The following is a 113494-nucleotide window of genomic DNA, read 5'->3' as shown; positions in this document are numbered from 1 at the left end:
CGGGTCGGCCGAGGAGAACTTCGGCCGGGTCATGGCCCGCGACCTGCGCGCCTACCGCGACGAGATCGTGGTCTCGACCAAGGCCGGGTTCCTGATGTGGCCCGGCCCCTACGGCGAGTGGGGCTCGCGCAAGTACCTGCTGGCGAGCCTGGACCAGAGCCTGGAGCGCATGGGCCTGGAGTACGTGGACGTCTTCTACCACCACCGGCCCGACCCCGACACCCCGCTGGAGGAGTCCATGGGCGCGCTGGACACGGCGGTGCGCCAGGGCAAGGCCCTGTACGCGGGCGTGTCCAACTACTCCCCCGAACAGACCCGCCAGGCCGCGGCCATCCTGCGCGACCTGGGTACGCCGATGCTCATCCACCAGCCCTCCTACTCGATGTTCAACCGGTGGGTGGAGGACGGGCTGCTCGACGTACTCGACGAGGTCGGCGCCGGCTCCATCGCCTACTCGCCGCTGTCGCAGGGGCTGCTGACCGACCGGTACCTCAACGGCGTTCCGGAGGGGTCCAGGGCCGCCGGAAGCAGCCCGTTCCTGACCGCCGAGGGCATCACCGAGGAGGTGCTGCGACGGGTGCGCGCGCTCAACGCCGTCGCCGAGCGGCGCGGGCAGTCGCTGGCCCAGATGGCGCTGGCCTGGGTGCTGCGCGGCGAGCGGGTGACCTCCGCGGTGATCGGTGCGAGCAGCGTCCCCCAGTTGGAGGACAGTGTGGCGGCGGTTGGCAACCTGGAGTTCGACGCGGACGAGCTGGCCGAGATCGACGGGTACGCCCGCGTGGACTGAGCCGCCGGAGCGCTTCCTCATTCGAGCCGGCGGTCCGGGCGGTCGGCACGGCCCGGACCGCCGACACGGGCTGTCGGCACGGGCTGTCGGCACGGGCTGTCGGCACGGGCGGCCGCTGCCGGGCGCACGTCCGGGGGCGGCCGTTCCCGGGGGCGGCGGACCGTCCCCGGCGGGGTCCGGCGGGACTGCTCCGACGCGGTTCGGCGAGGTCGGGCGGGCTCCCCGGCCGAGGCCACCGCTCTGACCAGTACCTCCGCGGTGTGGGACGGAACACTTCTGGTTTGGCGCGACGCACACGGGTAGTCGCACCTGTACACCCCAGAAGATCACAGTCCTATTACGGCAAGGCGGTGCAAGTAACTGTGAAGAACGTGTTCGTGGTCGGTTTGGACGAGCGCAACCTGGAGATCCTGCGCAGGACCCCGACCGGCCGCCAATGCCGGTTCCACCAACTGCTGGACCTGGACGAACTCCAGGCCGGCGAGGTGGACATCAACGCACTGATTGCCAAGGCCGAGCAGATCCTGGACGACTTCGACGGCTCCGTCGACGCGATCGTCGGTTTCTGGGACTTCCCGGTGACCCTGCTCGTCCCCATCCTGTGCTCCAGCCGCGGCCTGCCCTCGGCATCGCTGGAGTCCTTCGTCAAGTGCGAGCACAAGTACTGGAGCAGGCTGCTACAGAGCGAGGTCATCGACGAGCACCCGCCCTTCGCCCTGGTCGACCTCAACGACGAGAACGTCAAGCCCCCGGAGAGCCCGGGCTACCCGATGTGGCTCAAGCCGGTGAAGTCGGCCTCCTCCCTGCTGGCCTTCCGCGTAGACGACGACGAGGGCTTCTACGACGCCGTGGCCAAGATGCGCGAGGGCATCGACATGATCGGCCGACCCTTCGAGCAGATCCTGGAGCGGGTGGACCTGCCCCCGGAGATCGCCTCCGTGGGCGGACGCACCTGCCTGGCCGAGGGCGCGATGCACGGCGTGCAGGCCGCCGTCGAGGGCTACGTCTACAAGGGCGAGGTCGTGGTCTACGGCTCCCTCGACTCGGTCGACTACCCCGCCAGCCCGGTGTTCCTGCGCCACCAGTACCCCTCCGAACTTCCCGACGAGGTGGTCCAGCAGATGCGCGACGTCGCCGTCAAGGTCATCAGGAAGTCCGGGATGGACAACTCCACCTTCAGCATCGAGTTCTTCTACGACCCGGTCGAGGAGGGCCTCAACCTCCTGGAGGTCAACACCCGCCACTCCCAGTCCCACGCGAAGCTCTTCGAACTGGTGGACGGAGTCCCCAACCACGAGCGCATGCTCCGGCTGGCCCTCGGACAGGACCCGCGCCTGCCCGACGACATGAAGGGCGAGTTCAACGTGGCCGCGGAGTGGTACTACCGCCGGTTCGACGACGGCGTCGCCGTGCGCGTGCCCACCCCGGAGGAGGTCGCCGAGGTCGAGGAGTCCCTGCACGGCGTGAGCGTCGACGAGATCGTGCCCCAGCAGGGCGAGCGCCTCTCGGACATGGCCTTCCAGGACAGCTACAGCTTCGAGCTCGCCAAGATCACCATCGGCGCCGAGGACGACACCGAGCTGCGCGCCAAGTACGAGCGCTGCGTGGAGGACCTGAAGTTCGAGTTCATCGATGACGGCGACGACTCCTCCGACAGGACGGTCCAGCACTGAAGGGAGGCCCCCGTACATGCACGTGGTCAATAACCTGCCGCACGCCGTGCACATCGACGAGCACCTCTGGATCCCCATGTCGGACGGCGTGCGGCTGGCCGCCAAGGTGTGGCGCCCCACCTCCTCGGACGCGACCCCGGTACCGGCGGTGCTGGAGTACATCCCCTACCGCAGACGCGACCTGACGGCCGTGCGGGACTCCATGCACCACCCCTACATCGCCGGGCACGGCTACGTCTGCGTCCGCGTGGACCTGCGCGGAACCGGTGACTCCGAGGGCGTGCTCACCGACGAGTACCTGGAACGCGAACAGCAGGACGCCGAGGAGATCCTGGCCTGGCTGGCCGAACAGCCCTGGTGCGACGGCAACACCAGCATGATGGGGCTGTCCTGGGGCGGGTTCGCCGCCCTACAGGTGGCGGAGCGGCAGCCTCCCAGCCTCGGCACGATCATCATCAGCTCCTTCACCGACGACCGCTACGGCGACGACTTCCACTACATGGGCGGCTGCCTGCTCTCGGACAACCTCGCCGAGGCGGGGACGATGTTCGCCGCGGCCACCCTGCCCCCCGACCCGGTCATCGTCGGCGAAGAGTGGCGGCGGATGTGGTTCGAGCGGCTGGAGGCCAGCGAGCCGTGGGTCCTGGAGTGGCTGCGCCACCAGCGGCACGACGACTACTGGCGGCACGCCTCGGTGTCGGAGAACTACTCCCAGGTGCGCTGCCCCGTCCTGGCCTCCAGCGGATGGGCCGACGGCTACTCCAACGCCGTCCTGCGGCTCCTGTGGAACCTGAAGGCCCCCGCCAGGGGACTGGTCGGCCCCTGGTCGCACCGCTACCCGCACATGGGCGAGCCCGGCCCGGCGATCGGCTACCTCCAGGAGGTCGTGCGCTGGCTGGACCACTGGCTCAAGGGCGAGGACAACGGGATCGACGAGGGCCCGTCCCTGTGGGCGTGGATGCAGGACAGCGTCGCGCCCTCCACCGCCTACCACCAGCGCCCGGGACGGTGGGTGCGTGAGGAGGAGTGGCCCTCACCGAACGTGAAGTACACCCCCTATCCCCTGGCCAAGTACAGGATCGGATCCCCCGGGGAGGAGATCCGGAGCGAGTCCCTGACCCTGCGGTCCCCGCTGACCGTGGGCCAGTTCGCGGGCAAGTGGGCCTCCTACAACGCCCCGCCCGACCTGCCCTACGACCAGCGCGAGGAGGACGGCGGCTCCCTGGTCTTCGACAGCGAGGTCCTGGCCGAGGACGTGGAGATCCTGGGCACCGGCGCGGTGGAACTGGAGGTCTCGGTCACCGAGCCCGTGGCCATGGTCGCGGCCCGGCTGGTCGACGTCGACCCCGAGGGCAGCGCCACGCGCGTGACCTACGGGCTGCTCAACCTCACCCACCGCACCGGGCACGAGCACCCGGAGTCGCTGGAGCCGGGCGAGATCTACCAGGCGAGGCTGACTCTGAACGGTGTCGCGCAGGTCTTCCCGGCCGGCCACCGGATCCGGCTGTCGCTGTCCACCTCCTACTGGCCGCTGGCCTGGCCGCCGCCGCGTCCGGTGATGCTGACCGTGCACCCGCAGAACAGCAAACTGATCCTGCCGGTGCGCCCGCACCCCGAGACCGACGAGCCGCACCCGCAGCCCTTCGGGGAACCGGAGGCGGCGCCGGCGATCCCCACCACGCGCAGGGAGAAGCCGGAACACCGCTGGACCGTCCACCGTGACCTGGTGGACACCCACTCCTCCCTGGAGATCGTCAAGGACGGGGGCATCCTGCACTTCGACGACATCGACCTGGACGTCGGGCGCCGCGCCTACGAGCTCTACGAGTCCGTGGCCGGTGACTTCGCCTCCGCGCGCGGACAGTCGACGTGGACGGTCCGGTTCGCTCGCGGCGAGTGGCGCACCCGCACCGAGACCCACACGGTGCTGGAGTGCACAGAGACCGACTTCCGGGTGTACGCGACCCTGGACGCCTTCGAGAACGACGAGCGGGTCTTCTCCCGGCAGTGGCGGGAGACGCTGCCCCGCGACCACGTGTGACCGGAGCCCGGTTCCCGGACGCGGTGGACGGCGGTACAAAGCCGGAACCGTGTCCGGGACCGGGGACCCGGACCCGGGGTAGGGACCCGGGACAGGCACAGGGCAGGGGGCGAGACAGGAAGCCGGACAGGAGACCGGGAGCGGACCGATCAAAGAGGGGAGCGGTTCCGATGCCCACACAAGACCGGCAGGAGGCGGACCTTCGGGGGCGTCCCCGGGGACGGGTGCGACACCCGGGCACGTCGGAGACCGCGCGTCTGCTGACCTCGGTCCTGCTGCCCAACGTGGCCCGGGGCGTGATCCTGCGCCGCCCCCTGATGACCAGGCTGGTCACAGGGCTGGACGCCGACCGCAGGGCGGTCGCCGTCCTGCGCGAGATGCGCGAACGCCACGGCGACGACCCCCTGCCGCTGCGCTTCGCGGGGCGCCGGGCGGCACTGGTGCTGTCCGCCGAGGACGCACGCCGAGTACTGCGCGAGACCCCGGAGCCCTTCTCCCCCGCCGGCAGGGAGAAGAGCGGCGCCCTGTCGCACTTCGAGCCGCACGGAGTACTCGTCTCCGACCAGGCGGACCGCCCCCGGCGGCGCGCGGCCAACGAGGCCGCCCTGGTACCGGGACAGGCGGTCCACCCCGACGGGGACGTCCTCGCGGCGCAGGCCGACGAGGAGGCGCTCGCCCTCGCACTCGCCCTGCGCGAGGACGGCGGCGACCTGGACTGGTGGCGCTTCACCCGGTCCTTCAACGCGATGGCCCGGAGGATCGTCTTCGGCGCCTTCGCCGCGGACGACCACCGGACGACCGAACTGCTGTACAACCTGCGGGCACGCGCGAACTGGACGTACCTGGCCCCCGTCCACCACGGAGCCAGGACCGAGTTCCTCGACCGGGTGCGCGCCAACGTCGAACGCGCCGAGCCGGGCAGCCTCGCCCGGAGGCTGACCGCGGCGGCACCCGCCGGGGACGGCACGGACCCGCGCCCGCAGGACCAGGCGGCACACTGGCTGTTCGCGTTCGACGCGGCCGCCGTCGCCGCGTTCCGCTCCCTGGCCCTGCTGACCTCGCTCAGCCCCGGAGCCCACGAGGCCCGCGAGGAGATCGACACCCGCGAGGGACTCGACCTGCCGCTGCTGCGGGCGACGGTGCGCGAGTCGGTACGGCTGTGGCCGACCACGCTCATGGTGCTCCGGGAGAGCACACGCGAGACGGCCTGGCGGGAGGAGGTCCTCGAAGCGGGAACCGTCTTCCTGATCGTGAGCTCCTACTTCCACCGGGACTCCTCGCGGCTTCCCTACGCCGACGCGTTCGAGCCCGGGATCTGGCTCGACGGACGCGCCGAGAACGAGCCCGGCATCCTGCCCTTCAGCCAGGGACCGGCCGCGTGCGCGGGGATCGACCTGGTGCCGCTGGCGGTGTCCCTGTTCCTGCGCGCGCTGCTCCGGGGCCGGGACCCGGCCCGTGTGGACGCGGGCGGCCCGCTGCCCGCGTCGGGCCTGCCCGCGTCGCTGAACCACTTCGCACTGCGGTTCTCGCTTTCGACCTGAGCTCCGGGCCGGATCCGCGGCGGGTCCGGCCCGGGCCTGTTGAGGAGGAGACATGAGCGTCGTCGAACAGATGCTGGACACCCACCCCGGCAACCGGGGATTCGGGGTGGAGGGGAAGCTCCGGGCCTGTATCGAGGCCTGCGGGGAGTGCGCACAGGTCTGCACCCTGTGCGCGGACGCGTGCCTGGGCGAGAGGGACGTGGCGGAACTGGTCACGTGCGTGCGCGCCGACCTGGACTGCGCGGACCTGTGCGAGGCCACCCAGAGGGTGCTCTCCCGCCGGACCGAGGGCGACGACACCCTGGTCCGGGCGCTGGTGAAGGCGTGCGCGGAGGCCTGCCGCATGTGCGGCGAGGAGTGCGAGCGGCACGCCTCGCGCCACGAGCACTGCTGGGTGTGCGCCGAGGCGTGCCGCCGCTGCGAGAGCGCGTGCCGCGAGCTCCTCGCGGCCCTGTGAGGGGGCCGCACCGCCCACACCCGAAGGAGGGCAGCGATGGAATGGCCGACACTCGGCTGGCTTTTCGGGATCCTGGTGGCCATCGCCATCCCGATCGCGGTGATCTTCCTCGTGCTGTGGATCATCCGCCGGGAGACGATCCGCAAGCAGGAGGCCGTGCGCTCGCCGGACTACTGGAAGGAGAGGCCCGAGGGCAGGCGGTACCCGACCGGGTGGGAGAACAGAGGCAGCATGCCCGGCCTGGGAACCGCACGGCCCGGAGAGGGAACCGCCGAGGAGCCCCAGTCCGGCGGGGACTGGAAACCGCCGCCCGAGGGCGGTGACCCGCCCGACCGCGGGCCGACACCGCCCGACGACGGCTGGAGGCCGCCGCCCGCGGGGCGGTGACCTCCCTCGGATCGTCAGGCGTGCCCCGCTCCGCTCGGACACGGCAGTCAGGGCACGGACCCGGCTACGGACCCGACCGGCGGGACGGGGCCGGCGGGCGGGGCATGGGCGCGGTGGGCGGCATACGGGCGCGGTGGGTGGGATGGAGCCGGCGAGCGGGGTACGGCCCCGGCCGGGTTCAGACGCGGTCGGCGGGGAAACCGCCCGTGGCGACCGGCCCCCACCTCTCCGGGGTGACGCGGATCAGCGCCTTGCCCTGGCGGCGCATGGCCTCGCGGTACTCGTCCCAGTCGGGGTGCTCGCCGGAGATCACCCGGAAGTACTCGACCAGGGGCTCGACGGCCTCCTCGCCGTCGATGACCTCGGCCTCGCCGTCGACCTGGACCCAGGGGCCGTCGAAGTCCTCCGACAGGACCACGACACTGACCCGGGGGTCGCGCCGGGCGTTGCGGGTCTTGGCGCGCTCGGGATAGGTGGACACCACGATCCTGCCCTCGGTGTCCACACCGCAGGTGACCGGCGAGGCCTGGGGCTCACCGTCGGACCGGCGGGTGATGAGGAGCGCCCGGTGCCGGGGACGTACGAACTCCAGCAGACCGTCGAGGTCGACACGGGTGTTGGTGGCGATCGAAGGGCTCATCGTCTCGCTTTCACTGCTCGCGGTGCCCGCGCCCGTCGCGGGGACCGGGCCAGCGTATCCCCGCACGCGCGAGGAGCGCCGGGGCCGACGCGGCCCCGGCGCTCCTGGCAATCGCTCTTACTCTTCCCCGCGGTCGCCCTCCCCGAAGTCCTCCCGGTTGAGGTTCTCCTGCTCCATCTTGTCCTGGAGCTCGGCTTCCATCTCTCCCCGGGTGTCCGGACGCTGCTGGTCGTCGCTGTGGTCGGCGTTGACGACCTGGTCGGTGTCCCTGGTCTTCGGCCTGGACTCCTCCGGAACGCTCATGTCCGGGCCTCCTCCCTAGTCGGATTCCTGGCAAGCCCCTACCCGGCGTCATCAGCGATCACACGCTCCCTGCGTCCCAGGAGCCCCACGGGTGACCGAGGTCGCAGCGGGACGTGGCGGCGTGTCCTGAGAGGTCGTCTCCGCGTGCGCGGGGAGCACGCGCTCACCGACCTCGGGGGGACAGGGGTCGAGACCATCCCCGCGTGCGCGGGGAGCACAGTAACTGAGCTGCGAACTTACCAGCGACAAGCGAGCGTTTTTCCAACTTCTCGAAAGTTAGACATAAATCCCAAAGTGACCATTGGCGCACAAATCCCGCATTTATGGGCTAACACGACTCGCCCTGTTTAGTGCCGACGAGGAAAGCATGCCACTCGCCACCAGGGAACGAGAGAGCGCACAACGTACGGTGGCTGGTGTCCCGGACCGCTGCTGCGCCACCCAGGTCGGCCACCTCGACACACGCGGCCTCGCTCTGCGAGTAGCTCGATTTGCGGAAAACGGCGTCGTCACCGACGACGAAGACTGATGACTGCATGCTTCTAGTCCTTGTGCTGGCGGTGCTCGTCGGCGATACCTCGGAGCAGCTTGAGGGTGGGCTTTCCGTCGTCCAGGGCAGACGCGCGTAGGCGGTTGAACGTTCCCGCGTAGTGCTCCACGTTTTCCGCACTGGACATGAACATGTGGGACGAAGGGCCCTGGAGATAGACCGTCACCAGCCCATGGTGGTCCACGCGCAGGATGGAGAACGAAGCGAGGGTCAGAGCCGCGTGGGCCCCGGCGCTGTAGGGCAGCACCTGAAGCGTGACGTTCGGAAGAGCGGCCAACTCGACAAGATGATCAAGCTGCTCTGCCATGAGCCCACCGCCACCGATACGCTGCCGCAGAGCGGCTTCAGCGACGATCATCCACACCTCAGGCGGAGCGGTCTTCGTCAGCACCTCCTGTCGGGTGAGACGGACCTGAACTTCTCGGTCGAGATCGCTGTCAGGACGCATGGTCGCCTCGATGACCGCGCGAGCATAGGCCTCCGTCTGAGCCAGACCGGGGATGAGCTGGGACTGGTACATCTCGACCGAGGTCGCCTGAGCCTCGATGTTGGCGTACGACCGGTAGCTCCGTTCCAGCTCGTAGGGCTGCCAGCGGTCCGGCTCACGCGCCTGCTTCCGGAGCGCGAGCAGACGGTCAAGTTCCTCCGAGGCCCCGTACAGGCTGAGCAGGCGCTCGATGGCCGCAGGACCAGGCACCGCCCCACCGTCGCCGGGCGTCTCCCAACGCGACAAGCTACTGGGCGCGGTCCGCATGGCCTTGACCACGTCACCGAACTTGCGTTCACCTCGGAGCTGTCGCAGCTCCTGTGCTAGTTGCCACTGCGCAAGCGTCGGGTTGTCAGCCATCCCTTGATAATGCCCTTCTTCGCATGAGGGGACAAAATTCGCCACTTTCAAAAGCTACTTGCATTTGCTCGTGGCTCTTAGTTTACTGATGGTGAAGCACCTCACTTTTCCAAGGAGGCCTCATGGCTATGAGCCGCCAGACAAGCAGCAGGTCAGCGAGCGCGGAGCATTCTCAGGGAACCGCGTCGGAATGGGAGCGGTTCGGGGAGCGGGTCCGGGCAGTGCGGGAGCGCCTGGGCCTGTCGGTCGAGGAGCTGGCCGAGGGCGCTTCCGCCTCTCCCCACCGGATCCGGCAGGTCGAGTCCGGCTCCTACGAACCCCAGCGCAACGACGCCCGCCGCCTGGACAGCGCCCTCCAAGCCGAGGGCGTGCTGTGGGACGCCTGGGCGCAGACCTTCATCACAGCCGGCCTTCGGGCCGGTGCCACCGTGGCCGACCTGCTCCCCCAGGCGTTCCAGGTCCGGGCCTACGCTCCCCTCGTCCTGCCCGACGGCTTCCTCACCGAGGACTACGCCCGCGCGCTGAACCGGGTCGAGCGCCCGATGGAGGCCGACTTCCTCATCCCGGACCGGCCCACGATCCGCGAGGTCTGCGGCACGTTCCCCGGCCCGCCGTACTACTGCCTGATCGCCGACGAAGCCTCCCTGACCCGCCCGGTCGCCTCCCCCAGCGTCATGCGCGCCCAGCTCACCCGCCTTCGCGACCTGGCCACCGGCGACCGCGTCACCGTTCACCTGCTCCCCCAGGGCACCGCACCCCACCCCGGCCTGCGCGGCGCGTTCTGGACGCTGGCCTTCTCCCCGCGCCACAGCCTCGCCTACACCCCGCATCCGCGCGGACCAGGCCACCTGGTCACCGACGCCACCCACATCAAGGGCTACGCCGACCTGTTCTCCACCCTCCAGGGCGTGGCCCTGTCGGCCACCGACTCCCTGCGGCTGCTGGACCAGGTCATCGAGCGCTTCCCCGACAAGCCCAGGCGGCGCGCCCTCACCACGGGTCTGCACCACGGGACCAGCGACACGTATGGCACCGCCGCCGCGGCCAGGGGCTGACCACGAACTCGTCCCCCCGTGTCACCGGCCGGACACGTCAAAGCCCTGGCAGGCGTTAGTCCGCCTCCAGGGCACGGCCAGCACACAGAACACCCAACAAAAAGGAGATACCGGCATGGTCATTGTGCCGCAGACCTCTGTCGCCACCACCCACCCGGAACGGCGCTGGGAACCGCGCCTCTACCCCGGCACCCTGGCCACCGCCAGCCGTGTGCGCTCGGACATGCGCACCGACCTGGCCCGGCTCATCGGGCTCGGTGACGACCTGGTCGCGACCGTGGTGCTGTGCGTCAGCGAGATGTTCGCCAACGCCGTCGAGCACTCGCGGTCGGGAGAGGCCGACGGCCGGGTCATCCGCACCCTGGCCGTCCACTCCGCACCGGACGCCGGGACCGTGCTGCGTCTGTCGGTCATCGACGACGGCACCAAGGACACCGGCCCTCTGATCCCCCGCCAGCGCACGGCCGAGGAGTGGCGGGAGGCCGAGCACGGCCGGGGCCTGCTGCTCGTCGAGCACACGGCCGCCGGCTGGGGCACGCGTCCCGTGCTGGACTTTCCCTTCTGCGCGGGGTTGGGCACGGTGACCTGGGCCGAGTTCGCCCTTCCCGCGCCCGCGGGGGCTGAGCGCGGTCGCTGACGGTTCCGATCACGCCGATCACGCGGAAGGTCCCGGGAGCGCCCCGTCGAACGCGTTCCCGGGACCACTGGCCACTCCGTGGCCACTACTCCCCCCGCTCCCCCGCCCTACTTGGCGAGGAAGGCCAGCAGGGCCTCGGTGACCTCATCGGCGTGGGTCCACAGCAGACCGTGCGGGGCGCCCTCGATCTCGACGTAGTCCGCCGACGGCAGCAGGGCGGCGAACGCGCGGCCGGTGGCGTCGATCGGCAGGATGTTGTCCGCGGTGCCGTGCAGGATCAGCGCGGGAACGTCGATCTTGGGGATGTCGGCGCGGAAGTCGGTGAACCAGGTCAGCGGAGCCGCCGCCGCGGCGACCGCGCCCGAGCCCGCCGCGACGTTCCAGCTGTTGCGGACGGCCTCCTCGCTGATGCGGGTGCCCAGGTTCTCGTCGAGGTTGTAGAAGTTCTTGTAGAAGTCGGTGAAGTAGGCGTACCGGTCGGCCTTGACGTCGGCGACGACCCCGTCGAAGAACTCCCGGGGCGCGGCACCGTTCGGGTTGTCCTCGGTCTTGAGCAGGAACGGCTCCAGGGAGGCCAGGAAGGCGGCCTTGGCGACGCGGGCGGAACCGTAGGTGCCCAGGTAGCGGCCGACCTCGCCGGTGCCCATGGAGAAGCCGACCAGGACGGCGTCGGTGAGGTCGAGCGTCTCCAGGACCGTGTTGAGGTCGGCGGCGAAGGTGTCGTAGTCGTAGCCGGTGGAGGGCTGGGAGGACTGCCCGAAGCCGCGGCGGTCGTAGGTGATGACCCGGTACCCGGTGTCGAGCAGGGCGGCGGCCTGCTTCTCCCAGGAGTGGCCGTCGAGCGGGTAGCCGTGGATGAGGACGACCGGCTGGCCGGTGCCCCGGTCCTCGTAGTACAGCTCGATCGGAGTGCTGTTCTCGGTTCCGACGGTGATGCGCCCCATGATGGACCTCTCCCCTGAATGAGAACGATCGTTCTCATCTGAGCCAATGGGCGAGAACGAACGTTCTCGCTTGTTGTGAAGTCTAGAGAACGATCGTTCTCAACGCAAGTACACTGGCGGACATGGACATGAACAAAGAGGAGTACCGCCAACGGATCATCGCCGCGGCCGACCGGCTCTACTACACGCGGGGCTTCTCGTCCGTGGGCATGGACCAGCTACGGGACGCCGCCGGGGTCTCGCTGCGCCGCCTCTACCAGCTGTTCCCCTCCAAGAACGACGTCGTCATGGCCGTCCTGCGGGGCCGGCGGCGGATGTGGGCCGAGGGGCTGGACGAGCACGTGAGAGCGGCCGGCACTCCCCGGGAGAAGCTGTTGGCGGTCTACGGGTTCCTGTCCGACTGGTTCTGCGAGGAGGACTTCCGGGGGTGCGGGTTCATCAACGCCTTCGCGGAGCTGGGTGCGGTCAACTCCGACGTCGCCGACATCGCGCGCGAGCACAAGGTGTCCTTCCAGCGCTACCTGGGCGAGCTGGTGGAACGGATCGGCGTGGACCCCTCCCTCGCCGTGCAGCTCGCGCTCCTGGCGGAGGGTGCGCAGACCACCGCCGCGATCACCGGTCAGGCGGAGGCGGCCGACCGGGCGCACGAGGCCGCCGAGGTGCTCATCGACGCGGCCCTGGAAAGGGCCGGCTCCGACTCGCGGGGAAAGAACTCCCGGGCCTGCGTCCCGAGCGACGCGTAGGCCGAGCCGTCCTGCGTGCGCGAAGGCACGGGGAGCCTCCCGAGCCCTACCGGCCGTTCGTTACGGACGTCTCCAACGGCTCCCCAGCAGGCCCGCCCGAGGACGGATTGCTCCAGCCGGGCCGGCCGCCGGAGGGCCGCCCGGCCGAGAACACGGACCAGGCCGCCGACTCCCCCGACGGCCGCGTGGCCCCGGACACGGTGGTCTTCCGCACCCGGAGCCACGGCGGCGGGACGGCAACCGGTGACCCGAGGCCCCGCCACGGCGCGGCCGTGGGCGCGAAGCGTCCGGTCCTGCCCTTCTTTCACATCCTCCCATGAGTTCATTTATATATAGCTAATTAGGAACCCGAAAGCCTCCGCGACCTCGGAGGCATCGCCGGACAAGGTGATGGGGCAACGGAAAAGTCATCCATGCGCAGGGTTTCACTCTGACCGGGTCTCGTGTTAGCTATATTAAAAGGAACCAAAAAGAGCACTCGACGACAGCCCCGTGCCGTGGGAGCCCTGATGAAACCGCCCTCCTCCGAGGTAGACCCCGCCGAAGATCCCGAGTTGTTGTTCCCCGCGCCGAGGACCTGTCCCTTCAGCCCCCCGGAGGCGTACACGCGGCGTCGGCGCGAACGCCCCCTCGCCCCGGTCAGGATGCTGGGCGGGAACGAGGCGTGGATGGTCACCCGCTACGAGGACGTGCGCTCCGTCCTCGGCCACCAGCACACGAGCGCGGACCGGCGTGCGCCGGGCTTCCCCCGCTTCGCCCCCGCCGGCGAGCGGCTGCGCCGCGACTCCTACTTCCGGACGCCCCTGAACTGGCAGGATCCGCCGGAGCACACACGCACCCGGAGCGCTCTCACCGCCGAGTTCACGATGCGCCGGGTGTCGCGGCTACGACCGCGCATCCAGGAGATCACCGACGCCCGCGTGGACCGGATGCTGCGCTCCGGCGGACCGCTGGACCTGGTCCGGCACCTGGCGCTGCCCGTGCCGTCGACGGTGATCTGCGAGATCCTCGGGGTGCCCTACTCGGAACACGCGCGTTTCGAACCCGACAGCGCCCTGATGATGGACCGGAACACCCCCGCCGCCGAACGCTTCCGAGCGGCGCACACCGTCCGCTCGTACCTGGGGGAGGTGGTGGCGTGGAAGGAGCGGTGCCCCGGCGACGACCTCCTCAGCCGTCTCCTGGCCGAAGCCGAGACCGAGGGGCGCCCGGATCCCGACGGGGTGACCAGCACCGCGTTCGTGCTGCTCGTCGCGGGACACATCACCACCTCCAGCATGATCTCCCTGGGGACGCTGGCCCTGCTGGAACACCCCGGACAGCTCGCCCTGATGACCGCTGATCCGGCGCGCGTCCCCGGTGCGGTGGAAGAGCTGTTGCGCTACTGCAGCATCGTCGAGGCCGCGACGGCCCGCACCGCGTCGGCCGACCTCGACATCGCGGGGACCCGGATCGCGAACGGCGAGGGGCTGGTTCCGGTGATCCAGACCGCCAACCGCGACCCCGAGGTCTTCGACCGCCCCGACGAACTCGACATCGGCCGCCGCGGACGGGGGCACCTGTCGTTCGGGCACGGCCGGCACCACTGCCTGGGCAAGAACCTGGCCCGCGCCGAACTCCAGATCGTCCTCGGCACCCTCTTCCGGCGGATCCCCTCCCTTCGCGCGGCGGTCCCGCTGGGCGAAGTCGCCTTCCGCGGCGAGTCGAACATCCACGGCCTGCGAGAGCTCCCCGTGACGTGGTGACCCCTCTGGACCCGACGACTCCGCGGGGGACCCGCCGCGGATCCGAGAAGAAAGGCAGGACGTCCATGAAGGACACCGGCGGCAGGGATCCCCGAGTCTTCCCCCACGACTCCGAACCGGAGCTGGAGGCGCGTCGCGCCCTGGCCAAGCTCCTCTCCGAGACGCCGATCCCCCCGGAGGAACTGGTCGACGCCCTCCCCCTCTACCTCCGTCGGCAGCAGATCGCCGACCTGATGTCCATGGACGCCCTCTACCGGATGGTCCTCGACGTCCCGGGGGTCATCATGGAGTTCGGTGTCCGGCACGGCCGTCACCTCGCGGCCTTCACCGCCCTGCGGGGAGTGTACGAGCCCTACAACCCCTTCCGCAGGGTGGTCGGGTTCGACACCTTCACCGGTTTCCCCGACGTCTCCCCCGTGGACCAGGTGAGTCCGAGCGCGGTGGTCGGCAGGTTCGCCCTGCCCCCGAGCTACCCCGACCACCTGCGAGCGGTGGTCGCGGCGCACGAGCAGGCCGATCCCATGCGGCACGTCGGCGAACGCACGATCGTCGTCGAGGGCGACGTCAGGGAGACCCTGCCGCGCTACTTGGAGGACAATCCCCACACCGTGATCGCCCTCGCCTACTTCGACCTGGACGTCTACGCGCCGACCCGTGCCGCGCTGGAGTGCGTCCGTCCCTACCTGACCAAGGGCAGCGTGCTCGCCTTCGACGAGCTCGACCACCCCAAGTGGCCGGGCGAGAACCTCGCGGTACGGGAGACGCTGGGGCTCGGCAGCGGCGAGTTCCGCCTCCTCCCGGGGCGCCCCGCCCCCGCCTACCTCCGATGGCCGGGATGACCCCGTGCCGACCGCGACGGAGGGTCGCGGGGGCCCTCGGACGACACGAGAGACCGTTCCGAGCGGGCCCTGGTCCGCTCCTGACGCAAGACGGTGATCGCACCCCATGAAAGGCATCGTCCTCGCGGGAGGCAGCGGCAGCAGGCTCTCCCCGCTGACCAAGTCGACGTCCAAGCACCTGCTCCCGGTCTACGACAAGCCCATGGTCCACTACCCGTTGGCGACGCTCATGGAGATGGGCGTTCGCGAGATCCTGTTGGTGTCCACCCCGCGCGACCTGCCCCGGTACCGGCTCCTCCTCGGTGACGGGCACCAGCTCGGGATCGACATCTCCTACGCCGAGCAGCCGGAGCCGAGCGGGCTGGCGGAGGCGTTCACACTCGGTTCCGACTTCGTCGGCGCGGACAGCGTCGCGCTCGTCCTGGGCGACAACCTGTTCCACGGGCAGGACCTGCCCCGGTTGCTCCGGGAGTCCGCCGAAGGGCTGGACGGGTGCGTCCTCTTCGGCCGCCGGGTCCCGGACCCCCACCGCTACGGTGTCGCCGAGGTGGGTCCCGAGGGCTCGCTCCGCTCCATCGAGGAGAAACCCGGCCGTCCCCGTTCCGACCTGGCGGTCACCGGGCTCTACCTCTACGACAACGACGTCCTGGATATCGCCGCCGAGGTCAAGCCCTCGGACCGGGGGGAGCTGGAGATCACCGACGTCAACCTGGCCTACCTCGAGCAGGGCCGGGCGCGGCTCGTGAACCTGGGCCCCGACGTGCTCTGGATGGACGCGGGGACCGAGGAATCCCTTCTGGAAGCAGCCCTGCGGGTACGGGACACGGCGCGCCGCGACGGGGTGCGCGTCGCCTGCCTGGAGGAGATCGCCCTGCGGGAGGGGTACATAGACGCGGACGACTGCCTGGCCCTCGCCGAGGAGCTCGGGCAGTCGCCCTACGCCGAGTACGTCGTCCGCGCCGCGGTCGGCGCACGCGTCCGCCGCTGACGGGCCGTGTAGCGGCCCGGGGCCGCTACACGGCCCGTGCCACCGCGCGCAGGCAGAGTGTCGTCGAGGGGAGCGCGACGCCGTCGGCGTCCGCGTGGGAGGCTTCGACCTCCTCGGCGACCGCCTGCCAGACCTCGGGCGCGTCCTCGGTACCGTACCTGTCGCGTACACGCGCCATCAGCGCGGGCGGTGCGACGGCACGTGTGAACTCCGCGTACTGGGCGCCCGTGGCCAACCGGAACGGCGCCACGGTCTCGGTGACCGTCACGTCCTCGAACCCGGCCTCGCGCAGCTCGGCGGTCGCCTGCGCCGGGTCCGCCATGGTGAACGGTCCGGGGGCGCCCGGCGCGGGCGGCGGTAGTTCGAGCATCCTGCCGATCACCCCGTAGCCGAACGACATCATCGGCGCCGCACCGGGCGGTCCCCAGACCGCGGCGGCCAGGACCCCGCCGGGCACGAGCAGCCGGGCGAGCGCGCGCATCATGCCCACCCGGTCCACGGCGAACATCAGCCCCCACCGGCTGAGCACCACGTCGAATGAGCCCGGCGCGCGGTCGATCCCCTCCAGGTCCGCCACGGCGAACTCGACGTTGCTCCTTCCGTCGGCCCTTCGGGCCGCGAGCTCCAGCATCCGCGGGGAGATGTCGACGCCGAGGACGCTCCCGCCCGGGCCGACCGCGTCGGCGGCCGTCAGCGCGGGTTCCCCGGGCCCTGTCGCGACGTCGAGCACCCGCTGGCCCGGCCGGACGCCACCGAGCTCCAGCAAGTGGTCCGTCACCCGCGACGCACCCCGCTCGAAGGTGTCGAACACGACTGCCCAGCCCGGGCTGATGGCGTCCCAAGCAGCACGCTGGTCGCTCTTGACGGTGTGCGGATCAAGGTACGGACGGGACACGCTATACCTCCTGGGGTGGAACGGACATCGGGGGCCGGGCGAGGGGGCCAGGCCCTTGGGTCAGCAGGCGGCGGTGCCCACGGAGTGCCCCCACCACCGGCGGTTGGTCCGGTACCAGGCGACCGTGTCGGCCATGCCGTCCGCCAGGTCGACGGTCGGGCGGAAACCGAGCTCAAAGCGGATCTTGGCCCAGTCCAGCGAATAGCGCCGGTCGTGCCCCTTTCGGTCCTCCACGTGGCGGACCCTGTCCCAGCCCCGGCCGCAGGCGGTGAGCAGGGCGCCGACCGTCTCCTTGTTGGTCAGCTCCGTGCCGCCGACGTTGTAGACCTCTCCGCTTCGGCCGTGCAGGAGGACCCTCTGCACGGCGTCGCACAGGTCGTCCACGTGGATCCATTCCCGCACGTGCATGCCGTCGCCGTAGAGGGGTACCTCTCCGCCCTCCAGGAGGCGGGTGACGGAAAGGGCGACCAGCTTCTCCGGGAACTGGTAGGGCCCGTAGGCGTTGCAGCTGCGGAGGATCCGCACGTCCATGCGATGCGTGCGGTGGTAGGAGAGGGCCAGCAGGTCCGCCGCCGCCTTGGACGCGGCGTAGGGAGAGCTGGGACGCAGCGGGGAGTCCTCCGTGCAGGCTCCCGACTCCACCGACCCGTAGACCTCGTCGGTGGAGACTTGGACGAAGGGCCCCGCCCCGTACTCACGGCAGGCGTCGAGCAGCGTCTGGGTACCCACGACGTTGGACAACACGAAGTCCTGAGCCGACAGGATGGACCGGTCGACGTGCGACTCGGCCGCGAAGTGGACCACGGCGTCGTGCGTGGAGACGAGCGCCCGGACCAGGGCGGCGTCGGTGGTGTCACCCTCCACGAAGGTGAACCCGGGTGTTCCCTCCACCGCTTCGAGGTTGGCCCTGTTACCGGCGTAGGTGAGCTTGTCGAGCACGGTGACCCGCCGCGTCGCGCCGTACGGCTCCGGCGCGGGGGATCCGAGGAGGCGCCGGACGTAGTTGGAGCCGATGAACCCGGCCGCCCCCGTGACAAGGATCCTCATACGCCGCTCCGCCCGCACTCGTCGCCGCCCGTAGGCCCGGCCGCGCCGCAGGGGGGAGCCCCTCCCGCGCCCGCGCCGACCTCCGGCCTCCTGGGAGCGTCCACACACCCCACCCCTCCACGTCGTGGCGCTCCCCCGTCAAACGGTGGCGCGCAGTGCCGTCAACAGGTCCTCGACCAGGTCCGCGGCGTCCTCGATCCCCGCCGACACCCGGACCAGGTCATCGGTGAGGCCCAGTTCCAGCCGCGTGCTCCGGGGGATCCCCGCGTGCGTCGACCGCGCCGGGCACTGGATGAGCGATCCGACTCCGCCGAGGCTCACCGCGCAGGAGTGGAGCCGCAGCCGGCGGAAGAGCTTCTCCGGCTCGACCGGGCACTCGAAGCAGACGATGGAGCCGGGCCCCGACATCTGCCTTCCGGCCACGTCGTGCTGGGGGTGTTCGGGCAGCCCCGGGTAGCGGACGGCCCCGGTGAGGCCCGAGTCCCGCAGCGCCTCGGCTATCGCCTGCGCGTTGGCCACCTGCCGGGCCACACGCAGGGAAAGGGTCTTCAGCCCCCGGTGGACCAGGTAGCAGTCGAGCGGTCCGGGGACGTTGCCGACCGCGGTCCGGTAGGAGAGCAGCCTCCGGTGCAGTTCGGCGTCCCGGTAGACGAGGGCCCCGCCGACCGCGTCGCTGTGGCCCGCGATCGACTTGGTCGTGCTGTACAGGCTCACGTCGGCCCCCAGGTCCAGCGGTCGCTGGAGCACGGGGCTGGCGAGCGTGTTGTCCACCACGACGACCGCCCCGGCGGCGCGGGCCCGTGGGCACACCTCGGCCAGGTCGGCGATCTTCAGCAGCGGGTTGGTGGGCGCCTCGATCCACACGAGGTCCGGCCCCCGTTGCAGGGCCGCGCGCAGTGCGTCCCGGTCGGTGAGGTCCACGTGGTCCACCGTGATCCCCCTGCGGTCCAGGAGGGCGAACAACGCGCGGGTGCCCCCGTAGACGTCGTCGGAGGCGACCACCCGCCCGCCCGGGGGGACGACGGAGAGGATCGCGTCCCCCGCGGCCTGCCCGGAGGAGTAGGCGGTGGCGAAGGGAACCTCCTCCAGGGACGCGAGCGTGTGCTCCAGCGCCTCCCGGGTGGGGTTCTCACCGCGGGCGTAGAAGTAGCGCGGCGGGTCCTGGTGGCGCTGGTCGTAGGTCGTGGCGACGTGGATGGGGGGCACCGTGGCCCCGGTTCCGTCGGCTTCCCGTCCGCTCTGGACCAGCCTGGTGTCGAACCGCATGTCACAGGAACCGGCTGTCGGGGTGGTTCTTGGTCCACTCACCGGGTCGGACCGTCTCCAGCGCCCGGACGAGGAAGTCGATCTCGTCCACGGTGTTGTAGACCCCGAAGGAGATCCGGACCGTGCCGAGCAGTCCCAGGTCGTCGAGGAACGTACTGGCGCAGTGCACCCCGCTGCGGACCGCGACACCGTGCCGGTCGAGGTGCCCGCCCACGTCGTAGGGGTGGACGCCCTCGACCACGACGGAGACGATGCCGCTGGGGTCGGCTTCAGGAGCACCGACCACCCGCACCCGGTCGACTCCCCTCAGTACCCGGACCGCGTGGTCGACGAGCTCGGCGTCGTGTCGGCGTACGGCGTCCCAGCCGAGGCCGTCGACGAAGTCCAGGGCCGCGACGAGTCCGATCGCGCCCGCCACGTCCGGTGTGCCCGCCTCCAGCCGGGAGGGAACGGGGACGTGGCGGACGGGTTCGTCGTGCGCGACGCCCTTGACCGTTCCTCCGCCCACCTGGTATGGGGGCAGATCGGTCAGGAGTTCCCGCCTGCCGTAGAGCGCTCCGGTGCCCGTCGGACCGTAGACCTTGTGTCCGGAGAAGCAGTAGAAGTCGGCGTCGAGTTCGCGCACGTCCACCGGACGGTGCGGGACGGCCTGGGCCCCGTCGACCACGACGGGGACACCGTCCCGGTGGGCGTCCGCGATCATCTCGCGGACGGGGTTGACCGTGCCGAGCACGTTCGAGACGTGGGCGACCGCGGCCAGTCGCACACGCGGCCCCAGGGCTGCTCGAAAGTCCGCCGCCGCGACACGGCCGTCCCCGTCGACGGGGACGACGACCAGTTCCGCGCCGCTCCGCTCACAGAGCCTGCGCCAAGGAAGCAGGTTGGAGTTGTGCTCCATACCGCTGACCACGACCTGGTCTCCCCGGCCGACGACCCGCGCCCCGAAGGTGTCCGCCAGCAGGTTGGTCGCCGCGGTCGTCCCCTGGGTGAACACCACCTCGTCGGGGTGCTGGGCGCCCAGGACCTGGCGCACCCGTTCGCGGGCGCCCTCGTACAACTCGGTCGCGTTCAGGCTGAGCCGGTAGTGGCCCCGGCCGATGTTGCTGTTGTCGCGGGAGTAGTAGCCGACGATCGCGTCCAGTACGCTGTCCGGCTTCTGGGTGGTGGCCGCGTTGTCCAGGTAGGTGAGGGGGACGCCGCCCGGGCGGGTGGACAGGATCGGGAACCGGTCCCGGACCGCTCGGCCCACCGTGCTCCGTGTGTCCGCGGGGATGCCGTGGCTCATTCCTCCCCCTCCTCGTCACAAGGGGTTCCGGTGCCCCAAGAGGAGGAAAGACGGTTCATCTCCGTATAGTCCGGTCGATGCCACCCCAAGGGTCGGGCCGACGCTCCCGCCAGGGGGACCACAGCGCGCCCTGCCAGGGAACACAGGTGGTTAACCGAACTCAGAGGGAATGCTTCGATCGCATGAGCCATGCCGTAGCCACCATCCTCCATGCCGACAATCACGGGGACACTGCGTACACGATGGCATATTACAACTTATTTTTAAAGCATCCGGATGAGCGGGACAAGTCGACCAGGAGGCCCCGGAGAGCACCGGGGCCCTTCCGGGCCGGGCGGGGTCCTCAGACCGACTCCCGCACCTGGCCCCGCGCAACCTCGCCGTCGACGAGGCCGAGCAGTTCCATGACCCGCTGGACGCACTGCTGGTCGCCCTCCAGGGAGAGCCGGCCGCTGACCACGGCCATGATCGGGCTCAGGTTGCCGGAACCGATCTCGACGAAGGTCCGCGCGTCGGTGACCGCGAGCATGGCGGGTGACTCGCAGCGGCCCTCGTGGGTGGTGGCCCTGCCCCCCTCCACACGGATGTGGAAGTCGGACCCGTCCACACGGAACTCGTAGCACTCGTCGAACTCCCCGACGCGCGACTGGTCGAGCATGGACTGCACCGCCAGGAAACCCCAGTGGGGCCGCACCTCGTGTTGGGGTTCGGGGGCGCCGAGGTGGCTCAGGCCCCAGTGGGCGATCTGGAGAACGGGTTCGCGCAGCAGCTCACCGTGCGCGGTGAGCTCGTAACCGCGCTCGTTGGCGCCCTCCGCCCTCCGCACGACGCCGTTCTCCGTGAGGAACTTGAGCCGCTCGGCCAAAAGGTTGGTACCGATGCCGGGCAGCGACTCCAGCAGGTCGCGGTAACGGGCCGGGCCCAGCAGGAGCTCACGCACGATGAGCAGGGTCCAGCGCTCCCCGATGATGTCCAGCGCCGACGCCAGACCACAGTACTGGTTGTACTTACGGCGCGTCCGAGACATCGGATCCCACCTTCAACGGATAGTGATTTCACTTCTCAATCACATACTACTTCATTTTTGCGAACTTCACCCGGCCCCCTGCCCAGGCCACCTGGGAAGAGGCCCGCTCCGCAACCCGCCGGGGCCTCACACGCCCTCCGGGAAGGCGCTAAGTTCTGCGCAGACGACGGTGCCACCCCGGAGGAGACCCGTGCCAGGCGAAGTGGACCAGGACCTCATCGGGCTCCGTCCCCGGGAGACCGCCGACGCCGCCCTGGAGCGCGCGGCGCGGCTGGGGGCCGAGCACACGTCCGTGCGTGTCGAGCGGACCCGGCGCTCGGTGGTCTTCCTCCGCGACGGGGCCCCGTCGAACAGCTCCGATTCCACGGACACGGCGGTGGCGGTACAGGTGCTGCGCGGGGGAGGGACCGGCTTCGCCTCCCGCACCGCCCCCGTCCCGAGGAACGCGGCGCTCTGCGCGGAGCGCGCGGTGGACCTGGCGAAAGCGGCGGCACGGGTGGGCGGGGGCGGATCGGATCCGGTGGACGAACCGGTGCACCGCGCGACTTGGCGGGCCTCCTACGAGGTGAACCCCTTCGACGTCCCGTCCGAGGAGCGCACGGCCCTTCTGGCGGACTGGAGCCGGCGCCTGCTCTCCTCACCGCCGGTCTCACACGTGTGGGCGATGCTCGCGATCACCGAAGAGAACAAGTTCTACACGGACTCGGCCGGGACCGAGACCCTCCAGCGGCGGGTGCGGACGCACCCCATGCTGGTGGCGGTGGGAACCCATCCGCGCACGGGCCGGACCGCGAGCCTACGCACCCTCGGAGGCCCCAGCGGGCAGGGTTGGGAGTACCTCTCGGGCACCGACTGGGACTGGGAGGCCGAGCTCTCGGAGCTGCCCGGGCACCTGGACGGCAAGTTGCGCGCGCCCTCGGTCGAACCTGGCCGCTACGACCTGGTCATCGATCCGTCCAACCTCTGGCTGACCCTGCACGAGTCCGTGGGACACGCCACCGAGCTCGACCGGATCCTGGGCCACGAGGCCGGTTACGCGGGCACGTCCTTCGTCTCGGCCTCGGACCTGGGGACCCTGTGCTACGGCTCGGACCTGATGAACGTCCGGGCGGACCGCACGGCACCGGGCGGGCTGGCCACGGTCGGCTTCGACGACGAGGGCGTGAAGGCACAGGAGTGGTCCCTGGTGGAGGAGGGCCTGCTGGTCGGTCTCCAGCTCGACCGGCGGGGCGCGCGCACGATCGGATCACCCCGGTCCAACGGCTGTTCGTACGCCGAGTCGGCGGCGCACGCCCCGCTCCAACGCATGCCGAACGTCTCGCTGAGGCCCTCCCCCGGCGGCCCCTCGACCCCGGACCTCCTCGGCGGTGTGGACGACGGCATCTACGTCGTGGGGGCGGCGGGCTGGTCGATCGACATGCAGCGCCGCGACTTCCAGTTCACCGCCCAACGGTGCTACCGCGTACGGGGAGGGCAGGTCGCTGAGCCGGTGGGCGACGTCGCCTACCGGGGGAACACGCAGGACTTCTGGGCGGCGCTGTCGGCGGTCGGGGGCCCGCAGACCTACCGGCTCTTCGGGGCCGACCTGTGTGCCAAGGGGCAGCCGACGCAGTCGGCGCCGGTCAGCCACGGCTGCCCCACCGCCCTGTTCGAGGGCGTGAGCGTCCGGCGCTCCGTCTGACCGACGCGTGGATCCGACAGCGCGAGGAGGAGAAGTGGCCGACCGTACCCCGCAGGAGACCGCCGAGAGGGTGTTGGCGGACTGCCGCGCCGACGCGTGCGTGGTCATCGTCGAGCAGGGCGGCGGCACCCACCTGCGGTGGGCCGCCAACACCGTGACCGCGAGCGGGAGCGCGGACGTGGGGCGCACGACCGTCATCGCCCTGCGAAACACCCGGGAGGGGACCTCGGCGGGAGTCGTCTCCCACAGCGGCGTCCACGGTGTGGACACCTCCCGGATCGCGGAGGAGGCGTGGCGCTCCTGTTCGGGGAACCCGGTCGTCGCGGACGCCCCTGCTCTCCCCGGCCCAGGTGAGGTTCCGGTCGGCTCCGCCGCCGAATGGCGCTCCCCCGCCCCCGCCCCGCCCGAGGACCCGCTCGGGAACGTGCCCGAGGAACTGCGGTCCGCCTTCGCCCGGGCCCGCGCCGAGGGCCGCCTGCTCCACGGGTACGCCGAACGACACGTCCGTACGACCTACCTGGCCTCCTCCACCGGGGTGCGCCTGCGGCACACACGTCCCACAGCCCTCTTGGACCTCACCATGCGCGGCGTCGAGGACCCGGCGACCTCCTGGGCCGGTGACAGCGCGACCACCGCCCCGGACACCCCGTTCCCCGAGGGCTGGGTCACGGCCATGGACGACCGCCTGCGCGCGCGTCCGCGCCGCACCCGCCGCTCCGCGTGTCCCCCGGGCCGCTACGAGGTTATCCTGTCCCCCTCCTGTGTCGCGGACCTCATGCTCCACCTGTACCGAGAGTTGGACGCGGACGACGCGCTGCACGGCCGTACCGTCTTCGGGCGTCCCGGGGGCGGCACCCGGCTCGGCGAACGGCTCACCTCCCAGCCGCTGGCGCTCAGCAGCGATCCGGCCCTGCCGGGGATGGGGGCCGTGCCCTTTGTGGTGGCGCGGGGCGCCGACGGCGCCGCGTCGGTCTTCGACAGCGGGCTCTCGCTCGGTGCGACGGACTGGATCGCCGACGGCGTGCTGAACACGCTCGTGCATGACCGGAGGTCGGCCCTGAGAGCCGGTGTCCCCGTCTCCCCGAGGATCGACAACCTGCGGCTGGAGGGTCCGGCGGACGCCCCGTCGCTGGCCGACATGGTGGCCTCCACCCGGCGCGGTCTGCTCGTCACCAGTCTGTGGTACCTGCGCCAGGTGGACGCCGCCTCGCTACGGCTGACCGGCCTCACCCGGGACGGGGTGTACCTGGTGGAGGACGGCGAGGTCACCGGAACGGTCGGCAACTCCCGGTTCGATGAGAGCCCGGTGGGACTGCTGGAGCGGGTGACGGAGGTGGGCCGGTCCACCAGGACCCTGCCGAGGGAGTGGGGCGACTGCACCGTGCGGACGGCCATGCCCCCGCTGCGGGTGGCCGACTTCGCGCTGTCCGCGGCGACCACCTCCGTCTGAGCACCGGTCGGCCGTACGGCGGCGGAAGCCCGCGTCAGCGCTCCGGGCCCCGCCCGAAGAGGGCCAGGAAGTCCCGGAGGAGCCCAGGGCCGAGCGCCACGACCTTCTGCTCCGGATAGGGGCGCTCCGACGGTGGGAGGTACCCGGCCTCGCCCCTCCTCGGCAGCCGTCCCCGGGAGTCGGCCAGGTGGGGCCCGTAGTAGAACCAGCAGATCTGCGCCACCTGTTCGGCGAACAGCACGGGATGCGCCCGTTCCGGGTACATCCGCATGTGGCTGTAGGTGGCGCGGAACTCCCCCTTCGGTCCGAAGCCGTTGCCGTGCATCACGTGCCCGAAGGCGTCGTGGACGGCCCGGAAGACGTCGTTGTGGGTGAACCGCACCCCGTCGATCCGCACCGGTGAGGGCTCCCTCATCGGGTGGGGCCGAGATTCCCCTCCGGGTCCGTGGCCGGAACTGGTCAGGTAGACGTGGAGCACCCTCGTGGAGAGGACGCTGCGCCTCAGGTGAGCGGACCCCCGGTAGGGCTCACCCGCCCCACGCCACGGCCTGACCCGGAGCCCGGCGCTGGTCATCGCGCGGAACTGCTCCAGGCTCTCGCGCTGGAGGCTGCGGTAGGAGCGCAGCAGCCAGGGAGGCGGGGCCACGACCGGAGCACGGTGGAAGTGCTCCGCCACCGCACGGCAGTAGTCCTCGTCCCAGTCGAGCCGCGTCCGCGGGAGCTGCCGCAGGCCGTTCTCGGCCCCCGGGAAGCGCCGCCGCAGATAGTCCTCGGCGACCGCCTCTAAGTCGAACCGCACCAGGAAACCTCCGCCCGGCAGACATTCTGACTCACGACAGCATGACCCACTTACTATAATAATGCATAGCTTTTTGTAGACACGAAGTTCAACTCGGAGGTCACTCTTGCCCCAGCAGCCCCCCACCGAGGGCACCTCCGGCATCGACGCCCTCCTGAGCGCGCTGCCCAAGGTGGATCTGCACCTGCACCTGCTGGGCGCCGCGGAACCGGAGGCCGTGGCGCGTCTGGCCGCCCGCCGTCGCGGGCACGGAGTTCCGACGGACGCCGACGGTGTACGCCGCTACTTCGCTTTCACCGGCTTCGCGCATTTCATCGAGGTGTACACGTCGGTCAACTCCCTCGTCACCAGCGCCGCCGACGTCGAGGACCTGGTCCGCGGCCTCGGCAGGCGGCTGGCCGAACACGCGGTCCGCTACGCGGAGGTGACCGTCACCCCCCTCTCCCACCTGCGCAGGGGACTACGGCCGGAGGAGCTCGCCGAGGCCCTGACCCTGGGCCGGACCCTGGTCGCCGAGCGGCACGGCGTCACACTGAACTGGATTTTCGACGCCTCGGGCGACGAGGGACCGGAGGAGGCGTCGGCCACCGTGGACTGGATCGTTCGGCACCGGCCGGAGGGAACGGTGGGCTTCGGGCTCGGTGGACCCGAGGCCGTCGCCCCCCGTGCCCTCTTCCGCGACGCCTTCGCCCGGGCCAGGGACCACGGGCTGCACAGCGTTCCGCACGCCGGGGAGACGACCACCGCGCAGGAGGTGCGGTCGGCGGTACTGGACCTGGGTGCGGAGCGGGTCGGCCACGGGATCCGCGCGGCCGGGGACCCCGCGCTGCTGGAACTCCTCGTCGAGCGGAACGTGACCCTGGAGGTGTGCCCGACCTCGAACCTGCGCACCGGCGCCGTCTCCTCTCTGGACGTCCATCCGCTGCCCGACCTTCTCGGCGCCGGGGTTCCCGTGGTGCTGGGAAGCGATGATCCGGCCATGTTCGGCACCGACCTGGAGGGTGAGTACCGGCTCTGCGCGCGGCGGTGGGGCCTCTCCCTGTCCCGGATCCTGGACCTGGCCGAGGCGGGGGTGCGCGCCGCCTTCTGCGGGGAGGAGCTGCGGGCGCGCATGCTCGATGACGTCGCCCGGCTGCGCGACTCCCTTGAGGGGACGCCCGGGGTCAGCCGCCGGCCAGGGGCGGGACGATGGTGACGGTCGTCCCGGGACGGACCGGGGCGTCGGCCCTGTGGCCGCGGGGCACGAACTCGTCGCCCAGGTAGACGTTGAAGTAGCCGAGGGGCTCGCCGTCTCCGTCCAGAAGCCGGTGGCGGTAGGCGGGTTGGCTGACGGCGAACTCCTTCAGGACCTCGTTCAGCAGCCCCTCCCCCACCTCGAACCTCGTCTGACCGCCCTGCGCCCATGCCGATGAGAGCACGATCGTGACCATTGCCGCTCCTTATTCCCTAGGCGTCCACGGCGCACCGGAACCCCGTCGCGAAGTTGGACCATCCGTCCGGGTCCCCGTACATCCGCTCGCTGCACCGCACCTGGTAGCGGAAGTTCATCCACGAGCCGCCCCGGATCACCCGGTAACGCCCCACGACCATGCGCAGTGTGGCGTCGCACTCCACCTCCTCGTCGTAGAGGTGGGCGACGGTCGAGTTCCACTCGTAAACGTTGCCGGCCATGTCGGAGCACCCGAAGTAGCTGTCGCCCTCCGGCCCGAACGCACCCACGGCCGTGGTCTGCGGCAGGGGCCCGGACCTGGAACGAACCGACTCCCACCACCGTCTCCACTCCCCGGGTGAGTGGAGGCGGCCCGCGTGGTACTCGGCGGTGTTGGCGTTCTCCCGCCTCCAGTCGTCGCCCCAGGGCCAGAGGCGGAAGACGGGGCCCCGCGCCGCGAACTCCCACTCCGCCTCGGTCGGCAGCCGTTTGCCGGCCCACGTCGCGTAGCTCTGCGCGTCCTCGAAGGAGACGTGGACGACCGGGTGGTCGCCATAGCCCTCGGCCCTTCCCTCCCCGGCGGGGCTGTGCCAACAGGCCCCCGCCCGCTCCTCCCAGTAGCCGGAGCCGTAGACCATTCCCCGGCCCGCGCGCTCGGCTCCGGTCCGGTAGCCGGTGTCCCGGACGAACTCCGCGAACTCGTCGACGGTCACGGGGTACCGGTCGATCCGATAGGGCCGCACCGTCCGCGTCCGCTGGGGGGTCTCGTCGCCGAACCACTCTCCGGGGAAGGGCTGGCTCTCGCGCTCCAACCAGGCGAGCACCCACGGAGGCGACCCCATGGGGAACGTTCCTCCCGGCACACACACCATCTCGCCCATCCAACCGACCCCGCTTCCGTAGGACATCACGGAAAATACTATAATTATATATAGCTAATTGGGTCATGGCCATACCTCGACAGCCTCAGGACGACTTCGGCCCCGGTCGCGGCCCCGCGGGGCCGCGACCGGGGCCGAAGGACCGGGGTCAGGCACCCTTGAGGGAGCGCGCGTAGGCGACCTCCACGGCCTTGGCCCAGAGCGCCCCGCGCTCGGCTGCGCGCTTTTCCACCTCGGGGGTGAATTCGAACCACTCCGAGGTCGGAGCGTCCGGCGTCTCACCCTTGAGGTAGCTCTCCAGGAAGTCGAGCGGCATCTCCCAGCCCACACCGACGCCCCAGTCGCCGGTCTCCGGATCACTGACCAGGAAGGACTCGCTCACCGAGGCGTGCTCCAGCTCCAGGAGCGTGCCACCGCCCTCGGCCTCGGACAGCCGGAGCTCCACATAGGCGGCGGGGTCGTCCCCGTACTCCCAGGTGAGCGCCAGGAGGTGAGGGGCCTCGCACTTCAGGATGCTGCCGCTGGCGTTGCCCTCCAGCGCGAAGTTCCCCCCGGCCCGGAGGTCACCCGCGGGCTCCATGAACCACCTGTTGATCCGCTTCGGGTCGGTGCAGGCACTCCAGACCTCCTCCACCGAAGCGCTGTAGGTCCGACGGATCAGCGCGGTGTGGGCCTCCCCGGCATCGATCGTGCGTCGGCCCACCTCGCGGTGGGTCCCGGCGGACGAACTCGCGGTCTCGGTCATTGCTCTCCCCGTTCCTCTCCAACGGACGACCGTCCGTGACGACGGCCGCCATGACGACGAAAATTATCCATTCTCTGCTTATATAAGTCAAGGCTAATCAAAGCGCGTTCGGCGTGCCTCCGCCCATGGAGCCCGTGCGCGCTCGAACGCTCACCTCCTGACCCCGACGAACAGCCCGCGCCCGGTCAGCCACGTCCCGTGGAAGTCGACGTCGCACCCGGCCAGGTCGAAGGCCGCGCGGTATTCGGCCTCGGTGAACATCATCAGGTGTTCGACCTCGGTGAACCCGCTGACACCCGAGGGGCCGGCGACGGTCCAGTGCACCTCCAGGCGGGTCGCACGCCCCTCTCTGCGGGAGTGGGACACGCGCGCGATGGTCTGGTCCCCCTCCCGGACGAGGTCCCCGGCGACGTGTCCTTCGAGGAAGCGTTCGGGGAACCACCAGGGCTCGACGACGAGCACGCCCCCCGGCACCAGGTGGTCGGCCATCCGCCGGACCGCATCACGGAGTTCGGGGACGCCTCCGACGTAGTTCACCGAGGTGAAGAGGCACGTGACCGCGTCGAAGGAGCGGCCGAGCCCGAAGTTGCGCATGTCCCCGGAGTGGACCGGCACCGACGGCAGCCGACGCCTGGACCGCTCGCGCATGGTCAAGGAGATCTCCAGTCCCTCGACTCGGTCGAACAGGCCGGAGAGGACTTCCAGGTGCGCCCCCGTGCCGCAGCCGACGTCGAGCAGCGAGGAGGCGCCGGGGAGCACGGACCTGATCCGCCGGGCCACGTCCCGGGCCTCGGCCTTCCAGTCCTTGCCGCGTGCCCGGTACACGCGCTCGTAGACGTCGGCGTGCTCCGGCCCGAAGGCCTCGACCGCGGGAGAGGGGGGCATCGCTCCTCCTTCGTCCGCGCCGAAGGGCTCCCTGGCGCGGGAACGGAAGTCCGGGACGCGTGCGCGCGGACCGGAGCGTCCGGGCACCGCGTACATAGCGTCTCAACTCACTAATTCTTTATCAAGCACATGTTCGCGGCTACCGCTGTTTCCGGTTGTAGAAGAACATCGTGAGAGGCGCGAACAGCAGGATCAGGACCCCGCAGGCGACGAACCCTCCGAGCAGTTCCCCGGGTGTGAGGGAGCCGTGCATGAGCCCCCGGACCACGGTCGTGGCGTGGCTCACAGGGTTGGCCGAGACGACGAAGCCCAGCCAGGAGGGCATGGTGTCCGGGTCGACGAGGATGTTGCTGCCGAACACGAGGAGGAACTGGAGCGGGAAGGTGGCTCCCTGGACCGCGGTCGGCGTGCGCATCATGACCCCGAACAGCGTCCAGATCCACGCCAGGCTGAAGGTGAAGAACTGGATGAAGAGCAGCGCCAGGAGCACCCCCACCAGGCCGCCCTCCGGCCGGAAGCCGAGGAGGAGTCCCAGGAGCAGGGGCACGGTCGAGGCGACGGCGTACCGGACGACGTCGCCGAGCATCGAGCCGACCAGGACCGACGGCCTCCAGATGGGCAGTGAGCGGAACCGGTCGAAGGTCCCCTTGTGCATGTCCTGGTTGAGCGTGATCCCGGTGTACATGCTCGTGAGCGCCACGGCCAGGACCACGACCCCCGGAAGGAAGTACTGGAGGTACTCCGCCGGGGATCCCGACATCGCCCCGCCGAACAGGTACGTGAACAGCAGCGTGAACATGACCGGGAAGATGATCGCGTCGCTGAGCTGGTCGGGCACGTGCTTGATCTTCAGCAGAGCCCGCCAGGCGAAGGCGAGGGACGCCGCCACGGGCCCCGACCGCCTCGGGCGCTCGGAGCTCACCAGTGCCCGGTGCAGCGCGGAGCGTTCGGTGTCGCTGAGGGGTGTGACGGGGGCGCTCATCGGATCGCCTCCTCTTCCTCTCGTTCGGCGGTCGTGGCCCTGTACCCGGTCATCGCGAGGAACGCCTCGTCCAGGCTGGGCCGGTCGGCGGCGAAGTCGCTCACTTCCACCCCCTGCTGTGAGAGCCGGGTGACGGCCTCCGCTGCCAGACCGGCTTCGGAGATGGACACCGACAATCGGCCCGTCTCCGGGTCCCAGGAGGTCCGTGCGCCGAAGTCGCGTCGCAGGAGGTCCTCCGCCTCCCCCCGTCGCCGCGGGTCGTGCAGCCCCAGGCGCAGGGTGGCGTTCCCCGCGGCCTCCCTGATCTGCTTCGGCGTCCCCCGGGCCACCACGCGGCCCCGGTCGAGGAAGGCGATGTTGCGGGCCAGGCGGTCGGCCTCCTCCAGGTACTGCGTGGTGAGCAGGACCGTCGTGCCCGTATCGACCATCACGCGGATGATGTCCCACACCCGGCTGCGGCTGCGCGGGTCCAGGCCGGTGGTCGGCTCGTCCAGGAAGAGCAGGTCCGGGGTGACGACGATGCTGGCCGCGATGTCGATGCGGCGCCGCTCTCCGCCCGAGTAGGTGCGCAGCAGCCGGTTCGCCGCCTCGGCCAGGTCGAACGCGTCCAGGAGCTGTTCGGCGCGCTCGCGGGCGGCGCCGCGACGAAGGCCGCGCAGCAGGCCGGCCAGCACGAGGTTCTCCCCGCCGGTCAGTTCCTCGTCCACCGTGGTCGACTGCCCGGTCAGGCTGATCCGGGAGCGCACGGTGTCGGCCTCGGTGACGACGTCGTGCCCCAGGACGCGCGCGGCGCCGGAGTCCGGCCGGATCAGCGTGCTCAGCAGGCGGATCGTGGTGGTCTTACCGCATCCGTTGGGACCCAGCAGGCCGTAGACGGCACCGCGCGGGACGTTCAGGTCGAGTCCGTCGACGGCCCGGGTGGATGCGAAGCTCTTCTTCAGGTCCACCGTCTCGATGGCGGGACCCGAGTCCGAAGTCATGGTGGTCCTCTCTCTGGGGTGGTGGTGCGGTGCGGCCGACCGGCCCCCGCGGGCAACGCGCCGGCTGGGTCGTACCGCCCCGCCGGGACGGCGGCCCGCCTGGGCGGAGCCGGGATATCGCGCCCCGAACCTGACGGCGATCATAGAAGCACTTGCTTATATAAGTCAAGGTTGATCTCTTGCCCCAAGAGGAACGGCGGCGTGAACCACGAGAGGCCTACCCTTATTAACTACAGATATATATAGTTAGCGTGAGGGCGGTCCCACGCGGACCACGACGCCACCACCCAGGGGAACGCATGCGACCGCGTCACATCTTGTGCCTCAGCGTCCAGGGGCACGGGCACGTCCACCCGTCACTCGACCTGATCGGGGAACTGACCGCACGAGGCCACAGGGTCAGCTACGTGACCGGCGCGATGTTCGCCGAGGCCGTGGAGTCGGCCGGGGCGGCGCTGTTCCCCTACCGGTCGGTCTTCGACGACGTCCACGTCCCCGACCTGGTCGGACAGGACGACGCCGAGACACGGATGCACCTGCTCCACCTCCAAGAGAACCTCGCCATTCTGCGCGCCGCGGAGGCGGCCTTCGACGACGACCCGCCGGACCTCGTGCTCTACGACGTCTTCCCCTTCATCGCGGGCCGGCTCCTCGCGCGGAAATGGCGGCGGCCCGCGGTGCGCCTGTCGCCGATCTTCGCCGCCAACGAGCACTACTCCATCTACGAGGCGCTGTGGCGCGGCAACGGGTTCCGGCATCCGGCCGACGTGGCGGGGTTCGAACCGGTGATACGGAAGGTCTTCGCGGAGTTCGGTGACGAGCACAGGTCCGTCAGGGAGTTCTGGGACGAGATCGAGGACCTGAACATCGTGTTCATCCCGCGGTCGTTCCAGGTCGCCGAGGAGACCTTCGACGAGCGGTTCGTCTTCGTCGGCCCCTCCTCCCCGCCCACCACCGAACCGGTCGGCTGGCGACCGCCCGAGGGCGGCTCCCCGGTCCTCCTGGTCTCCCTGGGCAACCAGTTCAACGAGCACCCCGGGTTCTTCCGCGCGTGCGCCGAGGCCTTCGCCGGCTCCGAGTGGCACGTGGTCCTGGTGGTCGGGCAGTTCCTCGACCCCTCGGAGCTGGACGGGCTCCCCGGCCGCACCGAGGTGCACGCCTGGCTCCCCTTCGACGAGGTCCTCCCGCACACGACGGTCCTTCTGACCCAGGGCACCACGGGCGCGGTGATGGACTCGCTGCGCCACGGCCGCCCCCTGCTCGTGGCGCCCCACTTCGCGCCGGAGGCCCGCCCCTCCGCCGACCAGGTGGTCGAACTGGGGCTCGGCCACCGCCTGGACCCCGACGACACGGACCCCGCGGGTATCGCACGGGCCGTCCGCGCCCTGGCCGCGGACGCGCGGACCGCGAAACGGGCCGCCGCCGCCCGCGCGGACATCCTCGCGGCGGGCGGCGCAGGACGAGCGGCCGACGCCGTGGAGGAGTTCGCGCGGACGTCGGACCCGACCGCCCGTTCCGGCCGGCGTAGGGGGCGAACGGCCGACACCGGCCAGTAAAATCAGCTTTGACTTATATAAGCAAACCGCTAAACTCTGGGTGTGCGCGCTTTCGACATACTTGGTGAACCCGTCCGCCGCCGAATCCTCGAACTACTCGCCGACGGCGAACGGACCGCGGGCCAGGTCAGCGCCGTGATCCAGGAGGAGTTCGGGATCTCGCAGCCCGCCGTCTCCCAGCACCTTCGGGTCCTGCGGGAGAACGGCCTCGTGACCGTCCTGGCCGAGGGAACCCGGCGCCTGTACGCCGTGGCTCCCTCACCCCTCAAGGACGTCGACCTGTGGCTGGAGCGCTACAGGAAGTTCTGGAACCAGCGGCTCGACTCACTGGAGACCGACCTGGCGCGCGGGGCACGCGAGTCGCGTGTGGGACCGGAGCGCCCCGAGGCGGACGCACGTGTCCCGCCCGACACCGAGCGCACGGCCAGGCCGCGCCCGGACGGGGAGGCGTAGCGCGCCACCGGCTTCTCACACCTCCTCGACGTAGGAGTTCTCCGCGTACCACCCGCCGCGGCCCGCGGGCAGCAGGTCGAGTACCTGCCATACCGGCGAGAGCAGGTCGATACCCCGCTCGGACCGCGTCGGCGAGAGTTCCGGGCGCGCGCTGTAGTGGTGGCGCACCACCCCGTTCGCCCGCACGAACACCGACACCCCGGGGGCCTGCTCGCAGTCCTTGGTCTCCACTCCGAAGTCGTGGTTGAAGGTGTTCTCCAGACTGGAGAGCAGCCGCAGGCCGCCCCACCCGCGACGCGCGCCCCAGGACCTCAGCTCGTCCGCACCGGCCTTCGCCACGACCGCGAACGCGGTGTGCCTGGCCAGGTGTGCCGCCACACCCTGGAACCCGTCGACCCACATCGAGCACATGGGGCACGCCTGCCCGCTCCCCGGTTCGAACATCAGGTGGTAGACCACCAGGGTGTCGTGCGGGCCGAAGAGGTCGGCCAGGGCGGTCTCGACGGGGCCGTCTCCCCGCGCCGGCCCCGCTGGCCGCTCCCGGAAGACGTACTCGTCCACGACCGCGCCCCTGGGCAGTGCGCGGCGCTCGGCGGCCACGCTCTCGGCGAGGTCGTGGAGTTCGCGCTCCCTGCGCAGCAGGGACCGGCGCGCGGCCGCGTAGGCGGAGTCGGCCGCCGCCGGCCACAGGACGATGTCGTCCTCCTCGTTCACGGACCCTCCGGTGCTCCCCTGGTTCTGACCCATTTCGCTCCCTTTCCGACAGACGAGTACTCACCCGCCGGGCTCCCCGGCCTCCGCGGGCACCTCCCCGGAGCACGGGTGCCGCCCGGCGGCGCATCGGGCACGGCACCGGCCCCGAATCGGCCCTGGCCGCCCGAACGCGCCCATGCTACGGTCAAGAGTATATTTTTTTAAACTATTTAGGTTGGTTTCCGGGAAGGTTCGGGGTTCTGACCGCGAGGGGCGTCCCACGCCGCCGCCGTGACCGCCCGTCAGGACCGGCCACGTCCCGGTGAGGTGAAGGGAGAGGACATGAACCGTCCCCGACGCCCGGGGCCGCCTCGGCTGCTCGACGGAGGGCTGGCGACCGAGCTCGCCCGCGCCGGCGAACCCGTGGAGGCACCTTGGTGGACCAACAAGTCCCTGTTGGTCGGTACCAGGCGCGAACGCCTGCGAGGGATCCACGAGGACTTCCTGGACGCCGGCGCGGACGTGCTCACCGCCAACACCTTCCGGTGCAACCTCCGGACACTGGACCGGCTGGGGTTCGACCCGGGCTCGGGAAGGGCGTGGATGGTGCACGCGGCGCTGGGAACCGCAGAGCGGGCCGCCGAACGGTACCCGGGGGTGGACGTGGTCGGCTCCATGGGACCGGTCGAGGACTGCTACCAGCCCGGCTCGGTCCCCGCGGACGACTCCGTCCTGCGCGCGGAACACCGCTGGATGGCCACCGAGCTCCGGCGCTGCGGGGTGGAGGTCTTCCTGGTGGAGACGATGAACACCGTCAGGGAGGCCCGGATCGCGGTCGAAGAGGTCGTCGCGGTGGGCGGCGTGCCGTGGGCGGGGTTCGTCTGCGGTGACGGCGCGGCCCTGCTGTCGGGCGAGCCCCTGGCCGAGGCGGCCCGGGCCGTCGAGGCGGCCGGAGCGGCGATGGTCTGCGTGAACTGCACCGCCCCGGAGAGGACGGAGGAGGCACTGCGGGTCCTGCGCACGTCGTACTCCGGCGCGCTCGGGGCTTATCCGAACATCGAGGAACGCGGTCCGGACACCTCCGTGGAGGGACCCCTGGCCCCGGCGGTGGAACCCGCCGCCTTCGCGGCGACCATGGCGCGCTGGGCCGGAGAGTACGGACTCGACCTCGTCGGCGGCTGCTGCGGGACGACGTCCGCGCACATCGCCGCCCTGGCCCGGGCCCTGGCCGGAGAGCACGCCGCGGCTCCCGGCGGGTCGCGGCCCTGACGGCGCGCCCGCCGGGGCCGGGCACGGCGGCCCCGGCGGGCGACCACGCCTCAGGCGGAGAAGAGCCCCTTGTTCAGCATGGGCTTGGCCGTCTCCTGGAAGTCGATCCCCGGGTGGAGTTCGCGGATCGTCCCCTCGACCACCAGCAGGGAGAGCAGGGGGAAGACGAGCTCCGCGGCAGCGTGCACCCCGTGTCTGCGTTGCAGGTCGAACATCTCGGTCGCGAAGGCGACGAGGCTGAACTCCTCCGCCGAGAGCCCGTGGCTGCGGTGGACCAGGTCCGCCATGAGCACGGTGAAGCCCTCCAGGTCCGCGTCGGGGCCCAGCCCGGTCGAGCTCTCGATGACGATCTCGGCACAGCGTGTGCCGCGTCCGACGGCCATGTTCATGAAGAACTCGGCGAACAGCCGCCGCAGCCGGTCGGATAGCTGGACGCTGAACCCGGCGTCGAGGAGGACCACCTGCCCCGCCTCGGTGAAGTACAGGTTCCCCCGGTGCAGGTCGCAGTGGACGAAACCGTCGACGAAGAGCATCCGGTAGACGGCGGTCAGCCCGGCTTCCGCGAACCCGCGGCGCAGCACGGGCGAGCACCGCCGCGGCGTCTCCGTGTCGAGTCCGGGCACGAACTCCATCGCGACGCAGTGCGGTCGGCACAGTTCCTCGTAGACCCGGGGCGCGCTCACACGCCGCACGGCGGAGAGGTTGCCGCGCAGCCGTTGGAGGGCCTCGGCCTCGCGGGGGAAGTCGAGCTGGCCCAGGACCGCGTCGGCGACCTGTCCGACGACCTGGACGACCGGCATGCCGGCCAGGAGCGGAAGCCGGGCGGCCAGGGCGGCGCCCCGGCGCATCAGCCACAAGTCGCGTTCCATGACCTCGGGGACCCCGGGCCTCAGGACCTTGAGCGCCACCGCGCCCCGGGACTCGCTGTCGGCCCGGTAGACGCAGGCGATGCTGCCTCCGGCGACCGGCCGGAAGTCGATCCGCCGGAACAGTTCCGGCATCTCCTCCCCGTAGACCTCACGCAGGAGGCGTTCGCTGCGCGCCTCGTCCAGGGGGGCGACGTCGTCCTGGAGGCGGGAGAGCTCGTCGCAGAGGGCGGGCGACAGCATGTCCCTGCGGGTTCCGAGCACCTGGCCGACCTTGACGAACGCGGGGCCCAACCGCATCAGCAGTCCGGTCATCCGCCGGTGGAACCGTCGGCGGCCTCGGTCGCCGCCGGAGGCCACAGCCACCGCCAGCCCCTCCGCCGCCGCCGCGGGGAGCGCCACGGCCACGGTGGAGAACACTCGCGCGGCCCGGCGCAGGTACCTGAGTCCTTGTGGCACGGGGGGCTCCCTCAGCATCGTGAGTCATGGCCGGCGGACCGCCGGAAACCCGGCAGTTCGACCGCCCGCAGCTGTAGCGTGTCGTAGTCGCAGTACCAGTGCAGCCTCCCGTCCCATGTCAGGGCGCTCGGCCTGCCCCACACCGAGACGGCCAGGCGCCGGTGGTGCCCGTTGACGTCCAGCAGGGTGAGTCGGGACCTCTGGTGGTCGGCGTAGGCGACGAAGCCGTCGGAGACCGTCACACCGGTGGGGTGCCCGCCCACCGAGACGGTCTCCAGCAGGGCGAGGCCGTCCAGCGAGCGGAAGTCGAGGACGCCGAGGTCCCCGTAGCTCATCCAGATCCCCTCCCGGCCCGCCTCGATCCCGGTGACGGCGTGGCCGGGGCGGGGGTTGGGCGCCTCGTCGAGGGTGGCCCCGTTCCCGGGGTCCAGCAGCCGCAGCCGGTCGTCCTCCCCCACGATCTGGAGCAGTCCTCCCCGCAGCGTGGTCAGGTCGGTGCTCATGTCGTCGCAGGAGATCTGGTGCACGACCTCCCCCGAGTGGGGGTCGACCGCGCTGATGCGCCGTGTGAACCCCTCCGAGAACCAGAGGAACTGGCCGAACCAGGTCAGTCCGCACGGGGTGAGCGCGTTCACGGGGAGGTCGCGGACGATACCCGCCAGGATGGTCATCGCGCCTCCCTCCCGCGAACGATCCGGCAGTCCATCCGCCACTCCATGACGTCGCGCACCGTGTCGGGCCTGTGCATCCGAACCCTCAGGACGTCGCCCTCCGAGACCGCGGTGTGGCGCAGGGGCCAGATCCAGACGCCCCAGTTGCATCCCGGGTAGGAGGGGAAGTTCGACAGGGAGACGTCGGGGGTGAACGCCGCCGTGAACGATCCCATGATGGCGTGGAGCCTGCCGGGGCGGACGACGGTCAGTTCGTGGGTCTCCCCGAGGGACGAGGGGCCCTTGGCGCCCAGCTCGGACTCGGCCGCGGGGACGGGGGCGCTCAGCAGGACGGGGTCCCTCTGGAAGAAGTGGAGCTGGGCCGCGGGGACGGCGTGCTCCTGGACCACCGCCAGACTGTGGCCGAGGAAGCCGTCCGACCAGATGCCCCAGCCCTCACCGTCGAACTGGATCGCCGCGAGCTCGGTGGTGAGGGCGCGGGGAACGCACCTGCCTCCCTTCGCGAGGTTGGCCTCGGCGAACCGGGCGAAGGTCTCGGGCATCTCCTCCTCCGGTCCCAGGTTGCCCATGAGCTCACCCACCACCACGTCCGCCGGAACGGGCAGGCGCACGGAACGGGCGTCGCCCTGGATGACGGTGAGCCGGTCCCCGAGCCCGTTGCCCTCGGCGATACGCGCGGCGAGCGCGGCGGTCGCGGGGTCGCCCTCCACCGCGAACACGTGCCCCGCCCCGTGGCGGAGGGCCAGCAGGCTCAACGCGAGCGTGCCCGCACCGAGGTCGGCGACGACGTCTCCCGGGGTGATCTCCTCTCTCAGAGCCCGGTCGTAGGCGTCCAGCCGCCTTCCGTCGGAGAGCATCACCTGATGCATCAGCAGTGTCCGGCTGTCCACGGCGCCTCCTGTAAGCGGGCCCTCCCGCACGCCGAGGCGTACGGGAGGGGATGTGGGATCGGGTCAGACGTTGACGGCGGCGTGCTCGCCGACGATCGCCTCCCGCATGACGAGCCGGAGCCCGGACAGGCGGGCCTTGGCCTCGTCTCCAGTGGTCAGGAGGGCGGCGTCGGAGCCGACCATGGTCAGCTCCGTGCCCTCCGGGTCCAGGTCCGACAGACGTCCGGAGACGTGGACCGGGTTCGCCGCGTACAGCACACCGTGCGGCGTGACGACCTCGAACTCCGCGTCGATGTGCAGGTCGCCGGGGTAGCGGACGCTGCTGAGGCTCTCCTCGGTGCCCTCGCCCAGGGTGCCCCCGGACGGCCGGGGCCAGCTGGCCCTCAGCATGACCCTGCCGCCGAGCTCCTCGCAGTGGCCCACCAGCGAGGTCCTGGCGAGCTGGGCGAGGACCCCGCGGCCCTCGCCGTGCTTCTCGGGACCGAAGAGCAGGATCTCCGCACCAGCGGCCAGCTTGTGGTCGCCGGTCACCTCGACGGTGACGGTCCGCCCGTTGACCTCCAGCTGCAGCTGGCCCTCCATCGAGACCTGCATGATCATCGAGGGGTCGACCAGCATGGACATGCAGGCCGCGGGGCTGTCGGCGAAGAACACCGAGGGGGTGGTGCCGATCGGCTGGTTGTCGTCGGTCGACGGGTACCAGGCCTCGGGGAGCGTGGTGCCGCGGACGACGCCCGGGGACTGCACGAGCTCCATCTGCTGGTCACCGCGCGGGTAGCCCAGGTAGGGGCGTCCCAGGGGCTTCTGGAAGGGCGGGACCGAGTCGACGACCCCGTAGATGTCGATGACGTTGCGGTGCACCAGCCGCATGCTGCTGGTCTCCAGGATGCCGAAACGGCGGATGTGGAACTCGGCCGGGAAGTTGGTGCCCGGCGCGATCTGCCGCACGTGCCCCGTGTTGGGCAGCAGGGGGTTGGACAGGATCTGGATCCGGTCGTTCAACTCGTAGCTGAACCCCTTGATCCCCACCTCGGGAGCGCTGATCAGCTCCGTGTCGAACTCGGCGTGTCCCTTGGCGTCCACGCGGTGCTCGAAGCCCGGCATCGGCCACTTGTTCATCTGGACGAAGCCGGAGAGATTGATGGTCTCCCGCTTGCCGCCGTAGTAGTCATCGCCGTAGACGATGGTCGCGGCGGCCAGGATGTGCGGGCGGATCGGCTTGGGCGCCAGATCCAGCGATTCGTAGTTTTCCATGGCCATTGAGGACCTCCAACTCGATGCGCCGCCGATGAGCGGCAGGGAGCATCGATTCAGAAGCTATATTTTTTTAAAGTCACCGTCAATGCTATGAGAGCCACGGAAGACAGTTCTCACTCCGAGGTGAGGTCGTCCCCCGGACAGCCCGAAACGGGCGGCCACCGCGGTGGCCGCCCGTGGAGCGGAAGGGGGTCGCCTCAGCCGACCCGGTCCGGCGCCTCCTTCCTGACGTGCAGTTCGAAGGCCGGCCCCGCCGCCCGGAGCGCGTCGAGACAGGCGCGCCCGGAGTCCTCCACCACGACGGCCAGTCCGTAGCGCCCCCAGACGTGTCCCTCGGGCGGCGGCGCCACCCGGTCCCCGCACTCGGCCGTCGCGGTGGCCGTCACCACCGACGCGGGCAGCGCGGACCGGTTGATCTCCACCCGGTCCACCGTGAGCGCACGATCGGGGTAGAGGAAGCGCACCCCGGCGACCCTGCGGCGGGTGACGGCCGGGGCCGGCCTTCGCCCGAGAGCGATCGACGCCGCGACCTTCGCCGCGTCGATTCCGGTGGCGGCCCTGCCCAGCAGGGGGATCAGGTCACCGCCCAAGCGGCAGTTGACCTCGATCACCTGCCATCCGCCGGGCCCCAGGCGCAGTTCGGTGTGGGTCATCCCGACGGTGAAACCCAGGGCCCGGTGGGCGCGCAGCAGCGTGTCGAGCAGCCGGGGGTCCGAGAGCAGGGGGTCGGACCCGTCCACCACGTGCCCGATCTCCTCGAAGTACGGGGCGAAACCGCTCTGTTTGCGCGCGACGAACAAGGGATGGAGGTGCCCGTCCCCGCAGGCCGAGTCGACGCTGATCTCCGGCCCCTCGACGCACTGCTCCACGAGTACGCCCGCGTCGTAGTACCGGGCGATGGGGACGTGGGCGGCACGCGCGTGGGCGTACGCCGACTCCACCTCCCTCGCGGAGCCGGCCCGGACCACCCCCAGGCTCGCCCCGAGTGCCCGGGGCTTGACCACGACGGGGAAGCCGATCCGCGTCGCCTCGCGCACCGCGTGCTCCGCCGAGAGGACCAGGACGGAAGACGGTTGGGGCACGCCCGCCGCGGCGAGGGCGGTCCGGGTCCTGTGCTTGTCCCGGCACCTGTCGATCACGTCCGGTGACGCCCCGGGGAGTCCGAGTTCGGCCGCGACGCGCGCGCTGTTCTCCATCTTCAGCTCGTCCCAGCACAGCACCCCCCGGACCGGACGGCGCGCGGCCACGTCGAGGGCGGCGGCGAGCAGGGCCTCGGGGTCGGAGGTGTCGACCACGGTATGCCCGAGGAGGTGCTCGTCCTCCCAGGTGGTCTCGTTCTCGGCGAGCAGCCACACGTCGGCCACCTCCGCGACGCTGCGCAGCAGGTAGCCCCGGTAGTGCTCGAAGACGACGCCCACGAGGAGGAGGACCGGACGGCCCTCCGGCCGTTCGGCGGCGCCGCTCACGTCCCGCTCCCGTCGCGCAGGACCTCCGGGAGGATCGCGCGGAAGGCCCGGCCCGGGAAGTCGCAGTACCAGAGCAGCCGTCCGTCCCACGCCATCCCGGTGGGGTTGCCCTCGGCGGGGGCGCTGAAGACCTTCCGCTCGGTGCGTACGTCGTACCCCCGGATGACCTCCTCCTCGTAGTCGCTGTAGAAGACGATCCCCCGCGCGTAGGTGAGGCCGGAGGGGTTGCCCTCGACCGGGAACTCGCGCTGGACCGTCATGGTGGCGATGTCCCGCAACTGCACGACGGGGGGCCTGCGCAGGCACATCCACAGCCCCTCCGGTCCCGCCTCGGTACCGCACAGGCGCCCGTTGGAGGGACGGACGGCCTTGCGGCCCTCGATCTCGCCCGTGTCCGGGTCGATCAGCAGCAACCGCTTGGGGCGCTCCCCCACCTGTGAGAGCAGGCCGTCGAAGTGGGCGAGGTCCGCGCGGGCGCCGGGGCAGGCGTACCGCTCCAGGACCCCGCCGCCGTCAGGGTCGAGGGCGTAGAGCTCACCGGCCCGCTGGTCCGAGTGCCAGAACCGTTCACCGTCCCAGGTCAGACCGCAGAGATAGGTGCCCGGTGAGGGCAGTGAGGAGACCACCGACCCGTCGTCTGTGAGCTGTGGCGTCATGGCGTCCGCTCCGTTCGTGTTCGGTCTCCTGGCCGCGGCGCCGGGAGGGAGGGGAGTTCCGGGTGCCGTTCGTCGGCGAACGAACCAGAAGAAGAGAACTTCATATAAGTATAGTCATTAAGTGCATCACCGAAGTCAACCGTGCACCGGGGCAACCACCCACATGACGGGAGAAGGACCATGGACGACCACACATCCGCGCTCTTCCTCTACGAAGAGGCGATGGCCTACACCTACTCCGCAGCGCTGCGAACAGCGGCGGCGCTGGGTGTCGCCGACCACCTCGACGACACCCCGGCGGACCTCGGGCCACTCGCGGAGGCGACCGGGGCCCGCCCCGACGCCCTGCGGCGCGTCCTGCGGCTCCTCGCCTCCCGGGGAGTGTTCGACGAGCACCCCGGGGACCGCTTCTCTCTGGGGGACCGGGGGCGCGCGCTGCGCGGCGACTCCACGGCCCCGGCCTCCCCCGGCGTCCTGATGTTCACCGACACGATGTTCTGGACGATGACGCACCGCCTCCCCGAGAGCGTGCGGGACGCCCGGCCCGAGTTCGCGCGGTTCTTCGGACGCACCCTGCCCGAGTACCTCGACTCCGACCCGGCCCTGGACGGGCTGTACTACGAGGGCATGGCCACGGTGTCCGACGCGGAGAACGCCCTGGTGGTCCGCGGGTGCGAACTTCCCGCGCACGGCGTCGTCGCCGACCTGGGCGGACGCAACGGCAGCCTCCTGGCCAGCGCCCTGCGTGAGCACCCCGGACTGAGCGGCGTCCTCTTCGACCGGCCGGGCGCCGTCGACACGGGCCGCTTGGAGGCCGCCGAGGACCTGCGCGGGCGGTGGCGGACGGCGGAGGGGGACTTCTTCACCGAGGTACCGCCCGCCGACGTCCATCTGCTCAAGCGCATCCTGCACAACTGGGACGACGAACAGAGCGTGCGCATCCTGGAGAACTGCCGCAGGGCGTTGAGGCCCGGGGGGCGCGTCCTGGTCGTGGACGCGATCGTCCCCCAGGACGGCACTGAGCATCAGGGCAAAGCGATGGACCTCATGATGCTGGCCGCCCTGACCGGACGGGAGCGCAGCGCGGCCGAGCTGGAACCGCTCTTCACGGAGGCGGGGCTGCGCCTGTCCAGGGTCATGGGCACCTCGTCCGTCATGTCCGTCGCGGAGGGGGTGATCGCCTGAGACCCGTTCCGCCCGGGTCGCTCCAGTCCTCTCCCTTGCGCTCGCCATCAAGATGAAGGTATATGTATTTTAAGTGGATTGTGCCGAAGTGATCGCTGCTGACTCCGTCCGCCGGGCCTGGAGACAGCCGACCCAACGGGAGAGCGTGTGCGGACCGACACCGAGGTGAGGGAGACCGGGCTGCCCGAGCGGTTGGCGGCGTCGGCACGGTCCCGCACCCTCCCCCGGAAGGGTGTCGCCGACTGGTTGGAGGCCCGGCGCGACAGCGGCTCCTTCCGGGTCGAGCGCGTCCCCTTCGACCGGCTCCGGGGCTGGGGGTTCACTCCGGGTTCGGGCGACCTCGTGCACAGCAGCGGCAGGTACTTCGGTGTCCGGGGCCTGGACGTGCGAACCGACGGCGGATCCCCGCCGCACTGGCGTCAGCCGATCATCCACCAGGCCGACATCGCGATCCTCGGGGTTCTGGCCAAGGAGGTGGACGGGATCCTGCGCTTCCTCATGCAGGCCAAGATGGAACCCGGCAACATCACCACGGTCCAGCTCTCCCCGACCGTACAGGCCACCTCCAGCAACTACCTGCGCACGCACCGGGGCGCACGGCCGCGCCACCTGGAGTACTTCACCGAACCCGGGCGGGCCGAGGTGCTCGTGGACGTGCTCCAATCCGAACAGGGGTCCTGGTTCCTCGGTAAGCGCAACCGCAACGTCGTGGTGGAGACGGCCGCGGAGGTCCCCGAGGGCGCTGACTTCGCCTGGCTGACGCTGGGGGACATCCTCGACGCCCTGCACCACCCCCACCTGGTGAACATGGACACCCGCACGGTGCTGTCCTGCCTGCCCTTCTCCGCCGCCCCCGGCGGGTCACCCCGCGAGAACACCGGCTTCGCGGAGGAGGTGGAGCGCTCCTTCGGAGCCACCGAACAGGATTCCCTCAGCTCCCTGGCCGGGATCAGAGCGTGGGTCACCGGCCAAAAGAGCGGCCGGGCCCTGAGCGCGCGTCCGATCCCCCTCGACGAGGTGACGGGGTGGGAGCGCACCGACGAGGAGATCCGTCACGAGTCGGGCCGGTTCTTCTCGATCCTGGGAGTGGACGTGGAGGCCACCACCAGGGAGGTGGCGAGTTGGAGCCAACCGCTGCTGGCCCCACGGGGAACCGGGCTGACGGCGTTCCTCGTCCAGCCGGTCGCGGGCACGTTGCACGTGCTCACACGCGCTGACCTCAGGCCCGGCTATCTGGACTCGGTCGAGGTCGGCCCGACAGTCCAGTGCGATCCCGCCAACCTGGAGGTACTGCCTCCCGACCGGCGCCCCGCCTTCCTCGACCTGGTCCTGGACTCCGCCAGGACACGTGTGCACTACGACGTCGAGCAGTCCGAGGAGGGCGGGCGCTTCCACCACGCGACCACACGGCACCTGATCGTGGAGCCCCGCACGCCCCTGCCCGAGGACCTCCCACCGGGGTACGCCTGGATGACCGCGCGGCAGCTCACCGAACTCCTCCGCCGCAGCCACCACGTCAACATCGAGGCCCGGAGCCTGCTCCTCGCCCTCAGTTCGCTGCGTCCGCGCGGCTGAGGCCGGGGACTCCGCACGGCTCCGGGAACAGCACCACACGCCGCACGCCGGGCCGGTACCCGCCGTGCTCCCGACCGCAGAGGGAGAGACCTTGGTTTCCCGCACACAACTGTCCCGGACGGTTCCGACCCCCGGCACGCAGCCGTCCGGCGGAGGGCTCCGAACGGCGTCCTGGGACGAGATCCGCGACCTGTTCGCACTCGACCGCGACAGCATCCACCTCAACACCGGAACCGTCGGGGCGATGCCGTACGAGGTCCTGGAGGTCAACGACCGGGTGACCCGGGAGTGGACCGGGGGCCTGATGAACGTCTATCCGCCCGCCATGTACACCGAGCACCGGGCGAACATCGGCCGCGCCTTCGGCGTGGACGAGGACGAGATGGTCATCTGCCACAACGCCACGGAGGGGGTCGCCAGGGTCATCCAGGGGCTGGACCTGAAGAGCGGGGACGAGGTCGTCACCACCAGCCACGAGTGCTATTCGGTCCTGTCCAACTTCAACCTGGTGCGGAACCGGCACGGGTTGACGATCCGCATGGTCACACCGCCCTCGGGCCCTGACGTGCGCGCCGAGGAGATCGTCAGGCTGTTCGAGGAGCAGATCACCCCCCGGACCAAGGTGCTGGCCTTCGCCGCGATCACCCTCTTCACCGGCACCATGATGCCGGTCCGCGCGCTGTGCGAGTTGGCCCACCGCCACGGCCTCATCACCGTGATCGACGGGGCCCTGATCCCCGGAATGCTCGACTGCGACCTGCGCGCCTACGGCGCCGACTTCGTCTCCTGTTCCGGGTCGAAGTTCCAGTGCGGCCCCCTGGGGACGGGACTGCTCTACGTGCGCAACAAGGTGCATCCCGAGCACAACCCGCTGCCCCTGCCGACCTTCTGGCCCCTCATCTCCACGTGGTACCCGATGATCGGCGCCCCGCCGCCGAGGACGACGACCTCTGTGGAGAGCTACAACATGGGCGACTACCTCCAGAGCGCGGGAAGCGCCAACATCGCCAAGGGGGCCGCCCTGGCCAGGGCCTGTGAGCTGTGGGACGAGATCGGCCGCGACCGTATCGAGGCCCGCGTCCGGGAACTGGGCGAGTACGCACGGGACAGGCTGGTGGAGCACTTCGGCTGGGACGCCCTCTACTCCCCCTCCTCCGACCCCCGTCTGCGCTCACCGCTGATCGCCTTCAACCCGTTCCCCGCTCCCGAGGACGCGTGGAACATCAAGAAGTTCGCCACCTTCGTGGACCGGCTGGAGCAGGAGCACCGAATCTGGATCAGGTGGACGGAGTTCGACGTCCCCCACTCCCCCCACCAGCACTATGCCGCACGCCTGTGCACGCACCTGTTCAACAGCCACGGCGAGATCGACCGGGCCGTCACGACCATGGCCGCGCTGGCGCGCGAGCTCTCCTGAGGGAGAAGGGCAAGGGACATGAACGACGACACACGTTCCGGTGGGACGCTCCGCCTGCGGGGGCCCGCCGACCTCGAACCGCTGGACGCGGCACTCGCACAGCAGTCCCCCGCCGACCAGCTCCGGCGCCTGTGGACGCGCCAGCTGTTCACCTACGCCCCGGTGGAGAACCCCGACCAGTGGCAGGCCGTCGAGCCGGTGCCCGACCTGGCCGCGGCGGTGCCCTCCACCTACAACGCGGGGCTGGGGGCGAGCCACACCTCCTACGTGGTCCACCTGCGCCCCGGGGTCCTCTGGGACACCGAACCGGCCCGCGCGGTAACCGCGCACGACGTCGTCCGCGGGCTGAAGCGACTGTGCGCACCCGTCGCGCGTCCCGCGGCGACCAGCCACCTCACCAGCACCATCAGGGGCATGGCCGGCTTCGACGCGGCCTACGCCGCGGCGGTCCCCGATCCAGCCTCCGACGCCCAAGCCTTCGCCGACTTCCAGAACACCCACGACATCCCCGGCGTGTTCGCCCTCGACGACGAGACCCTCGTGATCGAACTCGTTCGCCCCGCGCTCGACCTGGTCGACCTCCTGGCCCTGCCGTGCACCGCGGCCGCGCCCGTCGAGTACGACGCCTTCGTCCCCGGGAGCGGGGAACTGTCCGCGCACACGCGCTCCAACGGCCCCTACCGTGTGGCCGCACACGAACCGGGCGCTCGCCTGCGCCTGGAGCCCAACCCGGTCTGGAACCCGGAGTCGGACCCCGTACGGGCGCGGAACCTGGACGCGGTGGAGGTCACCGTGGACCACTCCGGAGCAGCCGGGATCACCGAGAGCATCCTGAACGGTGACGCCGACCTTCCGTGGGGCATCGAGCTGGCCGGGTCCCACCCGCTCCCCGCTCCGGAGCCCGGCCACCGGCTCGGTTACTCGCTCGACCCCTACCTGGCGTTCAACCTGGACGCGGCCGGGGACGGCCCCCTGTCCGACGTCAGGGTGAGGCGGGCCCTGGACCGCGCCATAGACAGGAGGGCGCTCGCCGAGATCGCCGCCGCCTCGGGGGCGGGGACCTCCGTCCGGGTGGCGGACGCGATCGTGCCCCCGGGCAACGACGCCGCGAGGGAGCCGGGCGCGGGCCCGGCCCCCGGCGGCGACCCGGCTGCCGCCCGCGCCCTGCTGGCCGAGGCCGGGGCGGACAGCGGACTGGAGCTGACCGTGGTCCACCCGGCGGGGGAGACCGAGACGGCGATGGCGCACTCGTACGCCGCCGACCTGGAGAAGGCGGGCGTCTCCGTCACCCTGCGCGGCCTCGGTCCCTCCTCGCTGCGGCGCGTACTCGCGGGGTCCGGCCCCGGCCGTTCCCAGGGCTGGGACCTGGCCGCCCTGTCCTGGTCCCCGAGCTGGTTCCATGAGAACGCCCGGGCCTTCCTCCAGCCCCTGTGCTCGCGTGGAGTGCCAGGCGGCCCGAACCCGGGCGGGTACGGGACCCCCGAGGTGGACGAGCTCGTGGACCGGGCGCTGCGCTCCGTGGAGGACCCCGAGAGACGCGACGCGGCCTGGTCGGAGGTCGAGGAACTCGTGCTCGACGACGTCCCGTTCCTCCCGCTGCTCTTCCAGACGCCTTGGGCGCCCCGTCTGCGCGGGACGCGTGTGCGGGACGCCGTCGCGATGCCCAGCCTCGGCTTCTCCTACGACCTGGCCACACTGCGGCTCGCCGCGGAGGAGGAGTCACTGGAGAACCCGGGCTAGTGTCCTGAGCCGCTGGCTCGTCGGCGGGGGCGCGGGGACCCGAGGGCCCCTCCCGCCGTCTCGCGCCACGCGGACGGGCGGGGCAGGCGTTCGCGCCCGGGTCCGGGCGCGAACGCCTGCCTCCAGGAACCGGGCCGAGGTGTGCGCACCCCGGCCCGCGTCACCGCTGGACCCGGGACGCAGGGCGCGGGGCCCGGCCGGACGGTGGCTCCGCCCCGTCGGGCCGGGCCAGCCAGATGTGGCTCGCGTCATACCACCGGTCCACGTGCGGAAGCGGGATCGCGTTGCGGACGCGGTCGCTCATGATGTGCGGGATGGTGGGCTCGCACACCAGGATCGGCACGATGGCGGCGTCCTCGACGACCTTGCGGTCCACACGGTGCCAGAGTTCCTCGGCCCGCTCGGGGGACGGCTCGGAGAGCGCCTCCTCTATCAGCCGGTCCACCTCCGCGTCGCGGTAGCCCCCGTAGTTGGCCGTGCCCACGGCGAAGTGCGACTGGAAGAGCGGCTGCACGCACGTCCGGCCGTTGTTGCCGAACCAGTCCGGTGTCCAGGCGGCCGCGGTCAGGTCCCATTCCCCCGCCTCGGCCCGGGCCGGGTCCTGGAGGATGCGGTAGTACTCGTCGGCGTGGCGGATCATCCGGAGCTCGGTGTCGATGCCCACTCTGGCGAGATCGGCCGCGAGGCGTTCGCCGATGTCCCGGTGAGGGGTCTCCTCCCGGTACAGGAGCCGCAGGGTGAAGCGGTCCCGCCCGGACTCCGCGAGAAGCGCGCGGGCCCGCTCGGGGGAGCCCCGGTCCCCGGGGACGGGGCGGGGGGCGGGCGGGCGGTGGCCGATGTTGCCCGGGGGGATCGCGGTGTGCGCCGTCTGGGTCACCGTGCCCAGGTCCATGTCGTCGAACAGGCGGACCATCGCCGCCTTGTCGATCGCGTGGGCGATGGCGCGGCGGACCCGCAGGTCGCGCAGGGCTCCTCCCGCGTTCGGGCCGCGCATGTTGAAGACCAGGTAGGGGTTCATGGCGTACCCCACACGCCGGTCGCCGTCGGGCACCACGCGGTCGGGGTTGATCACGGGGGCGCCCCAGGAGAGGTCCGCGCCGCCCTCTTGGACCGCCCGGCGCACCTCGTCGTCGGAGACCCTGCGCATGCGTACGTCGATACCGTCGACGTACTGGTGCCGGAGGGGGTCGGTTTCCTGTCTCCAGACCGGGTTGCGCTCCATCACGAGGGAGTCGCCCCTCTCGTAGGCCGTCAGGCGGTAGGGACCGTTGGAGCGGATCCCGGCGACGAACTCGGGGCTGTCGGGGAGGAAGGCGTCGTACTCGGCGGGAGCGGCGGAGGCGAAGGTCGTCGCCAGGATGTTGACCAGGTCGTTCGCGGGCTGGCGGAGCTCGATGACGAGAGTCCTGTCGTCGACCGCGCGCAGGCCCCGGATGTCGTGCTCCTCCTGGTAACGGGCGAGCGCGACCGGTGTGGCGGGGGTTCCGGCCACCGCCTCGCGGTATCCCCGCTCGAACTCCGCCATACCGTCGATCGTACTGGTGAAGTAGGTGAGGGCACCCGCTCCCGCGACGGGGTTGCAGAGCCTCTTCAGGCCGCGCACGAAGTCGGCCGCCGTCACCTCCCGCGCCGGTTCGGTGTCCCAGAGCACCCCCGGGCGCAGGCGGATGGTGTACGTGCGCCCGTCCGCGCTCACACCCCCGTTCCCGGTCGTGGGCATCTCCCGCGCGACGTCGGGCGCCGGGGAGAGGGCGGACTCGTCCAGGGCTGTGGGGTAGCTGAACAGCTGCCGGGCGAACAGCCGGATGATCTGGTGGGAGAAGGCGTAGTAGGCGCAGGCGGGGTCCATGTGGTCCATACCGCCCGGCCCGAAGTAGCGCAGCGTCCCGCCTCTGACCGGTGCCGTGTCCATCTAGTCCCCTCCCCTTCCCTCACCCGGGCCGGGGGCATGGCCCGGGACGATCCCGCCCTCCGGCACCTGTGACCACCAAGGACTGTCACACGCCCACGCGACCGTCCTCGCGACCCCCTCCTCGAAGGGGACGCTCCACCGCCAGTCCAGGATCCTCAGCGCCTTGGACACGTCGGGTACCCGGCGTCCGATGTCCTCGTAGGCCGCTCCGGCGCGGGCGGCGGTGTCGAGCACGCGCGGCTCGGCGTCGCTGCCCATCGCCGCTGTGACGGTCCGGATGGCCTCGGCCATGGTCAGCTCCCGGTCGCTTCCGATGTTGAGGACGTGTCCGTCTGCGGCCCGGCTCGTCCCGGCCAAAAGCGTGGCCTCCACCGCGTCGTCGACGTAGGTGAAGCACCTGGTCTGCGCCCCTCCGTCGTAGAGGACCGGCCGTTGCCCGCGCAGCAGGCGGTGCACCGTCCTACTGACCACGTAGGCGGGGCGCTGGCGAGGGCCGTAGACGTTGAAGTAGCGGACGATCGACAGGCGCGTCCCGAACCGGCGCGCGTAGGCCAGGGCGAGGTGTTCGGACACCGCCTTGCTGGAGGAGTAGCACCACCGGTCGGCGGACGTGCTGCCCAGCACCCGGTCGTCGTCCTCCTTCCAGGGGGTGACCGGATTCCTGCCGTAGACCTCGCTGGTGCTGGCCAGGACCAGCTTGGCGCCGGCCCTCCTGGCCAGATCGAGCACGTTGCGGGTGCCCAGGACCGAGGTGTCGATGACGTCGAGCGGATCCGTCAGGTACTGGTCCACCCCGACCAGGGAGGAGAGGTGGTAGACCTCGTCGATCCCCCGGACGTCGACGCTTCTGAGGGATTCCTCGTCACGTACGTCGGCCGCGACGTGGCGCACGGCCGCCCGTCCGTCGCGCAGGTCCGCCGGCGGGGGCGCCGGGTCGACCACCACCACGTCGTCCCCTCTCCGGACCAGCCTCTCGACGAGGTGGCCGCCGATGAAGCCGAACCCGCCGGTCACCAGGGTCGCGCGCCGGCTCATCGCCCCACCCCCCGATAGTGGAACCCGAGTTCGCGGAGCCTCGCGATCTCCTCCGCCGTGAAGTAGGAACGCCCGTCGAAGACCAGTGCGGGGGCCGGGACCAGGTCGCGTAGCCGTTCCGGGGGAACGTCGCGGAACTGCGGGTGCCCGGCGAGGAGGGCCACCGCGTCGGTGCCGCGTACCGCGTCATCCAGCGAGTCGGCCACCGTCGCGCCCATTTCGGCGCGCATCCGGTCCGGGTCGACCAGGGGGTCGTACATCCGCACCCGCGCGCCAGCGCCGCGCAGGTGGCCCACCACCTCCTTCACAGGAGTGTTGCGCAGATCGCCCGTACCGCCTTTGAAGGCGACGCCCAGTACGGCGATCTCGGCCGCCGCCGGGTCCCGGCCCAGTTTGACGAGCTCCTCCAGGATCATCTCGGCGGTGTAGGCGGGCATCCCGTCGTTGACCCGGCGAGCCGTGTCGATCGTCCGCAGGCGCACGCCCCGATCCATCGCCGCGCGCCAGGCCATCCACGGATCCTTCGTCAGGCACGCGCCGCCCACACCGATCCCGGGCTGGAGGATGTTGACGTTGCCCGCGCCCTTGGGCAGCGAGTTCGAGGCGCCGATGACGTCGGTGACGTCGATGTCGAAGGCAGCGCAAAATTGCGCCAGCTCGTTGGCCATCGCCACGTTGGCGTCGATCCACCAGTTGGTGGCGAGCTTGACTGTCTCGGCGGCGTCACTGCTGGGCAGGACCCGGGTGGGCACCGACAGGACCCGCTCCCAGAACCGGGCCGCGGCGGCGACACCCTCCGGCCCGCTGCCTCCGACCACGACCGGCAGTTCGCCGATCTGGGCCAGGGCCTCGCCCTCGGCGAGCCGTTCCGGGCAGCAGACCAGGCCGAAGTCCCTCTCCTGGGTGAGGCCGCCATGTTCCAGCAGGGGCGCCACAAGGGTCCTGGTCGTGCCGGGCACCACCGTGCTCTTGACGATGACCAGCCGCCCCGGCCGGAGCCTGGGCGCGACCTGTTCGCACACCCGTTCCAGTTGCTCCGTCATCAGTGATCCGTGCTCGTCGACGGGGGTACCGACGGTGATCACCACGACGTCGGCGTCCAGGAGGCCGTCGTAGTCGGTGGTGAAGGACAGGTCCGGCGATCCGGCGAGCCTGGCGAGCGCCTCGGTGACGCCCGGCTCGGGCACGGGGCACTGGCCCGCTCTCAGTCTCGCGACGAGCGCGGGGTCGTTCTCGATCCCGACGACGGTGATCCCGTTCTCGGCGAGGGCCACGCCGAGGCAGCACCCGACGTAGCCGAACCCCACGACCGCCACTCTCGGACTACGGTGTTCGGGCAAGAACCGCATGGGTTGCCTTCCGTGTCGCTCCTACGTCTGGTCAACCGCGCCGTCTAGAACAGGGACTCGACGATCCCGCGCTGGACGGCCGCCGGCGTCGGCAGGGAACGGACCTCGTCACAGACCTCAGCCGTCACGGTACGCAGCGAGGTGTCGTCGATGAGTCGGCGGAGCAGGGCGGGCCGTACCTCCTCGGGCTCGCCGACCAGACCGATCCCCCGGTCCCGCACGGCGTTGCACGCGGTGTACTGCAAGCGGTCCCTGGGGTCGGGGGTGAGCAGCTGCGGGATCCCGGCGTCGATGGCGGTGAGCGTGGTGCCGCCACCGCCGTGGTGGACGACCGCGGTGCAGTCGCGCAGGAGGGTGTGCAGCGGGGTCCATCCCACGGAGGAGACGTTGGGCGGCAGGCTCCCGAGAGGGGTGACGTCGATGTCACCGAGGGCGAGCACGAAGTCGGCCGACACGTCGGCGGCCGCGCCGATCAGGGGGTCGAGCATGCTCAGGCCGAAGGTCTGGAGCTCGATGGTGCCCATGGTGATCGCGACTCGCGGGCGCTCGGGGGGCGGTGGCAGCCGGTCCCCGAGGACACCGCCTCCGCCGTAGGGGACCCAGCGCATGGGACGGCCCTCCTCGGGCACGCCCTTGAGCATGCTCGGAGGGAACGACTCCACGGTGATGTCGGGCCGGGGCACCTCCACGCCGTACCTCTCGCACAGGTCCGACAGTTCCGCCCCGACCGCCTCGTGCATGCGGCCGGTGCGCCAGGCGCTCTGGTTGCGCTGGACCGACGGCACGCCGCGGCGCGCGGCGGCGAGCAGGCCCACCGTCGCCCCCTGGTCGTAGACCACGAGGTCGGGGCGCCACTGGTCGGCGAGCGCCATGGTGCGTTCGACCATCGGCCGGTTGACCGCGGCGATCTGGATCGCCCAGTCCTCGATGGCGGCCTCGGGCCGCTCGGCCATCCGGGCAGCGAAGTCCGGATGCTCCGCGGCCACCCGCTCGAAGACGGCGACAGCACTGTAGTCGGGTGCGACGTCGACGACCTCGAGCCCGGCGGCCGCCGCCCTCTCAGCGTGCTCGGCGATGGCCACGATCACCTCGTGCCCCTCCGCGCGGAAGGCCCAGGCCAGCTGGACGAGGGGGAAGAAGTGTCCGAGGCCGGGTGAGGAGGAGAAGAGAACGCGCATACGGTCGTTTCCTTTGCTCGTTTACGAGGGGGCTGGAGGAGTGGCTGGGATTCACCAGCCCGACCTGATCACGTCCACGATGTGGCTCCGGTCCTCTTCGGTGAGCCACCAGCCGACAGGGACGTAGATGATCCGGTCCTGGATCCGGTCCAGGCCTGGGAGTTCGCTCCGGTACGGGGCCACACACGTGTGTTCGTCGTTGCGGCGGGAGATCAGGCTGGTCATGATCCCCCTCTCGGCCAGCTTGCGGGTGAACGCGTCGCGGTCCTCGACCTTGAGGGGGTAGGCCCAGAAGGAGGGTTCACGGTCGTCGGCCCGCTCGGTGAGCTCCACCCCGGGGACGCCGGCGAGCTCCTTGTCGTAATGGGCGGCGTTCTCCCTGTGCCTGGCCAGGAGGGGGTCGACGATGTCCAGGTTGGCCAGGCCGACCGCCGCCGCGGTGTCGTTCATGGGGAACCTGAATCCCCACTCCGGGACGTCGTAGTCCCCGTGGACGCGGTCGGCCGCGCGGTCGATGCCGAACCACCGGCGGAGCACGGCGCGACGGTGCAGCTCCTCCTCCGGGAGCACCACCAGCCCACCACCACCGCAGGTGAGGAGTTTGATCGCCTGGAAGCTGTAGACGCACGTGTTCCCGTGGTTGCCCAGGGGGAGTCCGCGGTAGGTCGCCCCCCATGCCTGGGCGCAGTCCTCGATCACCGGCGGCCGGAAGCCCAGGCGCCGCTCGGCCCGGTCCACGATCCCGCGGAGCCGGTCCAGGTCCACGGGGTAGCCGAGCCAGTGCACGACCATGATCGCCTTGGTGGAGGGGGAGATCTTGCGTTCCAGGTCGTCCAGGTCCATGTTCAGCGTTTCCGGGTCGACGTCGACCCAGCGGATGCGCATGCCGTGGGCGAGGATCGGCCAGTTCGTACCCTCGAAGGTCAAGGGCGTGGCCAGGACCTCACCGGTGTCCTCGTGCGCGCCGCCGGAGCCTCCGTACTGTCCGGCGACCAGGCTCAGGGCGAGGTGGAGTCCGGAGGTCCCGCAGTTGACCGCGGTGACCAGGGGGTTGCCCAGGCGTTCGGACAGGGCGGCCTCGAACTCCTCCACGCGCGGCCCGTGTTCGAGCTGGCCGCAGCGCAGTACCTCCGCGACACGGTCGGGAGCCTCCTCCGACATCGCGACCTTGAACAGCGGAATCATCCCGGCTCCCCTCCACGGCCGCTCGCATGTCGCCCGTACCTCTCGACAGACTCTCATTTCAAAATATTATTTTAAAGCTAGCTACACAAGAGCCGCAAGACTAGCCGAGCCATCGGTAGAGATGCTTGAAAATCATACAGCGATATGGAACCTTGGCTTTGCTCAGCCCACACGCCCGATCCGGAGGACAGGGATGCCGCACCAGAACACTCCGCACACCCGTCTCGGCCGGACCGGCCTGAGGGTCAGCCGTCTCTGCCTGGGCACGGTGAACTTCGGCGGCAGGGTCGAGGAGCCTGAGGCCAGGACGCTGCTGGACCACGCCCTCGACCACGGAGTCGACTTCGTCGACACCGCCGACATGTACGGCTGGCGGGTGCACAAGGGCTTCACCGAGGAGATGATCGGCCGGTGGCTGGGCGACAGCCCCTCCCGTAGGGACGCTGTCGTGCTGGCCACCAAGGTCGGCAATCCCGTGGGCTCGGGTCCGAACGACGAAGGCCTGTCCGCCCGCCACATCATCTCCGCCTGCGACGCCTCGCTCCGCCGCCTGCGCACCGACTGGATCGACCTCTACCAGATGCACCGGATGGACCCGGGCGTCCCGTGGGACGAGGTCTGGCAGGCGATGGAGACACTGACGGCGCAGGGCAAGATCCGCTATGTAGGGGCGTCCAACTTCAGCGGGTGGGGACTGGTCTCAGCCCAGGAGGCCGCACGGCGGCGGGGGTTCCCGGGTCTGGCTTCGGAGCAGTGCCTGTACAACCTCCTCGTCCGCCACCCGGAGCTGGAGACCGTCCCCGCGGCGTCGGCCTACGGGATCGGCGTCCTCGTCTGGTCACCGCTGCATGGCGGTCTGCTCAGCGGAGTTCTGCGCAAGAGGGCCGAGGGGACGGCGGTCAAGTCGGCCCAGGGCCGGGCCGACTCCGCGCTGCCGATCCACCGCAACGCGGTCGAGGAATTCGAGGGCCTCTGCGCGGAACTGGACCGCGACCCCGCGGAAGTGGGGCTGGCCTGGGCCCTGGCCCGGCCCGGCGTGACGTCCGTGGTCATCGGCCCGCGCACGCCCGCGCACGTGGACGGCGCTCTGCGTGCCCTCGCCGAGCCCCTCGACACCGCCGTCCTGGCCCGGCTCGACTCGCTCTTCCCCCCGGTCGGGCGCGGCGGTCCGGCCCCCGACGCCTGGCTCGGATAACCCCCGGCCCGCCCATGACAGCGCGAAGAGCGAGGACCCCATGAGCCACATCCTGTTTGTCAACGTCGCCGAACACGGCCATGTCCGTCCGTCCCTCCCATTGGTCACGGAGTTGGTGCGGCGCGGACACCGGGTCAGCCACACCAGCACCCCCGGGTTCGCCGGGCGGTTCACGGCCGCGGGCGCCGAACCGGTGCCCTACACCTCAGCGGTCGCCGCGGTGGACACCGCCGAGGTCTTCGCCCGCGACGAGGACGGCGCCGCGGCACACCTGTTGTACCTGGAGGAGAACCTCGCCCTGCTGAGGGGGGTGACGGACGCCTACGGCACGGAACGGCCGGATGCCGTCGTCTACGGAGACTTCCCCGTCATCACCGGCGGGATCCTGACGGAACGGTGGGGGGTGCCCGCCGTCAGGTCGAGCGCCGCCTTCGCCTCCGATGAGCGGTACTCGTTCTCGCGCGACCTGGTCGACTCCGCGGGGTTCGACGACCCCCTGACGATGCCCCGCTTCCGCGACCGCCTGGCCGAGCTCCTGGCCGCGGAGGGCGTCCGCGCCTCCACGGAGGATTTCTGGAACCGGGTGGAGGACTTCAACCTGGTGTTCGTGCCACAGTCCTTCCAAGTCCACGGCGAGGGCTTCGACGAGAGGTTCTCCTTCGTCGGGCCCTGTACAGACGGGCGCGCGCCCGCCGACGGATGGCACCCCCCCGAAGGCGGACCCCCGGTGGTGCTCGTTTCCCTGGGCACGACCTTCAACCGGGGCCCGGAGTTCTTCCGCGCGTGCGCACGGTCATTCGAGGGCTCCCCCTGGCACGTCGTCATCACGCTGGGCGGCCTCATGGAACCGCAGGAGGTCGGCCCGTTGCCGCCCAACGTCGAGGTCCACCCCTGGCTTCCGCACGCGGCCGTGCTGGAGCACGCTCGGGTCTGTGTGACGCACGGCGGAACGGGGACCCTCATGGAGGCCTTCTCCCGGGGCTGTCCCGTCGTCTGTGTGCCGCACTCGCCCGACGTCCTGCCCATGGTCCGGCGGGTGGACGAACTCGCGCTGGGGACGGTGCTCTCCCCGGAGGAGACCGGGGCCGAGGACATCCGCGCACGGGTGGAACGGACGGCCCGCGACGGTCGGGTCCTGGAGAGGGTGCGCGCTCTGCGCGACGAGATCCACGCGGGCGGCCCCGCGCACGCCGCCGACGAGCTGGAGGCGTTCCTGTCCGGATTCCGGGGAGGACGCGCCGGGAAGCGGCGCACCGTCGGCTGACCGGGGTCAGCCGCGCGCCGCCAGCACGTGCCAAAAACGCGCGGTGCGCTGGAACGCCTCCTGGTCGCGAAGCGCCAGTTCCAAGCGCTGGAGCTCGGCGAGGAATCGCTCGTCGTGCTTGCGCTCGTCGTCGGGCATGAGGTCGATGACGCAGCGAACACCGAAGCGGTGGGTGACCACGCACCCGTGTTCGCCCAGGGCGGCTTCCGCCTCCTGCCGCTCTATCCTGCGCATATCGCGGCCAAAGGCCTGCGAACGGACCGCGTCGGCGTCGAGCAGGGCGAGGGCACCGGCAGGATCGCCGCCGCGCACCGCGGCGGCGAGTACGTCCATAGCCGGGTTGGGAGCCAGCAGGGAGATGGTTCCGCCCTTGCGCACGGCACGGGCGAGCACACCCACGGTGTCCGCGGTGTCGGGGGTGTACTGCACGACATTGTGGCACAGCACCATGTCGTAGTCGGCACCGAACTCCGCGGCCGGGACGCCTGTGGCCAGGTCATCGAGATCTGCGCGGACCGTCCTCAGGACGTGCTCCAACCCCTCCGCGGCCGCCCTCTCCTCGGCCAGGGCCAACAGGGCCGGGGAGTTGTCGAGGACCGTGACCTCGTGGCCGCGCGCGGCCAGGGGAAGGCCGTCACCCCCGTCGCCGCCGCCGACGTCGAGGACTCGGCACCTGCGGCCGAGCCGCTCCGCGGCCATGGCGAGCGTGTGCTCCACGAGCCGGTACCGCAACCCGCCCCAGGGGGTCTCCCTCCACCGGAGCCAGCCTTGCACCCCGTCGTCGAACGGGTTCCGTTCGGGCCGCCCACTCCCGCGCTGCCGCACTTGGTCGGACATGGAGCCCATGTTACTCGGCCGGCGCGGCCGCACCTCGGGAGCCACTTCACGCCCATCCCCGGAACGCCTAATAAACTTTTCGTAAAACTATGTAATTCTTTATCGCAAACAACAACAGCAGCAACACCATCCACCTCCGTCACAGTTTCACACGCGAGCAAGGGGCTAAATAATGCCTGCAAGAGGGCGACATGCCCCCCTCGGAAGCACCAAAATAGAAAGCATGTTCGATTTCGGACGAACATAAAAATCAGAACTGCGAGACAGGCAAAGAGCAAAGATAGAGAAGTTCCTCATGGCCGCTGATACCAAGATAGAGCGGTGCAGCAACGACAGCCCCCACTGTGCGAAGAAACCGGCCGCCCCAGGGCCTCACGGCGTCGACACTCAGGAGTGGAAGTGCGCGATTCAGTCCGCAGTGCCATCGCGATGATGCACAGACGTTTTCCCGAGCAGATCGTCCTGGAGGACATAGCGTCCGAGGTGTTCATCAGCCCTTTCCACTTTTCCCGGGTCTTCTCCCAGGACACCGGCGTATCTCCGGGAAAGTTCCTCACTGCCATCAGGATGTTTGAAGCCAAGAAGCGCCTCATAGCCTCCACCATGAACATCTGTGACATCGTCCACAGCGTCGGCTACAACAGCGTGGGCACATTCACGAGCCGTTTCACCCGGTCCGTGGGCATGCAGCCAAGGCAGTACCGTGATCCCGAGGTCAGGCGCCTGCTCGTGGCCGTCTCCGAGAGGCTCTGCTGCATGCCCTCACTCTGCGATCTGAACCAGGCGGAGTCACAGCAGAACAACCGGGCCCACCATACCGGGACGCTCAGCGGAATCGTCGACTTCCCCCCGCGCACCCCCCGTATGAACGTCCTCGTCGGCGCCTACCAGGGGTTCCTCCCGCAAATGGCCCCCACCGTGCATCGCGCGTTCTCCACCGACGCGAGCACCTACTTCACCCTCAACGGGGTTCCCGCCGGAAGCTGGGCCCTGATCGCCATCGCCATGCCGACGACGGGAACCTTCAAGGGATGCGAGAACGTGTTCGTCGGTTCCTCCGCGTCCCCGGTCTCCGTCCACAGCGGCGGCGCCTCCTGGACACAGCTGGGTATGCGCAGGTTCGCGCCGACCGACCCTCCCCTGGCAGTGACCCTCGCCGGAACCGAGCCCGCGAACCGCTCCTGCCCGATACCGCCCCCTCGGAACGGCCACGCCCACCACGCCACCGCCCTGCGGACGCGGTGAGCGCGCGAGGACTCCGGGGCGGCGCCCACGCCGCCGGCCTGACCGGGGCACCGGATCCCCCGAGGTCCCGGTGAGCCCCCGCAAGGCGGACCCCGGGCTGCGAACGGCCCTGGTGGACGTCGCCGCACGCATCCTGGCGTCCGAGGGGCCCAGAGCACTGACCACCCGCCGGGTGGCCCACGAGACGGGGCACTCGACGATGGCCGTCTACACCAACTTCGACGGGATGGCCGGGCTTGTCCGGGCCATGGTCCACGAGGGGTTCGCCCGGCTGCACGAGAACTTCTCCCGTGTGTGGGCCACCGCCGACCCGGTGTCGGACCTGGCCACGTTCGGCCGGGCCTACCGGGCCAGCGCGCTGGCGGAGCCCCACCTGTACGCGGTGATGTTCGGGACCTCCTCCCTGGCCGGCTTCTCCCTGACCGAGGACGACCGTCAGCACGGCAGGTACACGATGACCGGGGTGATCGAGTGCGTGGAACGCTGTATGGCGGCCGACCGTTTCCGACACACCGATCCCGTGACCGTCGCCCACCACATGTGGAGCTCCGTCCACGGCCTGGCCTCCCTTGAGCTGGGCGCCTACCTGGTCGAGCCCTATGGCCCCGACACCTGCTTCGAGACGCAACTGTCGGCCCTCATGGTCGGTGCGGGCGACTCCCCCGAGTCCGCGGACCGGTCCGTCGCGGCCTCCCGCCGCACCTTCGCGGCGGCCTTCACCTCCTCGGCGCCCCTGCCCGGGGACGGGGAGCGGATCCGAGGCACCTCAGCCGTCAGGGAAGTGCCGGGTTCCCGTTGACCAGGTGTTCCCCCTTCCGGCCGCGCCGACCGCCGCGGGCCGGTCCCGACCACGGACACCGCCGGGCGGGCGTCGCGGCGCCGGGGCCTCCCCGAGTCCGGGAGAGGCCCGGGAGGACTTCTGGAAGGCCCCGTCAAGGAACACCAGGGCCGGCAGGTCGGCGCCCCGGACCGCGTCGAGCACACCGCCGATGAACACCGAGTGGTCACCCGCCGGAACCTCCTGGGCCACCTCGCACTCCAGCCACCCCAGTGCCCCGGTGAGCAGGGGCGCCCCCGTGTGCGGACCCGGGAACCACTCCAGGGCGTCGAACTGCGCCCACCCGTGCGGCCGCGCGTGGTCGGCGAAATGGCGGGCGACGTGCTCCTGGTCGGCGTTCAGCACCGACACCGCGAAACGCCCGTCGGCGGAGAGCGCCTCGTGCAGGCGGCTCTCGCGGGACACACAGCACAGGGCGAGCGGGGGGTCGAGGGAGACGGAGCAAAAGGCGTTGGCGGTCATCCCGCCGGGTTGGTCGCCGCTGACCGTGATCACCGTGACCCCGGTGGCGAACGCCGACATCACTCGGCGCAGATCCGCCATGTCAGACCACCGCCCCGCGCGCTCCGGCCGCCTGGTCCACGTAGGGCGCGAGGGCCGCGCGCAGCTCCTCCGGCACACGGGTGGGCACGGTCTCCGCGTTGGGGCCGCGCATGCAGACGACGCGCTGGCGGCCCCGCGCCACGAGTGTCTCCGTCCCCGACCCGAGGCGGACGTAGTCGAAGGCGAACTGCACCTGTGTCTGGCTCAGCTCCTCCAGCCGCATCCGGATGGACAGTTCGTCGAACGCGGTGATCTCGGCGAAGAACTCGCAGTCCACCCGAAGAGTGAAGAGCTTGAGGTCGTCCCACACCTGCGCGAGGACTCCGGGCGCCCGTTCCTTCAGGAACATCTCGCGGCAGCGGCCCTGCCAACTCAGATAGTGGACGTAGTAGACGTTGCCCACCAGGTTGGTCTCCTCGAAGCCGACGGTGTGGCGGAACTCGTAGTAGTCGGACATGGTCACTCCTCTCCGGCCAGGACCGTGAAGACCACGGGGTCCGGTACCCCGTTCAGGATGGTGGCCCAGGTGGCGACGCGCGCCTCCCCGTTCGAGAGCACGGTCCACCCGTGCTCCCCGACCGAGTCCAGGACCAGGGCCCGGCACGGCTCACCCGCCTTGCTCAGACACTCCAGCGCCCCCCAGACCCGTGTGGCCGCGGTGTGGACGGACTCCCCGACCTGCTGGGCGACCAGGTCCCGCAGTGGGACGAGCCCCGCACCGAGCAGCCCGGCCCACTCCTGTTCGGAGCGCTCCACGACGGTCTCCACGTCGCAGGCGAGCGTGCCGTGCCCGGTCACGGCCAGGGTCACCCCCGCCCCGTGTGAGACCGAGACCGTCGTGCCGGGGACCTCGGGACGGCCGTCCGGCCGATAGCGGACCCGGACCGGCCGGTCCAAGGCGCGGCTGACCGCGCGTTCGGTGTCGGCCCTGCGCTCGCGGATCCCGCCGTCGAACGACGAGTCCGGATCGACGACCACGGCCAGCGACCCTCCGAGCACGTGTTCCAGGCGGCGCTCCAGGTGGGGGCCGAGAAGCGCAGGAATCCACGGTCCGGTCCCGTCGGTCCTGCGCACGACGCGCAGTCTCAGCCCCTCCCACCGTTCGACCAGGGCACCGGAGGAGTCACGGAGGTCGACATCGTAGACGTGTGAGTCGCCGTCCTGGGCACGCTCGACGGCGTCGAGCCACACGTGGCCGCCCGGGTCCTCGTCCCCATTCTGAGCCAGTACGAGCAGGTCCACGCTCTCCGGCAGCAGTGTCCCGTCGGGCACACAGGCCTGGAGGACGTGCATCGCGGTGTCGCGCACCCCCGGGTCGGCGAGGGTCCGCTGCTGGGGGAGGAAGCCCCCGAACCAGTCGTCCTCGCCCGACGTGGACAGTTCGGCGACCACATGGCGTGCGCTGGCGCGGTAGTAGGACAGCAGCCGCTGGAACCTCTTGCCCTGGAAGAGCAGGCCCCCGTACAGCTCGGAGGGTTCGATACGCACTCTTGGCAGGGCGGGGAGCCCCGCGGCGGGGGAAGGGTGCTCCTCCGGCGGCTCCGTACGCGACCAGCGCAGGCGGGCACGGAAGTGGTCCGCGTCGTAGCCCGTCTCCTCGCTGCGGATGACCACGTCCACGGTCTCCGCGTCGCGCACGAGCGCCGCCACCCGGATGGTGGTCGTGCTTCCGGGGCTCACGGTCACGGGGCGTTGGAAGCGCATCCCCTCCATCACGGGCGGACCGCTGTGGCCGCTCACCGCGGCCGCCACCTGCGCCATCGCCTCCATACCGATCACGGCTGGGAAGAGGTGGTCTCCGTCGAGGAGGTGGTCGTCCAGGTAGGGGTCGTCAGGAGAGGAGAGGACGGCCTCCGTGACCAGCTCCACCCCCGGATAGTGGATGAGCGGCCGGTCCGTGAACCGGCCCAGGGGGAACTCCCGCCGCTCGGTGGTGAGTGTGGGCAGGTCACCGGTCCGGCCGCTGACCACCAGGACGGGCCCGGCGGAACGGTCCGTGAGGACACGGTGGAGGACGGCGACGCCGTCCTCCACGGAGAGGGGTGTCACGCCGTCGCGCGCCAGTGACTCGACCACGCCCAGCCGGTCCCCCATACCGGCCCCGGACCAGACCGACCACTCCAGGGCGAGGACACGTGTGCGGGGGTAGCGCTCACCGAACTCGACCGTCATCTCGGTGAGCCAGTCGTTGGCGGTCGAGTAGTGGGCCTCGCCCCGCAGGCCCGCGCGTCCGATGACGCTGCCGAAGGCGACCAACAGCCGGAGCGACCGCGGGTCCAACGCGTCCAAGACCGTCGCGAGCCCCTCGGACTTGGGGGCGATGGCTCCATGGAAGGCCTGCTCGGTGAGCGTCCGCAACGACGCGGGCTCGTTGCGCCCGGCACCGTGAAGGACGGCGGTGACCGTCCCCAACCGCTTCTGGAGGGCGAGCACGGCGTCACGGACCTCCTCCGGCCGTGTCACGTCCGCGCGCGAGTAGGCGAAGCGGGCCCCCGCCCCGGACATCCGCTCCAGGTTGGCGGTGAGCTCGGGGTCCCCCTCCTCCGCGCGGCCCACCAGGGCTAGCGCCGCCCCGTACTCCTTCGCCAGGGACAGGGCGCACTCGGCGGTGATGCCCTTGCCCCCGCCGGTGACCAGTACCACGTCCTCGGGCCCGAGGGGCGCGTCCGCGGACCCGGTGTCCGCCGTCGCCGCGTCGGGCGGAAGCGCGCGCAGGACAGGAACGGTCCGTCGGCCGTCGGCACCGTAGCGCACCTCGGCGAAGACGGAGGTGGCGGCCGTCTCCGCGACCACACGGCGCACCGCCTCTTCCCGCACCTGCGGGGACACGGGTTCGGGATCGCTCAGGGTGACCAGGGTCGTGGCCACCCCCCGTGCTTCCTGGCACAGCGTCCGGGCGACTCCCGCGGCGCCCCGCCGCCCCTGGACCACGACGAATCGAGTACCGTCCCCGGAGGCCACCGCCTCCCGGGCGGCGTCGAGCATGGTCCCGACGTGTTCCGTGCCCGCCTCGGCCGGAAGGCACAACAGGACGCCGGGTCCCAGGCCGGAGAGGGCCCGTGCCAGAGGTTCGGCCAGCGGATGGCCGGGAGAGGCGTGCACGCTCCACCCGCTCCCGTCCGAGAGCGCGGGCGCGACGGCCCGGGGCACGGGTCCGGCCACGTGGGCGACCTCGAAGGCCCGGACCCAGGGGGCCGCTCCCGCCACCCGCGTGTGCTCCTCGTGCTCCCCGGCGGTCTGGGCGAGCGCGTCGATCATCTCGGCCAGCTCGCCCAGGCTGCTGGTGGCGTATCCCGTGGTCGCCTGGAGCGGCGGGAGGCCCAGGCCGAGCGTGACCTCGTTCACCAGCTGGCCGACCGTGATGGAACTCAGGTGCAGGTCGTCCAGGGGGAGCGTGTCCGCGTTCACCATGGAGACGGGGAGTTCGGCCCGCGCAGCGGCACGGGAGCGGAGGAGCTCCAGCGTGTCCGCGTCCTCCGGTCCGGGGGACGGATCCCCGGCGGGACCGGCCGTGTCCCCGGCGGGCCGGTCCGCTCCGCCGGTGCGTCCCAGCGCCGTGCCGGGGGCGGACTCACACGGACTGGCCAGGAACGTCAGCTCCTCGGGCAGGTCACGGTGCAGCCGGCCCTCGAAGAGGGAGCGCGTGTCCACGGGCGCGCCGAGAGCGTAGGCGGCGGCGACCGCTCCCAGGAACGGCGCCAGGGACGCCGCGTCCGAGTCCACGGCGACCGCCGGAACGTGGGGGACGGTTCGGGCGGCCAGGGCCGACAGGACGTTGCCGGGCCCGACCTCCACCAGCAGGTCGGCATCCTCCGCGAGGCGCGTGAGGGCCTCGTGGAAACGCACCGGTCGCACGACCTGTTCCCTGAGCAGGGCACGCGGGTCCGTGTCGCGGGCCAGTTCCCGTCCGGTCACCGTGGAGACCGCGCCCGGTGACGGTGGGCCGAAGTCGATGCCGTCGAGCCGGCGGCCGAACTCCACGGCCGCGTCGGCCACCAGCGGCGAGTGGAAGGCGTGGGACACTCTGAGCCGGGTGGCGCCGACTCCCTCGGCCCGGGCCCGGGCGCAGACCCTCTCCACGGCCGTGACCGATCCGGAGACCACCGTCTGCTCCGGACCGTTGTACCCGGACACGACGGCCTCGGGCTCCCCCTCGACCAGGGCCTCGGCTCTCCCGGGCGCGCAGGCCAGTCCGGCCATGGCCCCGTCGGGGCGCCCCGTCCGAGCCATGATGCGACCGCGTAAGGCGGCCAGGCCGAGGGTCGTCTCGGAGTCGAGGGCTCCGGCCCAGTGCAGGACGGTCAGTTCTCCCAGGCTGTGGCCCGTGGCCCCGTCCGCGCGGATCCCGATGTCGCTCAGGACGTTCAGGGCGGCCAGGGAGCCGGCCACGATGCGGGGCTGCGCCACCTCGGTGGCCACCTGGTCGCCCCCCTCCGGGAGCCCGACCGAGGCCAGGACCCTCTCCGCCGCGGTGAAACGCCGCCGGAGCACGCCGCCCCCTCTGCTTCCCGACCCCTGCCCCGGGAAGAGGAAGCGGATGCTGGGCGGGGTGGTGCCGTGAGCGAGGAAGATCCCTCTCTCCGGGGAGAGGACCCTCGTCTCGCCCCCGTCCAGTCGTTCGACGAGGGCGCGCACCGACCGCCGCGCGGACTCGGGAGAGGACGCGACCACGGCGGCGCGCGCGGGACGGCGCGCGGACCGCTCGGCGAGCGAGGCCGCCAGGTCGGTGAGTTCGGCGTAGGACAGACGCGGGAGCAGGTCCGCGAGGTCGGTGAGCCGCTGACGTAGCTCGGCCGGGTCCGAGCCGTCCACCACCAGCAGTTCAGCGTCCTGACGCCCGGAGACCAGGGCGCGGGCGCGGGACGTGAGGCCTTCGCCCCGGTGCTGTGCGTCGGCTTCGATGGTGATGTGGGTGTTGATGCCCCCGAACCCCATGGCCGAGACCCCGGCGCGCACAGGGCGGCCCTGCGGCCAGGGGGACGCGCGGTCGGGGACGTGCAGAGCGGCGTCCTCCGCCTCCAGCAGGGGGTGCGGGGAGTGGTGGCCGGTGGCCGGCGGGATGACCCGGTGGTGCACCGACATGATCGCCTTGATCAGCCCGGCGACTCCGGCGGCCGCCTTCGTGTGGCCGATGTTGGCCTTGAGAGCGCCCAGGGCGGCCGGAGGCGCGGAGGGGTCCGCGGCGGTCCGGGCGCCGGAGAGTGCCATGAGCTCGGTCTCGTCACCCAGCGCGGTCCCCGTACCGTGCCCCTCGAAGTACCCCACGGTCTCGACCCCGTACCCCGCGCGCGCGTAGGCGCGTTCCAGAGCGATCCGGTGACCGCCCTCCTCGGGCCGGGTGATCCCGCCCTTGCCGTCGGAGGAGACGCCCCACCCCGTGACCAGGGCGTAGGGACGTCGTCCCTGGGCGATCGCGTCCTCCTCACGGAGCAGGACCAGGGCGCCCGAGCCCTCGCCCGGCCAGAAGCCGTTGGAGCCCTTGTCGTAGACCCTCATCTCCCCGGTGGCCAGCGCACCCGTCTTGGCGAAGCCGACCATCTCGAAGGGGTCGATGGACAGGTCCACCCCGCCCGCGATGGCGACGTCGAGGTCGCCCTGGGCCAGGGCGTTGGCGGCTGTGACGACCGACAGCAGGGAGGAGGAACAGGCTCCGTCCACCGTATAGCCACCGCCTCCGAGGTCGAAGTGGTTGCACACACGACCGGCGATGGTGTTGGAGAGCCCTCCGGCGAGGGTGTCCTCGTCGATCCGGGGGAAGGGCTCCTTGTATCTTCCCTCCAGGTCCGTCAGGAAGGCGCCGGCCTCCTCCTCCCCCCATCCGTGGTCGACCAGGGCTGCGGACACGGTCCTGCGCACGTAGGGCCAGCGCAGCCGCATGGTGTTGGCGCGGGTGAACTCCCCGGTGAGGCTGTTGCCGACCACCACACCCGTGGAGCGGCGCGGCAGCCCCTCTCCCGCCGGAAAACCCGCGTCCTCCAATGCCCGGGACACCGTCTCCAGGGCGAGCCAATGCGTCATGTCCGTCGAGCGGAACGAACTTCCCGAGACACGGTAACGAATCCTGTCGAACTCGAAGCCCTGGAGTACAGCGGCCTGCCTGGAGTAGAAACGGTCCTCCGCCAAAGGGTCCTCGGACCAGTAGTCCGCCAGATTCATACGTTCATCCGGAATCTGACGGAAAGCCCTCCTGCCAGCGAGAACGTTATCCCATAGATCTTCGTGCGAATCCGCGTCAGGAAAACACAGGCCCATTCCGACAACAGCAATACGGACGGTTCTCATAATCCACCCCACATCCGCCTCGCAAAGGACTGGCAGAGGCCAACCCCACACCAAGCATGCGGGACGCCCACCGAACCTTCTTCTTCTTTCATGCCATTCCAGGAAACCCCTATTAAATAACAGCGTGATTATTGCTATGCGGGGAAGTGCACGGTCGCGTTCACCGTCGGGAATCACCGGAGTCCGGCTGTTCGTTTCCGCGGTGGGCGGGACTCCCCGCACCAGCGGGTCCGGGAGGCCGCCACGGGCTCCGCCGCCCGAACAGGGCCGCCCCCTTTCGGGCGGGGCGGGAACGCGATGGGGACGCCGCCGGCCGGGCCGCGCACGACTCGACCCGGCGTCGAGAAGGGGGGCCGGGGCGGGGGCCTGCTTCGCCGACGAGGCCGGGACCTCCCTGGCCGGCACGGTGGAGCGCGCCCGGACCCGTCCGGTCCGGTACCACGGCCGCGCTCAGGCCGAGGGGTGTGGGCGCACCCGCGCACCGCCGCTCCGGCGTCCCCGGCCTCCGTGGAACTGGCCGCTGCGGCGGACCCAGCGCCGTCCGGAGCCGGTGGCCGCCTTCCTCTCCCGTGCCGGGCTACGGCCACGGACCCCGTGGCCGGGTCTCCGTCAGTCCGGAGGAGCCTGGCCGCCGCCCACCCGCCGGGGCCGGACGGCCCAGCCGCCGACGCCCAGCCCGACCAGGATCATGGCGGCCGTCATGATCCACTCGTTCGAGCCCTCGGGCCCGTACACCCGGCTGGCCGACCCCACGTCCACGGCGGAGGCGGGCTCCCCCACAGGGCAGGACTGCCGGTCCCTCCCGTAGAGGTAGACGTCGGTGCGCTCGGGACCGCCCGAGTCCGGCACGTAGACGCCGTAGCAGGTGCACGACTCGTGGCCCGGGTGCTGGACGCAGTCGAGCCTGGTGCCGGTGAAGGTTCCGGCGACACCGTCGGCGCGGGCGGCACGCAGGCTCCGGTCCACGTTGGAGGCCCCCAGGTAGACGATGAGCGCGGCGACCAGCAGCAGCGCCACGGTGAACGCCGAGATCCGGCGCGGAGCGCGGCTCACTCGTGCGCCCCCCGGGAGGCGTGTGCGCACGAACAGTCCATGGCCTCGCGTTCCGAGGGGTTCGGACGCATGTGGAGGTACATCGCCACGACCATGGGGACGAAGACGATGGTGTTGTAGAACAGGTGCAGCTCGACACGGGGGATCAGCAGTTGGATGAGGCTGGTCGGGGCGTCACCGCCGCCGATGTTGACTCCGTTGGCCGCCTGGACGAGCAGGAGCAGGTGCTCGAAGTGGTGCCAGACCTGCACCAGCAGGGAAGCCGTCCACCACGCGCGGCTCCGTCCGGTGAAACCCGGCAGGAGCAGGAGCAGCCCGATCAGCATGATCAGGGCGTATCCGTAGTGCAGCCACTCGGAGGTGACCAGCCAGGGGAAGGGGATGCCGAGAGCGCCGCGGGCCTGCTCCACCGGCCAGTCGAGCACGTAGATCTGGGCTGCCTGGATGATGTGCTCGGCCCAGTGCGCGAGGACGATGACCATGTACAGCTTCAGGCACAGGTGGTGCCCCCGGGAGTTCAGAAAGCGCATGGCCCTGCCGTAGAGGCCGGCGTGGGTGGTGTCTCCGGGGGCGGACGGGGTTCCGTGGGGGGGTTCGGTCTTCGGCATGTGTCGCTCCGCTGGTGTGGTGTTCAGGCGGTCGGGGCCGGACTCGTGGCGGTGGCCGCACGGGTCCGGCCGAACCGGGGCGCGCAGACCAGGACGGCCCCCCGGAGTGCACAGGTGATGACCAGGGCGAAGAAGAGGCCGAACACGACGTGGAAGGTGACGAGGAGTCCGTAGACCATGGCCGTGGTCAGCCCGAAGACCACCTGGTTCCGGGGTTTGGAGGGTGTGGTCCCCGGGTCAGTGATCATGTAGTTCGTGAACAGGACGAAGGCCACCCCGGTCATGGGCAGCAGGGCCGCCAGGAGCGCGTGGTCCAGGACCAGCCACCGCAGCACCGCCTGTAGCGCGAAGCCGCCCGCCCATCCGAGGATGAGCGGCCAGCGCTTCGTGAGGTTGATGTTGAGCATCGTCCCCGCCATGAGGATGCCCAGCGGAATGAGCCAGTCCAGGGTTCCGTCGATGTTGTTCGTGAAGTGGTAGGGGGGTGCGATCCCCACCCATGGGAAGAGCAGCAGCGTCACCGTGATCCCGAAGTTGGACGGGTTGAGGAAGTGGCGTTTGCGGCCCGCCACCGGGATCCGGAGCAGGTACTTGCTGCACACGGCGACAGCCACCGCGAACAGGTACGGCCACAGCGAGACGTTGCCCCACAGCAGCAGCGCGCACGCCAGTCCCGCGATGTGGGTGGGAAGCAGGTAGTCGATCATCCTGCCGACCCCGCCCGCGTAACCGGGTTCCCGGTCGGCGGCACGGGCGTCGAGTGTCTCCAGGACCAGATCGAACACGTAACCGAACAGAACGGCCGCGACGGGGGTGACGGGCGACTGCTCGAAACCCAGGAACAGGTGTCCCAGGACGGTGAACGCGGTGATGGAGGTGGCGAACATGCGCAGCGCCATCACCCTCCGGTCCGAGGCGGGGCGGGCCGCGGTGGCAGGAGGGGGCCCGGATCCCGCGGTCCGGCCCTCGGCGGCCTCGGGTGCTCCGGACTCTCTCTCTTCGGGTTTGGTCGCAGTCATCGGACAACCGCCGTTCCGTCGTCCTCGAGGAGGATCGTGTGCGTTCCTGGTTCCACCACCAGATCGGTGGTGTGCCGGGTGCCTTCCCCGTCACGCCAGGAGAGGGTGACCGGCAGGGCGCCCGCTGGCGCCGCCAGGTGGACGATCGAGTCGGAGACCCCCACATGGCCGTTGGCGGGGAAGAGCTGTTCCGTCTGCGGGGGATGGCCGGGGGCGTCCACACGGGCCGAGGCGCCGACCGCCGCCACCAGGGCGCCGTCACCGGCGGCCCCCGGGCGCACAAGGCGCAGGATGGCGGCCGGGTCCGCGTCGGGCGCCCTGTTCAGCAGCATCCGGGAGTTCTGCCACTGATTGGCCACCGCCATGTCAAGGAGTCCGTCGCCGTCGACGTCACCGACGGCGAAGGCCCGGGTGACGTCGTACTCGGCGATGCCCAGCGGGGCCGCGAGGTCGGTGTATCGTCCGTCCTCCCCCCGCACCCAGAACGGATTGGTCTCGTGCCCGGAGAGGTCGTCCCCCTCGGAGAACCTGGGCCAGGCCTGGGGGTACTTGAGCAACTGGTCGTTGCCCATCGCGATCTCCTGGAGCTCCGGCCAGCGTGTCCGGTCTCCCTTGAGGAACCCGGTGGCTTGGACCAGCTCGTCGGTGCCGTCGTTGTCGAAGTCGGCGGCCTTGACGTCCCATGCCCATCCGCTCCGGGCGATCCCCAGTTCCTCAGCGCTCTCGGAGTAGGGCACCGTTCCCTCCAGGAGGTCGGCGCCGTCACCGTCCGGTACGAAGGCGAGGTTGCTCTCGTGCAGCGCGTAGGGGGTGGTGATGTTGCTGACGACGATGGTCGGCAGGTCCGCGCCGTCCGTGTAGGTGTAGGTGACCCCCATTCCCTTGTAGGAACCGTTCGCCATGACCTGTGACTTCGGGGTGACCATGTCCCGCTCTCCCTTCAGCGGCTCCAGCCGGAGCTCTCCCGGGGTGGAGCGGTTGACGAGGAAGCTGTCGTTGCCGAAGTCGTTGGCCAGGTAGAGGTCGGGGACCCCGTTGCCGCTCAGGTCCTGGAAGCCGGCCGCGAGCGTCCAGGCGTTGGCGACGTGCTCGGGCAGCGCCGTACTGGCGTCGGTGAACACGGGGGGCGTGTCCGCGGCGCCCTCCGGCTCCGTGAGCAGGATCCGGTTGCGTCCGCTGTTAGTGGCCAGCCCCATGCTCTGCTGCATCTCCATCCGGGAGTCGCCGGCCGCCTCGGGGTCCAGCACGCGCGCTCCGTCGGGGAAGTAGTTGCCCACGAGGACGTCGAGTGAGCCGGACCCGTCCAGGTCGGCGATGTTCAGCGCGGTCGTGTTCCAAGTCTGCATCGGCTCGACCGTCTCGTGGGCGGTGAAGCTCTCCGCCGCCGGTGTCGCCTCGGGGCCGGCCGTGTTCACGAAGAGGACCGGGGAACGGCCCCAGTAGTAGACGAGAAGGTCCAGATCGCCGTCCTCGTCCAGGTCAGCGGGCACACAACCCATGGGCGCCATGGTGCGGTCGTAGGGAAGGCCCTCAGGCAGCAGCTCCACGACGGGATAGTCGTCGGCACTGCTCCCAGGGGCGTTGCGCAGGGTGACACTGTCGTCCCGGGGGTCGACCAGGCACACGTCGGCCGACCGGTCCAGCCCGCGCAGGTCCAGAAGAGCCGCCCCAGCCCCCACCGCGGAGATCCACCCCTCGAAGTGCTCCAGGTCGGGGGCCACCTCGCGTTGGGTGCGGGCGCCGTCGGGCTCCGAGTTGAGCGCACGTGTCTCGAACGCGAAGGAGGACGCGCGTTCGTCCCTCTCCATCTCGCTCATAGAGGGGCGGACGGTCAGAGTACCCAGGGCACCCACCATCGCCAAGGCCAGTGCGAGTGTCGCCAGACGGTACATCAACCGCATGAGGGCTCCTCAGTGTGGTGGCGCCGCCACCTGCTCGAGTTCGCAACACCACCAGCATCCATAAGAAGGGCGCAGTTTTTCCATATCCATTCTTGCCCTGCCTGCGGTGAGCGCGGAAAGAGAATCAGGCCCCGCACTGCCCGCACTACCGGACACGGGCACGGAGCCCTCGTTCGGAATGTTTCGCGCCGTGCCGCACCGACCAGCGGATGTTTTCCGGTCCGAAACAATTCCTGGCACGTCCGGGGCATTCGGATGCAGCCCGCCACGGTGGCGAAACGGGCGTCGCCCACGGCAGCGCCGAAGGTGTACGAACCGGCTCCTTCGGAGGACGGGAGATGAATCCGTACCGTGTGCCGTCACGGAACGGGTTCGTGCGCTCCGGGTTCATCGAGGAGTCCGGGCGGGGGGAACGGAGGAGTCCGGGCGGGGGGAACGGAGGAGTCCGCGGGGCGGCTTCCCGGACCCGCCGGCCTCACGACCCGTCCCCTCCGTGGCGGGCCAGCTCCTCGGCGAGGCGAACGCGCCACGACTCGTACGGGGGACGGGCGGGGTCGGCCTCCGCCTCGGCGGGTCCGGGGCGCAGGTCCCGGCAGAGGCGGGCCGCCCGGCCCACGCCCATACCGCACAGCACCCTCGTCCCGCTCTCGCAGGCCGGAACGACGAGACCGCTGCGCACCCGCGCCTCGGCGGCGAAGGCACCGCCCTGCGCCAGGAACCACCGGTGCTCGCCCGCGCCCCGGCACAGTCGGCGCAAGTCCGCCTCGTCCGTGCCGCCCGCGTAGGTCGCCGCCAGGCCGATCCCGGCCCAGAGGTCGGACCTGCGCTCCGGGGGAAAGGAGTCCACCAACCCGACGGCACGGACCGCGTCCGCACCGGCCACGAACCACAGGGCCCGCCCGATCCCTTGGTCGGCGGCGCGCAGCGCGTAGGGGCCGTCCCCCGTGCGCCGGGCCGCGCTGTGGTCGCGAAGCTGACGGTGTACGTACCGACCGGTGTGGAAGTAGGCCTGGTGGAAGCCGTAACCGTCGTGTACGAGCCACCGGAGCAGCGGGTCCAGGGCCTTGGTATCCGGCCACAGCGGCCGTGGCAGGCGGGCCATGGCCCAACCGATGCCGATGTAGGCCATGTAGACGTGGGGGGCGCCGGGTCCGTCGATGAAGCTTCGGGCTCTGGTACTCCCCGGGAGAAACCCGTCCAGGAGCGCGAACCCCATCGCGGCGCCCTCGTAGGCGAACCCCCGGTAGCGTGCGGGCAGACCCTCCAGCCGTTGGTCCGTCACATGGGGGGAGGCGGTCTCCACCGCGTCGCCCAGGCCGTCGAGGAAGGAAGCCCCCACCTTCTCCAGGATGCCGCGAGCGGTCGGCCCCTTGTCGTGGAAACCCCTGGTCCTCAGCGTTGTCTCGGATAGTTTCGGGGTTATGATCCGGCGCCGGAACGCCCCCATCGCACTCGACAAACCGCACTCCCCGCCACTCGATCCGCCTCAGTTACCCGCTTTCCATGCTCGTGCGGCCCGGAGCGGACGTCTACTCCGTCCTTGCCGAGCACGGCTCCGCACGAAGAGACGACGCGGAACGCACAGGCGACCGTGGTTCCACAAGGCCTTATATAAACCCTGAGTGATAATATGTGGCCATGCATGCCTTCGACGTTCTCGGTGACCCGGTCAGACGGCGTCTCCTGGAGCTGTTGTCAGCGGGAGAGCTCAGCTCAGGCGAGCTGACCCGGGTGGTCCGCGAGGAGTTCGGGATCAGCCAACCCGCCGTCTCCCAACACCTGCGCGTGTTGCGGGAGAGCGGGATGGCGAACGTGCGCGCCGAGGGCACGCGGCGCCTGTACTCGGTCGACGCCGCGTCCCTGCGCTCGGTGGACAGCTGGCTGGACTCGTTCCGCCACTTCTGGGAGCCGAAGCTGGCCGCGCTGGAGACCGAGATCGCCCGGGGCAAGCGCCAACGCCGTACCGAGGAGAGACAATGAGCGTTCCGAACTCCGTGGAAACCCAGATCAAGGCCGTCTCACGAGGGCTGGACAGCCGTACCCGCGAGGGGCGGGAGACCCGGGTCTCGACCATCAGCCAGAGTTACCCCACCACCGTGGAGGACCTCTGGGAGGCCTGTACGTCGGCCGAGCGGCTCCCCCGGTGGTTCGCGCCGGTCAGCGGCGAGCTGCGCCCGGGCGGAACCTACCAGGTGGAGGGGAACGCGGGAGGCACCGTCGAGTCCTGTGAGGCGCCCCGGTCCTTCACGGCGACCTGGGAGTACGGCGACGATGTCAGCTGGATCGCGGTCCGGGTGGCCCCGGACGGCGACGGCGCGCGGCTGACCCTGGAGCACACCGCGTACGCCGACACCACAGCGGAGTTCTGGGAGCGGTTCGGCCCGGGTGCCACGGGCGTGGGCTGGGACCTGGCCCTCATGGGGCTGGAGCGGCACCTGACCACCGGGTCCGACGGGCCCCCCGAGGTCGACGGCTGGGAGCGGACCGACGAGGGGCGCCGGTTCATCACGGCGAGCAGCGCGCGGTGGGCCGAGGCCAGTGTCGAGGCCGGGACCCCTCCCTCACAGGCCGGAGCCGCCCGGGACCGGACCACCGCCTTCTACCTGGGCGAGGCCCCCGAAGGGGCCTGACCTCCTCGTCCGAGGGCCGCAGGTCCGAATCCCGACGAGACCACGGAACCTCGGTTCAGACGGGTTCTGCGGCCTCTCTCCTGCGGCAGGCGCCCGTGAACCGGCACAGGGGCCGTGCCAGCGAGCGAGAGCATCCCTGGGAGGACGGAAGGCGTGCTCTCGCCGGCTAGTCCCTACGTGCACGGGGAGCGCGTGGGGTCGTGCCGTTACGCGGAGTCTTGGCCACCCGCCGCCGACGTACACGGACACCTGGCGACCGAAGCCGCCGGTGACGTGCCTGATCACCGCCCTCGCGTGGCTGCTGGCCCAGGTCTCGCCCTTTTTACTCCATTGGCACTGTCCGTCCTGGTTTTGGGGCACGTGGAGTACTGGACGGGCCAGTTTCCACAGCGAACCGTGCGCGCGGTACCGCGCCGGGAGGGACTGAAGAGACCATGTCGCACCACGAACCCGAGACGCACACGCTGAAGGTGCCGGGAGCCAAGCTCTACTACGAGGTCCGCGGGTCGGGCCCCGTCCTGCTGCTGATCCCCGGCGGCCCGCAGGACGCGGGGGTCTACGACGGGATCGCCGAGCGCCTGGCCGACCACTACACGACCGTGTCCTACGACCCGCGCGGCAACTCGCGGAGCCCTCTGGACGGCGAGCCGGAGGAGCAGAGGGTGGACCTGCACGGCGACGACGCCGCGCTCCTGATCTCGGAAGTGGGCATACCGGCCTACGTGTTCGGCAACAGCGCGGGCGCCCACGTCGGGCTCGACCTGGTGACGCGCCATCCCACGCTGGTGCGGGAGCTGGTCGCGCACGAGCCGCCGTGCCTGACGATGCTCGACGACCCCTCGGAGATGATGGCCGGCGGCAAGGACGTCTACGACACCTATCTCCGCGGGGGCGCGGGGGCGGCGATGGGCAAGTTCCTGGAGCTGAACGGTCTGGACGGCGGGTCGGAACCGGAGGGTGGGAGCACGCCTGCGGACAACCCGTGGCACGAGGACCCCGAGACGTACGAGCGTGTCAGCGGGAACTTCGACTACTTCTTCTCCCACGGGCTGATGCCCCTGTCCCTGTACGAGCCCGACGTGGAGGCCCTGCGCACGAGCGGGGTCCCGGTGACGGTGGGCCTGGGCGAGGCGGACGCCGGCAAGGCCATCTACGACATGGGCCTCGCCCTCGCACTGCGGCTCGACACGGACCCGGTCGCCTTCCCGGGCGACCACCTCGGCTTCGGTCCTCATCCCGAGGCCTTCGCGGACACCCTGCACCGCGTGCTGGACGGAGGCTGAGCGGCGCGCGAAGGGCCCTGAGCCCGGGAGTGCGGTCCCCGGGGCCCGCGGTCCCGCGGTCTCGGAGCCGGGGCCTCAGTCCCTTCGGGCGCCCTCGGGCCAGAGGACGTCCACCGGCACGCCCCGGTCCCGGGCCGCCTCGACGGCGTCGCCGGTCCCGCCTCGGCCACCCGAAGGACGGCCGTCCCACACCGCGAACAGCCGGTCCACTCCGTCCAGGACGGCGTTGTTGGCGTCCTCGTAGGCGGAGCGGCCCGCGCTGCGGTGCGGCATGTAGCGCACCAGGGCCGAGCGCACGAGGAGGTCGTCGAACCGGTCCAGGTCGGCGGGCTTGACCTTGGTCTCGCGGTAGTCGGCCGAGGGCAGCACGACCTCCACCCGCCCCCCGGCGTCGAGCACGGCCTCGGCGAAGAGCTGGTCGGCACCGCGCGCCAGACAGGAGATCCCGACGAGGTCGTCGTCGGTGTAGGGGACGAGGGCTTCGTCCAGGGCCTTGCGTACCAGTGCCACGCTGTCGGTGGAAAGATTCGAGTGACCAGTGATTCCGATCCGAGTCACGTCATTCCCTTCACATCTGGCTGATGGTGCAGCAGCGTACGTGACAACTCGTCGCGGACTTCGGCCACCTGCGGGTTACGGTGGTGCGCGGCGGACTCGGTGTACCAGTCGCCCAGGCGCCTGCGCACCCGGCCGGAGTCGAGGGAGGACTCCAGGGCCGCGGCCTGGCTCACGACCCGGGCGGACTCGGCGGGTTCGTCGAGCAGCAGGTAGGTGCGTCCGAGCCCCACGAGGTCGAAAGCGCGGCCGCGTTTCCTGGCCGGGTCCCTGGACCGCAGTGCCTGGGTGATGTAGGCGGCGGAGGACTCGGCGTGCCTGTGCCTGGCTCCCCGGTCGTCGCGGCTCGCGGCCAGGTCGCGGTAGCGGGCCCCGACCACCCCCGACAGTTCGGCGTGGTCGAAGCCGCCCGTCCAGCCGGGTGCCTCCTGCGCGTCCCTCTCCTCCGGTCCCCCGACCGCGAGGAGGTCCTCGGCCTGGACGACGGTGCGGCGGTAGGCCTCCGGCCGCCCCATCCGCGCGTAGGACCAGCCCTCGCGCGTGCGCAGCATGGCCCGCACCCGCGGGGGCGCTCCGGCGGCGTCCGCGCTGTCGAGTGCGAGGCGGCAGATGTCGAGGGCGTCGCCGGGCCGGTGCAGGTCCAGCATCTGCCGGGCCATGGCGGCCAGGACCCCGACGCCGTAGGCGCGGTACCCGGGTCCCGCCTGGTGGAGTGCGCGCAGGGAGAGGGTGTAGTACCGCTGCGCCGTCGGGTGGTCCCCGGAGTCGAAGGACATCGAGGCCACGGTCTTGGACAGTTCGGCCATCACCGCGAACAGCCGTGTCTGGACGGACGCGGACTGGGGGTGCTCGACGAGTTCGGAGACCTCCGAGAGCTGGCCGATGACGGCCTTGCGCCGGATGCCCAGGCGCCACCGGTCGTCCCAGTGCCGCAGCGCCACGGTGGCGGCCTCGATCCGGCACAGCTCCGACTCCCCGATGGTGCCGCGGCCGCGGCCGGGCGCGGCGGTCCGGGGCATCAGCCAGTGCTCCAGCGTCTCCGTCAGCGTGGCGCCCACGATGAGCGCTCCCCCGGCCGCGAATGCGTCTCTGCGTTTCATCAGGTCCTTCAGCGTGATCTCGACGATGTCCTGCGCCGTTCTGGACGCGGACCACGAATCGCCTTCTTCCACCGAGTTATCTGTCCAGGAAACGCCTGCCGAATACTCTTCGTCCGCATCTGCGAGGCCCAATGTTCGGCGGGCCTGGGAGGGCATCACCAGTCCGTCGGCGATGCGCTGCCACGTCTCCAGCGCGGTGACCACGCGTTTTCCCGACATGATCGCGCTCACGTGCGGCTGGGCCATGTCGACGGCGGATCCGATCGCCTGCTGGCTCGCGCCCGTGTACCGGCGCAGGAGTCCGAACAGGGCGCCCGCGTCCCGTTCGGCGAGTGACCGGCGGACGTCGGCGCGGGACCAGAAGGACGATGGCGGGGAGAAAAGGGGGGCGACCAGGGATTTTGCCATACATACCGCCGGTGTATATCGGCACGGAATTCCGCTTTGGTGGGCGAACGGTGTTGTGTCTTGCGTAGTAATCCTTACCCGGAAACGTCCGTTCTCCCAATGGACGCAGGACCCTGATGTGCTCTGTTTCGGGACCACCCGAGGAGGAGGAACGGTGACCTCCACCGCGCCTGGCGGACACGGCGCCGGCTCCGGGACCCGCGGACTCCGGACCGCCGCCCTCTTCGCTCCCTCCGTTCCCACCGCTCCCCCAGTCCCCTCCGGCCCCTCCGGCCGCGGACGCCACCGACCCGGTGAGCGGCACGGCAGGTGTGCGCGGTGATCCCCCCGCACCGGAGGATGGTCGAGGACCTCGCCGAACGGGGCGTTCTGCCCTCCGACTGGCACGCCGCGTTCGCCGCCGTCCCCCGGCACCTGTTCCTGCCGGACGTGATCATCGACGCCGGCACGGGCGGGCACGTGGACCGGGAGGTGGACGAGCGGGGGTGGCTGGAGGCCGCCTACGCCGACGCCCCCGTCCTCACCCAGGTCGACGGCGGGGACCGCCGCGGCCCCGGTGAGCCGACGTCCTCGGCTCCGGCTCCGTCCGCGCTGGCCGGGGTCATGCGGCACCTGCGGGCCGTGCCGGGGATGCGGGTGCTGGAGGTGGGCACCGGCAGCGGGTACAGCGCCGCCCTGCTCTCGCACCTGCTGGGCGACGACGCCGTCGTGTCGGTGGAGATCGACTTCGAACTCGCCGAGCGCGCCCGGATCAGTCTGATGGGCGCGGGGTTCACGCCGCTGGTGGTCGGCGGGGACGGCATGCAGGGCTGGGCGGGACGCGCCCCCTACGACCGCGTGGTCAGCGGCGTGGCCGTGCGCCGGGTCCCCTACGCCTGGGTGGCGCAGTCCCGGCCCGGCGGACGGATCCTGACGCCGTGGGGCGACGCCTTCCACCACGGGGTCCTGGCCGACCTGGTGGTCGGGGCGCGCGGAACGGCCCGTGGGAGGTTCGTCGGGCACACCGACTGCGTGTGGGCGCGCGCGGACCGGGCCCCGGGCCGCCTGTGGGAGGCCCGCCCCCGCCCGGAGCCCGACCACGCCGCCACGCGTACCCGGCTGCGCCCCGAAGACCTGGTCGGCGACCGCGACGCCGCCTTCGCCGTGGGTCTTCAGATGCCCGGCGTGTACCGGCGCGTGCGGCGGGCGCGGGAGAGGGGGGATCCCCGGCTCACGGTCCAGCTGGTGGATCCGGTCACGTGGTCCCGGGCCTCCTGGCACGTCGGTCCCGAGCACGGGGAGTCCGGCCACGAGGTGCGCCAGCACGGCCCCCGGAGGCTGTTCACCGAACTGGAGGCCGCCCACCTGCGGTGGGTGGAGGCCGGGCGGCCCGCGCCCACGCGGTTCGGGCTGACCGTCTCCGCCGAGCGCCAACTGGTGTGGCTCGACGACGAGGACTCGGTCCTCGCCTCGTCGGGATAGCGCGGGGCCGGAGAGGACGCCCGCGTCCGAGGAGCGCCGCACGCCCGGAAAGACCCCGCACCCCATCCGCCCCGCACCGAGGAGGACCCGAGATGACCGTCCTGCCCCAGCCCCGACGACCAGTCGGCTCCGACCGTCACTGGGCGCCCCGCACCTATCCAGCGAGCCCGTACGCCATCGGTTGGCTCAGGGCGGACCTGCGCGCCGACCTGGCCTCGGTGTCCGGGGCCCGGGGTGAGCCGACCGCGGCCGCGGTGCTGTGCGCCAGCGAGATGTTCGCCGACACCGTGGGCCGCGCGCCGCGCGGTGGGAGCCCGCAGGAGGTGGTGTGCGTGCTCTCCCTTCACCACCTTCCGGAGGGCGGGCGCGTACTGCGGCTGTCGATGGCCGGCCAGGAGGCCGTGGGCGCCACCGCGCGCGGACCGTGTCCGGCGCCGGACGCCGGGGGGCGCGGCGGCCGGCGCGGCCGGCGGCCCGGCGACTGGCGTGCGGGCGTCCGGGGCCAGGGGCTGCTCCTGATCGACCACTTCGCCGCCCGCTGGGGGACCCGGCGCACCGGCTCCTCCGGCGGGGAGGGCGGCGTCGTCTGGGCCGAGTTCGACCTGCCTCCGGCGTGGGGGTGAGGGTCGGGGACGGCCGGTCCGCGGCCGCGCTCCGCTTCCTCAGCCGCGCCGGGGCAGGGCGGCGGGGAGCCCGAAGTGCGGGAAGAGGGTGGTGTCGAAGAACATCGCCGTGTGGACGACCTCCCCTCCTTCCGGGGACAGGTCCAGGACCTGGAGGCCGAACGCCCGGTGGAGGCCGTCCCCGCCGCGCATGTACACCGCGAAGGCGGGCTGCCCGTTGGCGGCGGTCGGCACCAGCGCCATGTCGCCCGGTCCGCCGGCCGGGCACTGGGCGGCGATGAGGCGGCCGATGTGCTCGCCGCCGCGCACCCAGGTGGCGAAGGGCGGCATCTCGAACACCGCGTCGGCGGTGAACAGCGAGGTGATGGCCGGGATGTCGTAGGACTCGAACGCGGCGACGTAGCGTGCGAGGGTCTCGCGCTGGGCGGGCTGTGGTTCGGCCACCTTCTCCTCGGTGGGGGTCACCCGGGCCAGTTGGGCGTGGGCCCGCTGAAGCAGGCTGTTGACCGCGGGGACGGAGGTGTCCAGGGTGTCGGCGACCTCGGCGGCGCTGAACCGCAGGACGTCGCGCAGGATCAGCACCGCCCTCTGCTTGGGTTGCAGGTACTGCAGGGCCGCGACCAGGGCCAGGCGCACGCTCTCGCGCGCCTCCACCACCGTGCCGGGGTCGTCGGCGCCGACCAGGGCGTCGGGCACCGGCTCCAGCCAGGGCACCTCGGGCCGGTCGGCCAGCTCGCCCTCGGGCTCGGCGGTGGGTCCGCCGAGCCCGGTGGGCAGAGGCCGCCTCTGGCGCTTGTCCAGGGCGGTGAGGCAGGCCGTGGTGGCGATCCGGTGGAGCCAGGTGCGCAGGCTGGACCGGCCCTCGAAGCGGTCGTAGGCCTTCCAGGCGCGCAGGTAGGTCTCCTGCACCAGGTCCTCCGCGTCGTGCACCGAGCCGAGCATGCGGTAGCAGTGCGCGAACAGCTCCCGCCGGTACGGGTCGGCGAGCCTCACGAAGTCCTGGTCAGACGCGTGTTCCATCACGACCGTCACGTTACGCCTCCTGTATGACAGAACACACGTTCCCGAACGGGTCGGCGAACCACGCGACGGCCGGCTCGCCGCGCGAGATCCCCCTCTCGTCCTGGCCGAGGCCCTCGTAGCGCAGCATCCGGACGCCGCGCCGGACGAGTTCGTCCACGGTGGAGTCGATGTCGTCCACGGGCAGGTTCAGCACGGTGAATCCGGCGGGTTCGTGGTCCGGCTTGGGATAGACGAGGATGCCCCGCCCCTCCCCCAGGTCGATGCGGAGCATTCCGTACTCCTCCATGCCCTCGACGGGGCCGACCGGGAGTCCGAGGGTGTCCCCGTAGAACTCCCCGGCCCGGTCGGTGTCGGGAACGGCGAAGGAGCCGAAGGCCCTGTTGCCGTCGAACACGGTGTCCTCCCTACTCGCCGCTCTCCATGGCGGCGCGGTGCTCGTCGCTGAGCTGGATGATCTGGACGTAGTTGCCGTCGGGGTCCACGGCGGTGCCGAACAGGCTGCCGTCGCGGTCCTCCAGGGGTGCGAGCCACTCGGTGCCCCGCTCGTCCATGCGGGCGGCGACGGCGCGGGCGTCGTCCACGTCGAAGTTGAGGATCATGCGGGTGGGCTCGCCCGCCTTGGGCCCGACGTCGTCGCGGCGGTCGATGAGCAGGTGGAAGGCGCCGAAGCGCAGGACGCGGTAGCCGTCCACGTCGTTGTCGCCCTGGGGCGCCAGGACGGCGGCGTACCAGTCGTGCAGCCGGTCGGGGTCGGTGGTGGCGAGCAGGATGCTGTCGAGGCTGGGACGGTCCATGGTGTCCTCCGTCGGTGGTGTGCGCATCGCGGTCCGTGTCCGGTTCAGGTCCGGCCATCGGTGCCGCTCACCTGTACAGACCCCTGGTCGGCCGTGGACTCATCGGCCTCCGAATGTTTTTCCGCCGCCTTTTCCGCCGTCTCCTCATTCACCGGGTCGCCCGCCGGGCTCCCCACCGGCGCGCCCTCCGGTTCCGTTTCCGCCGGTTCCGTTTCCGCCATCGGTTCCGCCGCCGGCGCCGCGCGCAGCATGACGAGGGCGAGCGCTCCGAACACGACCATGGCCACGAAGCCGATCGCCCCGGCCAGGTTGAGGCCGTCGGTGAAGGCCTCACGCGCCGAGTCGAGCAGCCTCCCGGCCGGGTCCGCGGGCAGTCGCCCGGCGGCGGCGACGGCGGCGGGCAGGGTCCGCCCCGCCTCCTCGGGCACGCCCTCGGGAAGGACCACGTTGGCGCGGTAGACGGCGGAGGCCAGGCTGCCCAGGACGGCCACACCCATGGCGATGCCGAACTCCCCTCCGGTCTCGGACATCGACGCGGCGGCCCCGGCCCGCTCCCTGGGCGCCGATCCCACGACGATGTCGGTGCCCAGCGCACCGCCGGGGCCCAGGCCGACGGAGGCCAGGACCAGTCCGGCGACGACGACGGGGGTGCCGTTCTCGGCGGGGGCCAGGAACAGCAGGACGAACCCGGCGGCGGTCACGAACATGCCGCCGCCGATGACGTTGGCCCGTCCGATCCGCGCGGCCAGCGGCGCCGCGGCCATGGTGGCGGCGATCATCGCCAGCGACCCGGGTACCTGCCACATCCCCGCGACCAGCGGGGAGTGCCCGGCCACCATCTGCAGGTACTGGCTGAGCAGCAGGAACGTGCCGCCCATCGCGACCGCTCCCACCGCCATCGCGGTCAGGGCGGCCCCGAAGGAGCGCTCGCGGAACAGTCCGAGGTCCAGCAGCGGGTCGGGCAGGCGCAGCTGTCGGCGCACGAACACCGTGCCCGTGGCCAGTCCGAGGAGCACCGCCGCGAGCGGCACGGGGCCGGGTCCGTGTTCGGCGAGGGACTTGAACCCGTAGACGACCGGCAGGATGGCGGCCAGGGACAGGGCGACGCTGGTCGGGTCCAGGCGCCCGGATCCGGGAGAGCGGTACTCGGGCAGGAGCAGGGGCGCGCACACCAGCAGCAGCACCATGACGGGGACGCCGAGCAGGAACACCGAGCCCCACCAGAACCACTGCAGGAGCAGTCCGCCCACGAGCGGGCCCACGGCGGTGCCGCCCATGAAGCAGCTCATCCACACGGAGATGGCCACGGCGCGCTGGCGCGGGTCGGCGAACATGTTGCTGATCAGGGCCAGGGTGGAGGGCATGAGGGTGGCTCCGGCCACGCCCATGAGGGTGCGGGTGACGATGAGCGCCTCGGCGCTGGGCGCGAACGCCGCGGCCACGGAGGCCAGTCCGAAGACGGCGGCGCCGACCATCAGCAGGCGCCTGCGTCCGACGCGGTCGCCCAGGGTGCCCATGGTGATGAGGAACCCGGCGATCATGAAGCCGTACACGTCCATGATCCAGAGCAGTTGGCCGCCGGAGGGCCGCAGGTCCTCGGCCAGGTGGGGCAGTGCCAGGTAGAGCACGCTCATGTCCAGGGACAGCAGCAGGGTGGGCAGTGCCAGCACTCCCAGCCCGAGCCACTCGCGCCTTCCCGCGCGCGGGGGGCTGGGTTTCTCGCCGTTCATCGCGGCCTTCCTCGTCCGTCGGTTCCGCCCGGGGCGGTTCGTTCACACGTACGGACACGGTCGGCGGCCAGGACTCATCGGGACGGGCAAAAAAGACCGGACGGTTTTCGGAACCTGTGTTGACAGACGGCACTGACCTGGGTTGATAGCGTCGAGCGGCCATGTGTGTACCGGGAGTGCCGGTGGTGTGCGCCGCGCCGCCCGCTCCGCGGAAGAGTGGGGAGACACCTATGCGAGCCGTGGTCTTCGAGAACTACGGGCGGTTCCCGTCCCTGAAGGACGTCCCCAAGCCCGAGCCCGGCCCCGGGGAGGTGCTGCTGCGGGTGGCGGGCGCCGGTGCGTGCCACTCCGACATCAGCGTCTACCGCCACTTCCGGGAGGGCCAGCCCGGGGCGCAAAAGCCCCCGTTCGTGCTGGGGCACGAGAACTCCGGGTGGGTGGAGGCGCTCGGCGAGGGTGTGAGCGAGCGCGTCGAGGTCGGCGGCGCCTACCTGGTGTACGGGCCGACCGGCTGCGGCCACTGCCGCAGGTGCGCGCGGGGGCAGGACACCTACTGTGAGAACGCCGCCACGATGCCCTACATGGCGGTCGGTCTGGGGCGTGACGGCGGCATGGCCGAGTACATGACCGTGCCCGCCCACCACCTGGTCCCCCTGGGCGACGCCGACCCGGTGGAGGCCGCGCCGCTGTCGGACGCGGGCCTGACCCCGTACCACGCGATCAAGGAGGCGCTGCCGCACCTGGAGGGCGGCGGCCGCCACGCCCTGGTGATCGGCCTGGGCGGCCTGGGACAGATCGGCGTGCAGATCCTGAGGGCGCTGACCGGCGCGACGGTGGTCGCCACCGACATCAAGGAGGAGGCCCGGGCCGAGGCCGAGTCCTACGGCGCGATCACCGTGGGGGCGGGTGAGCGGCAGGTCGAGCAGATCCGCGAGGCCACCGGCGGCCGGGGCGTGGACGCGGCCTTCGACTTCGTCGGCGCCACTCCGACCATCACCACGGCGGCCGCGGTGATGGCCCAGGGCGGACGGCTGACCGTGGTGGGGATCGCGGGCGGCACGCACCAGTTCTCGTTCTTCACCAACCCGTACGAGTCCTACGTCACCAGCACCTACTGGGGAGCGTTGGGAGAGCTGTGGGAGGTGGTGGACATGTACCGGGCCGGGCAGATCCGCCCCGAGGTCGAGCGGTTCTCCATGGACGAGGCGCTGGAGGCCTACCGGAAGCTGGAGGAGGGGAAGGTCTTCGGCCGTGCCGTGGTGGTGCCGGGCGGGGTCTGACTCCACCCGATACGCGCGCGGGCACGGCCCCGCCCGGTCCCGACCGGCTCTCGCGCTCGCGGGAGCGGTGCCGGGCGGCCGCGCCCACGGCCCTCCGATGGTTCGGGCCGCGTCCGACGCGATGGCCGCGGCCTGAGGCACGGCCGTCCGGGTTTTCCGGTGGACCGGGTGGAAACGACGGGGCCGGTGGGGCCGACTGGGCCGGTGTGCTGCCAGGATGCCGTGTGCAACGCCAGGAGATTCGAGGAGGGACATGGACCTGGGAATCGCGGGGAAGGTCGCACTGGTCACCGCCGCCAGCTCCGGCCTGGGGCGGGCCATCGCCGTCGCCCTGGCCGCCGAGGGCGTGCACGTGGCCGTCACCGGCCGCGACGAGGAGCGTCTGGAGGCCACCGTGGCGGCGTGCACTGAGCACGGCGTGTCCGCGCTGGCCCTCACCTGGGACCTGGCCGACCACGGGCGGGCGCCCGAGGTCGCCGGGCGTGTGGCCGAGGAGCTGGGCCCGGTGGACATCCTGGTCAACAACACCGGCGGCCCGCCGCCCACTCCCGCACTCGGGCAGGACGCCGGGCTCTGGCAGGACATGTACGGGGCCATGGTGCTGCCGGTCATCCGGCTCACCGACGCCGTGGTCGGCGGGATGCGCGAGCGCGGCTGGGGGCGGATCATCACGAGCACCTCGTCGGGTCCGGTCGCGCCGATCCCGAACCTGGGGATCTCCAACAGCCTGCGGGCCTCGCTGCACTCCTGGTCCAAGACGGTGTCCAACGAGGTCGCGGCGGACGGGGTGACCGCGAACGTGATCGTGCCCGGCCGGATCGCCACCCCGCGCACGGACTCGCTGGACCGCGCCCGCGCCGAGCGCGAGGGCCGCCCGCTGGAGGAGGTCGAGGGCGACGCCCGCGCCGGGATCCCCGCCCGGCGCTACGGCAGGCCCGAGGAGTACGGGGCGGTGGCCGCGTTCCTGGCCGGCCGGCAGGCCGCCTACGTCACCGGCTCGGTGGTGCGGGTGGACGGCGGCCAGATCCCCTCCGTCTAGTGTTCTGGCCGGTGGACTGGGCCTGTGCCACCGGGGGTGAGGGCGCCGAAGGTTCCCGTGCCTTCGGCGTCCGGGCACGAGGCGAAGCGCAGCGCAGCCTCAAAGACAACACAACGAGGGCGCCGACGGGGCCGCCGAAGGCCCCGCAGGTGTGCCCGTGAGATACGAGCGGGTGCACCGCGGGGACCGAAGGTTCCCGTGCCTTCGGCGCCCGAGCACGAAGCGAAGCGCGGCGCAGCCTCAAGGAAGCACCGCCCGGTGGAGCGGCCGGAGCCCTCGCCGTGTGAGGAAAGGGGCCCGGCCTCGGTGGTCCCGTCCCCATGGCGGGGTGCGGCGCTCCGGTCCCGCTGTGGGCACGAGGCCACGGCGTGTGAGGCGGCCCCTTCGGTCACCGCGCCGGGCGGGCCTTCGGCGGGTCGGTGACGCGGCCGCCGGCGCCCGGGACCGGCACGGTCCCGGTGTGGCCGACGCCACGAAGGGCCGCCCGAGGGCGCGTCTTTATGGACATCCGACCCCTCGCGTCACACTCTGGGGCAATGAGTCTCAAGAGTCGCCTTCACAAGCTTGACAAAAAGGTCTACGACCGGATGACCGGTGTGGGGCCGCCCGTCCTGGACCCCTACACGCCCAAGTTCGTACAGGCGACCGACAACATGGCGCCCTGGTTCCTGATGTCGGCCACCCTCGCGGCCACGGGCGGGCCGCGGCTGAGGCGCACCGCCCTGCGCGCGATCCTGGCCGCGGGGACCGCCAACACCGTCTCCGCGGTGGTCAAGCAGCTGTCCAACCGGTCCCGTCCGGACAACTCGGCCGTGCCGCGGGCACGGTCTCCCTACCGCTCCTATCCCAGTACCTCCTTCCCCTCCGGGCACACCGCCGCCGCGGTGGCCTACGCGGGCGGGGTCATGTCGGACGCCCCCAAGCCGCTGGCCGCGCTGGCCGTCACCATGGCGGGCGCGGTGGCGTTCTCCCGCGTGCACAGCGGCGTCCACTACCCCGGTGACGTGCTCGCCGGGATGGTCATCGGCTCCGGCGCGGCCGTGCTCTCCCGGATGGTGGTGCCGCACCGCCCCGAGCTGCTCTTCGGTGCGGGCGCGGTGCCCGACGGGGAGTCGGACGTGGACCCCGAGGGCTCCGGGGTGACGGTGGTGGTCAATCCGCGCTCCGCCGCGGGCGCGGTGCCCGCCCTGACCGTCGCCGACGTCACGAGCAGGGTGGCCCGGACACTGCCCAAGGCGCGGATCCTCCCGCTGTCGGCGGAGGACGACGTGGAGGAGGTCATGGACCGGGCGGCGCGCACCTCCGAGGTCCTGGCGGTGGCGGGCGGCGACGGCACCGTCAACGCCGGGGCGCACGCGGCCCTCCGGTACGACCGGCCGCTGCTGGTCCTGCCGGACGGCACCCTCAACAACTTCGCCCGCACCCTGGGGCTGACCTCGGTGGACGTCGCGCTGCGGGCGTTCGCGGACGGGAAGCTGGCCCGGGTGGACGTGGGCGAGGTGGACGGCAGGACCTTCCTCAACACCGCGTCGTTCGGCTCCTACCCGCGCATGGTGAACCGGCGCGACCGGTGGGCCGACCGCATCGGCAAGTGGCCCGCGTTCGCGCTGGCCCTGTGGCGGGACCTGCTGGAGGTAAGCCCGACCGCCGCGCTGGTGGACGGCGAGCCGACCAAGGTGTGGTGGGCGTTCGTGGGCAACTGCAAGTACCGCACGCACGCCCGGGTGCCCGCGCTGCGCGAGCGGCTGGACGACGGGTGGCTGGACGTACGGGTGCTCACCGCCAAGGAGCCCTTTCCCCGGCTGCGGGCCCTCGCCGACGTGCTGCTGGGCCGGTTCTCGCGCGGTGACGGCTACTCGGAGCGGTTGACCACGGGACTGTCGCTGGCCATCAGGGGGGAGCCGCGGCTGCTGGCCGTGGACGGCGAGGTGACGGAGGGCTCGGCCACCGTCGTCTTCACCAAGCGGCGTGCGGCCCTGCGGGTGTTCGTGCCCGCGCTCAGCCCCGCCCGGTGAGCGACGGACAGCGACGGCCGCGGCGGTGGCGGCGGGTGGCGTCCCGGTCGGTGTCGCTGCCCAGCAGGAGGCTGATTCCTGCCCCCAGCAGCCAGGAGTCCTTGGCCAGGGCGAGGCCCTGCTCCGTCGGACGCAGGCTGTTGGGCCGGCGCATCCCCGGGGTGCGCAGGTACAGGCCGACCAGTCCCGCCCCGAACGCGGTGAGGCCCGCGCCGGCGATCCGGCTGGGGACGACGGGGAGCAGCAGGGCGGTGCCCAGGGTGAGTTCGGCGGTCGACAGCATCCGCGCGAAGGTGACGGGGTCCACGTCCTTGAGGAAGGGGTAGGCTCCCGCCGCCATGCCGTGGAGCCCCTGGGCCGTCTCCTCGTCGGCACCGCGCTTGTCCAGTCCGGAGTTGAGGACGAACGCGCCCGTGGTGATGCGCAGGGGCAGGTCGCGCGGTCTGAGAGGCAGCTTCATGATCGCTCCGTGGCCTGGTCGGGTCCGTGGTGTGGCCGGTCGACCGGGGGCGTCGGCGCGTGTGCTCCGGCCGTACCCCTTTCCGGTCGCTCTGGGTTATGAGAACGATACTTACCCCGGGGCCGAAAGACCGGACGCGACCCGCCGGGGCACCGGAACCGGGTCAGAGAGCGCTCGACCGCGCCCCGTCCCCGAGGCGTTCGACGACGAAGACCAGGTCCCGCCACGCCTGCTCGGTGTCGGGGCCGCCCCGGTGCGGCGCGGAGAACCAGTCGACGAACTCCACGACGTCCTGGAGGTCCCAGCGCAGCCGGTACAGGTCCATCAGGGCGGGGTCGGGCTCGTGGCCGCTGACGCGGGCGTAGCGCGCCAGTTCGCCGGGGTCGTCGGTGACCAGCCACAGGTCGCGCTCGGGCACTGCCAGGCCGACGGTGTCCCAGTCGACCAGGAGCGGACGGCCGCCGCGCCACAGCAGGTTGCCGGGGTGGGGCTCGCCGTGGGTGAGGACCGCGGCCGCTCCCGCCAGGGCGCGGGCGCCGTGGTCGAACTCCGCCAGCCGCTCGCGCAGGACCCCGGCGTACCCGGCCAGCAGTTCGGCGGTGGGGGCGGCGTGGGGTCCCCCGTCTCCTGTTCCGGCCGGGTGATCCAGGAGCGCGGCCAGCCGGTCCCGTCCGGGGAGCCCGGCGGGGACGGCCGGGGCGTCGCCGGGATCGCGCCGGTGGAGCTGGGCCAGGACGTCCAGGACGCGTGCGCGCCGGTCGGCGGAGAGTTCCCCGCCGAAGTCGCCGGAGGTGCCGTCCACGAACGGGAAGACGCTGAGCGCGTACCGGTCGCCGACCGGTACGACGGTGTCGTCGCCCGGTGTGCGCAGGGGCGCGACCACGAACCCCAGCCCCTCGTCGTCGTGCAGCCGGGCCGCGGTGTCCATGGCCCGTGTCAGGCCGCGTCGCACGGAAGCGGGGTCCGGCCCGAGGAACGGCTTGTGCGCGAGGTCGGCCGCGGTGGCGAACCACCGGCGCCCCGAGGTGTCGGTGGCGCTCCAGTGGTGGTCGCCGGAGCCGAGCGGGAGGTGGTTGAGCGCGACAGCGTGGATGCCCCACACGGCCAGCGCGTCGTACAGCCGGTCTTCCAGGTCGGGTGGCCGTTCACGCATGCGGCGAAACTACCAGCCGGAACGCCGCCGGCGGCGCAGGTACGCACGGTGTACCGCGATGGCTCGGATCCGTCGGCCGGAGGCCTCCCTCCGGCGCTGCCCGGCCCCCTCCGGTGCCATCCGGCCTCGGCGGCCGCCAGGAAGCGCGCGAGCACGTCCCCGTCACCGGTGGTCCGCCCCCACAGCAGGAGCAGCAGGTCGGAGGCTGTGCCCTTCGCTCCGGCCGACGGCGTCACGCGCGTCCCAGACGTGGACGGGGGTCTCCCGGGCCATCTTTCGAAACACCTCTTCATGGCAGCATGCCGGCCCGAACAGCCGCGTGCGAGGAGAACCCCGCCATGGGCGCCACGCGGCGGACCGGCCGGCGAAGCCACTCCCAGGACTCGGTGAAATCACCGTAAACCTGTGCCAAGTCGACGCCTCCTCACCGATGTGCGCCTCCCCGGGTGTTTCGCTTGCTGGACGAGCCATCACCACACGACGGGGGGACGTCATGGCGGAGGCGACCGGGGAGGATCCGCGCACGCGGCGGCGCGGTCCACGGAGCAACTGGGTCCCGCTGGGTGTGGCCGCCGGAGCCGTCGCCCTGCTGGTGGTGGCCTGGCCGCTGGTCAACGCGCTGCTGCCCGCCTCCGAGTCCGTCTCCTCCGGCGACCCCGTGCCCGTGGGGTCCGGGGGCGGCTACCAGGCGTCCCTGACCTTCCCCCAGGAGGGATGGTCGCTGAACACCGGCGCCAGCCAGGCCGGGCACACCTACCGCTTCCACCGCGGCCCCGTGGAGCTGACGCTCAACTCGGTCACACCGGCGACCTCGCCGCCGCCCAGCGTCAGGGAGCTGTGGAAGGGCATGGGCCGCCTCATCCGCGCCGGTGAGGCCTCGGCACGGTTGAGCGAGCCGGAGGCCATCTCCACCCACGACGGCGACGACGGGCTGGCCGGGACCCTGGAGAGCGGCTCCCGGCGCGGCACCGCGGTGGTCTACCCCTCCCCCAACAGGCGCATGGCCGTGGAGATGACCCTCGCCGGACGCGAGGCGACCACGGACGACATCGCCGCGGTCGCCGACGTCGTCCGCACTGTGTCCTTCACCAGGGAGGGTTCGTGAACCACGGATCCGAGGAGCCGCGCGCGCCGGGCGCGACCGACCGGGGGGCGGTGCCGTCTCCGCGCAGGGCCCACCGGGACGGGCCCGGCCGCCGGCACTCCGCCGACCGGGTCCCGGACGGGCGGCCCGGGCCCGGCCGCCGGCTGCCGTCGCTGGTCGCGCTCGTGCTGGTCGCCGTGCTGTGCGCGGTGGGGCTGGTCTTCCTGGCGCTGCAGTTCGCGGGGCTGGCGCGCGTCTTCTCCTCCGAGGCGGCGCTGGCCGTGCTCCTCGGCGCGGTGACGCTGGCCTTCGGGTTCTGGGTGCTGCGCCGGATCCGCCCGGTGCGCGCCCCCGCCCTGAACGCCTCCCTGACCGCGGTGGCCTGGGGCCTGACCGCCGCGCCCGCGGCCGGGGTCCTGGCAAACGGCGGCCTGTCGTCGATCTGGGCCAAGGGGCTGGGGCTGGCCTTCTCCGGGGTCTGGGGTCCCGCGCTGACCGCCCCGCTCAACGAGGAGGTCCTCAAGCTGGCCGGGATCGTGCTGGTCGCGGTGGCCTTCCCCCACGCGGTGCGGGGCCCGGTGGACGGGTTCGCGATCGGCTCCCTGGTCGGCCTGGGCTTCGAGGTGTCGGAGAACTTCATCTACTCGATGAACGCGGTGGTCCAGGCGGGCGGCACCGGCGGCGTGGTGCCGGTGGTGCAGACGTTCATCCTGCGTGTGGGCGTGGCCGGTCTGGGCTCGCACTGGGCGATGTCGGCGGTCGCGGGCACCGCGGTGGGTCTGCTGGCCGCCGCGGCGTGGCGGCCGGGCACGCGCCGCGCGGTCGGCGCCGCCGCCCTGGTGGTGCTCGCGATGGCGCTGCACTGGCTGGTGGACTCGCCGCTGCTGGGCGGCCTCCCGGGCATGCTGTTCGAGGTCGCCGTGGTCTTCCTGACCACGATGGCGGTGTACTTCACGGTCCGGCACGCCTACCGGCGCCGGGTGCGCGGGGCCCTGGCGTCCGAGGGCGAGGCGCTGGGCATGCGGCGGTCGGCGTCGGTGGCCCTGGCCAGCCGGCACGGCCGCCGCGGGGAGTTGCGGCACGTGGCGCGTCCGGAGCAGCCCGACGTGGAGCGGCGCCAGGAGCAGATGCTGGCGATCGCCGAGGACCGGGCCGCGCGGTACACGCCCTGACCGGTGCGCGCGGGGCCGTGGATTTTCATCGGCGGCAGTGTGGGCATAACGTGCCGCATGGGCGAGCGAGCACGAAAGGGCACGAGGACGACACCGCCGAGGACGGGACGGGGGCGCACGCGCGATCCCAGTCTCACGCCACGGGCGCTGGCCGCGGCGCGGGCCGAGTACGGCAGGGCGGGATGGGCCTCGTTCACCCTGGACGGGGTGGCCCGCAGGGCCGGGGTCGGCAAGGCCGCCCTCTACCGGCGCTGGCCCACCAAGGAGCGCCTGCTCGCCGACGCCATCGGGGAGCACGCCCGGCTGCCGGCCCCCGCCGACACCGGCAGCCTGCGCGGCGACGCCCGCGCGCTGGCGACGGCGCTGCTCGACCACTTCCTGGCCCCGTCGGGGTGGGTCACCCTGCGTGTGGCCGTGGACGCCGCCACGGGCCTGGAGACCTTCGCCTCCTTCCACGAGCAGATCGTGCGCGCCCACCGCGAGGGGGTCGCGGACATGGTGCGGCGGGCCGTCGAACGCGGTGAGCTGGCCCCGGGCACCGACACGGGCACCTTCGGCGAGGCGCTGTACGGGGCGGTCCTGGTGCACGCCATGGCCGTGGCCCCCCGTCGGCGCGAGCACGTCCGGGAGCACGCGGGCGAGCACGCGCTCCCGCTCGCCGACTTCGCGCTGGCCTCCCTGACCGGCGGCGCAGACGCCGCGGGGGCCGACGGCAGCTCCGCGGACTGAGCACCCCCGGTGCCCCGGCCAGGCATCGGATCAGGAGCCGGAGCGCAGCCAGCGCTGGAGGAGGGTGCCCTCCGACTCGATCACCACGCCGGGGACGAGGGCGCGGTCGGCCACCGTGCCCACCGCGATGCGCTGTTCGAGCCCTCCCGCCAGCAGCGGCACGACCGTCAGGCACAGCTCGTCGAGCAGGTCGGCGGCGGCCACGTCGGCCAGCAGGCGGGGCCCGCCCTCGCACAGGATCCGGGGCAGTCCGCGTCCGGACAGGGCCGCGACGGCGGCGGGCAGGTCCACGCCCTGCCCACCGCACACCAGCACGCGGTCCTCCCCCAGGATATGGCGCGCGCGGTCGAGGGCCTCGGCGCCGGCCGCCTCGCAGGTCACCAGCAGCACCCCGCCGCCGTCCTCGGGCCTGTCGGCCAGCAGCGGCGGCACCTGGCCGGTACCGCTGACCACCGCCAGTTCCGGGTGGGCGGCGCGCCCCTCGGCGGCGGCACGGGCCAACAGGTCGCGGGTGCGCGGGCGCGTGTGCCGGTAGCCCTCGACGCGGGCGGTGCCGGCGCCGACCAGCACCACGTCGGCCAGGTCGCGCAGGAGCGTGTACACCACCTGGTCGGCGGGGGTGTTGATGCTTCCCGTCCGGCCGTCGTTGCCCGCGGCCGCGCCGTCCAGGGTGGCGACCATGTTGGCGCGCAGCCACGGCCGGTCGGGGTAGGCGTAGAGCCGCTCCAGGGCGGAGGCGTCGAGGACGTCCCCCGGGGAGGCCGCCCCGGGGACGGTGTCGTTCAGAAGGAGTCGCACGGCCACACCGCCACGAAGTACATGACCCCGAACGGGTCGTCGGCGTAGAGCACCTTCGGCCCCACCGGGCCCCCGGTCGAGGCGAGCGCGTGCGCCATGACCTGGAAAGCGGCCCGGCCCGCGGCCATCAGGTCGGCGGCGAGGTCGGGGTCCAGCCGCAGCAGGCCCGCACGGTCCCCCTCGGACAGGCAGCGGCGGACCTCCTCGTCGAAGCCGAAGGCGCGCTCGTCCAGGTGCCCGGGTGCCCTCGTGCCGCGCCGGGCGCTGCCGTCGCCCATGACGAGCAGGGCGACCCGTTCGGTGCGGTCGGCGACACGGCGTCCCAGTGCCTCCACCTCGTCCGCGGAGGCGTCCCAGGCCACGGTGGCCGTCTCCACACGCCCGCGGTACCCGACCGACTCGATCAGCCGCCGGGCCACGCCCAGGCTCAGCGGCAGGGTCCGCTCTCGGGAGACCCGCTCCCCCGTGCCGCCGAACTCGCGGACCGGTACGAGCCGTTCGGTGTGCTCACCGGAGGAGTCGTGCCCGCCGATGACGACCAGCACGTCCGGGGAGTGCGCCGCCAGCGCCTCCAGGGCCGACTCGCACTCCTTGCGCAGTTCGGCCGCCACGTCCTGGCCCCCGCCGAGTTCGCGTATCAGCAGCGGCGGGTGCGGACAGACGGCGGTTGCGACGATCACGCGTACCTCCTCACGCCAGCCCCCGGACGGCCCGTGCCGGAGGACGGACTCCCCGGATGGTGGCGACCATGTCGAGCACCTGCCGGGTCTCGGCCACCTCGTGGACCCGGTAGATCTGCGCGCCGTGCCAGGCGCACACGGCGGTCGCCGCGAGTGTGCCCGTCAGGCGCTCCCCCACGGGCAGGTCCAGGGTCTCGCCGACGAAGTCCTTGTTGGACAGCGACACCAGCACCGGTCGGCCGGTGGCGACCATCTCGTCCAGGCGCCGGGTCAGCTCCAGGGAGTGCCAGGTGTTCTTGCCGAAGTCGTGCGCCGGGTCGATGATCGCCGACGCCGGGTCCACTCCCAGGGACACCGCGCGCTCGGCCTGGGCGACCGTGTCCTCGACCGCCTCGCGCACCACGTCCTCGTAGTGCAGCCGGTGCGGGCGGGTGCGCGGGGTGACCCCGCCGGTGTGGGTGCACACCAGGGCCGTACCGAACTCGGCGGCGACCTCGGCCAGTCCCGGGTCGTAGCCGCCCCAGGCGTCGTTGAGCAGGTCGGCTCCCGCCTCGCACACCGCCCGGCCCACGGAGGCGCGCCAGGTGTCCACGCTGATGACCAGGTGGGGGAACTCGGCGCGGACGGCGGCCACGAAGTCCACGATCCGGTGCTTCTCCTCCTCGACGCCGACCTCCTCGCCGGGTGCCGCCTTGATACCGCCGATGTCCACGATGTCGGCGCCCTCGGCCACGACCCGGCGCACGCGTTCGAGGGCGGCCCCGCCGTCCCAGGTGGCGCCCCTGTCGTAGAAGGAGTCGGGGGTGCGGTTGACGATTGCCATGACCAGCGTGGTGTCCGCGTCGTACTCCCGACCGCGCAGTCTCAGCACCGGCCGACCACTCCTTCCAGAACCTCCGCGTCCCCGGCGCCGACCTCGGCCGCCGGTGGGCGCTCCACGACGCTGACCGTACTGTTCAGCGGCTGTCCGCGCTGCTCCCCGGCGCCGAACTGGCGTATCCGGACCGCGTCGGTGCCGTGGTCGATCCCGGCCCGGCGGTCGGCGACCGCGAGCAGCTCGGTGGCCATCGCGCCCAGGCCGCGCAGCGACTGGTGGCGGTGGGCGCGGCGGCCCAGGTCCACCTGCGCGACGGCGTCCACGCCGTACCGCAGGGCGGTGTCGACCAGCACGGCGAGTTCCACGCCGTAGCCGGTGGGAACCGAGAGCCGCTCGAACAGGTCGCGGCGCACGGCCCACTCCCCGGACAGGGGCTGGACCACACCCGACAGCTGGGGCCAGCGCAGGGCGATGGTGGGACGGGCCACGAGTTCGGTGACCCGGCCGCCCTCGTGGGAGACCGCCTCCTCGGAGACCTCGCCGCCGGTGCCGTGGGGCCGCCCGGCCGTGCCCGGCCGGTCCAGCACACGGTCGTAGAAGCCCTTGACCAGGCTCACACCGGGTTCGGTGAGCAGCGGGCCGAGCAGCCCGGACACGAAGTGGGTGTCCCACTCGACCAGGTCTGCGTCCATGAAGGCGATGATGTCGCCGGAGGTGACGAAGAGCGACTTCCACATGGCCTCGCCCTTGCCCCGGTGGTGGCCCAGTTCGGGGCGCACCTCGCCGACGCGGTGGACGACGGCCCCGGCGCCGCGGGCGCGGGCTCCGGTGTCGTCGGCGGAGTCGGAGTCCATGACGACGATCTCGTCCAGCAGGGGCGCCTTCTCCTGGAGCTGCGCGCGGACCCGGGCGACGATGCCGCCGACGGTCGCCGCCTCGTCGCGTGCCGGGATCACCAGGCTGATCGTGCTACCCCGGCGCCGTTTGAGTTCGACCAGCCGATCGACCGTCCAGTCCGAGGACCGGTAGGTGCGACGCTCGAACCACTCGTTGTCCACAAAGCCTCCCCCAGCGGCCAACACTAGGGCACGTCCCGCCGTGGGAGCCCGCCGGTGCGGGCTTGTTCCGGACGTGGTGTACCCCACGCACGGGCGGGGATCCCCGCTGGTCCCGGGCGGTGGCGGGGTCACCCCTTATCGCGGAAGGCGGCGGCGCGTTCGGTGAGCCAGTCGAACAGGGAGGGGTCCTCCCCCATCTCCGGGTGCCACTGCACGCCGACGACCCCGTCGTCGTCGGCGTACTCGACGGCCTCCACGGTGCCGTCGTCGGCCCAGGCCGCGGCCACCACTCCCCCGCCCAGGCCGGCCACGGCCTGGTGGTGGTAGGCGGGCACCTCCAGCCGGGTCCGGCCGAGGATCCGCGCGACGCGCGAGTCGGCGTCCACGGTGACCGGGTGGCCGTCGAAGACCCCGGGCCTCCGGCGGTGCCCGTCGTGGCCCACCACGTCGGGCAGGTGCTGGTGGAGGGTGCCGCCCCGGGCCACGTTGAGCAGCTGCATCCCCCGGCACACGCCCAGCACCGGCATGCCCCGGGCCAGTGCGCCCGCGAGCAGGTCGCTCTCGACCGAGTCACGGACGCCCTGGACCCCGGCGGTGTGCTCGTCGGCGCCCTGGCCGTAGCGGTCCGGGGCGATGTCGCCGCCGCCCGCCAGCAGCAGGCCGTCCAGGCGCTCCACCGCACCGGCCGCTCCGGTGACCGGGGGCAGCAGCACCGGGACGGCCCCGGAGGCGGCGACGGAGTCCACGTAGGCGTGCGGCAGCAGGGCCGCGGCCATGTCCCAGACCCCGCCCCAGCGGGCCTGCTCGGCGTAGGTGGAGATTCCGATGACGGGTGGCACTGCGCCTCCTCTCGACTGGTTCGGGAGCAAGCGTACGAGGTGGCGCGAAGGGCCCTGACGGCGCTCGTGTCCGGATCCGATCAGTTCGCCCTCCCGAACCGCTCCTTCTCTGGAACCCGGTTACGTGTTACCTTTATATTGATGTCAGAACCAAGCAGTCCACCCGTTCCGGCCGAACTCGTGAACGCGGCCCTTCGCGCCGCGCAGAACCGGGGAGAGGACGTGGCCGACGTGCCCCTGATCGCCATCGCGGAGGAGGCGGGCGTCTCCCGCAGCACCCTGCTGCGCCGCGTGGGCGGCTCGCGCCGGGCGCTGGACGAGGCGGTGCGCGCCACGGGCGTGGACCCGGGCGGTCGGCTTCCCGTGCGGGAGCGCTCGATCCGGGCCGGGGCCCGGCTGGTCAGCGAGCAGGGCCTGGGTTCGGCCACGCTGGAGGCGGTCGCCGCCTCCGCCGGGTGCTCGGTGCACAGCCTCTACGCGACCTTCGGCGGCCGCGACGAGCTGCTCCGCGCGATCTTCGAGCGCTACAGCCCCATCCTGGACCTGGAGGCGGCCCTCGACGGGCCGGAGGAGGACCTGGCCGCGCGGGTCCACGGGATCCACCACCTGCTGGGCCGCGGGTTCGGCCGCGAGCCCCGGGTGCTGCCCGCCATGCTCGCCGACGTGTTCGCCCGGCCCGAGGGGCCCACCGTCGACATGCTCGCCCGGTTCTTCTTTCCCCGCCTGCTCGCCGGGCTGGGCGGGTGGCTGGCCGAGGAGATCGCCGCGGGCCGGGTCCGCGACCTGCCGGTCCCCCTGCTCATGCAGCAGCTGCTCGGTCCGCTCGCCGTGCACTTCATGCTGCGCCCGGCACTGGAGAGGGTGCCGGGCGTGGAGTTCCCGGACGCGGAGGAGGTCTGTTCGGTCTTCGCCGACGCGTTCCTGCGCACCGCCGCGGTCCCGGAGGGGCACTCCCGCCCGGACCATCCGAACACGACCCTGGAGCCCTGATGAGTGAGCGTACGACGTGTGTGATCGCCGGCGGCGGCCCCGCCGGAATGGTGCTGGGCCTGCTGCTGGCCCGCGCCGGTGTCGAGGTCACCGTGCTGGAGAAGCACGCCGACTTCCTGCGGGACTTCCGCGGGGACACCGTGCACCCCTCCACCCTGGAGCTGCTGGAGGAGCTGGGCCTGTACGAGCGGTTCGCCGAGCTGCCCCAGAGCAGGCTGGACAAGGCCGTCTTCCCCGTCGGACCGGACCGCGCCGTGACCATCGCCGACTTCCGGAGGCTGCGGCGCTCCCTCACCCATCCCTACATCGCGATGGTTCCGCAGTGGGACTTCCTGAACCTCGTCGCCGAGGCCGGGCGCGAGGAGGCGTCCTTCACCCTGCGGATGAGCACCGAGGTGACCGGGCTCGTCCGCGAGTCCGGCCGGGTGGCGGGGGTGCGCTACCGGGGCCCCGAGGGCGAGGGGGAGATCCGCGCCGACCTGACCGTGGCCTGTGACGGCCGGGGATCGCTCGCCCGCCGCGAGATGGGCCTGGTGCCCCGGGAGTTCCCGGTGGGGATCGACGCGTGGTGGTTCCGGCTGCCCCGCGAGCCGCAGGACCGCACGGAGCTGACCCCGCGTGCGGGCCTGGGCCGGTTCGCCCTGGTGATTCCGCGCGAGGGCTACCTGCAGCTCGCCTACATCGGGCGCAAGGGCACCGACGCCCGGCTGCGCGCACGCGGGATCGAGGCCTTCCGCCGGGACATCGCCGAGCTCATGCCGGAGCTGGCCGACCGGGTCGGGTCCCTGGAGTCCATGGACGAGGTCAAGCACCTGGACGTGCGGCTCAACCGGCTGCGCCGCTGGCACGCGGAGGGCCTGCTGTGCATCGGCGACGCGGCCCACGCGATGTCCCCCGTCGGCGGTGTGGGCATCAACCTCGCCGTGCAGGACGCCGTGGCCTCCGCGACGCTGCTGGCCAAGCCGCTGAGCGAGCGGTCGCTCACCGGCCGCGACCTGTCCGCGGTCCGCAGGAGGCGGATCCTGCCGACCGCCGCCGTCCAGGCCCTACAGCGCCTCATGCACCGCGGGCTGGCCGACCCGATGGTCAGGGGGGAGCGCATGGGCCCGCCCAGGCCCGTGCTGGCGGCCCTGGACCTCGCGCCCTGGCTGTCGTTCGTGCCCGCCTACCTCATCGGGAAGGGGATCCGGCCCGAGCACGCGCCGGGCTTCGCCCGCCGCCCCCGCGGAGCCGTCCGGTAGGAGCGGGCCAGGTCAGGCCAGGTCGGGGACGCGCTCGCCGGCCGGGACCGGGCCCGGAGCGGTACCCGCGCCGAAGGGGCCGCCGCCCAGCTCCTCTCGGTGGTGGGCGGTGAGCCAGCGGCGCGGGTCGGGACCGGCGGCGATGATCCGCGTCGGGTTGATCGCCGTGTGGACCCAGTAGTAGTGCGTGCGGACGTGGTCCAGGTTCGTGGTGTCGCCGAACCCGGGCGTCTGGAACAGGTCGCGGGCGTAGGCCCACAGCACCGGGTACTCGCTCAGCTTGCGGATGTTGCACTTGAAGTGGCCGTGGTAGGCGGCGTCGAAGCGCACCAGGGTCGGGAAGAGCCCGATGTCGGCCACGGTGATGGAGTCCCCGACCAGGTAGCGCCGGGTGGACAGGTGCTCCTCCAGCGCGTCGAGCCTGGCGAAGACGTCGGCGACCGCGGCGTCGTAGTGCTCCTGGTCCGGGGCGAACCCGGCCCGGTAGACGCCGTTGTTGAGGTCGGTGTAGATCTTCCCGGACAGGGCGTCGATCTCCGCGCGCAGCGCCTCCGGGTACAGGTCCGGAGCGCCCTCCCTGACCAGGGCGCCCCACTCGGTGGCCATGTCCTTGACCAGCCGGTCGAAGTCGTTGGAGACCAGGTGCCCGTCGTCCACGTCGACGAAGCCCGGGACGCTGACCCCGCCGGTGTAGTGGGGATCGCGCGCCAGGTAGGCCTCGCGCAGGGCGTGGATGCCCAGGACGGGGTCCCTGCCGCCGGGGCTCCCGGTCTCCTCGGTGAAGACCCAGTGCGGGTCTCCCTCGATGATCTCCTGGCGGGGGTCGGTGACGGCCAGGGAGACGACCCTCTCCAGCCCCATGAGCCTGCGCGTGATGACGACCCGGTGCGCCCAGGGGCAGGCGCGGCTGACCACCAGGCGGTAGCGGCCGGGTTCGGCCGGGCGGCCGAAGCGGCCGTCCGCGGTGACCCGGTCGGTGAAGGCCGCCGGTGCCCGCTTGATCTCCTCGGTGGGGATCTCGTTCGCCCTCAACCCTGGCTCCCTTCGAGTTCGGGTGGATCTCGGTCGCGGCTGCACATGCTATCCGTGCGACGGCCGAGCGCGGGGTCCGACGGACCGTGGCGCCGGAAACGGCGTGGCGCGCGCGGGGCACCGCCGGGGCCGGACCGGCACATACGGGACGCCGCCGGGGCCGGCCCGGCTCATCCGAAGCTGATGGGCAGTCCGGCGTAGTTGTGGGCGAACTCGGTGGCGGCGGCCTCGGAGTCGATGACGCGCTGGAGCTGGGAGAGCTGTAGGCGGGCGTCGAAGTCGTCCCCGTGGCGGTGGAGCGTGGTCGTCATCCACCAGGAGAAGTGGGTGCACCGCCAGACCCGGCGCAGGGCGGTGTCGGAGTAGGCGTCGGCGAGGTCCTCCCGGCCGTCGCGCAGCCACGCGGTGAGGGCCTCGGCGAGCAGGGTGACGTCGGCGATCGCCAGGTTGAGGCCCTTGGCGCCGGTGGGCGGGACGATGTGCGCGGCGTCCCCGGCCAGGAAGAGGCGGCCGTGGCGCATGGGCGTGGTGACGAAGCTGCGCATCGGGAGCACGCTCTTCTCGGTGATGGCGCCGGTGCGCAGATCCCATCCCTCCATGCCCGCGCCCAGGCGGGTGGCCAGCGCCTCCCAGATCCGGTCGTCGCTCCACTCGTCGATGTCCTCGTCGGGCCGGACCTGGAGGTAGAGGCGGCTGACGGTGGCCGAGCGCATGCTGTGCATGGCGAACCCGTCGGGGTGCCAGGCGTAGATCAGCTCGTCGGTGGAGGGTGCGACGTCGGCGAGCACGCCCAGCCAGGCGAACGGGTAGGTGCGCTCCCACACCCGCTGCCGTGCCGCGGGGACGGCCCGGCGGCTGGGGCCGTGGAAGCCGTCGCAGCCCACGACCGCGTCGGCGTCCACCCGCTGGGGGCGCCCGTCGGCGTCGGTGAAGGTGACGTGGGGACGGTCGGTGTCGACGTCGTGCGGTGTGACGTCGGAGGCCAGGTAGAACGCGGGGCGGCCGGCCTCCTCCCGGGCGGCCATGAGGTCCTTGGTCAGCTCGGTCTGTCCGTAGATCCACACCGACCTGCCGACCAGTGCGGTGAAGTCGACGTGGTGGCGCTCGCCCGGCCACTGCAGGTACACGCCGCGGTGCTCGTCGGCCTCGGTGGCGAGCCGCCGCCCGACGCCCGCCCGGGTGAGGACGTCCACGCTCCCGGACTCCAGCACCCCGGCCCGGACCCGTGAACGGACGTGGTCGGCGGTCTGGCGCTCGATGAGGACCGAGTCGACGCCCTGGAGTCCGAGCAGGTGGGACAGGAGCAGCCCGGCCGGGCCCGCTCCGATGATGGCGACCTGGGTGCGCACGGTCGTTTCTCCTCCTGGTGCTTCGGCGCACGCGCACGGGAGGGAGTCCCGGACGCGCGGCGTGTCGTCGTGGCGGCGGGCGGCTCCGAGGGCCCCGGTCCGCCCGCCTCTGCGGGCTCGGACGGCGGCGCCCGGCGGTCCGGGCGGACGCGGTGTGCCGGCGCTCCCCGGAAGCCCGGATGCGTCGACGATGCACCACGCGTGACCGGCACCACCATACGGTTCTCACTGATTGAGAAACGGACCCCCTCCCCGGGCCGGCGGGAGAGCGGGAGGGGCCGGGCCGGGGCGCGTGCCCGCCGGACACGCCCTGGTGCCCTCAGCCGCCCATGGCGCGGGAGGCGGAGCGCGCGGCGGTGCGTACCGCCGGGACCGCGAGGGCGGCGCGCTCGTCGTTGGGCACGATCACCGACAGCGCGGCGGCCACCGCCCCGGTGGCGCCGTGCACGGGTGCGGCGATACCGGCCGTCTCCTCGTCGATGAACCCCCGGGACAGGACGTAGCCGGACCTGCGGATCTCGGCCAGCAGGGGGCGCAGCCTCCGGGCGTCGGCGACCGTGTTCGCGGTGTAGGCGTGGAAGGGTCCCGCCAGGATCCGCTCCTGGAGCGGCGCGGGGGCGTGGGCGAGCAGGACCAGGCCCGAGGAGGAGGCGTACAGCGGCAGCCGTCCGGCGATCCGGGTGATGTTGACGACCGCGCCCGGGGCGGAGAGGCGCTCGACGAACAGGACCTCCTCGCCCTGGAGGACGCCGAGCTGGGTGTGCTGGCCCACCACCGCGTGCAGGTCCTCCATGAACGGTCCGACCGTCTCGCGCAGGCCCAGGGCGGGCGAGGAGCGCACGGCCACCTCCCACATGCGCACGCCCACGCGGACGCGGCGGTCGGGGCCGCGCTCCAGCCAGCCGTGCCGGACCAGTTCCTCCACGAGGCGGGAGGCGGTGGCCACGTGCAGGTCGGCGCGCCGCGCTATCTGGGAGACCCCCAGTGCCGGGTGCTCGGAGTCGAAGGCCTCCAGGACGCGCACCACCCGGGACAGCACGGACTCCCCGTTCGCTGCTTTGACCACGGCATCAGTGTCCACCCCGGGCCCCGGCCGAGTCCACCGGGGCGGCCGGGAGGGATCAGCCGCCGGTGTTGAGCCGCCAGACGGAGTAGTTGAGCGCGGCGGCGAACACGACCCAGGCCCAGTACGGCACGAGCAGGGCCGCGGCCCAGCGGGACCGGCGGGCGAAGAGGACGACGGTGGCCGCCAGCACCACCGCCAGCAGGCAGATGTCCACCAGGGCCGCGCCCCGTAGGCCGAGGGCGAAGAACAGCGGGGTCCACGCCGCGTTCAGCAGCAGTTGCGCCGTGAAGAGCGAGAGTTCCACGCGTGCGCCCCGCCAGCCGTACCGGCGCCAGACCAGCCACCCCGACACGGCGATCATCGCGTACAGGGCCGTCCACACGGGACCGAAGAGCCATGGCGGCGGAGCCCACGGCGGCTGCCGCAGCGCGGTGTAGTCCGCGGCGGTGTCGGCGCTGGAGAGGACCCCGACGAGCGCGGCCGCGGCGACGGCCCCGACGAATGCGGCCAGGCCCAGCAGGGACGCCGGAGCCGAGGGGGCGTTCGGTGTGTCCGTCGCAGCCATGCTCCCTCTTTCCGAGGCCACGGAAACGGTCGTGCGCCCGGGTACCGGTCCGCAGCGCACTCCCCCACTACCTCCGAGCACCCTCGGCAAACAAGCGTCTTGGAAAGCGCGCTCTATGGCCGCGGCGGGGGCTCCTTTCCGTGTCCTCGGTGCCGGAGGCCTCCACCGCCCGGGGAAGCGTCCCTCCCGGTGCCGCCCCGGGGAGGACGTCACAGCAGGCCCAGGACCGGGCCCGCCGCGATGCCCATCCCCAGGGAGGCGGCCGCCGCGGTGACGGCGACGCCGGTGCTCCACCGGCCCGGGGGCTCCGACCGCTCCCGCTCCTCCGGCGGCTCCCCGGAGGCACGGAAGAGGGGCAGGATCCAGCGCAGGTAGTAGAAGAGGCTGGCGACGGTGTTGACGGCGGCCAGCACCATGAGCCAGCCCAGATCCGCCTCCAGCGCCGCGGTGAAGAGGGCGAGCTTGCCGACGAACACCGCCGTGGGCGGGGTGCCCACGAGGCCGAGCAGGCACACGACCAGGCTCAGGGCGAGCCAGGGGTGGTCGCGGAAGAGGCCCGCGTGGTCCTCCAGCGTCCGGGCCCGCAGGGCGCACACGACCGCGAACGCCCCGAGGTTGGCCGCCGTGTAGGCGCCGAGGTAGAACAGCAGTCCCGGCTGGACCAAGTCCGCACGGCCGCCCACCGCGGCCACGGCCATCAGCAGGTAGCCGACCTGGCTGACGGTGGAGTAGCCCAGCAGGCGCCGCGCGTCCGTCTGGAGGAAGGCGCCCAGGTTGCCCAGGGTCATCGACGCCGCGGCCAGGAGCGCGGCCGGCAGCGCCCAGTCCGGCGCGGCCCCGGCCAGCACCTGGTCGCCCCACCGGTACAGGGCCGCCAGCGCGCCGATCTTGGGCACGGTGGTGACGAAGGCGGCCACGGGTGCCGGGGCGCCCTCGGCGACGTCGGGCACCCAGAAGTGGACGGGCACTCCCCCGGCCTTGAACAGCAGCCCCGCCAGCACCGCGATGACACCGGCGGCCACGAGCGCGCGCGGCGCCCCGGGCAGGGCGTCCGCCAGGCCCGCGTAGCCGGTGGTGCCGCCCGCCCCGAGCAGCAGGGTGGCCCCGGTCAGCAGCAGGATCCCCGACAGGGCGCCCAGGAGGTAGAACTTCAGCGCGGCCTCGGTCCCCGGGGAGTCCTTGGCGAAGCCGACCAGCGCGTAGAGGGGGATGCTCGCCAAGAGGTAGGCCGCGGCGAGCACCAGCAGGTCGCTCGCGCCCGCCAGCGCCATCGTGCCCAGGGCCGCGAGCAGCAGCAGGACGTGGAACTCCGACTCCCGCGGATGGGCGGCGAAGGTGTCGGCGGCGAGCAGGACCGTGGCCAGGACGCCCACGAGCACCACGACGCGTACCGCGTGCGTGGCGGTGTCCACGGTGTGGCCGCCGGAGTCCGAACCGGTCCCGGTCGCCGCCGCCACGAGCGTGGCGGCCAGTGCGGCCAGCAGCGCCGCGGTCACGCACAGGCGGACGCGCCCCTGCCTGCGCCGGGGCGTCCAGCTCCCGAACAGGAGGGCGCCCACCGCGGCGAGCGCCAGGATCAGCTCGGGCAGCAGGGTGAGCGGGTCGACCGACTCCATGCCGCTCACCCGGTCACCAGAGCGGCCAGGGCCCGGGCCGCGGGTTCGACGCGGCCGAGCAGGAAGTGGGGCAGGAGGCCGATGAGGACGGCCAGGGCCAGGAGCGGCGCGATCGCGGCGGACTCCCGTGCGGACAGGTCGCCGACGCGGTCAGTGCACGGTCCCGGGCCTCCCAGGAACAGGCGTCGCAGCGCGCGCAGGAACAGGGCCGCGGTGACGAGGATGCCCAGCAGCGCCAGCGCCGTGGCCACCGGGACCGGGCCGAGGCTGCCCGCGAAGATCTGGAACTCGGCGATGAACCCCGACAGGCCCGGCAGCCCCAGGGAGCCGAAGAAGGCCACGGCCGCGAGGGCGGCGAAGCGCGGGGCCCTCGCCGCCAGGCCGCCGTAGGAGCCCATGTCGTAGGTGTCGGCCCGGTCGTGCAGCACACCGGCCAGCAGGAACAGCGCGCCGGTGAGCAGGCCGTGGCTGACCATCTGCGTGATGCCGCCGGTGATCGCCAGTGCCGCCGCGCCGGACTGCGCGCCCGTGGCCAGACCGGCGGCGCCCAGCCCCAGGATGATGTAACCCATGTGGTTGACGGAGGTGTAGGCGACCATGCGTTTGAAGTCGGTCTGGGCGAGCGCGACGAGCGCGCCGTACAGGACCGAGGCCACACCGACCACCACGAGGACCATCGCGTGGTCGCTCCACGCGCCCGGCAGGATCGGCATCGCGATGCGCACGAACCCGTAGGTGCCCATCTTCAGCAGGACCCCGGCCAGGATCACCGATCCGACCGCGGGCGCGTCGGTGTGCGCCGGGGGCAGCCAGGTGTGAAAGGGGACGGTGGGCGTCTTGACGGCCAGGCCCACTCCGATGGCCAGCAGCACCAGTCCGCCCGCCGGGCCCCGGCCCTCCAGCGGGGTCTGGCCCGCCAGCTCCACCATGTCGAAGGTGCGGGGGTCGGAGGCCACGTACAGGCCGATGAAGCCCAGCAGCAGCGCCAGCGACCCCAGGAAGGTGTAGAGGAAGAACTGCAGCGCCGACCGGGCCGGGTTCCCGTGCCCCCAGCCGGCGATGACGAAGTACATCCCGACGATGGACAGGTCGAAGAAGACGAAGAACAGCAGCAGGTCCAGGGCGCTGAACAGCCCCAGCGAGACCGTCTGAAGGAACAGGAAGAGGACGGCGTGGGCACGGACGCGCCCGCCGCGCCGGCGCAGGGAGTAGACCGCGCACGCCAGGAAGAGCACCGCCGTCATGGCCATCAGCGGCAGGGAGAACCCGTCGACGCCGACGTGGTAGGACGCGCCGACGCTGGGGATCCAGAGCACCCGCTCCTCGTAGGCCAAAGGGCCGGTCACGGTCCCCCGGGAGCCGGATGCGGACGGGTGGTACACCCACAGGCCGATGACGAGCGCCAGGTCCAGCGCCGCCGCCGCGACCCAGGTCCAGGCCACCGTCCCGTCGCGCGGACGCGGCAGGACCAGCAGTACCAGGCCCACGGCCAGGGGCAGGAACACGACGACGGAGAGCACGCCTCACCTCATCAGGACGACGACGGCGGCCAGGACGACGAGTGCGACGACGGCCTGGACGTAGTACTGGTGCAGCAGCCCGGTCTGGGGGCGCAGCGCCCACGCGGCCAGGGTCCGCGCCCCGGAGGCGACCGCGCGCACCGCCTCGTCGGCCCCCGTCTCGCCCCGGCTCCGGGCCAGGTCCGCGGTGCGTGTCACCCCGTCGGCGCAGGCGCGCACGCCCCGGGCGAGCACCCGGTCGTCGAAGGCGGCCAGGGCCTGGGCGAGCGCCGCCACGGGCCTGACGACCAGGGTGTCCGCCGCCGTCTCCAGGCCGAGCCAGCCGCCCGCCCACCGCCGGCCCGAAGCGGCCTCCGCGCGGCCGCGTGCGCACATCCACCAGGTGGCGGCGAGCACCACGGCGGCCAGCAGGCCCGACACCGCCATCTCCCACGCCGGGGGCTGCGGTCCGCCCGCGGCTCCCAGCAGCGCACGCCACCACCGCGCCGCGGCGGGAAGGACCAGGACGCCGAGTCCCACCGTGGCGGCGGCCAGCGCGGCCAGAGGCAGCGCCTCGGACGGGGGCGGACGCTGCTCGGACCCCTCCGGGGACGCGCCGCCCTCCTCCGCCGGTACCGGGGACCAGACCGCGGCCAGGGCCCGGGCGGCGTAGGCCGCGCCCACGGCCGACGCCGCCAGACCCACCGCGTAGGGGGCGGGCCCCAGGTGCAGCACCGCGGCGAGCACCTCGTCCTTGGCCGTCCACAGCGGAAGCGGGGGCAGCCCGGCGACCGCCAGGGCACCGACCGTGAAGGCCGCCCCGGCCAGGGGGCGTCGGCGCGCGGCTCCGCGCAGACCGTCCAGTTCCTGCGTGCCCCGGGCGGCCAGCCACACCCCGGCGCACAGGAACAGCAGGCTCTTGGCAGCGGCGTGCGCGGTGAACTGCAGCATCCCCCCGCCCACGCTGCCCGCGCCCGCCGCCATGACGACGAAGCCCAACTGTGAACAGGTCGAGGCGGCCAGCAGCTGCTTGAGGTCGGACTGGTGGAAGGCCACCGCCCCCAGCAGCAGCGCGGTGGCCGCGCCGGCCCAGACCAGGACCGGGCCCGCCCACGCCGTGGCCGCCAGCGCGGGTTCGATCCGCACCAGCAGGTAGCCCCCCGCCGCGACCATCGTGGCCGAGTGCAGGAGGGCGGAGACCGGGGTGGGGCCGGCCATCGCGTGCGAGAGCCAGAAGCTGAACGGTAGCTGCGCGGACTTTCCCAGCGCGGCGACGACCACCCCGGCCACGGCCGCGTCCCGCCATCCGCCGTCCAGGGCGGCCAGGCCGGAGAGCTGGAGCGCGCCGGCGCCCCCGGCCAGGGCCGCCCCGGCGGCCAGGTACAGGCCCAGGTCGCCGGCTCGCGTGGTGACGAAGGCCAGCGTCGCCGAGCGGACGCGGGAGGCCTCGCCCCACCAGTAGCCGATGAGGGCGTAGGAGAGGGCGCCCATGACCTCCCACGCCGCGAGCAGCGTGAACAGGTCGGTGGCGGTCACGGTGACGAGCATCGCCGCCGTGAAGAGCAGCATGAGGCCGAAGAAGCGGCCGCGCGCCTGGTCGGCCCCCATCTCGGCGGAGGCGAAGAGGAGGACCGCCGTGGCGACGGCGGCCACGGTGAGCACCGCGACCGCCGACAGGCCGTCCACGGCCAGCCCCGCGGGGATGCCCGCGAGCATCGGCACGGACACGCTCGGCCGGGACACCGCCGCGACGCCGGCCGCGGCCAGCGCCAGGCCCGCGGCGGCGACCGCGCAGGGCGCGGCGACCGGATCGGCGCGCCGCCCCGACACGAGCAGGACCGCGCCCACCATGGCGGGCAGGCCCACCAGCGCCCACAGGGAGGCCGTCACCGGTCGCCACCGTCCCCGTGGTGCCCGTGGTGCTTGTGACTCTCGTGGTCGCCATGATCACCGTGGTCGCCGTGCTGCCCGTGGTCGCCGTGGTCACCGGAACCGCGGTGATCGGCGAGATCGGCGGCCATGTCGACCATGTCGACGTCGCGCGCGCGGAAGATGGCGGTGGTGACGGCGAAGCCCATCGCCATCTCCACGGCCATCGCGGTGACGGCGACCAGGACGAGCACCTGGCCGTCGGGCCGTTCGGGCGAGGTGTGGAACCAGAGGGCGGCCGCGGCGACGATGACGGCGTTGACCATCAGTTCCAGGCCCATCATCACCATGACGACGGACTGCTGGCTGAGCGCGCCGAAGAGCCCCACCGCGAACAGGGCGGCCGCCAGGAGAAGGTACGCCTCCAGCATCATCGGCCGAGACCACCGCCGATCGGGTCGTCGGGGCGCTCGCGCCGCAGGTCGTCGCCGTAGCGGTCGTAGCGGCCCCGGTGCGTGGTGAGCACGGTGGCGGCCACCATGGTCGCGAACAGCACCAGGCCCACGAGCATCATGACGAGCATGTGCTCCCCCATGACCGCCTCGCCCAGCGCGCGCGTGGGGTCGGCGGGGGGCTCGCCCGTCCGCTCGGGCCAGGGCACGAGCACGGCCCCCGCGGCCAGCAGCAGGAACACCCCGGCGGACACCACCAGGGAGCCGACCTTGTTGTGCACCATGGTCATCGGCATGAGCCCGGCCGGGTTCATCATGTACATGATCATGAAGACGGCCATGACCATCATCTCCATGACCATCATGAGAATCACCAGCACCCCGAGGTAGGACAGGCCCAGGAGCAGGACCGCCACGGCGGTGAGGAGGAAGGACGCCAGCAGCGCGAAGGTCGCCCGAGCCATGGAGTCCACCACGAACACCGCGGCACCGGACGCGACCGCGCCCACGGCGCAGACCGCGAACACCACCGTCTCGGCCACCGTTCCTCCTAACGCGTCAGTACGAACACGGCCACCACGAGGGCCTGGACCAGGGTCAGCGGGACCAGCACCACCCACGCCACCTCGGTGAACCGGTCCATCCGCACCGCGGGCAGCCGGTGCCCCAGCCAGACCAGGAGTGCCACGACCCCGGCCGTCTTGGCCAGCGTCCACGCCCAGCCGGGCAGGAGCGGGCCCGCGCCGCCGCCCAGGAAGAGCGGCACCGCCATCGCGGCCACCACGGCCAGGAACATGTACCGGCCCGCGCGAAGGACCAGGAGGTCCACCCCCGACAGCTCCGCGGCCGCTCCCCCGGCCAGGTCCCGTCCCACGGGTGTTCCGAAGGGGCCCCAGAAGGCCATGGCCAGCGCCGAGAGCAGGTAGACCGCGAAGGCCACCGGCATCAGCACGGCGAACCAGACCTGGTCCTGGGCCGCGACGACGTCGCTCACGCGCAGCGAGCCCGCGCCCAGGGCCGCGGTGGTCAGGGCGAACATGTGCGGCAGCTCGTAGGAGAGCCCCTGGACGAGGAACCGGTAGCCCCCGACCAGGCCCCAGGCCGAGTCGGCCCCCCAGCCGAGCATCCACAGCGCGGCCCAGATCAGCACCTCCATGGCGTTGAACCACACGACGCCGACGGACAGGTCGCTGACCGCCGTCGGGCCGAGCGGGACGACCAGTGCCGCCAGGACGGCGGCCACCGGGACCAGCGCGCCTCCCAGCCGCCACAGCAGCGTGTCCGCTCCGGGGATCGTCCTGCGCCGCTGCACGAGCAGCCGGGCCGACTCCCGCGCCGGAGCGGTCAGCCCCGCCTCCGGTGCGGTCCCCGCGGCCCGCGCGCGGAGCGCGGCCGTCCCCGCCGCGGCGCCGTAGCCGAAGGCGAGCAGCAGCACGGGCACGAGCAGGGCGGTCCACAGCGGCGCAGCCCCGCTCATGTTCCACGCTCCGGGGTGTGGGCTCCGACGGCCTCGGTGTCGGGGTCCAGAGAGGCCACGATGAGCCGTGCCGCCGCCAGTTCCCGGCCGACGACGAGCTCGGGCACCAGGTCCAGGGCCGCCCGGGCGGTGTCGGGTGCGGTGGGGACCGGCTCGGAGGCGGACCGGTCGGGCTCCACCGCCGCCTCGATCCACTCCAGCCAGCGCGACCAGCGGTCGGTGGCGTCGCCGCGCAGCTCTCCGGGGGCGTGGTCGCCGACCGTTCCCAGACCGTCGGTGGCCCAGCGCAGCAGGTGCGAGCGGCGCACCCCGCGCAGCCAGCGGCGCAGCTCCGCGTCGGGCCCCGGACCGGTGCCCGGCTCCAGCAGCGCGTCGCGCAGCCGGCGTCCCGCCAGGGCGGCGGCGGGCCAGCCCGCGACGAACAGCAGGCGCTGCGCCGCGTCCAGGGCGGCGGCCGCCGTGGTCCGCGGGTGCCCGGGGCTCCGGTCGGTCTCGGGCGAGGCGTTCCGGGACGTGTCCCGGGGCGCGTCCCAGAAGGAGGGGCCGTCCCGCGCCCCGACGAGGTGGACCCGTGCCTCCTGCACCACGTCCCCCTGGAGCACCACCCGCAGGGACAGTCCTGCGGGCCAGTCGGTCAGGGCCGGGCCGAGGGCGAGGTGCAACCGGTCGAGTGCCAGGCCGTCGCGGTCCTCGCCCCGGTCGGCCATGGGCAGGCCGCCGGGCATGTGCTCCTCACCGGCGGCCTCGGCCCGCTCACGCGCGGCCCGGTCGCGCTCGTCGGCGTCACGGCGCTGGGCGGCGGCGTCGAGCAGGTCGGCGCGGGCGCGATCCAGGACCTCGACCACCCGCTCCGGGGAGGAGGCGTCCGCACGGGCACGCGGGCCGGGCATCTGTCCCCAGACACGGTCCAGCGCCTCGTCGAGCTCGGAGTCCGCGGGGCCGCACACCACCAGCAGGTCGGCCTCGGCGGGGGCGAGCGCCTGGCGCCAGCCGCGTTCGCGCACGGCCCTCTCCACGGCCAGCCGCGCTCCGGTACCGCCGATCGCCGTGACGACGAAGGCGCACGGCGCGGCGCGGCGCAGCAGCCATCCGGTCACGTCCACCGGAACGCCCCCTCCCGCCACGCGTAGACGACGGCCGCGACCAGGACGGCGAGGAAGGCGAACATCTCGACGACGGCGGGCGCGCCCTCGTCCGCCACGACGAGCACCCAGGGGTACATGAAGACCATCTCCATGTCGAAGGCCAGGAAGAGCAGCGCCACCGTGTACCAGCGCACGTGGTACCGGGAGGCCGCGTGCTCGGTCACGGCCGCGCCCGACAGGAACGGTTCGCAGACCACGGGCGTCCGCCGCAGGCGTACCGCCGCCGAGAGTGCGTAGAGGCCCAGGACCAGCGCGGCCGCGATCCCGGCCAGGACGAGCACGGGCCCGAACGAGTCCACGTGCCCCTCCTCCCGCGCCGAGGCGCGTCTGCCCGTCCTCGGCGGTCGCCGTCGGAACCACGGTCCACACCGGCTCTCAGGCTAGGAGAGGGCGGGGCCGGACCCGGGGAGGGACACGCGGGGACGCGGATCCGCGCCGGAGGAGGGAGGGGGAGTCAGTCGAGAACCGCGTGCCCGTACCCGTGGGCGATCTCCGCCACGTCGGGTTCGCCGAACCGCTCCACCATGGCCGCGAACAGCGCGGCCTTGTCCGGCCCGAACCCGTCCGCCTTCCGCGTGTAGGCCCCCGCGGTCAGGAACACCGGCGGGTCCGTCTTGCTGTGGAACTTGTCCGCGTACATGACGACCTCCTCCTCAGGCGTCCCGGGAAGGTAGTCGTCGACCGGGATCGGCAGGTCCTGCAGGCGCACGTCGTCCCGGGTGATGCCCACCCCCGTGTGGCACGAGCAGAACCGGCACAGCGCCTCGGGGTAGCCCTCCTCCGCCAGCAGTCCGTGTCCGAGCACCCCGTGGCGTACGTACCGCGCGCGGTCGAACCCTCCGGAGCCGTCGAAGAGGCGGTACACCCCGATGTCGTGCAGCAGGCAGCCCGCCCGTACCAGGTCCACGTCCACGGGAAGGAGGTTGGCGCGGACGACGCGCTCGGCCAGCTCGCACACGATCCGGCAGTGCGTGTACACGAGGTCGAAGGCCGCGCGGGTGGGAGCGTGCTCCAGGTGCAGGGAGCGGATCTCCTCGTCGGTCGGAATCTGCATACGGGTCGCTCCGGGAGGCTCAGTAGGACGAGATGTGCACGTGGTCGTAGTGGTTCTCCGTGATGCTGCCCCGGTTGTTCATCGCCACCCACTGGCGGTTGGTCGAGTGCCAGATCCGCTGCTCCCAGATCACGTACTTGACGCCGAGCCGGTCCACGTTGTCGATCGCGTACTGGGCGATCGCGTTCCCGGTCGCCCGGTTCTCCGCGCTCGGGTGCGTGCCGATCACCGACACCATGAAGTCGCAGGCCTGCCCCGTACCGTGGTCGTCGTTGCTGCTGCGCGCGCAGCCCACCTCGTAGGGGGAGCCGACGTTGAGGATGATCTCGTCGCGGATCGCGGCCATGCGCGGCGTCGCACCGTCGAAGCCCCACCCCTTGAGCCTCTCGGGGATGGTGCCTCCGCCCGACGGCGCCGCGGACTCCTCCGGCGGCTCGGGGACCTGTTCGGCCTCGTAGCGCTCGATGGCCTCCTCGACCTCCTCGCGGTCCTCCTCCAGCGTGGCGATCAGCTCCTCGGCCTCGGAGAGCTCCTTCTCGGCCTCCTCCGCGATCTCCTTCCTCGTCTCCTGGAGTTCGACGAGCTCGGAGATCTGGCCGGCCTGCTGGCGTCCCAGCTGTTCCATGGTGGAGGTGTCCTGGAACAGGTTCTCGGGGGAGCTGGTGAAGAGCACCTCCAGCGTGGGGTCCAGACCCGAGCTCTTGTACTGGCTGGCGGCGATCTGGACGACGCTGGAGCGGGACCCCTCCAGCTGCTCCTCGACCTCCTTCAGGTCCTCCTGCGCCTGTTCGGCGCGTTCCTTGATCTCGTTGAACTGGAGGAGTTCGCCCTCGTAGGTCTCCTCCAGCTCCTCCGCCTTCTCGTTGAGCTCGTCGATGTCCATGTCGTCGGGGGCGGCATGGGAGGCCGACGGCGCGACGAGGACCGCGGCCAGGGACAGGGCGAGGACCCCCGCGCCCGAACGCGCGTTCCGACGGTTCGGGGCGTCAGCGGGGAAGGAGAGGACGTTCCGGTTCATGCGAGCTCCATGGGTCGTACCGCGAGCGAGCCCGACAGGCGAGGGGCGAGAGGACGGTGAGGCGGGGCGGGGGGAGCCCGGCGCCGGTGTGCCCATCGCACGGCACCAAAGGGAAGGTGCCTACGGGTCGGCGGGTGCTCAGGAGACAATACGAGATCTAACCGTCATATACCTAATGCTGTTCTTGTGACTTGGTTTCGCCGGCCCCGAGCGCCCGGCCGGACGGCCACGTGGCGGCCGACCTCCGAAGGACCGGATATCGTCCGCCGTACGCGGGAAGGGCCCCGAGGGCCGCTGAGAGAAGGAAGTCCCAGCTTGCGTACAAGCACTCCACCGGAACCGCACCGGGCTCCGCGCCCCGACCAGAGGAGCACCGTGCCGCGGTGGCTCCCCCGGTCGCTGATGCTGACCATGTGGGTCGTCACGGCCTTCGGTGTCGCCCTGTGGCTGTTCCTCCAGTTGCAGAGCCTCATCGTGCTGCTGCTGATCTCGCTGTTCCTCGCACTGGCGCTGGAGCCCGCGGTCAACTGGCTGCACCAGCACCGGTGGCGGCGCGGTCCGGCCACGGGAGTGGTGATGGCCCTCGTCATGCTGGCGGTCCTCGCCTTCCTCAGCCTGCTCGGCTCGATGCTGATCGGGCAGGTGCTGGCGTTCGCCGTCGAACTGCCGAACATGACACGCGCCGTGCTGAACTGGGTCAACACGACGTTCGACACGTCCTTCTCCCCCACGACCCTGCTCGACGAGGTCTCCAGCGCGAGCGGGCTGGTCCAGCAGTACGCGTCGAGCATCGCCAACAACGTCTGGGGAGCCGGGACGACGGTCCTGGCCATGCTGTTCAACGGGCTGACGATCGCGCTCTTCACCTTCTACCTGTGCGCCGACGGTCCGCGCTTTCGCCGTGTGACCTGCTCGGTCCTGCCGCCGCGGACCCAGCGCGAGGTGCTGCGGGCGTGGGAGATCGCGATCAGCAAGACGGGCGGCTACCTCTACTCCCGGGCGCTCATGGCGCTGGTCTGCACGGTCGCGCACTACCTGGCCCTGGTGGTCCTGGACATCCCGTTCGCGTTCGCCCTCGCGCTGTGGGTGGGGGTGCTGTCGCAGTTCATCCCCACCATCGGCACCTACATCGGCGGCGCCGTCCCCGTGCTGGTGGCGCTGTTGCAGAGCCCGTGGCAGGCCGTGTGGGTGCTCGTGTTCGTCATCGTCTACCAGCAGTTCGAGAACTACCTGCTGCAACCCCGCATCACGGCCAGAACGCTCA

The 113494-nt window shown here is 71.8% G+C and carries 105 protein-coding genes (2 of these 105 running past the window's edge); 40 read left to right on the top strand and 65 right to left on the bottom strand.

Annotated features, from left to right (window positions below; genetic code table 11):
- The 6 genes from mgrA to NOSIN_RS05765 all read left to right on the top strand — a co-directional run.
- On the top strand, window positions 1-787 hold the 3' portion of the coding sequence (gene mgrA / locus NOSIN_RS05790; protein ID WP_077689747.1) for an L-glyceraldehyde 3-phosphate reductase. The gene continues 209 nt to the left of window position 1, outside the view; the window shows 787 of its 996 coding nt (coding positions 210-996); the start codon falls outside the window, past its left edge; it ends in the stop codon at window positions 785-787.
- Window positions 788-1149: 362 nt separating this feature from the next.
- A complete protein-coding gene (locus NOSIN_RS05785) occupies window positions 1150-2460 on the top strand; it encodes an ATP-grasp domain-containing protein (protein WP_170293683.1) in 1311 nt (436 codons plus the stop codon).
- 16 nt (window positions 2461-2476) lie between these two features.
- Window positions 2477-4501, top strand: coding sequence for a CocE/NonD family hydrolase (locus NOSIN_RS05780; RefSeq protein WP_077689745.1), 2025 nt, complete (start codon window positions 2477-2479; stop codon window positions 4499-4501).
- Window positions 4502-4671: 170 nt separating this feature from the next.
- Window positions 4672-6042 carry a cytochrome P450 gene (locus tag NOSIN_RS05775; protein ID WP_077689744.1) on the top strand — a complete coding sequence of 457 codons (1371 nt, stop codon included), beginning with the start codon at window positions 4672-4674 and terminating at the stop codon, window positions 6040-6042.
- Window positions 6043-6094: 52 nt separating this feature from the next.
- Entirely contained in the window at window positions 6095-6499 is a 405-nt protein-coding gene (locus NOSIN_RS05770; protein WP_077689743.1) for a four-helix bundle copper-binding protein, read from the top strand.
- A gap of 36 nt (window positions 6500-6535) precedes the next feature.
- On the top strand, window positions 6536-6886 hold the full coding sequence (locus tag NOSIN_RS05765; protein ID WP_077689742.1) for a hypothetical protein: 351 nt from the start codon (window positions 6536-6538) through the stop codon (window positions 6884-6886).
- Between the two features lie 178 nt (window positions 6887-7064).
- On the opposite strand, the gene NOSIN_RS05760 is transcribed toward NOSIN_RS05765, so the two are convergent.
- From NOSIN_RS05760 to NOSIN_RS05745, 4 genes are all read right to left on the bottom strand, one after another.
- Window positions 7065-7526 carry a PPOX class F420-dependent oxidoreductase gene (locus NOSIN_RS05760; RefSeq protein ID WP_077689741.1) on the bottom strand — a complete coding sequence of 154 codons (462 nt, stop codon included), beginning with the start codon at window positions 7524-7526 and terminating at the stop codon, window positions 7065-7067.
- Window positions 7527-7643: 117 nt separating this feature from the next.
- Window positions 7644-7829, bottom strand: coding sequence for a hypothetical protein (locus NOSIN_RS05755; RefSeq protein ID WP_077689740.1), 186 nt, complete (start codon window positions 7827-7829; stop codon window positions 7644-7646).
- A gap of 328 nt (window positions 7830-8157) precedes the next feature.
- Window positions 8158-8367 carry a DUF397 domain-containing protein gene (locus NOSIN_RS05750; protein ID WP_077689739.1) on the bottom strand — a complete coding sequence of 70 codons (210 nt, stop codon included), beginning with the start codon at window positions 8365-8367 and terminating at the stop codon, window positions 8158-8160.
- Window positions 8368-8371: 4 nt separating this feature from the next.
- A complete protein-coding gene (locus NOSIN_RS05745; RefSeq protein ID WP_077689738.1) occupies window positions 8372-9226 on the bottom strand; it encodes a helix-turn-helix domain-containing protein in 855 nt (284 codons plus the stop codon).
- A 128-nt stretch (window positions 9227-9354) separates the two neighbouring features.
- On the opposite strand from NOSIN_RS05745, the gene NOSIN_RS05740 reads away from it, so the two are divergent.
- Both NOSIN_RS05740 and NOSIN_RS05735 read left to right on the top strand, forming a co-directional pair.
- Complete coding sequence (locus tag NOSIN_RS05740; protein ID WP_077689737.1) at window positions 9355-10281, top strand: helix-turn-helix domain-containing protein; 927 nt, start codon at window positions 9355-9357, stop codon at window positions 10279-10281.
- Window positions 10282-10396: 115 nt separating this feature from the next.
- Window positions 10397-10918 carry an ATP-binding protein gene (locus NOSIN_RS05735; protein WP_077689736.1) on the top strand — a complete coding sequence of 174 codons (522 nt, stop codon included), beginning with the start codon at window positions 10397-10399 and terminating at the stop codon, window positions 10916-10918.
- A gap of 107 nt (window positions 10919-11025) precedes the next feature.
- Here NOSIN_RS05735 and NOSIN_RS05730 read toward each other — a convergent pair whose 3' ends face one another.
- Window positions 11026-11862 (bottom strand): alpha/beta fold hydrolase, encoded by an 837-nt coding sequence (locus tag NOSIN_RS05730; RefSeq protein WP_077689735.1) that lies wholly within the window; start codon window positions 11860-11862, stop codon window positions 11026-11028.
- Window positions 11863-11984: 122 nt separating this feature from the next.
- On the opposite strand from NOSIN_RS05730, the gene NOSIN_RS05725 reads away from it, so the two are divergent.
- From NOSIN_RS05725 to rfbA, 4 genes are all read left to right on the top strand, one after another.
- On the top strand, window positions 11985-12605 hold the full coding sequence (locus NOSIN_RS05725) for a TetR/AcrR family transcriptional regulator (protein ID WP_227014537.1): 621 nt from the start codon (window positions 11985-11987) through the stop codon (window positions 12603-12605).
- Window positions 12606-13114: 509 nt separating this feature from the next.
- Entirely contained in the window at window positions 13115-14350 is a 1236-nt protein-coding gene (locus tag NOSIN_RS05715) for a cytochrome P450 (RefSeq protein WP_077693430.1), read from the top strand.
- Between the two features lie 65 nt (window positions 14351-14415).
- Window positions 14416-15189, top strand: a complete 774-nt coding sequence (locus tag NOSIN_RS05710; RefSeq protein WP_077689733.1) for a class I SAM-dependent methyltransferase — start codon at window positions 14416-14418, stop codon at window positions 15187-15189.
- 106 nt (window positions 15190-15295) lie between these two features.
- Entirely contained in the window at window positions 15296-16177 is an 882-nt protein-coding gene (gene rfbA / locus NOSIN_RS05705) for a glucose-1-phosphate thymidylyltransferase RfbA (protein WP_077689732.1), read from the top strand.
- Window positions 16178-16202: 25 nt separating this feature from the next.
- Here rfbA and NOSIN_RS05700 read toward each other — a convergent pair whose 3' ends face one another.
- The 5 genes from NOSIN_RS05700 to NOSIN_RS05680 form a co-directional block, all read right to left on the bottom strand.
- Entirely contained in the window at window positions 16203-17072 is an 870-nt protein-coding gene (locus NOSIN_RS05700) for a class I SAM-dependent methyltransferase (RefSeq protein WP_077689731.1), read from the bottom strand.
- Between the two features lie 60 nt (window positions 17073-17132).
- Window positions 17133-18119 carry a dTDP-glucose 4,6-dehydratase gene (gene rfbB / locus NOSIN_RS05695; RefSeq protein ID WP_077689730.1) on the bottom strand — a complete coding sequence of 329 codons (987 nt, stop codon included), beginning with the start codon at window positions 18117-18119 and terminating at the stop codon, window positions 17133-17135.
- 138 nt (window positions 18120-18257) lie between these two features.
- Complete coding sequence (locus tag NOSIN_RS05690) at window positions 18258-19385, bottom strand: trans-sulfuration enzyme family protein (protein ID WP_077689729.1); 1128 nt, start codon at window positions 19383-19385, stop codon at window positions 18258-18260.
- A 1-nt stretch (window position 19386) separates the two neighbouring features.
- Window positions 19387-20670 carry an aminotransferase class V-fold PLP-dependent enzyme gene (locus NOSIN_RS05685; RefSeq protein WP_077689728.1) on the bottom strand — a complete coding sequence of 428 codons (1284 nt, stop codon included), beginning with the start codon at window positions 20668-20670 and terminating at the stop codon, window positions 19387-19389.
- A gap of 343 nt (window positions 20671-21013) precedes the next feature.
- A complete protein-coding gene (locus NOSIN_RS05680) occupies window positions 21014-21697 on the bottom strand; it encodes a winged helix-turn-helix transcriptional regulator (protein WP_077689727.1) in 684 nt (227 codons plus the stop codon).
- Between the two features lie 190 nt (window positions 21698-21887).
- On the opposite strand from NOSIN_RS05680, the gene NOSIN_RS05675 reads away from it, so the two are divergent.
- Both NOSIN_RS05675 and NOSIN_RS05670 read left to right on the top strand, forming a co-directional pair.
- Entirely contained in the window at window positions 21888-23378 is a 1491-nt protein-coding gene (locus NOSIN_RS05675) for a TldD/PmbA family protein (protein WP_077689726.1), read from the top strand.
- 34 nt (window positions 23379-23412) lie between these two features.
- Window positions 23413-24828: a metallopeptidase TldD-related protein gene (locus tag NOSIN_RS05670; protein WP_077689725.1), complete on the top strand. Its 1416-nt coding sequence runs from the start codon at window positions 23413-23415 to the stop codon at window positions 24826-24828.
- 34 nt (window positions 24829-24862) lie between these two features.
- Here NOSIN_RS05670 and NOSIN_RS05665 read toward each other — a convergent pair whose 3' ends face one another.
- A complete protein-coding gene (locus tag NOSIN_RS05665) occupies window positions 24863-25627 on the bottom strand; it encodes a crotonobetainyl-CoA--carnitine CoA-transferase (RefSeq protein ID WP_193371911.1) in 765 nt (254 codons plus the stop codon).
- A gap of 106 nt (window positions 25628-25733) precedes the next feature.
- On the opposite strand from NOSIN_RS05665, the gene add reads away from it, so the two are divergent.
- Entirely contained in the window at window positions 25734-26822 is a 1089-nt protein-coding gene (gene add, locus NOSIN_RS05660) for an adenosine deaminase (protein ID WP_077689724.1), read from the top strand.
- Here add and NOSIN_RS05655 read toward each other — a convergent pair.
- From NOSIN_RS05655 to NOSIN_RS05630, 6 genes are all read right to left on the bottom strand, one after another.
- Window positions 26791-27057, bottom strand: a complete 267-nt coding sequence (locus NOSIN_RS05655) for a MoaD/ThiS family protein (RefSeq protein ID WP_077689723.1) — start codon at window positions 27055-27057, stop codon at window positions 26791-26793. The genes add and NOSIN_RS05655 overlap by 32 nt on opposite strands.
- Window positions 27058-27073: 16 nt before the next feature.
- Window positions 27074-27928 carry a formylglycine-generating enzyme family protein gene (locus NOSIN_RS05650; RefSeq protein ID WP_269087600.1) on the bottom strand — a complete coding sequence of 285 codons (855 nt, stop codon included), beginning with the start codon at window positions 27926-27928 and terminating at the stop codon, window positions 27074-27076.
- A gap of 157 nt (window positions 27929-28085) precedes the next feature.
- Window positions 28086-28682 (bottom strand): SRPBCC family protein, encoded by a 597-nt coding sequence (locus tag NOSIN_RS05645; RefSeq protein ID WP_077689721.1) that lies wholly within the window; start codon window positions 28680-28682, stop codon window positions 28086-28088.
- Between the two features lie 150 nt (window positions 28683-28832).
- Window positions 28833-29567: a class I SAM-dependent methyltransferase gene (locus NOSIN_RS05640; RefSeq protein WP_077693428.1), complete on the bottom strand. Its 735-nt coding sequence runs from the start codon at window positions 29565-29567 to the stop codon at window positions 28833-28835.
- Window positions 29568-29706: 139 nt separating this feature from the next.
- Entirely contained in the window at window positions 29707-30549 is an 843-nt protein-coding gene (locus NOSIN_RS05635) for an ABC transporter permease (protein WP_077689720.1), read from the bottom strand.
- The gene (locus tag NOSIN_RS05630; RefSeq protein ID WP_077689719.1) at window positions 30546-31529 is read right to left on the bottom strand and encodes an ATP-binding cassette domain-containing protein; all 984 of its coding nucleotides are present in this window, start codon (window positions 31527-31529) and stop codon (window positions 30546-30548) included. The genes NOSIN_RS05635 and NOSIN_RS05630 overlap by 4 nt, the downstream gene beginning before the upstream one ends.
- 299 nt (window positions 31530-31828) lie before the next feature.
- Between NOSIN_RS05630 and NOSIN_RS05625 the strand changes: the two genes are divergently transcribed.
- Entirely contained in the window at window positions 31829-33085 is a 1257-nt protein-coding gene (locus NOSIN_RS05625; protein ID WP_077689718.1) for a macrolide family glycosyltransferase, read from the top strand.
- A gap of 42 nt (window positions 33086-33127) precedes the next feature.
- Entirely contained in the window at window positions 33128-33538 is a 411-nt protein-coding gene (locus NOSIN_RS05620; protein WP_077689717.1) for an ArsR/SmtB family transcription factor, read from the top strand.
- Window positions 33539-33553: 15 nt separating this feature from the next.
- Here the strand turns inward: NOSIN_RS05620 and NOSIN_RS05615 are convergent, their stop codons facing one another.
- Window positions 33554-34285 (bottom strand): DUF899 family protein, encoded by a 732-nt coding sequence (locus NOSIN_RS05615; protein ID WP_077689716.1) that lies wholly within the window; start codon window positions 34283-34285, stop codon window positions 33554-33556.
- A gap of 288 nt (window positions 34286-34573) precedes the next feature.
- On the opposite strand from NOSIN_RS05615, the gene NOSIN_RS05610 reads away from it, so the two are divergent.
- Window positions 34574-35500 (top strand): homocysteine S-methyltransferase family protein, encoded by a 927-nt coding sequence (locus tag NOSIN_RS05610; RefSeq protein ID WP_077689715.1) that lies wholly within the window; start codon window positions 34574-34576, stop codon window positions 35498-35500.
- Window positions 35501-35550: 50 nt separating this feature from the next.
- Here NOSIN_RS05610 and NOSIN_RS05605 read toward each other — a convergent pair whose 3' ends face one another.
- The 6 genes from NOSIN_RS05605 to NOSIN_RS05580 form a co-directional block, all read right to left on the bottom strand.
- Window positions 35551-36825, bottom strand: a complete 1275-nt coding sequence (locus tag NOSIN_RS05605; RefSeq protein ID WP_216349807.1) for an ABC1 kinase family protein — start codon at window positions 36823-36825, stop codon at window positions 35551-35553.
- Between the two features lie 11 nt (window positions 36826-36836).
- Window positions 36837-37496 carry an NHL repeat-containing protein gene (locus NOSIN_RS05600; RefSeq protein ID WP_077689713.1) on the bottom strand — a complete coding sequence of 220 codons (660 nt, stop codon included), beginning with the start codon at window positions 37494-37496 and terminating at the stop codon, window positions 36837-36839.
- Window positions 37493-38386: a methyltransferase domain-containing protein gene (locus tag NOSIN_RS05595; protein WP_077689712.1), complete on the bottom strand. Its 894-nt coding sequence runs from the start codon at window positions 38384-38386 to the stop codon at window positions 37493-37495. The genes NOSIN_RS05600 and NOSIN_RS05595 overlap by 4 nt, the downstream gene beginning before the upstream one ends.
- A gap of 63 nt (window positions 38387-38449) precedes the next feature.
- A complete protein-coding gene (locus tag NOSIN_RS05590) occupies window positions 38450-39640 on the bottom strand; it encodes a DUF6004 family protein (RefSeq protein WP_216349806.1) in 1191 nt (396 codons plus the stop codon).
- A 200-nt stretch (window positions 39641-39840) separates the two neighbouring features.
- Window positions 39841-41109 (bottom strand): ATP-grasp domain-containing protein, encoded by a 1269-nt coding sequence (locus NOSIN_RS05585; protein WP_077689710.1) that lies wholly within the window; start codon window positions 41107-41109, stop codon window positions 39841-39843.
- A complete protein-coding gene (locus tag NOSIN_RS05580) occupies window positions 41106-41765 on the bottom strand; it encodes an NHL repeat-containing protein (protein ID WP_077689709.1) in 660 nt (219 codons plus the stop codon). Before NOSIN_RS05580 ends, NOSIN_RS05585 begins: the two co-directional genes overlap by 4 nt.
- A 180-nt stretch (window positions 41766-41945) precedes the next feature.
- On the opposite strand from NOSIN_RS05580, the gene NOSIN_RS05575 reads away from it, so the two are divergent.
- From NOSIN_RS05575 to NOSIN_RS05560, 4 genes are all read left to right on the top strand, one after another.
- Window positions 41946-42950 carry a methyltransferase gene (locus tag NOSIN_RS05575; protein WP_077689708.1) on the top strand — a complete coding sequence of 335 codons (1005 nt, stop codon included), beginning with the start codon at window positions 41946-41948 and terminating at the stop codon, window positions 42948-42950.
- Between the two features lie 147 nt (window positions 42951-43097).
- Window positions 43098-44525, top strand: coding sequence for an NDP-hexose 2,3-dehydratase family protein (locus NOSIN_RS05570; RefSeq protein WP_077689707.1), 1428 nt, complete (start codon window positions 43098-43100; stop codon window positions 44523-44525).
- A gap of 91 nt (window positions 44526-44616) precedes the next feature.
- Complete coding sequence (locus NOSIN_RS05565; RefSeq protein WP_077689706.1) at window positions 44617-45942, top strand: aminotransferase class V-fold PLP-dependent enzyme; 1326 nt, start codon at window positions 44617-44619, stop codon at window positions 45940-45942.
- Between the two features lie 18 nt (window positions 45943-45960).
- Window positions 45961-47682: an ABC transporter substrate-binding protein gene (locus tag NOSIN_RS05560; protein ID WP_077689705.1), complete on the top strand. Its 1722-nt coding sequence runs from the start codon at window positions 45961-45963 to the stop codon at window positions 47680-47682.
- A 160-nt stretch (window positions 47683-47842) separates the two neighbouring features.
- Here the strand turns inward: NOSIN_RS05560 and NOSIN_RS05555 are convergent, their stop codons facing one another.
- From NOSIN_RS05555 to NOSIN_RS05535, 5 genes are all read right to left on the bottom strand, one after another.
- On the bottom strand, window positions 47843-49594 hold the full coding sequence (locus NOSIN_RS05555) for an ABC transporter substrate-binding protein (RefSeq protein ID WP_077689704.1): 1752 nt from the start codon (window positions 49592-49594) through the stop codon (window positions 47843-47845).
- Window positions 49595-50629, bottom strand: coding sequence for an NAD-dependent epimerase/dehydratase family protein (locus NOSIN_RS05550; protein ID WP_077689703.1), 1035 nt, complete (start codon window positions 50627-50629; stop codon window positions 49595-49597). It lies immediately after the preceding gene.
- Window positions 50626-51936 (bottom strand): nucleotide sugar dehydrogenase, encoded by a 1311-nt coding sequence (locus NOSIN_RS05545; RefSeq protein WP_236743308.1) that lies wholly within the window; start codon window positions 51934-51936, stop codon window positions 50626-50628. The genes NOSIN_RS05550 and NOSIN_RS05545 overlap by 4 nt, the downstream gene beginning before the upstream one ends.
- 86 nt (window positions 51937-52022) lie before the next feature.
- Entirely contained in the window at window positions 52023-53156 is a 1134-nt protein-coding gene (locus NOSIN_RS05540; protein ID WP_077689701.1) for a nucleotide disphospho-sugar-binding domain-containing protein, read from the bottom strand.
- A 51-nt stretch (window positions 53157-53207) separates the two neighbouring features.
- On the bottom strand, window positions 53208-54341 hold the full coding sequence (locus NOSIN_RS05535) for a DegT/DnrJ/EryC1/StrS family aminotransferase (RefSeq protein WP_077689700.1): 1134 nt from the start codon (window positions 54339-54341) through the stop codon (window positions 53208-53210).
- A 193-nt stretch (window positions 54342-54534) separates the two neighbouring features.
- Between NOSIN_RS05535 and NOSIN_RS05530 the strand changes: the two genes are divergently transcribed.
- Window positions 54535-55536 (top strand): aldo/keto reductase, encoded by a 1002-nt coding sequence (locus NOSIN_RS05530; RefSeq protein WP_077689699.1) that lies wholly within the window; start codon window positions 54535-54537, stop codon window positions 55534-55536.
- Between the two features lie 40 nt (window positions 55537-55576).
- Window positions 55577-56800, top strand: coding sequence for a macrolide family glycosyltransferase (locus tag NOSIN_RS05525; RefSeq protein ID WP_077689698.1), 1224 nt, complete (start codon window positions 55577-55579; stop codon window positions 56798-56800).
- Between the two features lie 6 nt (window positions 56801-56806).
- Here NOSIN_RS05525 and NOSIN_RS05520 read toward each other — a convergent pair whose 3' ends face one another.
- Complete coding sequence (locus NOSIN_RS05520; RefSeq protein ID WP_077693427.1) at window positions 56807-57637, bottom strand: methyltransferase; 831 nt, start codon at window positions 57635-57637, stop codon at window positions 56807-56809.
- A gap of 399 nt (window positions 57638-58036) precedes the next feature.
- Here NOSIN_RS05520 and NOSIN_RS05515 point away from each other — a divergent pair, with 399 nt between their 5' ends.
- Window positions 58037-58882, top strand: a complete 846-nt coding sequence (locus NOSIN_RS05515; protein ID WP_077689697.1) for a helix-turn-helix transcriptional regulator — start codon at window positions 58037-58039, stop codon at window positions 58880-58882.
- A gap of 70 nt (window positions 58883-58952) precedes the next feature.
- Window positions 58953-59681: a TetR-like C-terminal domain-containing protein gene (locus tag NOSIN_RS05510; RefSeq protein WP_077689696.1), complete on the top strand. Its 729-nt coding sequence runs from the start codon at window positions 58953-58955 to the stop codon at window positions 59679-59681.
- On the opposite strand, the gene NOSIN_RS05505 is transcribed toward NOSIN_RS05510, so the two are convergent.
- The 8 genes from NOSIN_RS05505 to NOSIN_RS05470 form a co-directional block, all read right to left on the bottom strand.
- Window positions 59649-60263 (bottom strand): flavin reductase family protein, encoded by a 615-nt coding sequence (locus tag NOSIN_RS05505; protein WP_077689695.1) that lies wholly within the window; start codon window positions 60261-60263, stop codon window positions 59649-59651. The two genes, NOSIN_RS05510 and NOSIN_RS05505, sit on opposite strands and share 33 nt — an antisense overlap.
- A gap of 1 nt (window position 60264) precedes the next feature.
- Window positions 60265-60720 (bottom strand): acyl-CoA thioesterase, encoded by a 456-nt coding sequence (locus NOSIN_RS05500; RefSeq protein WP_077689694.1) that lies wholly within the window; start codon window positions 60718-60720, stop codon window positions 60265-60267.
- A 2-nt stretch (window positions 60721-60722) separates the two neighbouring features.
- Window positions 60723-66545, bottom strand: a complete 5823-nt coding sequence (locus NOSIN_RS05495; RefSeq protein WP_077689693.1) for a type I polyketide synthase — start codon at window positions 66543-66545, stop codon at window positions 60723-60725.
- 609 nt (window positions 66546-67154) lie between these two features.
- Window positions 67155-67598, bottom strand: a complete 444-nt coding sequence (locus NOSIN_RS05490) for a hypothetical protein (protein WP_143832856.1) — start codon at window positions 67596-67598, stop codon at window positions 67155-67157.
- Entirely contained in the window at window positions 67595-68206 is a 612-nt protein-coding gene (locus tag NOSIN_RS05485) for a hypothetical protein (RefSeq protein ID WP_227014538.1), read from the bottom strand. Before NOSIN_RS05485 ends, NOSIN_RS05490 begins: the two co-directional genes overlap by 4 nt.
- A 23-nt stretch (window positions 68207-68229) precedes the next feature.
- Window positions 68230-69225, bottom strand: coding sequence for an enediyne biosynthesis protein UnbU (locus NOSIN_RS05480; RefSeq protein ID WP_227014539.1), 996 nt, complete (start codon window positions 69223-69225; stop codon window positions 68230-68232).
- Window positions 69222-71126: an FG-GAP-like repeat-containing protein gene (locus tag NOSIN_RS05475; RefSeq protein WP_077689690.1), complete on the bottom strand. Its 1905-nt coding sequence runs from the start codon at window positions 71124-71126 to the stop codon at window positions 69222-69224. The genes NOSIN_RS05480 and NOSIN_RS05475 overlap by 4 nt, the downstream gene beginning before the upstream one ends.
- Window positions 71127-71601: 475 nt before the next feature.
- Window positions 71602-72573 carry a DUF1702 family protein gene (locus NOSIN_RS05470; protein WP_077689689.1) on the bottom strand — a complete coding sequence of 324 codons (972 nt, stop codon included), beginning with the start codon at window positions 72571-72573 and terminating at the stop codon, window positions 71602-71604.
- A 191-nt stretch (window positions 72574-72764) separates the two neighbouring features.
- Between NOSIN_RS05470 and NOSIN_RS05465 the strand changes: the two genes are divergently transcribed.
- The 3 genes from NOSIN_RS05465 (at window position 72765) to NOSIN_RS05455 (ending at window position 75039) form a co-directional block, all read left to right on the top strand.
- Window positions 72765-73106, top strand: a complete 342-nt coding sequence (locus NOSIN_RS05465) for an ArsR/SmtB family transcription factor (RefSeq protein WP_077693425.1) — start codon at window positions 72765-72767, stop codon at window positions 73104-73106.
- Window positions 73103-73756, top strand: a complete 654-nt coding sequence (locus NOSIN_RS05460) for an SRPBCC family protein (protein WP_077689688.1) — start codon at window positions 73103-73105, stop codon at window positions 73754-73756. The genes NOSIN_RS05465 and NOSIN_RS05460 overlap by 4 nt, the downstream gene beginning before the upstream one ends.
- Before the next feature lie 434 nt (window positions 73757-74190).
- Window positions 74191-75039 carry an alpha/beta fold hydrolase gene (locus NOSIN_RS05455; RefSeq protein WP_077689687.1) on the top strand — a complete coding sequence of 283 codons (849 nt, stop codon included), beginning with the start codon at window positions 74191-74193 and terminating at the stop codon, window positions 75037-75039.
- Between the two features lie 75 nt (window positions 75040-75114).
- On the opposite strand, the gene NOSIN_RS05450 is transcribed toward NOSIN_RS05455, so the two are convergent.
- A complete protein-coding gene (locus tag NOSIN_RS05450; RefSeq protein ID WP_077689686.1) occupies window positions 75115-75597 on the bottom strand; it encodes a hypothetical protein in 483 nt (160 codons plus the stop codon).
- On the bottom strand, window positions 75594-77102 hold the full coding sequence (locus NOSIN_RS05445) for a helix-turn-helix domain-containing protein (RefSeq protein WP_077689685.1): 1509 nt from the start codon (window positions 77100-77102) through the stop codon (window positions 75594-75596). The genes NOSIN_RS05450 and NOSIN_RS05445 overlap by 4 nt, the downstream gene beginning before the upstream one ends.
- Window positions 77103-77420: 318 nt before the next feature.
- Between NOSIN_RS05445 and NOSIN_RS05440 the strand changes: the two genes are divergently transcribed.
- Window positions 77421-78563 carry a methyltransferase domain-containing protein gene (locus NOSIN_RS05440; RefSeq protein ID WP_077689684.1) on the top strand — a complete coding sequence of 381 codons (1143 nt, stop codon included), beginning with the start codon at window positions 77421-77423 and terminating at the stop codon, window positions 78561-78563.
- A 92-nt stretch (window positions 78564-78655) separates the two neighbouring features.
- Window positions 78656-79186 carry a hypothetical protein gene (locus tag NOSIN_RS05435; protein ID WP_077689683.1) on the top strand — a complete coding sequence of 177 codons (531 nt, stop codon included), beginning with the start codon at window positions 78656-78658 and terminating at the stop codon, window positions 79184-79186.
- A 39-nt stretch (window positions 79187-79225) separates the two neighbouring features.
- On the opposite strand, the gene NOSIN_RS05430 is transcribed toward NOSIN_RS05435, so the two are convergent.
- Genes NOSIN_RS05430 through NOSIN_RS05415 form a run of 4 tightly spaced genes read right to left on the bottom strand, consistent with a single transcriptional unit; the run spans window position 79226 to window position 82733 of the window.
- Window positions 79226-80218 carry a sigma-70 family RNA polymerase sigma factor gene (locus tag NOSIN_RS05430; RefSeq protein WP_077689682.1) on the bottom strand — a complete coding sequence of 331 codons (993 nt, stop codon included), beginning with the start codon at window positions 80216-80218 and terminating at the stop codon, window positions 79226-79228.
- A gap of 1 nt (window position 80219) precedes the next feature.
- Window positions 80220-80603: a VOC family protein gene (locus NOSIN_RS05425; RefSeq protein WP_077689681.1), complete on the bottom strand. Its 384-nt coding sequence runs from the start codon at window positions 80601-80603 to the stop codon at window positions 80220-80222.
- Window positions 80604-80613: 10 nt separating this feature from the next.
- A complete protein-coding gene (locus NOSIN_RS05420; RefSeq protein WP_077693424.1) occupies window positions 80614-81003 on the bottom strand; it encodes a VOC family protein in 390 nt (129 codons plus the stop codon).
- Window positions 81004-81047: 44 nt separating this feature from the next.
- Window positions 81048-82733: an MFS transporter gene (locus NOSIN_RS05415; RefSeq protein WP_077689680.1), complete on the bottom strand. Its 1686-nt coding sequence runs from the start codon at window positions 82731-82733 to the stop codon at window positions 81048-81050.
- Window positions 82734-82963: 230 nt separating this feature from the next.
- On the opposite strand from NOSIN_RS05415, the gene NOSIN_RS05410 reads away from it, so the two are divergent.
- From NOSIN_RS05410 to NOSIN_RS05400, 3 genes are all read left to right on the top strand, one after another.
- A complete protein-coding gene (locus NOSIN_RS05410) occupies window positions 82964-84013 on the top strand; it encodes an NAD(P)-dependent alcohol dehydrogenase (RefSeq protein WP_077689679.1) in 1050 nt (349 codons plus the stop codon).
- A 253-nt stretch (window positions 84014-84266) separates the two neighbouring features.
- The gene (locus NOSIN_RS05405; RefSeq protein WP_077689678.1) at window positions 84267-85052 is read left to right on the top strand and encodes an SDR family oxidoreductase; all 786 of its coding nucleotides are present in this window, start codon (window positions 84267-84269) and stop codon (window positions 85050-85052) included.
- A 536-nt stretch (window positions 85053-85588) separates the two neighbouring features.
- A complete protein-coding gene (locus NOSIN_RS05400; RefSeq protein WP_077689677.1) occupies window positions 85589-87067 on the top strand; it encodes a bifunctional phosphatase PAP2/diacylglycerol kinase family protein in 1479 nt (492 codons plus the stop codon).
- On the opposite strand, the gene NOSIN_RS05395 is transcribed toward NOSIN_RS05400, so the two are convergent.
- Together NOSIN_RS05395 and NOSIN_RS05390 are read right to left on the bottom strand one after the other, a co-directional pair.
- Window positions 87051-87527 carry a hypothetical protein gene (locus tag NOSIN_RS05395; protein ID WP_077689676.1) on the bottom strand — a complete coding sequence of 159 codons (477 nt, stop codon included), beginning with the start codon at window positions 87525-87527 and terminating at the stop codon, window positions 87051-87053. The two genes, NOSIN_RS05400 and NOSIN_RS05395, sit on opposite strands and share 17 nt — an antisense overlap.
- A 163-nt stretch (window positions 87528-87690) precedes the next feature.
- Window positions 87691-88680, bottom strand: a complete 990-nt coding sequence (locus tag NOSIN_RS05390) for a phosphotransferase (RefSeq protein ID WP_077689675.1) — start codon at window positions 88678-88680, stop codon at window positions 87691-87693.
- A gap of 493 nt (window positions 88681-89173) precedes the next feature.
- On the opposite strand from NOSIN_RS05390, the gene NOSIN_RS05385 reads away from it, so the two are divergent.
- Genes NOSIN_RS05385 through NOSIN_RS05375 form a run of 3 tightly spaced genes read left to right on the top strand, consistent with a single transcriptional unit; the run spans window position 89174 to window position 91665 of the window.
- Window positions 89174-89785 carry a hypothetical protein gene (locus NOSIN_RS05385; RefSeq protein WP_077689674.1) on the top strand — a complete coding sequence of 204 codons (612 nt, stop codon included), beginning with the start codon at window positions 89174-89176 and terminating at the stop codon, window positions 89783-89785.
- Window positions 89782-90936 (top strand): PrsW family intramembrane metalloprotease, encoded by a 1155-nt coding sequence (locus NOSIN_RS05380; RefSeq protein WP_077689673.1) that lies wholly within the window; start codon window positions 89782-89784, stop codon window positions 90934-90936. Before NOSIN_RS05385 ends, NOSIN_RS05380 begins: the two co-directional genes overlap by 4 nt.
- A 57-nt stretch (window positions 90937-90993) precedes the next feature.
- Window positions 90994-91665 (top strand): TetR/AcrR family transcriptional regulator, encoded by a 672-nt coding sequence (locus NOSIN_RS05375; RefSeq protein ID WP_077689672.1) that lies wholly within the window; start codon window positions 90994-90996, stop codon window positions 91663-91665.
- Between the two features lie 30 nt (window positions 91666-91695).
- Here NOSIN_RS05375 and NOSIN_RS05370 read toward each other — a convergent pair whose 3' ends face one another.
- The 5 genes from NOSIN_RS05370 to NOSIN_RS05350 all read right to left on the bottom strand — a co-directional run bounded on the left by NOSIN_RS05370 (window position 91696) and on the right by NOSIN_RS05350 (window position 95857).
- Window positions 91696-92469 (bottom strand): pyrimidine reductase family protein, encoded by a 774-nt coding sequence (locus tag NOSIN_RS05370; RefSeq protein WP_077689671.1) that lies wholly within the window; start codon window positions 92467-92469, stop codon window positions 91696-91698.
- Complete coding sequence (locus NOSIN_RS05365; protein ID WP_077689670.1) at window positions 92448-93143, bottom strand: class III extradiol dioxygenase subunit B-like domain-containing protein; 696 nt, start codon at window positions 93141-93143, stop codon at window positions 92448-92450. Before NOSIN_RS05365 ends, NOSIN_RS05370 begins: the two co-directional genes overlap by 22 nt.
- A gap of 10 nt (window positions 93144-93153) precedes the next feature.
- Window positions 93154-94014: a dihydropteroate synthase gene (gene folP, locus NOSIN_RS05360; protein ID WP_077689669.1), complete on the bottom strand. Its 861-nt coding sequence runs from the start codon at window positions 94012-94014 to the stop codon at window positions 93154-93156.
- Window positions 94008-95018, bottom strand: coding sequence for a glucosyl-3-phosphoglycerate synthase (locus NOSIN_RS05355; RefSeq protein ID WP_077689668.1), 1011 nt, complete (start codon window positions 95016-95018; stop codon window positions 94008-94010). Before NOSIN_RS05355 ends, folP begins: the two co-directional genes overlap by 7 nt.
- A 128-nt stretch (window positions 95019-95146) precedes the next feature.
- Window positions 95147-95857 carry a gamma-glutamyl-gamma-aminobutyrate hydrolase family protein gene (locus tag NOSIN_RS05350; RefSeq protein WP_077689667.1) on the bottom strand — a complete coding sequence of 237 codons (711 nt, stop codon included), beginning with the start codon at window positions 95855-95857 and terminating at the stop codon, window positions 95147-95149.
- 141 nt (window positions 95858-95998) lie between these two features.
- On the opposite strand from NOSIN_RS05350, the gene NOSIN_RS05345 reads away from it, so the two are divergent.
- On the top strand, window positions 95999-96847 hold the full coding sequence (locus tag NOSIN_RS05345) for a TetR/AcrR family transcriptional regulator (RefSeq protein WP_077689666.1): 849 nt from the start codon (window positions 95999-96001) through the stop codon (window positions 96845-96847).
- Window positions 96847-98088, top strand: coding sequence for an FAD-dependent oxidoreductase (locus NOSIN_RS05340; RefSeq protein ID WP_077689665.1), 1242 nt, complete (start codon window positions 96847-96849; stop codon window positions 98086-98088). Before NOSIN_RS05345 ends, NOSIN_RS05340 begins: the two co-directional genes overlap by 1 nt.
- 12 nt (window positions 98089-98100) lie before the next feature.
- On the opposite strand, the gene NOSIN_RS05335 is transcribed toward NOSIN_RS05340, so the two are convergent.
- The 14 genes from NOSIN_RS05335 to NOSIN_RS05270 form a co-directional block, all read right to left on the bottom strand.
- Window positions 98101-99120, bottom strand: coding sequence for a glutathione S-transferase family protein (locus tag NOSIN_RS05335; RefSeq protein WP_077689664.1), 1020 nt, complete (start codon window positions 99118-99120; stop codon window positions 98101-98103).
- A gap of 170 nt (window positions 99121-99290) precedes the next feature.
- Complete coding sequence (locus tag NOSIN_RS05330) at window positions 99291-100469, bottom strand: 4-hydroxybenzoate 3-monooxygenase (protein ID WP_077689663.1); 1179 nt, start codon at window positions 100467-100469, stop codon at window positions 99291-99293.
- A 319-nt stretch (window positions 100470-100788) separates the two neighbouring features.
- Window positions 100789-101535 (bottom strand): IclR family transcriptional regulator, encoded by a 747-nt coding sequence (locus tag NOSIN_RS05325; protein WP_077689662.1) that lies wholly within the window; start codon window positions 101533-101535, stop codon window positions 100789-100791.
- Window positions 101536-101590: 55 nt separating this feature from the next.
- A complete protein-coding gene (locus NOSIN_RS05320; protein WP_077689661.1) occupies window positions 101591-102100 on the bottom strand; it encodes a TspO/MBR family protein in 510 nt (169 codons plus the stop codon).
- A 209-nt stretch (window positions 102101-102309) separates the two neighbouring features.
- Window positions 102310-103716: an NADH-quinone oxidoreductase subunit N gene (locus NOSIN_RS05315; protein WP_077689660.1), complete on the bottom strand. Its 1407-nt coding sequence runs from the start codon at window positions 103714-103716 to the stop codon at window positions 102310-102312.
- A 5-nt stretch (window positions 103717-103721) separates the two neighbouring features.
- Complete coding sequence (locus NOSIN_RS05310) at window positions 103722-105236, bottom strand: complex I subunit 4 family protein (protein ID WP_077689659.1); 1515 nt, start codon at window positions 105234-105236, stop codon at window positions 103722-103724.
- Window positions 105237-105239: 3 nt separating this feature from the next.
- Window positions 105240-107105 (bottom strand): NADH-quinone oxidoreductase subunit 5 family protein, encoded by a 1866-nt coding sequence (locus tag NOSIN_RS27975; protein ID WP_077689658.1) that lies wholly within the window; start codon window positions 107103-107105, stop codon window positions 105240-105242.
- Window positions 107102-107518, bottom strand: coding sequence for an NADH-quinone oxidoreductase subunit NuoK (gene nuoK, locus NOSIN_RS05300; protein WP_077689657.1), 417 nt, complete (start codon window positions 107516-107518; stop codon window positions 107102-107104). Before nuoK ends, NOSIN_RS27975 begins: the two co-directional genes overlap by 4 nt.
- Complete coding sequence (locus tag NOSIN_RS05295; protein WP_077689656.1) at window positions 107515-108078, bottom strand: NADH-quinone oxidoreductase subunit J; 564 nt, start codon at window positions 108076-108078, stop codon at window positions 107515-107517. Before NOSIN_RS05295 ends, nuoK begins: the two co-directional genes overlap by 4 nt.
- Window positions 108079-108086: 8 nt before the next feature.
- Entirely contained in the window at window positions 108087-109013 is a 927-nt protein-coding gene (locus NOSIN_RS05290) for an NADH-quinone oxidoreductase subunit H (protein WP_077689655.1), read from the bottom strand.
- On the bottom strand, window positions 109010-110116 hold the full coding sequence (locus NOSIN_RS05285; protein WP_077689654.1) for a hypothetical protein: 1107 nt from the start codon (window positions 110114-110116) through the stop codon (window positions 109010-109012). The genes NOSIN_RS05290 and NOSIN_RS05285 overlap by 4 nt, the downstream gene beginning before the upstream one ends.
- On the bottom strand, window positions 110107-110457 hold the full coding sequence (locus NOSIN_RS05280) for an NADH-quinone oxidoreductase subunit A (RefSeq protein ID WP_077689653.1): 351 nt from the start codon (window positions 110455-110457) through the stop codon (window positions 110107-110109). The genes NOSIN_RS05285 and NOSIN_RS05280 overlap by 10 nt, the downstream gene beginning before the upstream one ends.
- 155 nt (window positions 110458-110612) lie before the next feature.
- Window positions 110613-111212 (bottom strand): HD domain-containing protein, encoded by a 600-nt coding sequence (locus NOSIN_RS05275; RefSeq protein WP_077689652.1) that lies wholly within the window; start codon window positions 111210-111212, stop codon window positions 110613-110615.
- Between the two features lie 19 nt (window positions 111213-111231).
- Window positions 111232-112230 carry a coiled-coil domain-containing protein gene (locus NOSIN_RS05270; protein ID WP_077689651.1) on the bottom strand — a complete coding sequence of 333 codons (999 nt, stop codon included), beginning with the start codon at window positions 112228-112230 and terminating at the stop codon, window positions 111232-111234.
- 375 nt (window positions 112231-112605) lie between these two features.
- Between NOSIN_RS05270 and NOSIN_RS05265 the strand changes: the two genes are divergently transcribed.
- Window positions 112606-113494: the 5' portion of an AI-2E family transporter gene (locus tag NOSIN_RS05265; RefSeq protein ID WP_236743306.1), read on the top strand. The gene runs 275 nt beyond the window's last position; only the first 889 of its 1164 coding nucleotides appear in the window; the start codon lies at window positions 112606-112608; the stop codon falls past the right edge of the window.

The organism is Nocardiopsis sinuspersici (assembly GCF_001998325.1).
In the GTDB taxonomy this organism is placed as follows: Bacteria; Actinomycetota; Actinomycetes; order Streptosporangiales; family Streptosporangiaceae; genus Nocardiopsis; species Nocardiopsis sinuspersici.
Note: the sequence above shows the minus strand (reverse complement) of the source record. Positions and strands in the feature narration are given on the sequence as shown.

Excerpts from the sequence above, each read along its gene's own strand:
- NOSIN_RS05780 (WP_077689745.1), top strand. The coding sequence starts at position 2,477 with ATGCACGTGGTCAATAACCTGCCGCACGCCGTGCACATCGACGAGCAC.
- NOSIN_RS05775 (WP_077689744.1), top strand. The coding sequence starts at position 4,672 with ATGCCCACACAAGACCGGCAGGAGGCGGACCTTCGGGGGCGTCCCCGG.
- NOSIN_RS05770 (WP_077689743.1), top strand. The coding sequence starts at position 6,095 with ATGAGCGTCGTCGAACAGATGCTGGACACCCACCCCGGCAACCGGGGA.
- NOSIN_RS05765 (WP_077689742.1), top strand. The coding sequence starts at position 6,536 with ATGGAATGGCCGACACTCGGCTGGCTTTTCGGGATCCTGGTGGCCATC.
- NOSIN_RS05760 (WP_077689741.1), bottom strand. The coding sequence starts at position 7,526 with ATGAGCCCTTCGATCGCCACCAACACCCGTGTCGACCTCGACGGTCTG.
- NOSIN_RS05755 (WP_077689740.1), bottom strand. The coding sequence starts at position 7,829 with ATGAGCGTTCCGGAGGAGTCCAGGCCGAAGACCAGGGACACCGACCAG.
- NOSIN_RS05750 (WP_077689739.1), bottom strand. The coding sequence starts at position 8,367 with ATGCAGTCATCAGTCTTCGTCGTCGGTGACGACGCCGTTTTCCGCAAA.
- NOSIN_RS05745 (WP_077689738.1), bottom strand. The coding sequence starts at position 9,226 with ATGGCTGACAACCCGACGCTTGCGCAGTGGCAACTAGCACAGGAGCTG.
- NOSIN_RS05740 (WP_077689737.1), top strand. The coding sequence starts at position 9,355 with ATGAGCCGCCAGACAAGCAGCAGGTCAGCGAGCGCGGAGCATTCTCAG.
- NOSIN_RS05735 (WP_077689736.1), top strand. The coding sequence starts at position 10,397 with ATGGTCATTGTGCCGCAGACCTCTGTCGCCACCACCCACCCGGAACGG.
- NOSIN_RS05730 (WP_077689735.1), bottom strand. The coding sequence starts at position 11,862 with ATGGGGCGCATCACCGTCGGAACCGAGAACAGCACTCCGATCGAGCTG.
- NOSIN_RS05725 (WP_227014537.1), top strand. The coding sequence starts at position 11,985 with ATGGACATGAACAAAGAGGAGTACCGCCAACGGATCATCGCCGCGGCC.
- NOSIN_RS05715 (WP_077693430.1), top strand. The coding sequence starts at position 13,115 with ATGAAACCGCCCTCCTCCGAGGTAGACCCCGCCGAAGATCCCGAGTTG.
- NOSIN_RS05710 (WP_077689733.1), top strand. The coding sequence starts at position 14,416 with ATGAAGGACACCGGCGGCAGGGATCCCCGAGTCTTCCCCCACGACTCC.
- rfbA (WP_077689732.1), top strand. The coding sequence starts at position 15,296 with ATGAAAGGCATCGTCCTCGCGGGAGGCAGCGGCAGCAGGCTCTCCCCG.
- rfbB (WP_077689730.1), bottom strand. The coding sequence starts at position 18,119 with ATGAGGATCCTTGTCACGGGGGCGGCCGGGTTCATCGGCTCCAACTAC.
- NOSIN_RS05690 (WP_077689729.1), bottom strand. The coding sequence starts at position 19,385 with ATGCGGTTCGACACCAGGCTGGTCCAGAGCGGACGGGAAGCCGACGGA.
- NOSIN_RS05685 (WP_077689728.1), bottom strand. The coding sequence starts at position 20,670 with ATGAGCCACGGCATCCCCGCGGACACACGGAGCACGGTGGGCCGAGCG.
- NOSIN_RS05680 (WP_077689727.1), bottom strand. The coding sequence starts at position 21,697 with ATGTCTCGGACGCGCCGTAAGTACAACCAGTACTGTGGTCTGGCGTCG.
- NOSIN_RS05655 (WP_077689723.1), bottom strand. The coding sequence starts at position 27,057 with ATGGTCACGATCGTGCTCTCATCGGCATGGGCGCAGGGCGGTCAGACG.
- NOSIN_RS05650 (WP_269087600.1), bottom strand. The coding sequence starts at position 27,928 with ATGGTGTGTGTGCCGGGAGGAACGTTCCCCATGGGGTCGCCTCCGTGG.
- NOSIN_RS05645 (WP_077689721.1), bottom strand. The coding sequence starts at position 28,682 with ATGACCGAGACCGCGAGTTCGTCCGCCGGGACCCACCGCGAGGTGGGC.
- NOSIN_RS05640 (WP_077693428.1), bottom strand. The coding sequence starts at position 29,567 with ATGCCCCCCTCTCCCGCGGTCGAGGCCTTCGGGCCGGAGCACGCCGAC.
- NOSIN_RS05635 (WP_077689720.1), bottom strand. The coding sequence starts at position 30,549 with ATGAGCGCCCCCGTCACACCCCTCAGCGACACCGAACGCTCCGCGCTG.
- NOSIN_RS05630 (WP_077689719.1), bottom strand. The coding sequence starts at position 31,529 with ATGACTTCGGACTCGGGTCCCGCCATCGAGACGGTGGACCTGAAGAAG.
- NOSIN_RS05625 (WP_077689718.1), top strand. The coding sequence starts at position 31,829 with ATGCGACCGCGTCACATCTTGTGCCTCAGCGTCCAGGGGCACGGGCAC.
- NOSIN_RS05615 (WP_077689716.1), bottom strand. The coding sequence starts at position 34,285 with ATGGGTCAGAACCAGGGGAGCACCGGAGGGTCCGTGAACGAGGAGGAC.
- NOSIN_RS05610 (WP_077689715.1), top strand. The coding sequence starts at position 34,574 with ATGAACCGTCCCCGACGCCCGGGGCCGCCTCGGCTGCTCGACGGAGGG.
- NOSIN_RS05600 (WP_077689713.1), bottom strand. The coding sequence starts at position 37,496 with ATGACCATCCTGGCGGGTATCGTCCGCGACCTCCCCGTGAACGCGCTC.
- NOSIN_RS05590 (WP_216349806.1), bottom strand. The coding sequence starts at position 39,640 with ATGGAAAACTACGAATCGCTGGATCTGGCGCCCAAGCCGATCCGCCCG.
- NOSIN_RS05580 (WP_077689709.1), bottom strand. The coding sequence starts at position 41,765 with ATGACGCCACAGCTCACAGACGACGGGTCGGTGGTCTCCTCACTGCCC.
- NOSIN_RS05575 (WP_077689708.1), top strand. The coding sequence starts at position 41,946 with ATGGACGACCACACATCCGCGCTCTTCCTCTACGAAGAGGCGATGGCC.
- NOSIN_RS05560 (WP_077689705.1), top strand. The coding sequence starts at position 45,961 with ATGAACGACGACACACGTTCCGGTGGGACGCTCCGCCTGCGGGGGCCC.
- NOSIN_RS05555 (WP_077689704.1), bottom strand. The coding sequence starts at position 49,594 with ATGGACACGGCACCGGTCAGAGGCGGGACGCTGCGCTACTTCGGGCCG.
- NOSIN_RS05550 (WP_077689703.1), bottom strand. The coding sequence starts at position 50,629 with ATGAGCCGGCGCGCGACCCTGGTGACCGGCGGGTTCGGCTTCATCGGC.
- NOSIN_RS05540 (WP_077689701.1), bottom strand. The coding sequence starts at position 53,156 with ATGCGCGTTCTCTTCTCCTCCTCACCCGGCCTCGGACACTTCTTCCCC.
- NOSIN_RS05535 (WP_077689700.1), bottom strand. The coding sequence starts at position 54,341 with ATGATTCCGCTGTTCAAGGTCGCGATGTCGGAGGAGGCTCCCGACCGT.
- NOSIN_RS05530 (WP_077689699.1), top strand. The coding sequence starts at position 54,535 with ATGCCGCACCAGAACACTCCGCACACCCGTCTCGGCCGGACCGGCCTG.
- NOSIN_RS05525 (WP_077689698.1), top strand. The coding sequence starts at position 55,577 with ATGAGCCACATCCTGTTTGTCAACGTCGCCGAACACGGCCATGTCCGT.
- NOSIN_RS05520 (WP_077693427.1), bottom strand. The coding sequence starts at position 57,637 with ATGTCCGACCAAGTGCGGCAGCGCGGGAGTGGGCGGCCCGAACGGAAC.
- NOSIN_RS05505 (WP_077689695.1), bottom strand. The coding sequence starts at position 60,263 with ATGGCGGATCTGCGCCGAGTGATGTCGGCGTTCGCCACCGGGGTCACG.
- NOSIN_RS05500 (WP_077689694.1), bottom strand. The coding sequence starts at position 60,720 with ATGTCCGACTACTACGAGTTCCGCCACACCGTCGGCTTCGAGGAGACC.
- NOSIN_RS05495 (WP_077689693.1), bottom strand. The coding sequence starts at position 66,545 with ATGAGAACCGTCCGTATTGCTGTTGTCGGAATGGGCCTGTGTTTTCCT.
- NOSIN_RS05485 (WP_227014538.1), bottom strand. The coding sequence starts at position 68,206 with ATGCCGAAGACCGAACCCCCCCACGGAACCCCGTCCGCCCCCGGAGAC.
- NOSIN_RS05480 (WP_227014539.1), bottom strand. The coding sequence starts at position 69,225 with ATGACTGCGACCAAACCCGAAGAGAGAGAGTCCGGAGCACCCGAGGCC.
- NOSIN_RS05475 (WP_077689690.1), bottom strand. The coding sequence starts at position 71,126 with ATGCGGTTGATGTACCGTCTGGCGACACTCGCACTGGCCTTGGCGATG.
- NOSIN_RS05470 (WP_077689689.1), bottom strand. The coding sequence starts at position 72,573 with ATGGGGGCGTTCCGGCGCCGGATCATAACCCCGAAACTATCCGAGACA.
- NOSIN_RS05465 (WP_077693425.1), top strand. The coding sequence starts at position 72,765 with ATGCATGCCTTCGACGTTCTCGGTGACCCGGTCAGACGGCGTCTCCTG.
- NOSIN_RS05460 (WP_077689688.1), top strand. The coding sequence starts at position 73,103 with ATGAGCGTTCCGAACTCCGTGGAAACCCAGATCAAGGCCGTCTCACGA.
- NOSIN_RS05455 (WP_077689687.1), top strand. The coding sequence starts at position 74,191 with ATGTCGCACCACGAACCCGAGACGCACACGCTGAAGGTGCCGGGAGCC.
- NOSIN_RS05445 (WP_077689685.1), bottom strand. The coding sequence starts at position 77,102 with ATGGCAAAATCCCTGGTCGCCCCCCTTTTCTCCCCGCCATCGTCCTTC.
- NOSIN_RS05435 (WP_077689683.1), top strand. The coding sequence starts at position 78,656 with ATGACCGTCCTGCCCCAGCCCCGACGACCAGTCGGCTCCGACCGTCAC.
- NOSIN_RS05420 (WP_077693424.1), bottom strand. The coding sequence starts at position 81,003 with ATGGACCGTCCCAGCCTCGACAGCATCCTGCTCGCCACCACCGACCCC.
- NOSIN_RS05415 (WP_077689680.1), bottom strand. The coding sequence starts at position 82,733 with ATGAACGGCGAGAAACCCAGCCCCCCGCGCGCGGGAAGGCGCGAGTGG.
- NOSIN_RS05410 (WP_077689679.1), top strand. The coding sequence starts at position 82,964 with ATGCGAGCCGTGGTCTTCGAGAACTACGGGCGGTTCCCGTCCCTGAAG.
- NOSIN_RS05405 (WP_077689678.1), top strand. The coding sequence starts at position 84,267 with ATGGACCTGGGAATCGCGGGGAAGGTCGCACTGGTCACCGCCGCCAGC.
- NOSIN_RS05400 (WP_077689677.1), top strand. The coding sequence starts at position 85,589 with ATGAGTCTCAAGAGTCGCCTTCACAAGCTTGACAAAAAGGTCTACGAC.
- NOSIN_RS05395 (WP_077689676.1), bottom strand. The coding sequence starts at position 87,527 with ATGAAGCTGCCTCTCAGACCGCGCGACCTGCCCCTGCGCATCACCACG.
- NOSIN_RS05390 (WP_077689675.1), bottom strand. The coding sequence starts at position 88,680 with ATGCGTGAACGGCCACCCGACCTGGAAGACCGGCTGTACGACGCGCTG.
- NOSIN_RS05385 (WP_077689674.1), top strand. The coding sequence starts at position 89,174 with ATGGCGGAGGCGACCGGGGAGGATCCGCGCACGCGGCGGCGCGGTCCA.
- NOSIN_RS05375 (WP_077689672.1), top strand. The coding sequence starts at position 90,994 with ATGGGCGAGCGAGCACGAAAGGGCACGAGGACGACACCGCCGAGGACG.
- NOSIN_RS05345 (WP_077689666.1), top strand. The coding sequence starts at position 95,999 with ATGTCAGAACCAAGCAGTCCACCCGTTCCGGCCGAACTCGTGAACGCG.
- NOSIN_RS05340 (WP_077689665.1), top strand. The coding sequence starts at position 96,847 with ATGAGTGAGCGTACGACGTGTGTGATCGCCGGCGGCGGCCCCGCCGGA.
- NOSIN_RS05320 (WP_077689661.1), bottom strand. The coding sequence starts at position 102,100 with ATGGCTGCGACGGACACACCGAACGCCCCCTCGGCTCCGGCGTCCCTG.
- NOSIN_RS05315 (WP_077689660.1), bottom strand. The coding sequence starts at position 103,716 with ATGGAGTCGGTCGACCCGCTCACCCTGCTGCCCGAGCTGATCCTGGCG.
- nuoK (WP_077689657.1), bottom strand. The coding sequence starts at position 107,518 with ATGATGCTGGAGGCGTACCTTCTCCTGGCGGCCGCCCTGTTCGCGGTG.
- NOSIN_RS05290 (WP_077689655.1), bottom strand. The coding sequence starts at position 109,013 with ATGAGCGGGGCTGCGCCGCTGTGGACCGCCCTGCTCGTGCCCGTGCTG.
- NOSIN_RS05275 (WP_077689652.1), bottom strand. The coding sequence starts at position 111,212 with ATGCAGATTCCGACCGACGAGGAGATCCGCTCCCTGCACCTGGAGCAC.
- NOSIN_RS05270 (WP_077689651.1), bottom strand. The coding sequence starts at position 112,230 with ATGAACCGGAACGTCCTCTCCTTCCCCGCTGACGCCCCGAACCGTCGG.